This window comes from Pseudorhodoferax sp. Leaf265, from assembly GCF_001422365.1.
In the GTDB taxonomy this organism is placed as follows: Bacteria; Pseudomonadota; Gammaproteobacteria; order Burkholderiales; family Burkholderiaceae_C; genus Pseudorhodoferax.
This window is the reverse complement of record NZ_LMMT01000039.1, coordinates 1-113,479: the sequence shown is the minus strand read 5'-3', so window position 1 is coordinate 113,479 and position 113,479 is coordinate 1. Positions and strand designations below refer to the sequence as shown.

General features: G+C 67.9%; 95 protein-coding genes, 1 tRNA gene and 1 pseudogene (1 of these 97 cut by a window edge). 47 read left to right on the top strand and 50 right to left on the bottom strand.

From position 1 onward, the window contains the following. Both zwf and ASF45_RS29435 read left to right on the top strand, forming a co-directional pair. On the top strand, positions 1-778 hold the 3' portion of the coding sequence (zwf, locus tag ASF45_RS29440; protein WP_056672119.1) for a glucose-6-phosphate dehydrogenase. The gene continues 686 nt to the left of window position 1, outside the view; the window shows 778 of its 1,464 coding nt (coding positions 687-1,464); its start codon lies beyond the left edge, outside the window; the stop codon is at positions 776-778. A gap of 5 nt (positions 779-783) precedes the next feature. Next, positions 784-1,632, top strand: coding sequence for a MurR/RpiR family transcriptional regulator (locus tag ASF45_RS29435; RefSeq protein ID WP_056672116.1), 849 nt, complete (start codon positions 784-786; stop codon positions 1,630-1,632). A 9-nt stretch (positions 1,633-1,641) separates the two neighbouring features. On the opposite strand, the gene ASF45_RS29430 is transcribed toward ASF45_RS29435, so the two are convergent. The 9 genes from ASF45_RS29430 to ASF45_RS29390 all read right to left on the bottom strand — a co-directional run bounded on the left by ASF45_RS29430 (position 1,642) and on the right by ASF45_RS29390 (position 12,029). Continuing rightward, positions 1,642-2,664 carry an ABC transporter ATP-binding protein gene (locus ASF45_RS29430; protein WP_056672113.1) on the bottom strand — a complete coding sequence of 341 codons (1,023 nt, stop codon included), beginning with the start codon at positions 2,662-2,664 and terminating at the stop codon, positions 1,642-1,644. Beyond that, the gene (locus ASF45_RS29425; protein ID WP_056672104.1) at positions 2,661-3,629 is read right to left on the bottom strand and encodes an ABC transporter ATP-binding protein; all 969 of its coding nucleotides are present in this window, start codon (positions 3,627-3,629) and stop codon (positions 2,661-2,663) included. Before ASF45_RS29425 ends, ASF45_RS29430 begins: the two co-directional genes overlap by 4 nt. A 33-nt stretch (positions 3,630-3,662) precedes the next feature. Then, entirely contained in the window at positions 3,663-4,589 is a 927-nt protein-coding gene (locus ASF45_RS29420) for an ABC transporter permease (protein WP_056672101.1), read from the bottom strand. Next, positions 4,589-6,169 (bottom strand): ABC transporter substrate-binding protein, encoded by a 1,581-nt coding sequence (locus ASF45_RS29415; protein WP_056672096.1) that lies wholly within the window; start codon positions 6,167-6,169, stop codon positions 4,589-4,591. The genes ASF45_RS29420 and ASF45_RS29415 overlap by 1 nt, the downstream gene beginning before the upstream one ends. A gap of 22 nt (positions 6,170-6,191) precedes the next feature. Then, positions 6,192-7,415: a M20 aminoacylase family protein gene (locus tag ASF45_RS29410; protein WP_056672094.1), complete on the bottom strand. Its 1,224-nt coding sequence runs from the start codon at positions 7,413-7,415 to the stop codon at positions 6,192-6,194. Next, on the bottom strand, positions 7,415-8,395 hold the full coding sequence (locus ASF45_RS29405) for an ABC transporter permease (RefSeq protein WP_056672091.1): 981 nt from the start codon (positions 8,393-8,395) through the stop codon (positions 7,415-7,417). Before ASF45_RS29405 ends, ASF45_RS29410 begins: the two co-directional genes overlap by 1 nt. A 56-nt stretch (positions 8,396-8,451) precedes the next feature. After that, positions 8,452-10,029: an ABC transporter substrate-binding protein gene (locus tag ASF45_RS29400; protein WP_056672088.1), complete on the bottom strand. Its 1,578-nt coding sequence runs from the start codon at positions 10,027-10,029 to the stop codon at positions 8,452-8,454. A gap of 76 nt (positions 10,030-10,105) precedes the next feature. Next, positions 10,106-10,780 (bottom strand): DUF3047 domain-containing protein, encoded by a 675-nt coding sequence (locus ASF45_RS29395; protein ID WP_235581076.1) that lies wholly within the window; start codon positions 10,778-10,780, stop codon positions 10,106-10,108. 181 nt (positions 10,781-10,961) lie between these two features. After that, entirely contained in the window at positions 10,962-12,029 is a 1,068-nt protein-coding gene (locus ASF45_RS29390; protein ID WP_056672085.1) for a porin, read from the bottom strand. Between the two features lie 274 nt (positions 12,030-12,303). Here ASF45_RS29390 and coq7 point away from each other — a divergent pair, with 274 nt between their 5' ends. Next, the gene (gene coq7, locus ASF45_RS29385) at positions 12,304-12,921 is read left to right on the top strand and encodes a 2-polyprenyl-3-methyl-6-methoxy-1,4-benzoquinone monooxygenase (RefSeq protein ID WP_056672081.1); all 618 of its coding nucleotides are present in this window, start codon (positions 12,304-12,306) and stop codon (positions 12,919-12,921) included. 33 nt (positions 12,922-12,954) lie between these two features. Here the strand turns inward: coq7 and ASF45_RS29380 are convergent, their stop codons facing one another. Beyond that, positions 12,955-13,404 (bottom strand): OsmC family protein, encoded by a 450-nt coding sequence (locus ASF45_RS29380; RefSeq protein ID WP_056672077.1) that lies wholly within the window; start codon positions 13,402-13,404, stop codon positions 12,955-12,957. A gap of 300 nt (positions 13,405-13,704) precedes the next feature. Between ASF45_RS29380 and ilvA the strand changes: the two genes are divergently transcribed. The 3 genes from ilvA to ASF45_RS29365 are packed head-to-tail and all read left to right on the top strand — an operon-like array spanning position 13,705 to position 16,651. Then, on the top strand, positions 13,705-15,267 hold the full coding sequence (gene ilvA, locus ASF45_RS29375) for a threonine ammonia-lyase, biosynthetic (RefSeq protein WP_056672074.1): 1,563 nt from the start codon (positions 13,705-13,707) through the stop codon (positions 15,265-15,267). 14 nt (positions 15,268-15,281) lie between these two features. Continuing rightward, a complete protein-coding gene (locus ASF45_RS29370) occupies positions 15,282-16,088 on the top strand; it encodes an adenosylcobinamide-GDP ribazoletransferase (RefSeq protein ID WP_056672071.1) in 807 nt (268 codons plus the stop codon). Continuing rightward, positions 16,088-16,651 carry a histidine phosphatase family protein gene (locus ASF45_RS29365; RefSeq protein ID WP_056672068.1) on the top strand — a complete coding sequence of 188 codons (564 nt, stop codon included), beginning with the start codon at positions 16,088-16,090 and terminating at the stop codon, positions 16,649-16,651. Before ASF45_RS29370 ends, ASF45_RS29365 begins: the two co-directional genes overlap by 1 nt. Here ASF45_RS29365 and ASF45_RS29360 read toward each other — a convergent pair. Further along, the gene (locus ASF45_RS29360; protein WP_235581075.1) at positions 16,641-17,054 is read right to left on the bottom strand and encodes a type II secretion system protein N; all 414 of its coding nucleotides are present in this window, start codon (positions 17,052-17,054) and stop codon (positions 16,641-16,643) included. The genes ASF45_RS29365 and ASF45_RS29360 overlap by 11 nt on opposite strands. 104 nt (positions 17,055-17,158) lie before the next feature. On the opposite strand from ASF45_RS29360, the gene gspG reads away from it, so the two are divergent. The 16 genes from gspG (at position 17,159) to ASF45_RS29280 (ending at position 32,929) form a co-directional block, all read left to right on the top strand. Further along, positions 17,159-17,596: a type II secretion system major pseudopilin GspG gene (gene gspG / locus ASF45_RS29355; protein ID WP_056672064.1), complete on the top strand. Its 438-nt coding sequence runs from the start codon at positions 17,159-17,161 to the stop codon at positions 17,594-17,596. Then, on the top strand, positions 17,571-18,035 hold the full coding sequence (locus ASF45_RS29350; protein ID WP_056672061.1) for a Tfp pilus assembly protein FimT/FimU: 465 nt from the start codon (positions 17,571-17,573) through the stop codon (positions 18,033-18,035). The genes gspG and ASF45_RS29350 overlap by 26 nt, the downstream gene beginning before the upstream one ends. Beyond that, on the top strand, positions 18,035-18,394 hold the full coding sequence (gene gspI / locus ASF45_RS29345) for a type II secretion system minor pseudopilin GspI (protein ID WP_056672058.1): 360 nt from the start codon (positions 18,035-18,037) through the stop codon (positions 18,392-18,394). The genes ASF45_RS29350 and gspI overlap by 1 nt, the downstream gene beginning before the upstream one ends. After that, positions 18,395-19,057 carry a prepilin-type N-terminal cleavage/methylation domain-containing protein gene (locus ASF45_RS29340; RefSeq protein WP_056672055.1) on the top strand — a complete coding sequence of 221 codons (663 nt, stop codon included), beginning with the start codon at positions 18,395-18,397 and terminating at the stop codon, positions 19,055-19,057. After that, positions 19,054-20,010: a type II secretion system minor pseudopilin GspK gene (gene gspK, locus ASF45_RS29335; protein ID WP_056672049.1), complete on the top strand. Its 957-nt coding sequence runs from the start codon at positions 19,054-19,056 to the stop codon at positions 20,008-20,010. The genes ASF45_RS29340 and gspK overlap by 4 nt, the downstream gene beginning before the upstream one ends. Before the next feature lie 76 nt (positions 20,011-20,086). After that, positions 20,087-21,313 carry a type II secretion system protein GspL gene (gene gspL, locus ASF45_RS29330; RefSeq protein WP_056672046.1) on the top strand — a complete coding sequence of 409 codons (1,227 nt, stop codon included), beginning with the start codon at positions 20,087-20,089 and terminating at the stop codon, positions 21,311-21,313. Beyond that, entirely contained in the window at positions 21,310-21,816 is a 507-nt protein-coding gene (gene gspM, locus ASF45_RS29325) for a type II secretion system protein GspM (RefSeq protein ID WP_056672040.1), read from the top strand. Before gspL ends, gspM begins: the two co-directional genes overlap by 4 nt. Position 21,817: 1 nt before the next feature. Beyond that, the gene (gspN, locus tag ASF45_RS29320; protein ID WP_056672037.1) at positions 21,818-22,624 is read left to right on the top strand and encodes a type II secretion system protein N; all 807 of its coding nucleotides are present in this window, start codon (positions 21,818-21,820) and stop codon (positions 22,622-22,624) included. Positions 22,625-22,628: 4 nt separating this feature from the next. Then, positions 22,629-25,007, top strand: a complete 2,379-nt coding sequence (gene gspD, locus ASF45_RS29315) for a type II secretion system secretin GspD (RefSeq protein WP_235581074.1) — start codon at positions 22,629-22,631, stop codon at positions 25,005-25,007. Then, a complete protein-coding gene (locus ASF45_RS29310) occupies positions 25,007-26,395 on the top strand; it encodes a GspE/PulE family protein (RefSeq protein ID WP_056672035.1) in 1,389 nt (462 codons plus the stop codon). The genes gspD and ASF45_RS29310 overlap by 1 nt, the downstream gene beginning before the upstream one ends. A gap of 88 nt (positions 26,396-26,483) precedes the next feature. After that, entirely contained in the window at positions 26,484-27,713 is a 1,230-nt protein-coding gene (gspF, locus tag ASF45_RS29305; RefSeq protein WP_056672033.1) for a type II secretion system inner membrane protein GspF, read from the top strand. Positions 27,714-27,897: 184 nt separating this feature from the next. Next, on the top strand, positions 27,898-28,809 hold the full coding sequence (locus ASF45_RS29300) for a 5'-nucleotidase (protein WP_056672029.1): 912 nt from the start codon (positions 27,898-27,900) through the stop codon (positions 28,807-28,809). A gap of 81 nt (positions 28,810-28,890) precedes the next feature. Continuing rightward, positions 28,891-29,700 carry an SDR family oxidoreductase gene (locus ASF45_RS29295; protein ID WP_056672026.1) on the top strand — a complete coding sequence of 270 codons (810 nt, stop codon included), beginning with the start codon at positions 28,891-28,893 and terminating at the stop codon, positions 29,698-29,700. Further along, positions 29,697-31,019, top strand: a complete 1,323-nt coding sequence (locus tag ASF45_RS29290) for an NAD(P)/FAD-dependent oxidoreductase (RefSeq protein ID WP_056672024.1) — start codon at positions 29,697-29,699, stop codon at positions 31,017-31,019. The genes ASF45_RS29295 and ASF45_RS29290 overlap by 4 nt, the downstream gene beginning before the upstream one ends. Positions 31,020-31,031: 12 nt before the next feature. Further along, positions 31,032-31,958, top strand: coding sequence for a bile acid:sodium symporter family protein (locus tag ASF45_RS29285; RefSeq protein ID WP_082551348.1), 927 nt, complete (start codon positions 31,032-31,034; stop codon positions 31,956-31,958). Next, positions 31,955-32,929, top strand: a complete 975-nt coding sequence (locus ASF45_RS29280; RefSeq protein ID WP_056672020.1) for an SDR family oxidoreductase — start codon at positions 31,955-31,957, stop codon at positions 32,927-32,929. Before ASF45_RS29285 ends, ASF45_RS29280 begins: the two co-directional genes overlap by 4 nt. 42 nt (positions 32,930-32,971) lie before the next feature. Here the strand turns inward: ASF45_RS29280 and ASF45_RS29275 are convergent, their stop codons facing one another. Beyond that, positions 32,972-33,883, bottom strand: coding sequence for a LysR family transcriptional regulator (locus ASF45_RS29275; RefSeq protein WP_369802188.1), 912 nt, complete (start codon positions 33,881-33,883; stop codon positions 32,972-32,974). 102 nt (positions 33,884-33,985) lie between these two features. On the opposite strand from ASF45_RS29275, the gene ASF45_RS29270 reads away from it, so the two are divergent. The 3 genes from ASF45_RS29270 (at position 33,986) to ASF45_RS29260 (ending at position 39,329) form a co-directional block, all read left to right on the top strand. Then, positions 33,986-35,341, top strand: a complete 1,356-nt coding sequence (locus ASF45_RS29270) for a M20/M25/M40 family metallo-hydrolase (RefSeq protein ID WP_056672015.1) — start codon at positions 33,986-33,988, stop codon at positions 35,339-35,341. Positions 35,342-35,463: 122 nt separating this feature from the next. Then, a complete protein-coding gene (locus tag ASF45_RS29265) occupies positions 35,464-37,245 on the top strand; it encodes an ABC transporter ATP-binding protein/permease (protein ID WP_056672011.1) in 1,782 nt (593 codons plus the stop codon). Between the two features lie 251 nt (positions 37,246-37,496). Beyond that, complete coding sequence (locus ASF45_RS29260; RefSeq protein WP_056672007.1) at positions 37,497-39,329, top strand: NAD(P)/FAD-dependent oxidoreductase; 1,833 nt, start codon at positions 37,497-37,499, stop codon at positions 39,327-39,329. A gap of 16 nt (positions 39,330-39,345) precedes the next feature. On the opposite strand, the gene ASF45_RS35695 is transcribed toward ASF45_RS29260, so the two are convergent. The 3 genes from ASF45_RS35695 to ASF45_RS29245 all read right to left on the bottom strand — a co-directional run bounded on the left by ASF45_RS35695 (position 39,346) and on the right by ASF45_RS29245 (position 42,937). Further along, entirely contained in the window at positions 39,346-40,047 is a 702-nt protein-coding gene (locus ASF45_RS35695; protein WP_156473234.1) for a hypothetical protein, read from the bottom strand. 140 nt (positions 40,048-40,187) lie between these two features. Next, positions 40,188-40,646, bottom strand: a complete 459-nt coding sequence (locus ASF45_RS29250; protein ID WP_056672003.1) for a DUF1854 domain-containing protein — start codon at positions 40,644-40,646, stop codon at positions 40,188-40,190. Next, positions 40,646-42,937 (bottom strand): ABC transporter ATP-binding protein, encoded by a 2,292-nt coding sequence (locus ASF45_RS29245; RefSeq protein ID WP_056672828.1) that lies wholly within the window; start codon positions 42,935-42,937, stop codon positions 40,646-40,648. Before ASF45_RS29245 ends, ASF45_RS29250 begins: the two co-directional genes overlap by 1 nt. Positions 42,938-43,020: 83 nt before the next feature. Between ASF45_RS29245 and cphA (ASF45_RS29240) the strand changes: the two genes are divergently transcribed. From cphA (ASF45_RS29240) to ASF45_RS29210, 7 genes are all read left to right on the top strand, one after another. Then, positions 43,021-45,261: a cyanophycin synthetase gene (gene cphA, locus ASF45_RS29240; protein ID WP_056672000.1), complete on the top strand. Its 2,241-nt coding sequence runs from the start codon at positions 43,021-43,023 to the stop codon at positions 45,259-45,261. A 47-nt stretch (positions 45,262-45,308) separates the two neighbouring features. Further along, positions 45,309-47,891, top strand: coding sequence for a cyanophycin synthetase (gene cphA, locus ASF45_RS29235; RefSeq protein ID WP_056672826.1), 2,583 nt, complete (start codon positions 45,309-45,311; stop codon positions 47,889-47,891). Positions 47,892-47,968: 77 nt separating this feature from the next. After that, positions 47,969-48,712: a septum site-determining protein MinC gene (gene minC / locus ASF45_RS29230; protein WP_056671996.1), complete on the top strand. Its 744-nt coding sequence runs from the start codon at positions 47,969-47,971 to the stop codon at positions 48,710-48,712. A gap of 31 nt (positions 48,713-48,743) precedes the next feature. Next, positions 48,744-49,556 carry a septum site-determining protein MinD gene (gene minD, locus ASF45_RS29225; RefSeq protein WP_056671994.1) on the top strand — a complete coding sequence of 271 codons (813 nt, stop codon included), beginning with the start codon at positions 48,744-48,746 and terminating at the stop codon, positions 49,554-49,556. A gap of 5 nt (positions 49,557-49,561) precedes the next feature. Beyond that, positions 49,562-49,822 carry a cell division topological specificity factor MinE gene (gene minE, locus ASF45_RS29220; RefSeq protein ID WP_056671990.1) on the top strand — a complete coding sequence of 87 codons (261 nt, stop codon included), beginning with the start codon at positions 49,562-49,564 and terminating at the stop codon, positions 49,820-49,822. A gap of 4 nt (positions 49,823-49,826) precedes the next feature. After that, the gene (locus tag ASF45_RS29215) at positions 49,827-50,297 is read left to right on the top strand and encodes a CreA family protein (protein WP_056671987.1); all 471 of its coding nucleotides are present in this window, start codon (positions 49,827-49,829) and stop codon (positions 50,295-50,297) included. A gap of 4 nt (positions 50,298-50,301) precedes the next feature. Continuing rightward, positions 50,302-51,930 (top strand): MFS transporter, encoded by a 1,629-nt coding sequence (locus ASF45_RS29210; RefSeq protein WP_056671985.1) that lies wholly within the window; start codon positions 50,302-50,304, stop codon positions 51,928-51,930. On the opposite strand, the gene ASF45_RS29205 is transcribed toward ASF45_RS29210, so the two are convergent. From ASF45_RS29205 to ASF45_RS29195, 3 genes are read right to left on the bottom strand one after another with little or no spacing between them, the layout of a single operon-like run. Then, positions 51,903-52,724, bottom strand: a complete 822-nt coding sequence (locus ASF45_RS29205; RefSeq protein ID WP_056671983.1) for a phosphatase PAP2 family protein — start codon at positions 52,722-52,724, stop codon at positions 51,903-51,905. The genes ASF45_RS29210 and ASF45_RS29205 overlap by 28 nt on opposite strands. Further along, positions 52,717-53,523, bottom strand: coding sequence for a metallophosphoesterase (locus ASF45_RS29200; RefSeq protein ID WP_056671981.1), 807 nt, complete (start codon positions 53,521-53,523; stop codon positions 52,717-52,719). The genes ASF45_RS29205 and ASF45_RS29200 overlap by 8 nt, the downstream gene beginning before the upstream one ends. Before the next feature lie 58 nt (positions 53,524-53,581). Further along, the gene (locus tag ASF45_RS29195; protein ID WP_056671980.1) at positions 53,582-54,565 is read right to left on the bottom strand and encodes a diacylglycerol kinase family protein; all 984 of its coding nucleotides are present in this window, start codon (positions 54,563-54,565) and stop codon (positions 53,582-53,584) included. A 75-nt stretch (positions 54,566-54,640) separates the two neighbouring features. Here ASF45_RS29195 and ASF45_RS29190 point away from each other — a divergent pair, with 75 nt between their 5' ends. Further along, complete coding sequence (locus ASF45_RS29190; protein WP_369802187.1) at positions 54,641-55,570, top strand: DMT family transporter; 930 nt, start codon at positions 54,641-54,643, stop codon at positions 55,568-55,570. Here the strand turns inward: ASF45_RS29190 and ASF45_RS29185 are convergent, their stop codons facing one another. The 5 genes from ASF45_RS29185 to ASF45_RS29165 form a co-directional block, all read right to left on the bottom strand. Further along, on the bottom strand, positions 55,571-56,062 hold the full coding sequence (locus ASF45_RS29185; protein WP_056672819.1) for a GFA family protein: 492 nt from the start codon (positions 56,060-56,062) through the stop codon (positions 55,571-55,573). Between the two features lie 65 nt (positions 56,063-56,127). After that, a complete protein-coding gene (gene erpA / locus ASF45_RS29180; RefSeq protein WP_056671977.1) occupies positions 56,128-56,490 on the bottom strand; it encodes an iron-sulfur cluster insertion protein ErpA in 363 nt (120 codons plus the stop codon). A gap of 150 nt (positions 56,491-56,640) precedes the next feature. Then, positions 56,641-57,033, bottom strand: a complete 393-nt coding sequence (gene rpsI, locus ASF45_RS29175) for a 30S ribosomal protein S9 (RefSeq protein WP_056671974.1) — start codon at positions 57,031-57,033, stop codon at positions 56,641-56,643. A gap of 11 nt (positions 57,034-57,044) precedes the next feature. After that, positions 57,045-57,473 carry a 50S ribosomal protein L13 gene (gene rplM / locus ASF45_RS29170; RefSeq protein WP_056671971.1) on the bottom strand — a complete coding sequence of 143 codons (429 nt, stop codon included), beginning with the start codon at positions 57,471-57,473 and terminating at the stop codon, positions 57,045-57,047. A 178-nt stretch (positions 57,474-57,651) separates the two neighbouring features. Beyond that, entirely contained in the window at positions 57,652-59,193 is a 1,542-nt protein-coding gene (locus ASF45_RS29165) for a serine/threonine-protein kinase (protein WP_056671969.1), read from the bottom strand. A 79-nt stretch (positions 59,194-59,272) separates the two neighbouring features. Here ASF45_RS29165 and ASF45_RS29160 point away from each other — a divergent pair, with 79 nt between their 5' ends. Next, positions 59,273-60,163 (top strand): 23S rRNA (adenine(2030)-N(6))-methyltransferase RlmJ, encoded by an 891-nt coding sequence (locus ASF45_RS29160; RefSeq protein WP_056671967.1) that lies wholly within the window; start codon positions 59,273-59,275, stop codon positions 60,161-60,163. 28 nt (positions 60,164-60,191) lie between these two features. Here ASF45_RS29160 and ASF45_RS29155 read toward each other — a convergent pair whose 3' ends face one another. After that, entirely contained in the window at positions 60,192-61,013 is an 822-nt protein-coding gene (locus ASF45_RS29155; RefSeq protein ID WP_056671964.1) for an outer envelope protein, read from the bottom strand. A gap of 178 nt (positions 61,014-61,191) precedes the next feature. Then, positions 61,192-62,085, bottom strand: a complete 894-nt coding sequence (locus ASF45_RS29150; protein WP_056671961.1) for a LysR family transcriptional regulator — start codon at positions 62,083-62,085, stop codon at positions 61,192-61,194. A gap of 78 nt (positions 62,086-62,163) precedes the next feature. Between ASF45_RS29150 and ASF45_RS29145 the strand changes: the two genes are divergently transcribed. Continuing rightward, positions 62,164-63,954, top strand: a complete 1,791-nt coding sequence (locus tag ASF45_RS29145) for a hybrid sensor histidine kinase/response regulator (protein ID WP_056671958.1) — start codon at positions 62,164-62,166, stop codon at positions 63,952-63,954. Here the strand turns inward: ASF45_RS29145 and ASF45_RS29140 are convergent. From ASF45_RS29140 to ASF45_RS29115, 6 genes are all read right to left on the bottom strand, one after another. Then, a complete protein-coding gene (locus ASF45_RS29140; protein WP_056671955.1) occupies positions 63,914-65,077 on the bottom strand; it encodes an acyl-CoA dehydrogenase family protein in 1,164 nt (387 codons plus the stop codon). The genes ASF45_RS29145 and ASF45_RS29140 overlap by 41 nt on opposite strands. An 8-nt stretch (positions 65,078-65,085) precedes the next feature. Continuing rightward, a complete protein-coding gene (locus ASF45_RS29135) occupies positions 65,086-65,463 on the bottom strand; it encodes a cupin domain-containing protein (RefSeq protein WP_056671952.1) in 378 nt (125 codons plus the stop codon). Next, on the bottom strand, positions 65,460-66,698 hold the full coding sequence (locus ASF45_RS29130; protein WP_056671948.1) for a CaiB/BaiF CoA-transferase family protein: 1,239 nt from the start codon (positions 66,696-66,698) through the stop codon (positions 65,460-65,462). The genes ASF45_RS29135 and ASF45_RS29130 overlap by 4 nt, the downstream gene beginning before the upstream one ends. Beyond that, complete coding sequence (locus ASF45_RS29125) at positions 66,695-67,651, bottom strand: tripartite tricarboxylate transporter substrate binding protein (RefSeq protein WP_056671945.1); 957 nt, start codon at positions 67,649-67,651, stop codon at positions 66,695-66,697. The genes ASF45_RS29130 and ASF45_RS29125 overlap by 4 nt, the downstream gene beginning before the upstream one ends. 143 nt (positions 67,652-67,794) lie before the next feature. After that, positions 67,795-68,607 (bottom strand): CHAP domain-containing protein, encoded by an 813-nt coding sequence (locus ASF45_RS29120; RefSeq protein ID WP_056671942.1) that lies wholly within the window; start codon positions 68,605-68,607, stop codon positions 67,795-67,797. A gap of 88 nt (positions 68,608-68,695) precedes the next feature. Continuing rightward, complete coding sequence (locus ASF45_RS29115; protein WP_056671939.1) at positions 68,696-69,394, bottom strand: histidine phosphatase family protein; 699 nt, start codon at positions 69,392-69,394, stop codon at positions 68,696-68,698. Positions 69,395-69,468: 74 nt separating this feature from the next. Here ASF45_RS29115 and ASF45_RS29110 point away from each other — a divergent pair, with 74 nt between their 5' ends. Further along, positions 69,469-70,170 (top strand): alpha/beta fold hydrolase, encoded by a 702-nt coding sequence (locus tag ASF45_RS29110; RefSeq protein WP_056671936.1) that lies wholly within the window; start codon positions 69,469-69,471, stop codon positions 70,168-70,170. Between the two features lie 63 nt (positions 70,171-70,233). On the opposite strand, the gene coaD is transcribed toward ASF45_RS29110, so the two are convergent. From coaD to ASF45_RS29095, 3 genes are read right to left on the bottom strand one after another with little or no spacing between them, the layout of a single operon-like run. Beyond that, a complete protein-coding gene (coaD, locus tag ASF45_RS29105) occupies positions 70,234-70,728 on the bottom strand; it encodes a pantetheine-phosphate adenylyltransferase (protein ID WP_056671933.1) in 495 nt (164 codons plus the stop codon). Positions 70,729-70,768: 40 nt separating this feature from the next. Further along, a complete protein-coding gene (gene rsmD, locus ASF45_RS29100) occupies positions 70,769-71,371 on the bottom strand; it encodes a 16S rRNA (guanine(966)-N(2))-methyltransferase RsmD (protein WP_056671930.1) in 603 nt (200 codons plus the stop codon). 9 nt (positions 71,372-71,380) lie between these two features. Further along, positions 71,381-71,995 carry a LysE/ArgO family amino acid transporter gene (locus ASF45_RS29095; RefSeq protein WP_056671927.1) on the bottom strand — a complete coding sequence of 205 codons (615 nt, stop codon included), beginning with the start codon at positions 71,993-71,995 and terminating at the stop codon, positions 71,381-71,383. An 87-nt stretch (positions 71,996-72,082) separates the two neighbouring features. On the opposite strand from ASF45_RS29095, the gene ASF45_RS29090 reads away from it, so the two are divergent. Beyond that, the gene (locus ASF45_RS29090) at positions 72,083-72,970 is read left to right on the top strand and encodes a LysR family transcriptional regulator ArgP (RefSeq protein WP_056671924.1); all 888 of its coding nucleotides are present in this window, start codon (positions 72,083-72,085) and stop codon (positions 72,968-72,970) included. Here ASF45_RS29090 and ASF45_RS29085 read toward each other — a convergent pair. Together ASF45_RS29085 and ASF45_RS29080 are read right to left on the bottom strand one after the other, a co-directional pair. Then, positions 72,967-74,304: a M16 family metallopeptidase gene (locus tag ASF45_RS29085; RefSeq protein ID WP_369802186.1), complete on the bottom strand. Its 1,338-nt coding sequence runs from the start codon at positions 74,302-74,304 to the stop codon at positions 72,967-72,969. The genes ASF45_RS29090 and ASF45_RS29085 overlap by 4 nt on opposite strands. Continuing rightward, the gene (locus ASF45_RS29080) at positions 74,301-75,746 is read right to left on the bottom strand and encodes a pitrilysin family protein (protein ID WP_056671921.1); all 1,446 of its coding nucleotides are present in this window, start codon (positions 75,744-75,746) and stop codon (positions 74,301-74,303) included. The genes ASF45_RS29085 and ASF45_RS29080 overlap by 4 nt, the downstream gene beginning before the upstream one ends. 29 nt (positions 75,747-75,775) lie before the next feature. Between ASF45_RS29080 and ftsY the strand changes: the two genes are divergently transcribed. The 4 genes and pseudogenes from ftsY (at position 75,776) to ASF45_RS29060 (ending at position 80,431) form a co-directional block, all read left to right on the top strand. Continuing rightward, positions 75,776-76,867 (top strand): signal recognition particle-docking protein FtsY, encoded by a 1,092-nt coding sequence (gene ftsY / locus ASF45_RS29075; RefSeq protein ID WP_056671918.1) that lies wholly within the window; start codon positions 75,776-75,778, stop codon positions 76,865-76,867. Positions 76,868-77,052: 185 nt separating this feature from the next. Then, positions 77,053-77,908 (top strand): annotated as a pseudogene (locus tag ASF45_RS29070) (amino acid ABC transporter substrate-binding protein). Between the two features lie 361 nt (positions 77,909-78,269). Then, positions 78,270-79,970 carry a peptidase M20 gene (locus tag ASF45_RS29065; RefSeq protein ID WP_156473233.1) on the top strand — a complete coding sequence of 567 codons (1,701 nt, stop codon included), beginning with the start codon at positions 78,270-78,272 and terminating at the stop codon, positions 79,968-79,970. 17 nt (positions 79,971-79,987) lie between these two features. Continuing rightward, a complete protein-coding gene (locus tag ASF45_RS29060; RefSeq protein ID WP_156473232.1) occupies positions 79,988-80,431 on the top strand; it encodes a peptidase dimerization domain-containing protein in 444 nt (147 codons plus the stop codon). Between the two features lie 60 nt (positions 80,432-80,491). On the opposite strand, the gene ASF45_RS29055 is transcribed toward ASF45_RS29060, so the two are convergent. The 5 genes from ASF45_RS29055 to ASF45_RS29035 form a co-directional block, all read right to left on the bottom strand. Further along, entirely contained in the window at positions 80,492-81,829 is a 1,338-nt protein-coding gene (locus ASF45_RS29055) for a sigma-54 dependent transcriptional regulator (protein ID WP_056671909.1), read from the bottom strand. Then, complete coding sequence (locus ASF45_RS29050; RefSeq protein ID WP_056671906.1) at positions 81,826-83,676, bottom strand: ATP-binding protein; 1,851 nt, start codon at positions 83,674-83,676, stop codon at positions 81,826-81,828. Before ASF45_RS29050 ends, ASF45_RS29055 begins: the two co-directional genes overlap by 4 nt. Before the next feature lie 10 nt (positions 83,677-83,686). Continuing rightward, positions 83,687-84,574, bottom strand: a complete 888-nt coding sequence (locus tag ASF45_RS29045; protein WP_056672817.1) for a transporter substrate-binding domain-containing protein — start codon at positions 84,572-84,574, stop codon at positions 83,687-83,689. A 164-nt stretch (positions 84,575-84,738) separates the two neighbouring features. Then, on the bottom strand, positions 84,739-85,491 hold the full coding sequence (locus ASF45_RS29040; RefSeq protein WP_056671903.1) for a hypothetical protein: 753 nt from the start codon (positions 85,489-85,491) through the stop codon (positions 84,739-84,741). A gap of 37 nt (positions 85,492-85,528) precedes the next feature. Then, on the bottom strand, positions 85,529-86,413 hold the full coding sequence (locus ASF45_RS29035) for a transporter substrate-binding domain-containing protein (protein WP_082551347.1): 885 nt from the start codon (positions 86,411-86,413) through the stop codon (positions 85,529-85,531). 195 nt (positions 86,414-86,608) lie between these two features. Here ASF45_RS29035 and ASF45_RS29030 point away from each other — a divergent pair, with 195 nt between their 5' ends. From ASF45_RS29030 to ASF45_RS35685, 3 genes are all read left to right on the top strand, one after another. After that, positions 86,609-87,586 carry a tripartite tricarboxylate transporter substrate binding protein gene (locus ASF45_RS29030; protein WP_056671901.1) on the top strand — a complete coding sequence of 326 codons (978 nt, stop codon included), beginning with the start codon at positions 86,609-86,611 and terminating at the stop codon, positions 87,584-87,586. A gap of 861 nt (positions 87,587-88,447) precedes the next feature. Next, positions 88,448-88,777 (top strand): hypothetical protein, encoded by a 330-nt coding sequence (locus ASF45_RS35690; RefSeq protein ID WP_156473231.1) that lies wholly within the window; start codon positions 88,448-88,450, stop codon positions 88,775-88,777. A gap of 101 nt (positions 88,778-88,878) precedes the next feature. Then, on the top strand, positions 88,879-89,082 hold the full coding sequence (locus tag ASF45_RS35685) for a hypothetical protein (protein WP_156473230.1): 204 nt from the start codon (positions 88,879-88,881) through the stop codon (positions 89,080-89,082). A gap of 310 nt (positions 89,083-89,392) precedes the next feature. Here the strand turns inward: ASF45_RS35685 and ASF45_RS35910 are convergent, their stop codons facing one another. Next, the gene (locus ASF45_RS35910; RefSeq protein WP_162244067.1) at positions 89,393-89,767 is read right to left on the bottom strand and encodes a hypothetical protein; all 375 of its coding nucleotides are present in this window, start codon (positions 89,765-89,767) and stop codon (positions 89,393-89,395) included. Here ASF45_RS35910 and ASF45_RS29025 point away from each other — a divergent pair. Further along, the gene (locus ASF45_RS29025) at positions 89,766-89,975 is read left to right on the top strand and encodes an AlpA family transcriptional regulator (RefSeq protein WP_235581073.1); all 210 of its coding nucleotides are present in this window, start codon (positions 89,766-89,768) and stop codon (positions 89,973-89,975) included. The two genes, ASF45_RS35910 and ASF45_RS29025, sit on opposite strands and share 2 nt — an antisense overlap. A gap of 19 nt (positions 89,976-89,994) precedes the next feature. Then, positions 89,995-90,070, top strand: a tRNA-Thr gene (locus ASF45_RS29020). 198 nt (positions 90,071-90,268) lie between these two features. On the opposite strand, the gene ASF45_RS29015 is transcribed toward ASF45_RS29020, so the two are convergent. The 7 genes from ASF45_RS29015 to ASF45_RS35670 form a co-directional block, all read right to left on the bottom strand. After that, complete coding sequence (locus tag ASF45_RS29015) at positions 90,269-91,201, bottom strand: hypothetical protein (protein WP_156473229.1); 933 nt, start codon at positions 91,199-91,201, stop codon at positions 90,269-90,271. A 22-nt stretch (positions 91,202-91,223) separates the two neighbouring features. Further along, positions 91,224-96,437 (bottom strand): hypothetical protein, encoded by a 5,214-nt coding sequence (locus ASF45_RS29010; RefSeq protein WP_056671895.1) that lies wholly within the window; start codon positions 96,435-96,437, stop codon positions 91,224-91,226. A 1-nt stretch (position 96,438) separates the two neighbouring features. Further along, the gene (locus ASF45_RS29005) at positions 96,439-105,630 is read right to left on the bottom strand and encodes a hypothetical protein (protein WP_156473228.1); all 9,192 of its coding nucleotides are present in this window, start codon (positions 105,628-105,630) and stop codon (positions 96,439-96,441) included. Positions 105,631-105,978: 348 nt separating this feature from the next. Beyond that, positions 105,979-106,548, bottom strand: a complete 570-nt coding sequence (locus ASF45_RS35680) for a hypothetical protein (RefSeq protein WP_156473227.1) — start codon at positions 106,546-106,548, stop codon at positions 105,979-105,981. Between the two features lie 27 nt (positions 106,549-106,575). Then, positions 106,576-106,887, bottom strand: a complete 312-nt coding sequence (locus tag ASF45_RS35675) for a hypothetical protein (protein ID WP_156473226.1) — start codon at positions 106,885-106,887, stop codon at positions 106,576-106,578. Positions 106,888-107,353: 466 nt separating this feature from the next. Further along, positions 107,354-108,178 carry an HNH endonuclease signature motif containing protein gene (locus tag ASF45_RS36705; protein ID WP_156473225.1) on the bottom strand — a complete coding sequence of 275 codons (825 nt, stop codon included), beginning with the start codon at positions 108,176-108,178 and terminating at the stop codon, positions 107,354-107,356. Between the two features lie 90 nt (positions 108,179-108,268). After that, positions 108,269-108,715, bottom strand: a complete 447-nt coding sequence (locus ASF45_RS35670; protein ID WP_156473224.1) for a hypothetical protein — start codon at positions 108,713-108,715, stop codon at positions 108,269-108,271. Positions 108,716-108,839: 124 nt separating this feature from the next. Between ASF45_RS35670 and ASF45_RS35665 the strand changes: the two genes are divergently transcribed. Further along, positions 108,840-112,841: an ATP-binding protein gene (locus ASF45_RS35665; protein WP_156473223.1), complete on the top strand. Its 4,002-nt coding sequence runs from the start codon at positions 108,840-108,842 to the stop codon at positions 112,839-112,841. A 137-nt stretch (positions 112,842-112,978) separates the two neighbouring features. On the opposite strand, the gene ASF45_RS34850 is transcribed toward ASF45_RS35665, so the two are convergent. Next, positions 112,979-113,386, bottom strand: a complete 408-nt coding sequence (locus ASF45_RS34850; RefSeq protein ID WP_235581071.1) for an H-NS family nucleoid-associated regulatory protein — start codon at positions 113,384-113,386, stop codon at positions 112,979-112,981. Between the last annotated feature and the right edge of the window lie 93 nt (positions 113,387-113,479).

Sequence of the window (113,479 nt, the reverse complement as noted above, 5' to 3'; positions counted from 1 at the left end):
CATGGTGCAGAACCACGCGCTGCAGCTGGTCTGCGCGATCGCCATGGAGCCGCCCATCAATGCCCATGCCGACGCCATCCGCGACGAGAAGCTCAAGGTGCTGCGCTCGCTCAAGCGCTGGAACCCGGAAACGCTGGGCCTGCACACCGTGCGTGGCCAATACACCGCCGGCACGGCCTATGGCGCGCGCGTGCCGGGCTACCTGGAAGAGCCGGGCGTGGACCCGGACAGCCGCACCGAGACCTTCGTCGCGCTGCGCACCGAGATCGAGAACTGGCGCTGGGCCGGCGTGCCCTTCTACATCCGCACCGGCAAGCGGCTGTCCTCGCGCGATGCGCGCATCGAGGTCAACTTCAAGCCCACGCCGCATGCGATCTACGACACGCCGCAGGGCAGCTTCAACCGGCTGGTCATCAACCTGCAGCCCAAGGACGGGCTGGAGCTGCACCTGATGGCCCAGGGCCAGGGCAGCCGCAAGCGCAGCGGCAGCGCCGAGCAACTGGCACCGGTGCAGGCCGACCTGGACTTCGACAAGCGCTTCGGCAGCGAGCGCGTGGGCGCCTACGAGCGGCTGCTGCTCGACGTGCTGGACGGCCGGCTCAACCTGTTCGTGCGCAGTGACGAGCAGGAGGCGGCCTGGCGCTGGGTCGAGCCCATCCTGGAGTACTGGAAGAACGAGAGCCGTCCGCCGCGCACCTACGCAGCCGGCACCTGGGGACCCAGCGCATCGAGCGCCATGATCGCCAGAGACGGCTTCTACTGGAGCGAGGAAGCCTGATCTCCATGCTCGAGCGCATCCGCGCCTGCCTGCCCTCGCTGGCGCCCGCCGAGCAGCGGGTCGCCAAGCTCGTGCTGAACGACCCGCGCGCCTTCGCCTCGCTCCCGGTCGGCGAGCTGGCGGAGATGGCGCACGTCAGCAAGCCCACCGTGGTGCGCTTTTGCCGCAGCGTGGGCTACGACGGGCTGGTGGACTTCAAGCTCAAGCTGGCCGGCAGCGTGAGCGAAGGCGTGCCCTTCATCCACCGCTCGGTGGACATGGACGACAAGACCGGCGACGTGATGGTCAAGGTCATCGACAACACGGTGGCGGCCTTCCTCAAGTACCGCAACGACGCCGGCGTGGCCGCCATCGAAAAAGCCGCCACGGCCCTGGCCGCGATGCACCAGACCGGCCGCCGCGTGGAGTTCTACGGCGCCGGCAACTCCGGCATCGTGGCGCAGGACGCGCAGCACAAGTTCTTCCGCCTGGGCGTCAACGCGATCAGCTACAGCGACGGCCACATGCAGGTGATGGCCGCGTCCATGCTGCGGCCGGGCGACTGCGTGGTGGTGATCTCCAACTCGGGCCGCACGCGCGACCTCATGGACGCCTGCGACATCGCGCGGCGCAAGGGTGCCACCACCATCGTGCTGACGGCCAGCGGCTCGCCGCTGGCCGCCGCCGGCCAGATCCACCTGGCCGCCGACCATCCCGAGGGCTACGACCGCTACAGCCCCATGGTGTCGCGGTTGCTGCACCTCATGGTGATCGACATCCTGGCCACCTGCGTGGCGCTGCGCATCGGCGGCGCGCGCCTGCAGCCGCTGCTGCAGGACATCAAGGACAACCTGCGGAGCAAGCGCTACACCTGAAGCGTCGCCTCAGATGCGGCCTTCTTCCACCGCGTGGCAGGCCACGGTCACGCCACCGATCTTCTGCATCAGCGGGCGCTCGGCCTTGCAGCGCGCGTTGGCGTGCGGGCAGCGTGGGTGGAAGCTGCACCCGGTCGGCGGGTTGAGCGGGTTGGGTACCTCGCCCTGCACCGGCGTGCGGGCGCGGCCGGTGTCGTGCATCTTGGGGATCGCATCGAGCAGCATGCGCGTGTAGGGATGGCGCGGCTCGGCGAACAGGGTCTGCTTGTCGGCCAGCTCGACCAGGCGGCCCAGGTACATCACGCCGACCTCGTCGCTCACATGGCGCACCACGGCCAGGTTGTGCGAGATGAACAAGTACGTCAGTCCGCGCTCGCGCTGCAGCGTCTTCATGATGTTGAGCACCTGCGCCTGCACGCTGACATCGAGCGCCGAGGTCGGCTCGTCGCAGACCAGGAAGTCGGGCTGCGTGGCCAGCGCGCGCGCGATCGAGATGCGCTGGCGCTGCCCGCCCGAGAACTGGTGCGGGTACTTGACCATGTCCAGCGCCGACAGGCCGACCGACTGCAGCAGTTCGCCAACGCGCGTGCGCCGACCGTCCTTGTCGTTGATCAGGCCGTGCTCCAGCAAGGGCTCGGCAATGATGTCCTCGACCACCCAGCGCGGATTCAGGCTGGCATACGGGTCCTGGAAGATCATTTGAATGCGGCGGCGCAGGGCAGCCCCTTCGCTGCCAGCGCGGCCCTCGGACGCCTTGAACGCCGCCTGCGCGTCCTGCCCGTCGAAGGTCAGCCCGCCACGCGTAGGCGCATACAGGCCCACCAGCAAACGCGCCACGGTGCTCTTGCCGCAGCCGGATTCGCCGACCAGCGCCAGCGTCTTGCCCTTCTCGATGGAAAAGCTCACGCCATCGACGGCGTGCAGCATGGCCTTGGGCTTGCGCTCGATCACGCGGTTGAGCCAGGGCGGCGAGACGTCGAACACCTTGGCCAGGTCGTGCGCCTGGACAAGGGGCTGGCCTGCGGCACTCATCGCGGGCCTCCCGCATGCAGCCAGCAGGCGGCGCGGCTGGCACCGGCCTCCATCAAGTCGGGCCGTTCGATCTTGCAGCGGTCAAACACCTTGGGACAGCGCGGGTTGAACGCGCAGCCAGCGGGAATGGCGTTGAGGCGGGGCATGGAGCCATCGATCTGGTTCAGCATGTCGCGGTCGATCGTGATGTCGGGAATCGCCGCCATGAGGCCCTCTGAATAGGGGTGGGCGGGGTGGTTGATGACTTCGTGCACCGGGCCGATCTCGGCGATGCGCCCGGCGTACATCACGGCCACCCGGTCGCAGGTCTCGGCGATCACGCCCATGTCGTGCGTGATCAGCATGACGGCCGCGCCGTGCTGCTGACACACGCGCTTGAGCAGCTGGATGATCTGCGCCTGGATCGACACGTCCAGCGCCGTGGTGGGTTCGTCGGCCACGATGAGCTTGGGCTCGGCCGCCAGCGCCAGCGCGATCACCACGCGCTGGCGCATGCCGCCCGAGAACTGGTGCGGGTAGTGGTCGATGCGCTGCTCGGCCGCCGGAATGCCGGTGTCCTGCAGCAGGCCGATGGCGCGCTGGCGCGCCTCGGCGTTGCTCACGGGCAGGTGCGCCTGGATGGTCTCGGTGAGCTGGCGGCCGACCGAGTACAGCGGGTTCAGCGAGGTCAGCGGATCCTGGAAAATGGCGCCGATGCGCCGGCCGCGGATGCGGCGCATGGCCTCGTGGTCCAGGTTGTCGATGCGCTGGCCTTCCAGCAGGATCTGCCCGCTGGCGATGCGGCCGGGCGGCTCCAGCAGGCCGATGATGGACGCACCGGTCAGCGATTTGCCGGCGCCGGATTCGCCCACCACGCCCAGGATCTCGCCGGGTGCGATGGAGAAGGAGATGTCGTCCAGCGCGCGCAGCGTGCCGCGCCGGCTGGGAAATTCGACGACCAGGTTCTGGACTTCTAGCAGGGACATGGAGGCTGGCTTGTGGCTCGCGGTGTGCGCCGGTCAGCGCAGGCGGGGATTGAGCGCGTCGCGCAGCCAATCACCCAGGAGGTTCACGCTGAGCGCGATCAGCACCAGCATCAGGCCCGGGAACAGCGTGATCCACCATTCGCCGGAGAACAGGTAGTCGTTGCCCACGCGGATCAGCGTGCCCAGCGAGGGCGATGTCGGCGGCGCGCCCACCCCCAGGAAAGACAACGTGGCCTCGGTGATGATGGCCGTGGCCACCTGGATGGTGGCCAGCACCATCACCGGCCCGGTCACGTTGGGCAGCACATGGCGGCGCATGATGCGCAGCGGCGAAACGCCGGTGACGCGGGCCGCCTGCACATATTCCTTGTTGCGCTCGACCAGCGTGGAGCCACGCACCGTGCGCGCGTACTGCACCCAGCCGGTCAGCGAGATCGAGATGATCAGCACACCGAAGGCCAGGCCTTCGTGCGCGTTGGGAAACAGGGCGCGGCCCACGCCGGCGATCAGCAGGGCCACGAGGATGGCCGGGAACGACAGCATCACGTCGCACAGCCGCATCAGCGCGGCGTCGACCCAGCCGCCCTTGAAGCCGGCCAAGAGGCCGAGGCTCACGCCCACCAGCAGCGACAGCAGGACCGAGGCCAGGCCCACCACCAGCGAAATGCGCGCGCCGTACATCAGCGCCGAGAGGATGTCGCGCCCCTGGTCGTCCGTGCCCAGCAAATACTTGGACGTGCCCTCGGCCTGCCAGGCCGGCGGCAGCCGCGCGTCGCTCAGTTCCAGCGTGGCCAGATCGAACGGGTTGTGCGGCGCGACCCAGGGCGCGAAGAAGGCGCAGAAGATGCACACCAGGGCCACGGCGCCCGCGACGATCGCCGTGGGCGAGGTACGGAAGCTGTGGCCGACATCGCTATCCCAGGCGCGCTGGAACCAGCCGCCGTGTGTTGCCGCCTGCATCACTTGCCGACCTGAATGAACTTCCAGGGCATGAAGTTGTCCGGCAGCTGCACCACCGTGACGCCCTTGCGCACGGCCCAGTTCAGGGTCTGCTGGTGCAAAGGGATGTGGCCGATGTCGTCCTGGTGCAGCTTCATGGCCTCGTGGATCATGGCCATGCGCTTGCCGTCGTCGACCTCGGAGGCGATCTGGTCGGTCAACGCATCCAGCTTGGGATTGCTGTAGGCGCCCAGGTTGAACTGGCCGCGGCCGCCCTCGCCCGGCGTGCCCATGACGGGGAACAGCACGTTGTGCACATCCACCGTGCTGGCCACCCAGCCCAGCATGTAGAAGCTGGTGTCGCGACGCAGGATCTTGGGGAAGTAGCTGGCCTTGGTCTCGGCCTCCAGGTTGATCTTGACGCCGATGCGCGCCAGGTTGGCGGCCACCGCCTGGCAGATGTCGCTGTCGTTCACGTAGCGGTCGTTCGGACAGTTCATCTTGACCTCGAAGCCGTTCGGATAACCGGCTTCGGCCAGCAGCTTCTTCGCCGCCTCGGTGTCGTAGGGCAGACGCTTGTCCAGGTCCTTGGCGTAGCCGCGCACCTGCGGCGGGATCATCAGGGCCACCGGGATGGCCGAGTTGCGCATCACACGTGTGCGGATCGCCTCGATGTCGATGGCCTGGTAGAAGGCCTGGCGCACGCGCTTGTCCTTGAACGGGTTCTTGCCCTTGATGTTGGAGAACTGCAGCTCGTCGCGCTTCTGGTCCATGCCCAGGAAGACCACGCGCAGCTCGGGGCCCTGCAGCACGTTGGCCTTGCCGTCGCGCTTGATGCGCTCCACGTCCTGTACGGGCACGGGCTCCATCACGTCGACCTCGCCCGACAGCAGGGCCGCCACGCGCGTGGCGTCGTTGCCCACCACGTTGAAGATCACCTCGTCCACATTGCTGTCGATCTTGCCCCAGTAGTTGGGGCTGCGCGTGAACACCGAGCGCACGTTGGGCTGGCGCTCGCGCGCGCGGAACGGGCCGGTGCCGTTGGTTCGGAACGAGGCCGCATTCTCGACGCCCTTGCGCCGGTCCACCGGGCGCGTGGCCTGGTTGGCCTCGCACCACTTCTTGCTCAGGATGTACCAGTTGGTGATGAGGTCGGGCAGGATCGGGAACGGCTGGGTGGTGACGATGTCGATGGTGTGGTCGTCGATCTTGTTGATCTGCTTGATCTGGCCCACGTAGCTCTTGACGTCCGAGCCCTCGCCGCGCGCGCGGTCGTAGCTGAAGATCACGTCGTCGGCCGTGAACGGCGTGCCGTCGTGGAACTGCACGTTCTTGCGCAGGTTGAAGCGCCAGACCGTGGGCGCGGTCTGTTTCCAGTCGGTGGCCAGGGCAGCGGTGAGCTTGAAGTCGGCACCGCGCGTGACCAGCGGCTCGTAGACGTTGCCGGTCACCGTGAGCTGCAGCGACTCCTGCAGCGAATGCGGATCGAGCGAGGTGGCATCGCCCTGGTTGGCGATGCGCAGGGTCACGGCTTGGGCCGAGAGGCATGCGGCCAGCAGCAGGGACGCGGTCAATGCAGCGAGGCGGGGCTTGGTGTGCATGGCTTGGGCTCCGGTGAAAGACTCAGGTGGGGGTGGACGCGGTCAGCGGCATGCCTTGCTCGACGAGGCCGGCATGCAGCGCCGCGCCCAGGGGCAGGATGTCGTCGTTGAAGTCGTAGCGGCTGTTGTGCAGGTGGCAGCCATCGGGCGCGCCCTGGCCGATGCGCAGGTAGGCGCCTGGCCTGGCTTGCAGCATGAAGGAGAAATCCTCGGCCCCCATGCTCGGCTCCATGTCGCGCACCAGCCGCTCCGGACCGACCAGGCGCTCGGCCACGTCGCCGGCGAACAGGGCCTGCGCACGGTGGTTGATGGTGGCGGGGTAGATGCGCTCGAACCGCACCTCGGCCTGGGCGCCGAAGCCCTGGGCCACCGCGGTGCACAGCTCGGACAGGCGCCGCTCGACCAGGGCCTGCACCGCCGCATCGAAGGTGCGCACGGTGCCGACCAGCGTGGCCTCGCCCGGCACCACGCTCATGGCGCCGAGGTCGCCCGCGTGCATGGCGCACAGGCTCAGCACCGCCGCGTCGATGGGCCGGGTGTTGCGCGAGACGATGCTCTGCGCGGCCGTGATGATGTGCGCAGCCACCAGCACCGGGTCCACGGTCTGGTAGGGGTGGGCACCATGGCCGCCCTTGCCGATCACGCGGATCGTCACGCGATCGGCCGCGGCCATCATGGCGCCGCTGTTCAGGCCGATGGTGCCGGGCGCCATGGCCGGCCAGTTGTGCATGGCAAACACGGCCTGCACGGGGAAGCGGTCGAACAGGCCGTCCTCCACCATGGCCCGTGCACCGGCGAAGCCTTCCTCGCCGGGCTGGAAGATCAGCACCGCGGTGCCGTCGAAGTTGCGGGTCTCAGCCAGGTAGCGCGCGGCGCCGACCAGCATGGCGGTGTGGCCGTCGTGCCCGCAGCCGTGCATGAGGCCGCTGCGCGCAGAGCGCCAGTCGCGCTCGCCCTGCTCGACCATCGGCAGCGCATCCATGTCGGCGCGCAGGCCGATCGACCGCCCGCTGGCCGTGCTGCGCCCGCGCACCAGACCCACCACGCCGGTCTTGGCGACGCCGGTGTGGACCTCGTCCACCCCGCACAAGCGCAGCGCATCGGCCACGCGAGCCGCCGTGTAGTACTCCTCGAACCCGAGCTCCGGGTGCGTGTGCAGGTCGCGCCGCAGCGCCGTCAGTTCGGGATGGAATTGCGCGATGTGGGCGAAGGCCCGCCCCCCGGCGCGCAGCACGGGCGCCAGCATCAGTGCCCCCCCGACTTGCCGAGGCGCAGCCGCGGATCGACCGCAAAATACAGCAGGTCGACGATGAGGTTGATCGTCACGAAGATCAGCGCGATCAGGCACAGATAGGCGGCCATGACCGGGATGTCCGCGAAGGTCACGGCCTGGATGAACAGCAGACCCATGCCGGGCCACTGGAACACCGTCTCGGTGATGATGGAGAACGCGATCAGCGTGCCCAGCTGCAGGCCGGTGATGGTGATCACCGGCACCAGTGTGTTCTTGAGCGCGTGGCCGAAGTGGATGGCGCGGTCCGACAGGCCGCGCGCCCGCGCAAACTTGATGTAGTCCGTGCGCAGCACCTCCAGCATTTCGGCGCGCACCAGCCGCAGGATCAGCGTGAGCTGGAAGATCGCCAGCGTGATGGCCGGCAGCATGATGTGGTGCCAGCCCTTGGGTGTGAGCAGGCCGGTGCTCCACCAGCCCAGTTGCACCGTCTCGCCGCGCCCGAAGCTCGGGAACCAGCCGAGCCAGACCGCGAACACCAGGATCAGCAGGATGCCGATCAGGAAGGTCGGCAGCGACACCCCCAGCAGCGACAGCGTCATGAGCATCTGGCTCATGAAGCTGCCGCGGCGCAGCGCGGCGTAGACACCGGCGGGCACGCCGACCAGCAGCGCGATCAGCGCGGCGACCAGTGCCAGCTCGAGCGTGGCCGGGAAGCGCTCGGCGATCAGCCGCGACACCTTGGCCCCCTGGCGCAACGACAGGCCGAACTCGCCCTGTGCCGCGTTGTAGAGGAAGTGCCAGAACTGCACGATGAACGGGCGGTCCAGGCCCAGGGCCTCGCGCAGTTCGCGGATCTGGTCGGGCGTGGCGTCCTGCCCGAGCAGGAACACGACAGGGTCGCCCACGTACTGGAACAGCAGGAAGGCGATGAAGGCCACGGCCACCATCACCACCACGGCCTGCAGCAGCCGGCGCAAGATGAATGCAAACATCGGTTGAGGCTCCTGGAGCCCGGCGGCGCAGCTTGCGCGCCGTCAGGCCCGCGAGATCAGTTGACCTTGATCAGGCGCCAGTCGAGGCGGTTGTCGGCGCGGTGCACGACCTCGATGTTCTTCCTCATGGCCCAGGGGATGACCTGGTTGTACAGCGGCAGGTGCGAGACATCCTCGTGCGAGAGGATCAGCGCCTTCTCGATGAGTTCGTTGCGGTTCTTGAGGTCGGTCTCGACCTTGATGCGCTCCACCAGGGCATCCATCTGCGGGTTGGAATAGCGGCCCACGTTGTAGTTGCCGTCACCGCCCGCGCCGACCGAGCGCACCAGCGATTGCAGGCTGTACAGCGCGTCGAAGGTCGGCACGCCCCAGCCCAGCATGTAGATGCTGGCCTCGTAGCGCTGGATCATCGGGAAGTAGGTGACCAGCGGCAGCGTGCGCAGCTTGGCCTTCACGCCCACCCGCGCCCACATGGCGGTGATGGCCTGGCAGACCGCCTCGTCGTTGATGTAGCGGTTGTTGGGGCAGGCGAAGTCGACCTCGAAGCCCTGCGGGTAGCCGGCATCGGCCAGCAGCTTCTGCGCGGCCTTGGCGTCGTAGGGCCAGCGCACGTCGGCCTTCTTGGTCCAGCCGTTGACCTGCGGCGAGACCAGCGTGCCGGTGCTCTCGCCCAGGCCGCGCAGCGTCACGCGCTGGATCGCGCTGATGTCGATGGCTTGGTACAGCGCCTTGCGCACGCGCACGTCCTTCAGCGGGTTCTTGCCCTTGACGCTGGAGCCCACCAGTTCGTCGCGGAACTGGTCCATGCCCAGGAACAAGGTGCGGTTCTCCACGCCGTCCATGACCTTCATGTCGGCATTGCTGCGCAGCCGGCCCAGGTCCTGCGGACTGGGATCGAGCACGAAGTCGGTCTCGCCCGAGAGCAGCGCGGCCAGCCGCGTGGCCTGGGCCTTGATCGGCGTGTAGACGATCTCGGTGACGTTGCTGGCGTTCTTGCCCCAATAGTGCGGGTTGGCCACGAGCACCATGCGCTGGTCGGGCTGCCACTCCTTGAGCATGTAGGGACCGGTGCCCATGGCGTTGCGGTGCGCGAAGGTCTCGTCCTGGGTCTTGATGTCCTTGGGCTCGACGGACTTGTTCTTCTCGGCCCACGCCTTGCTCATGATGCGCAGCTCGGTCAGCTGGTTGACCAGCGTGGGCGTGGGCGCCTTGAGCATCACGTCGACGGTGGTGTCGTCGACCTTGACCACCTTGTCGATGCCCTGGGCGTAGACGGCGTAGTTGGAAGTCTTGGCCATGGCGCGCGTGAGCGAGAACACCACGTCGTCGGCTGTGAATGGCGAGCCATCGCTGAACTTCACGCCCTTGCGCAAGAAAAAGCGCACCTGCGTCGGGCTGACCTGCTTCCACTCGGTGGCCAGTTGCGCTTCGGGCTTGAAGGTCTTGCTGTTGTAGTAGACCAGCGAGTCGTACATCGACGCATGTACGCCATTGCCCAGTGCGTTGTTCTGCGAATGGATGTCCATCGTGGGGATGTCGCTGGCGCTGGACCATTTGAAGGTCTTGGCTTGCGCAGCGGTCCCGAGGGTCAACGCGACGAATGCACCGGTACAGAACAAGGCGATCTTTTGCATGGGCAGGCTCTCGAAAAAAGAGATTCCACTATGCAACAAGCGGGCCAGCCCAGGCAGCCGGACTTTCCCCATGCGGTCAGGGGGCAGTGGCCACGCTCCGGTGCAGGTTCAGCGGGCCATACCAGGCGCGTACATGGCTGCCGGTGTTGTCCGAATCCGTCATGATGCCCACCGCGACCAGCGCGCCCGGCTCTTCTCCGAAGGCCCGCACGAAATCGGCGCGCACATCGCGTTCGTAGTCGCGCCACTGGCCCAGGCCGGCGGGCCCCGACTCCACCACGATTTTGCGGATGCGGTCGGTGCGTGGATTCATGATCACGCTGCCTGGCGCGCGGCTGTTGCACCACACATACATCAGCGTGGCGTAGGGCATCTCCTCGCCGGTGAGTGCGCGCGCCAGTTCCGAGAGCATCGCATTCTTGGCGGAGAAGCGGCTGCGGTCGCCCTCGAAGGCCAGCACCAGGCGGACCGGTGCATCGTCGGCATCGCGCGCAGCCATGTCGGCACCGGCGATCAAGGCCGGTACTTTCCAGGAGAACGACAGCTGGCCCAAGGCACCCGCCGGCACATGGACATTTTTGCGGACCATGCTAGCCGAGGCCTCCGCGGTCACGGCCATGGCTGCACGGCCATTGACCTGCACCGGCTCGAACTGCGTCGTGCGCTTGCCCGGCAGCGGCAGGTGCTGCCATGGTTTGCCATCCACGTCCGACAGCGAGGTCTCGGCCCATGGAGTCAGGGCGATGGGCACCACGACCTTCTCCGCACGCCAGGATGCGCATCCCAGCAATTGAAACGCCACCAAGGCCACGATCACAAAGCGCATCGATTCAGGTCCCATCAAGAAAAGCACGCACGAAAAAGCCGCCGGTCTTGCGACGCGGCGGCTTTATACATTGCAATCGTCAAGCTGCGCTCAGGCAGCCCTTGGATTAGAACGTGTGGACGACGCCCAGGCCGATGGCGTACGGCTCGGAGGGACGAGCAGGCACCGCGCCAACAGCCGCAACACCGTTCTGGTCGTAGGTCTTCACGAAGTCGACGTAGAAGCGGGTGCGCTTGGACAGCGCGTAGTTGGCGAACAGTTCCACAGCGCTGATGTCGGCACCAGTGTTGCGAGCGTACTGGACACCCACGTTGGCGGGGCCGAACGGAGCCACGGCAGCCAGCGTCCAGCCCTTGCCACCTGCACCACGGCCGGTGTTGTTGGCGATGGTGTTGTAACCATCCACGCCCTCGGTTTCACGACGGTTGTAGGTAGCAGCCAGCTTCACGACCTTCAGATCGTAGCTTGCGCCGACGGCGTAAGCGGTGCGCATGCCTTCTTGAGCCTTGGATTCGGCCATTGCGCTGACAGACAGCGGGCCATTCGCGAAGGTCGCACCCAGGCTGTACTGGGCCTTGGCTTCGCCGTACGGCGCGCCCAGCAGACCCACGCTGGAGTTGCTGGTAGCAGTCTGGTCGCCCTTGGCGGTGTAGCCAGCGCGCAGCGTGAAGCCGCCGAAGTTCGGGGTCACGTACTGCACTTGGCTGCTGCGACGCGACGAACCGTACCAAGTCACGGCGCTGATGCCGGCGCGGTCATAGGCAGAGGAATAGGACGTGCCGTTGAAGTCGTAACCGCCCATCACCTTGGCAGCGACAGACGACGAGCGACCGAGCTGGATCGCACCCCAGCCAGCACCTTCCAGACCCACCCAGGCTTCACGGCCGAAGTTCAGGCCGGTGCCGGAGCTCGACAGGTCCAGACCGCTGGTTTGCAGGTTGAAGTTGGCCTTCAGGCCGCCGCCCAGATCTTCCGAACCACGGAAACCGATCACGGACGTGCTGTTGAAGCCGTCGCCACTGCCGGAGTAGCCTTCACCGTTGTTCATGCCCCACTTTTCGCCCTTGACCTTACCGAAGCCAACGTCCAGCACACCGTACAGGGTGACGGACGACTGAGCCATGGCGGCGCCGGAAGCAGCCAGCACGGCCAAAGCGATCAGACTCTTTTTCATTGCGAGATTCTCCAAGGTTAAACAGAGGGCTCCGGTTCGAAGAGACCGCGTCGTGCTTCAGCACTTTTGTTCAGTCTCGCCGGAGTCCCGGGCCAACCTCCTTTTGGGAAGTTGGGCGTATTGCACCAGAACAGGTGACCTTGGGCAAAAGAAAAGGCCTAACAATGCTCTTTTTCGTCGCTTGGCTACAACAGCTGGCAAACGATCACGACGCCCTGCACGCGCGCGCTGCCATGCAGGCGATCCCTATACTGGGGTTTTCCCAAACACGACCATGGACACCTTGCTCAGCACCGTCGACGCCGCCCTCCGAACGGTCTTCGTGCCAGCGCGCGCCAGCCGGCCATGCCCGACCGTGCCCGCGCAGGCCACGGCGCTTGAGGCGGGCGAGAAGCAGTTGTCGGGCGCGCTGATGCGCGTCAACCATGTCGGCGAGGTGTGCGCCCAGGCGCTTTACACCGGCCAGGCCCTGGCCACGCGGGATCCGGCGCTGCGTGCCCATTTCGAGGAAGCGAGCCGCGAGGAAACCGACCACCTGGCCTGGACGGCCGAGCGCTTGCAGGAACTGGGCGCGCGGCCCTCGCTGCTCAACCCCGTCTGGTACGCCGGGGCCTTCGCGCTCGGCTTCGTGGCCGGCAAGATCAGCGACAAGGTGAGCCTGGGCTTCGTGGTCGAGACCGAAAAGCAGGTCGCCGAGCACCTGGGCTCGCATCTCAGCCGCCTGCCGGAAAACGACCACGCATCGCGCGCCATCGTGGCCCAGATGCGCGACGATGAATTGCGCCATGCGCGCGATGCCGCCCAGGCCGGCGCACTGCCCTTGCCGCGGGCCGCCAAAGGGCTGATGCGCGCGGCGGCGAAGATCATGACGACCACCGCGCACCGCATCTGAAGCGCCTGGAACGCGCGCGGGGCGCTGGCGGCTTCAGCCGTCCTTCAGCTCGAAGCTGGTGACGATCTCGGCCGTCTTGCCGAGCATGATGGTGGCCGAGCAGTACTTGTCGTGGCTCATGGCGATGGCCCGCTCCACCGCCGCGGCTTGCAGATCCTTGCCCGTGACCGTGAAGTGCATCTGGATCCGCGTGAAGACCTTGGGGTCGGTCTCGGCCCGCTCGGCACTGAGCTTGACCGAGCAACCGCGCACGTCGTGCCGGCCACGCTTGAGGATCAGCACCACATCGTAGGCCGTGCAACCGCCCGCGCCGGCCAGCACGGTCTCCATGGGCCGCGGCGCCAGGTTGCGCCCCCCGTTCTCGGGCCGTGCCGCGTCGGGCGCGCCGTCCATCGCCAGCACATGGCCGCTGCCGGTCTCGGCCACGAACCCCATGCCGGACTGCGTGCCGGCGGCGCCGGTCCAGCTCACTGTGCATTCCATCTCTACGTACCCCTGTGTTGTGCTGGCCAAACAGCGTTGCGAAAGTGCCGAATTCTTCACGAAATTTCACCACTGACATGTCACGCAATGCTGCGTCGCACAAAAATAGTGGCTATACTTCACCCATCGCGTCGCAAGTCGGCGCACCGATTGTCTCCTCCACCCTCCGAAAAGGTGGATTAGCCCCGAACCGCAAGGTTCGGGGCTTTTTTCTTTGCGGCGTCCGTCGCATGTTGAAGGCAAGGCTCCGGGGTTCTCTATGATCCGCGCTCCCTGCACCTGCCGGCCTGCCGCCATCCCATGCCTTCGACCAAGCGCCTGTCCCCCGCCGACTATCTCAAGAAAATCCTGACCGCCCGGGTCTACGACGTGGCCACGGAAACGGCGCTGGAACCGGCCCGCGCGTTGAGCCAGCGCCTGCACAACACCGTGCTGCTCAAGCGCGAGGACCAGCAGCCGGTGTTCAGCTTCAAGCTGCGCGGCGCCTACAACAAGATGGCGCACCTGACGCCAGCGCAGTTGAAGAAGGGCGTGATCTGCGCCTCGGCAGGCAACCACGCCCAGGGCGTGGCGTTGAGCGCCCGGAAGCTGGGCACGCGGGCCGTGGTGGTGATGCCGACCACCACGCCGCAACTGAAGATCGATGCCGTGCGCGGCTTCGGTGGCGAAGTCGTGCTGCACGGCGAGAGCTACAGCGACGCCTACCAGCACGCCGCCAAGCTCGAGAAGAAGGAAGGCCTGACCTTCGTCCACCCCTTCGACGACCCGGACGTGATCGCCGGCCAGGGCACCATCGCCATGGAGATCCTGCGCCAGCTGCAGGGCCTCGGAACCCAGCACCTGGACGCCGTGTTCGTCGCCATCGGCGGCGGCGGCCTGATCTCGGGCGTGGCCAACTACATCAAGGCGGTGCGCCCGGAGACCAAGGTCATCGGCGTGCAGATGACGGATTCCGACGCCATGGCCCGCTCGGTCGCGGCCGGCAAGCGCGTGGCACTGGACGACGTGGGCCTGTTCTCCGACGGCACGGCCGTCAAGCTGGTCGGCGAGGAAACCTTCCGCGTCGCGCGCGGCCTGGTCGACGACTTCGTGCTGGTCGACACCGACGCCGTCTGCGCCGCCATCAAGGACGTTTTCGTCGACACCCGAAGCATCGTCGAACCGGCTGGCGCCCTGGCCGTGGCCGCGATCAAGCAGTACGTGGCCACCCACAAGACGCGCGGCGAAACCTACGCTGCCATCCTGTGCGGCGCCAACATGAACTTCGACCGGCTGCGCTTCGTGGCCGAGCGCGCCGAGGTCGGCGAGGAGCGCGAAGCCTTGTTCGCGGTGACCATCCCCGAGGAACGCGGCAGCTTCCGCCGCTTCTGCGAGGTGGTCGGCCAGCTGCCTGGCGGCCCGCGCAACGTGACCGAGTTCAACTACCGCATCAGCGATGCGGCCCAGGCCCATGTCTTCGTGGGCCTGACCACGCACGGCAAGGGCGAATCGGCCAAGCTGGCCACGCGCTTCGTGCGCAGCGGCTTCGAGGCCATCGACCTCACGCACGACGAGCTGGCCAAGGAGCATGTGCGCCACATGGTGGGCGGCCGCTCGGCGCTGGCGCGCGACGAACGCCTGCTGCGCTTCACCTTCCCCGAGCGCCCCGGCGCACTGCTGAAGTTCCTGAGCCTCATGAAGCCCAACTGGAACATCAGCCTGTTCCACTACCGCAACCAGGGCGCCGACTACGGCCGCATCCTGGTCGGCATGCAGGTGCCGGCCGCCGAAGCCAAGGCCTTCGGCAAGTTCCTGGACCAGCTGGACTACCCCTGGGTGGAAGAGACCGCCAACCCGGTCTACCGCCTGTTCCTGCAGGCCTGAGGACGTGTAAACGCGTGCAGCAGGCCGTCCGCCACTACCTGGTCGCGCTGCAGTTCTTCACGCGCGTGCCGGTGACAGGCCGGCTCGCGGCCTGGGTCGGTTTCGACCCCGCCATGCTGCGCGCGGCCGCCGCGCACTTCCCCGGCGTCGGCTGGCTGGTTGCCGCCTGGGCGGGCTGCGTGAGCGCCCTGCTCTGGTGGCTGCTGCCGGCCCAGGGTTTCACGCCGCTGGCAGTAGCCGCGCTGGGCACCGTGGCCAGCGTGCTGATGACCGGCGGCTTCCACGAGGACGGCCTGGCCGACGTGGCAGACGGCCTGGGCGGCAGCCTGGACCGCGCACGCGCGCTGGACATCATGAAGGACTCGCGCATCGGTGCCTTCGGCGCCATGGCCCTGGTGCTGGGCCTGGTCTCCAAGATCACGCTGCTGGCCGTGCTGGGCGGGGCCGGCCTGGCGCCGCTGCTGTGGGCGCTGCTGGGCGGGCATGTGCTGTCGCGCCTGTTGCCGCTGGCCCTGCCACTGCTGCTGCCGCATGTGGGCGACACCGCCCGCTCCAAAGCCAAGCCGCTGGCCGACCAGATCGATGTGCGCACCTTGCGCCTGGGTGCGCTGTGGTGCCTGCCGGCGCTGCTCGGCGTCGCCCTGGGCCAGGGCCTGGCTTTCGCGCTGTACGGCTGCACCGGCGCGGTGCTGGCGGCGGCCTGGATGTTCCGCTGGTTCCGCCAGCGGCTGCAGGGCTTCACTGGCGACGCGCTGGGCGCCACGCAGCAGGTCTGCGAGATCGCCTTCTACCTGGGCGCCGCCTGCGCGCTGGGCCGCTGATGCGGCTGTGGCTGGTGCGCCACCCGCAGGTGCTGCTCGCGCCCGGCATCTGCTACGGTGCCAGCGACGTGCCGGCCGACCCGGCCCACACGGCGGAGTGCGCCGCGCGGCTGGCACGCGCGCTGCCACACGGGCTCACCGGCGCCTGCTCGCCGCTGGGCCGCTGCCGCAGCCTGGCCGGCGCACTGGCCCGGCTGCGCCCGGACCTGCACTTCACGACGGATGCACGCCTGGCCGAGATGGACTTCGGCCACTGGGAAGGCCAGCACTGGGACGGCATCGGCCGGGCGGCCATGGCGGCCTGGACACAGGACTTCGCGCGGCACCGCCCCGGCGACGGCGAATCTGTCAGCGACTTCATCGCGCGCGTGGATTCGGCCTTGCAAGCCACCGCGGCGGGGCATGCGCCGCAGGCGCTGTGGCTCACGCACGCCGGGGTCATCAAGGCCGTGCGCTGGCTGCTGTCCGGTCGGGGGGCTTTGGCCCGCGCCGACCAATGGCCCGTCGAGAGCGTGGCCTGCGGCGAATGCTGCGTGCTGGACTTGCCGGCGCCTACCGCGTGATCGGCGGCAGTTCCAGCGTGGCCAGCGGGTCCGCATCGGGCGCTGCCGCCAGCACCGCCTGGCGCGCGCCGACCGAGGTCAGGCGCACGCCGGGCTCGATCTCGGCGCCGACACGAAATGGCTTGGGTGGCTGGCCGGCCACCGCGATCAGCGCGGCACCACCCTGGCGCCGGTCGGCCACGACACCCGTCAGCACATAGCGGTTGTTGGTCACCACCGGGGCCGCCGCCACCTGGACCGTCGCGCCCAGCAGGCGCCCCACGGCCGTGGCATCGGCCTGCGCCAGGGCCGGTCTGGCCACGGGCGCCGGCGCGGCCTCGTCGCTCGGCCCCCACAAGCGCAGCGCCCAGAACGCCACGCTGAGGGCGGCCAGCACCCACACCAGCACGGTCACGAGCCGCACCGGCCAGGGATTCGCAGTGCGCGCGGACGGAAAGGAAGCTGGAGCAGTTCGCAACATGCGCGGATTATCATGGAACGCTTCGCCCCGCCGCGCTCCACACCTCCATGACTCTGTTGTCCCGCTCCCGCCGCCGCATCCAGGCCGGCTTCACCCTGATCGAACTGATGGTCGTGCTGGTCATCATCGGCGTGCTGGCCGCGCTGATCGTGCCCAACGTGCTCGACCGTGCCGACGACGCGCGCGCCACCGCCGCCAAGACCGACGTGACCAACCTCATGCAGGCTCTGCGCATGTACCGGCTGGACAACCAGCGCTACCCCACGGGCGAACAAGGCCTGCAGGCCCTGCTGACCAAGCCCACCACCAACCCCATTCCCATCAACTGGAAGCCCTACCTGGAAAAGCTGCCCAACGACCCCTGGGGCCGCCCCTACCAGTACCTGAACCCCGGCGTGAAGGGCGAGATCGACGTCATGTCCTTCGGCGCCGACGGCCAGCCCGGCGGCGAGGGCAAAGATGCGGACATCGGCAGCTGGCAGTAAGCCGGCGACCAGCCCGACGCGCCAGCGCGGCTTCACGCTGCTCGAACTGCTGGTCGTCGTGGCCATCGTGGCCCTGGCCAGCGCCGGTGTCGGCTTTGCCTTCCGCGACAGCGCCGACAGCCAGCTCGAACGCGAGGCGCAGCGCTTGGCCGCGCTGTTCGACGCTGCCCGGGCCCAGTCGCGCGCCAACGGCGTGCCCGTGCGCTGGCGCGCGCTGGAGAGCGGCTTCCGCTTCGAAGGCGCCCTGCCCGGCACGCTGCCCGAACACTGGCTCAGCCGCGACACCATCGTCGCCGCGCAAGCCAGCGTGCTGCTGGGGCCCGAGCCGGTGATCGGCGCGCAATGGCTGGAGTTGCGTTCGGTCGCCAACCCGCAGCTGGCGCTGCGCGTCGCGACCGATGGCGTGCGCCCGTTCGCGGTGCAGAACGTGCAACCGTGATGCGCCCGGTCCGGGGCTTCACGCTGGTCGAGGTGCTGGTCGCGCTCGGCATCGTCGCCATCGCGCTGCTGGCCGGCACCCAGGCCACCAGCGCGCTGACGCGCAACGCCACGCGCCAGAGCGACGTGCTGCTGGCGCAGATTTGCGCAGAGAACGAACTCATCGCGCTGCGCCTGGCGCGAGGGCAGCTGCCGGGCGTGGGCGACACCGACCAGCCCTGCGAGCAGGCCGGCCGCATGTTCCGTGTGCTGCTGGGCGTGCGGCCCACGCCCAACCCGAGCTTTCGCCGCATCGATGCCCAGGTGCTCGAAGACGGCGTGCCGGTGCTGCGCATCACCACGATCCAGGGGCGCTTCTAGATGCGCAGGCCCCACCGCGGCTTCACGCTGGTCGAGCTGCTGATCGCGCTGTCCATCATGGCCATCGTCGCCGTGCTGAGCTGGCGCGGCCTGGACGGCATGACGCGCACCCAGGCGGCCACGCGCGCCCACACCGACGCCGTGCTGACGCTGCAGGCGGGCCTGGCCCAATGGACGGCCGACCTGGACGCCATGCTGGACGTGACCGAGCGGCCGCCGCTGGACTGGGATGGCCGCGTCATGCGGATCGTGCGCGCCAGCACCACGCCCGGCGAGACCGGCCCACTGGTCGTGGCCTGGACGCGCCGCGGCGTGGCCGACGGCGGCCAGTGGCTGCGCTGGCAGTCGCCCGTGCTGCACAGCCGGGCCCAGCTGCTGCAGGCCTGGGAGCGCGCCGGCAGCTGGGCCCAAACGCCCAGCAGCGACGAGCGCCAGCGCGAGGTGGCCATCGCGCCCCTGCTGGACTGGCGCCTCTTCTACTACCGCGTCAACACCTGGACCAACCCGCTGTCCAGCGCCGACACGCCGCAGACCGGCAGCAGCGGCAGCACCGATGTGCCCGACGGCGTGCGCCTCGTGCTCGAACTGCCGCCGGGCGGCGCGGTGTCGGGGACCATCACGCGCGACTGGGTGCGGCCCACGGTCGGGGGCAGCGGCTCATGAAGCGCGCCCACGCGCAGCGCGGCGCGGCCCTGCTGCTGGCCATGCTGACCGTGACGCTGGTGGCGACCTTCGCCGCCACGGCGCTGTGGCAGCAATGGCGCGCGGTCGAGGTCGAACAGTCCGAGCGCGCACGCAGCCAGTCGGCCTGGGTGCTGGTCGGCGCGCTCGACTTCTCCCGGCTGGTCCTGCGCCAGGATGGGCAGGGCAGCCGCACCGACCACCTGGCCGAACCCTGGGCCGTACCGCTGCAGGAGTCGCGCATGTCCACCTTCCTGGCGGCCGAGAACGGTGTCAACCAAGGCGGCGACGAGGGCCTGCCCGAGGTGTTCCTGTCCGGTAGCATCGTCGATCTGCAGTCGCGCATGAACGTCGCCAACCTCGTGAATGCGGAGGGCACGCTGCTCGAACCGCCCCTGGAGGCGTTCAAACGGCTGTTCGATCTCCTGGGCCTGCCCCAGGCCGAACTCATGGCCATGGCCCAGAACCTGAGCCGCGCCAGCCAGAAGCAGACCGACGACGGCGCCGACGTGCCGCTGCGCCCCGAACGCTTCGACCAGCTCGTCTGGCTGGGCGTCTCGCCAGCCACACTGCGCGTGCTGGAGCCCCATGTCACGCTGCTGCCGCGGAACGACACAAAGATCAACCTGAACACCGCCAGTGCCCAGGTCATCGCCGCCTCCGCCGAGGAACTGGATCTGGCCGCGGCCCAGCGGCTGGTGCAGGCACGCACTAACAGCCCGCTGCGCGACCCAACGGCTGCAGCCAAGATCCTGAGCCCGGATGGCACGCTCACCACAACCGGCTACAGCGTGATCTCCGAATACTTCGAGGTCAATGGCCGCCTGCGCATGGAGGGCACCGTGGTCAGCGAGCGCTCGCTGGTCCACCGCAGCAGCAACAACGTCGTCGCCACCGTTTGGCGCCAGCGCGTCGCCGGAGAGCGCCAGCCATGACCGTCATGAGCGCTCTCTACAATCGCCCGCCGCAAGCGCGGCCCGGCCGCGTCCCTCCGCCTCCGAGAGAGAAACCTTGAGCACCCTGATCGTCGTCCTGCCCCTGGACACCCCCGGTGCAGCCACACCGCTGGAGTACGTGCTGAGCGCCGACGGTCGCACCGTCGCCGCGCACGCGCACGCCGTCGCGGCGCTGCTGCCCGCCGCACGCGAGACCGTGGCGCTCGTGCCGGCGCAGGCGCTGTCCTGGCACCGCGTCGAGCTGCCCAAGGGCTCGCTGGCGCGCGGCGCTTCCGGCACGCCGCGTCTGCGTGCGCTGCTCGAAGGCCTGCTCGAAGACCGCCTGCTCGACGACCCCGGCGCCGTGCATTTCGCGCTCGAGGCCGGCGCCCGCGCCCAGACCCCGGCGTGGGTCGCCACCTGCGACCGCGCCTGGCTGCGCGCCGGCCTGGACCTGCTGGAGGCGGCACGCCGCCCGGCCGCCCGTGTCGTGCCCGAACTCGCGCCCGGCAGCGAGCAGATCGAGATCCTTGGCACGCCCGAGTCCGCCTGGCTGGCCTACAGCGGCGCGCAGGGCGTGAGCGTGCTGCCGCTGGCCGCACCCGCGCTGGACTGGGCGCTGGCCCAGGCCGGCAGCGCTGAAGAGGTGCCCGTGTTCGCCGACCCCGCCCTGGCCCAACTGGCCGAGCAGAGCGGCGCCCGCCAGCTGCAGCTGCGCCCCGCCACCGAGCGCTGGCTGCAGGCCGGCGCCGGCAGCTGGGACCTGGCGCAGTTCGACCTGGCCAGTTCCGACCGCCGCCGCGCCGTGCAGGGCACGCTGCGCCGCGTGGCCGCCATCGCCCGCGGCCCGCAGTGGCGCCCTGCGCGCTGGGGCCTGGGGCTTTTGGTGCTCGCCCACCTGGTCGGCGTGAACGCCTGGGCCTGGAAGGAATCGACCGCCCTGGCCGACAAGCGCGCCGCCGTGCGCGGCGTGCTCTCCAGCAGCTTCCCCTCCGTGCGCGTGGTCGTCGATGCGCCCGTGCAGATGGCGCGCGAGGTGGAGCTGCTGCGCCAGGCCTCCGGCGCCTACGGCCCGCGCGACCTCGAAGCCATGCTGGGCGCCCTGGGCGCCACGCTGCCGCCCGGCCAGGTGCCGCAGGCCATCGAATTCGGCAACGGCGAAGCCCGGCTGCGCGGCCTGGCCACCACCCCCGAAGCCCTGGCCGCATTGAACGGCCGCCTGCGCGCCCACGGCCTGGGCGCGCAGTCCGAAGGCGAGCGCCTGCTGCTGCGCCCCCTGCCCGACGCCGGAGCCACGCCATGAAGCTCGCCGCCCTGCAGCAACAGCTGCGCACCCGCTGGGACCTGCTCGCGCCGCGCGAGCGTGGTGCCGTCGTGCTGGCCGGCGCCATCGTGCTGGTGGCCCTGGTCTGGTGGGTCCTGCTCGGCCCGGCCCTGGCCACGCTGCGCCATGCCGAGGCCCAGCACCACGACCTCGATGTACAGCTGCAGACCATGCGCGGCCTGCAGTCCGACGCCATGGCCTTGCAGAACCAGCCGCGCCTGCCCTACGACGACGCGTTGCGCGCGCTGGAGACCTCGGTGCGCCAGCGCCTGGGCAACACGGCCCAGCTCAGCGTGGCGGGCGAGCGCGCCACGCTCACGCTCAAGGCCGCCGAGGCCGACGCGCTGGCCCGCTGGCTCACGCAGGCCCGCGTCAACGCGCGCGCATTGCCGGCCGAGGCCCGCCTGACCCGCGCGGCCGGCCCTGCCAATGCCCCGGCCCGCTGGGACGGTGCGCTGGTCCTCACGCTGCCGGCCCGCTGACGTGGCCCGCGCCCCCCGCACCGCCGCAACCGCCCGCGCCCCCTGGGGCTGGGCCTGGCTGGGTGGCGCCGCTGGACTGCTGGCGGGCGTGCTGGTGTTCGCGCCGGCGCGCTGGCTGGCCTGGGCCGTAGAACAAGGCAGCGACCAGCATGTGCTGCTGCGCGCGCCGCGCGGCAGCCTGTGGAACGGCTCGGCCCAGCTGGTGCTGGCCGGCGGTGCGGACAGCCGCGACGCCATCGCCCTTCCCGGCCATTTCGAGTGGCAGCTGCGCCCCGCGTGGTCGGGCCTACAGCTGGCGATGCGCGCAACCTGCTGCATGCAGCAGCCCTGGCAGGTGCTTGCCGAACCGCGCTGGACCGGCGCGCGCGTGCAGATCGGCAACGGTCAGTCGCACTGGCCGGCCCCCGTGCTGGCCGGCCTGGGCACGCCCTGGAACACGGTCCAGCCTGAAGGCACGCTGGCACTGTCCGCGCAGGACTTGTCGCTCGAATGGGTCTCCGGCCGCGTGCTGGTGAAGGGCCGCCTGCAGCTGGAGGCCAGCGAGCTGTCCTCACGCCTGTCCACGCTCAAGCCCATGGGCAGCTACCGGCTCACGCTGGCAGGGGGTGGCGACGACGCGCCCGCCAGCCTGCGGCTGGAGACCATCGCCGGCAGCCTCACTTTGAGCGGCAGCGGACAATGGGTGGGCTCGCGCCTGCGCTTTTCCGGTGAAGCCGTCGCCGACCCCGAGCGGGTCGACGCGCTTTCGAACCTCCTGAACATCATTGGCCGACGCAATGGCCTGCGTTCCATCATCCAAGTGGGCTAGCCCGATGCACTCCTTTCCGACACCACGCCCCGCCCGCCGCGCCTGCGCACTCGCCGCCGCACTGCTGTGCCATGCCTCGATGGCGCAGGCCCAGGTGCCGCCGTTGCCCGGCCAGCCCGGCATCCCGGCCGCGGCCGCACAAGGCGCGACCGGCCCCAGCACCGTGAGCCTGGTGCCCAGTGGCCCGCGCCGCGGCGACCCGGTCACGCTGAACTTCATGAATGCCGACATCGAGGCCGTGGCGCGCACCATGGCCACCATCACCGGCCGCAACGTGGTGGTGGACCCGCGCGTGAAGGGCACGATGAACCTGTCGACGGACCAGCCCGTGCCGCCCTCGGTCGCCTACAGCCAGTTCATCGCGGCGCTGCGCATGCAGGGCTTCACCGTGGTCGACGCCGCCGGCCTCGACAAGGTCGTGCCCGAGGCCGATGCCAAGCTGCAAAGCAGCCCGGTCAGCGTGAGCGAAGGCGGCGACGGCGGCCTGCCCGGCGGCAGCCAGATCGTCACGCAGATCTTCCGGCTCAACCACGAGAGCGCCAACAACCTGGTGCCGGTGCTGCGCCCGCTGATCAGCCCGAACAACACCATCAACGCCAACCCGGGCACCAACTCGCTGGTCATCACCGACTACGCCGACAACCTGCGCCGGCTGGCCCGCGTGATCGCGGCCATGGACGTGTCCAACGCCACCGACGTGGAGGTGATCCCGCTGCGCCACGCCATCGCCAGCGACCTGGCGCCCCTGGTCTCGCGGCTCGTCGAGCCGGGCAGCAGCGCGGCCGGTGCGGCCGCACCGGCCGCGGGCCAGGCCGCCGACAGTTCGTACCGCACCACGCTGATGGCCGAGCCGCGCAGCAATGCACTGGTGGTGCGTGCCAGCAACGCAGCGCGCATGAACCTGATCCGCTCGCTGGTGGCACGGCTGGACCAGCCGCCAGCGCCCGGCTCCAGCGCCGCCAGCGGCAACATCCATGTCGTTTACCTCAAGAACGCCGACGCGGTGAAGCTGGCCGCCACGCTGCGCGCCGCCATCGCCGCGGGCAACGTGGGCGGCACCGGCACGCAGGGCAGCGGCAGCCAGCCCGGCAGTGGATCGCCGAGCCTGGGCACGATGCAGACCTCGTTCGGCTCCAGCGCCAGCAGCAGCGGATCGAGCGGCAGCAGCAGCATCTCCGGCTTCGGCGGCAGCAGCACGGGCGGCGGCAACCTGAACCAGGGCAACAGCAACCAGCCCTCGACCGGCGGCCAGATCCAGGCCGACCCCTCGACCAACTCGCTGATCATCTCGGCACCCGAACCCCAGTACCGCCAGCTGCGCGCCGTCATCGACCGGCTCGACGGCCGGCGCGCCCAGGTGCTCGTGGAAAGCCTGATCGTGGAGGTCAACGCCGAGAAGGCGGCCGAGTTCGGCATCCAGTGGTCGGCCCTGCTGGGCGGCAAGAACCTGGCGGCACTCGGCACCAACTTCAGCGTGGGTGGCCGCAACATCTTCAGCATCGCGCCCGGTCTCATCAACGGCTCGGGCACCACAACCACGGGGCAGACCGCGCTGCCCTCCACGGGCGGCAACCTGGGCTACATCTACCAGAAGAACGGCAACAACGTGCTGGGCTTCCTGGCGCGCTTCCTGGAGACCAACACCGACGGCAACATCCTGTCCACGCCCAACCTGCTGACGCTGGACAACGAGGAAGCCCGCATCATCATCGGCGAGAACGTGCCCTTCGTGACCGGTTCCTACACCAACGCCACGAGCACCGGCTCGGGCACCGTCAACCCGTTCCAGACCTACGAGCGCCAGGACGTAGGCCTCACACTGCGGGTGCGCCCGCAGATCAACGAGAACGGCACGGTCAAGATGGTGATCTACCAGGAAAGCTCGGCCGTCAAGTCGGGCACCGAGTCGGCGGCCAGCGGCCCGACCACGACCAAGCGCGCCATCGAATCCACCGTGCTGGTGGACGACGGCTCCATCGTCGTGCTGGGCGGCCTGCTGCAGGACCAGTACGGCGGCAACCAGGAGAAGGTGCCCGGCGTCGGCGACATCCCGTTCTTCGGCAACCTGTTCAAGAGCGAGGCCCGTTCGCGCAGGAAGACCAACCTGATGGTGTTCCTGCGCCCGGTGGTGGTGCGCGACAACCAGTCCGCCGAGACCCTGTCCATGGACCGCTACGACCTCATGCGCGTGGGCCAGCAGCAGGCACAGCCGCAGGAGAGTTCGCTGGTGCGCGTGAACGAGGCGCCCGTGTTGCCGGAGCAGCCGCTGCGCCGGCTGACCCCGGCTGCGGCCACCATGCCAGCGCCGCTGCTGCCGCCGTCCACCAACCTGCAGACCCAGACGCCGGGCGCACCGTCGCAGCCTGTGACCACGCCGCAGTGATGCGCCACCCGCTGCCCTACGCCTTCGCCCGCAGCCAGCAACTGCTGCTGGAAGACAACCTCGGCGAACTCACGCTGTGGCTGCACCCGGCCACGCCACCGACCGCCGTGGCCGAGGTCATGCGCAAGCATCCGGTGCGCCATGTGCAGTCGCTGGCGCAGGCCGCGCTGGCCCAGCGCATCAGCGCGGCCTATGCCCAGGGCGAATCCAACGCCGCGGCCGTCGTCAGCGAGGTGGAGAGCGATGCCGACCTCTCGCGCATGATGCAGGAGCTGCCGGCGGTGGAAGACCTGCTGGAGACCTCGGACGACGCGCCCATCATCCGCATGCTCAACGCGCTGCTCACGCAGGCCGCGCGCGACGGCGCCAGCGACATCCACATCGAGCCCTACGAGCGCCATTCCAGCGTGCGCTTCCGTGTGGATGGCACGCTGCGCGAGGTGGTGCAGCCCAACCGCGCGCTGCACGCCGCGCTGATCTCGCGCCTCAAGATCATGGCCGAGCTCGACATCTCCGAGAAGCGGCTGCCGCAGGACGGCCGCATCAGCCTGCGCATCGGCACGCGCGCCGTGGACGTGCGCGTTTCCACGCTGCCCAGCGCGCACGGCGAACGCGCCGTGCTGCGTCTGCTGGACAAGTCCAGCGAGCGCATCAGCCTGACCTCCGTCGGCATGCAGGGCGAGGCCTTGCGCCAGCTGCAGGAGCTGATTGCCCAGCCGCACGGCATCATCCTCGTGACCGGGCCCACGGGCTCGGGCAAGACCACCACGCTGTACGCCGCGCTGAGCGAACTGGACGCCAGCCGCAGCAACATCATGACGGTGGAAGACCCGATCGAGTACGAGCTGCCCGGCATCGGCCAGACCCAGGTCAACGCCAAGATCGACCTGACCTTCGCCAAGGCCCTGCGCGCCATCCTGCGCCAGGACCCGGACGTGATCATGATCGGCGAGATCCGCGACTTCGAGACCGCGCAGATCGCGATCCAGGCCTCGCTGACGGGCCACCTGGTGCTGGCCACGCTGCACACCAACGACGCCGCCAGCGCCGTCACGCGGCTGATCGACATGGGCGTGGAGCCGTTCCTGCTGAGCTCTTCGCTGCTGGGCGTGCAGGCCCAGCGCCTGGTGCGCAAGCTGTGCACCACATGCCGCGGCCCCGGCTGCGAGGCCTGCGGCCACACCGGTTACCAGGGCCGCACCGGCGTGTTCGAGCTGCTGGTGGCCGACGACGCGATCCGCGCCCAGGTGCACAACCGGGCTTCGGAGGCCGACATCCGCGCCGCCGCGCAGCGCAACGGCATGCTGCTGATGCGCGAGGACGGCGAACGGCTGGTGGCCGCCGGCATCACCTCGCGCGAAGAGCTCTTGCGCGTGACCCGAGACTGACATGAAGCCCCCACGCTCATCGCTGCGCGTATCGCTGCCCCCCGAGGGGGCGCGTCAGAGCCTTCGGGCGGCCGGGCGGCACTGACACATGCCCGCCTACGCATTCGAAGCCGTCGATGCCGAAGGCGCGACCCGCAAGGGCGTGCTGGAGGCCGACACCGCGCGCTCGGCGCGCAGCATGCTGCGCGCCCAGGCCCTCGTGCCGCTGTCCGTGGAACCGGTCGGCGCTGGCCAGGGTGCGGGCGAGGAGGCCCCGCGCTCGCGCGGGCTGTTCGCCGGCCGTGTGTTCCGCGGCACGGCGCTGGCGGTCTGGACGCGCCAGCTCTCGGGCCTGGTCTCCGCCGGCCTGCCGCTCGAACGCGCGCTGACCGCGCTGACCGAGGAGGCCGAGGACGAGCGCCAGCGCCACCTGCTGGCCGGCCTGCGCTCGGAGGTCAATGCCGGCTCGTCCTTCGCCAAGGCGCTGGCCCGGCACCCGCGCGAGTTCACGCCGATCTACACCGCCGTCATCGGCGCCGGCGAGCAAAGCGGCCACCTGGGCCTGGTGCTGGATCGGCTGGCCGAGGACCTGGAGACGCAACAGGAACTCAAGTCGCGCCTGATCGGCGCCGCGTTGTACCCGGCCATCGTGAGCCTGGTGGCCATCGTGATCGTGATGTTCCTGGTCGGCTACGTGGTGCCGCAGGTGGCCAATGTGTTCGCGGGCACCAAGCGCGCGCTGCCCATCCTCACCGTGGTCATGCTGGCCATCAGCGACGTGGTGCGCCACCACGGCTGGTGGATCGCGCTGCTGCTGCTGGCCGGCGGCGTGGGCCTGAAGCTCTCGCTGCGCGCCGAGGCCGTGCGCCAGCGCTTCGACGCCATGGTGCTGCGGCTGCCCTTGATCGGCAAGCTCGCCGCGGGCTACAACGCGGCCCGATTCACGAGCACGCTGGCCATGCTGGCCGCGGCCGGCGTGCCCATCCTGCGCGCGCTGCAGGCCGCGGCCGAGACGCTCAACAACCGCGCCATGCGCGCCGACGCGCTGGACGCGCTGGTGGCCGTGCGCGAAGGCGCGCCGCTGGCCTCGGCGCTGGCGCAGAAGAAGCGCTTCCCAGGGCTGGTCTCGATGTTCGCGCGCCTGGGCGAGCAGACCGGCGAGCTGCCCACCATGCTGCAGCGTGCCGCGCGCCAGATCGGCAGCGAAGTCCAGCGCCGCGCCATGGCGTTGGCCACCATCCTGGAGCCGCTGTTGATCGTGGCCATGGGCATGATCGTCATGCTGATCGTGCTGGCGGTGCTGATGCCCATCATCCAGCTCAACCAATTCGCAAGATGAGGTCTCACCCCCGGTCTGCGCGCTGCGCGCTCCGCCACCCCCCTTGCAGGGGGCGCCGCCTGCAGCCTGGCAGAGCCAGTTCCGCGGCGTCTGCTGGCATGGCCTGCTCCGCGGCCACTGGAGCAGTGCCTGGCGAACCGGCTTCGTGGGCTGCGAACGGCGGATAGGACTTTGGAGAACTGAAATGCCCGCCACGCTGGAAGACAAGCTCGTCGTCGCGATCTCTTCGCGCGCGCTGTTCGACCTGGAGGAGGAGAACCGGCTGTTCGAAGCCGGCGATGCACGCGCCTACATGCAGCTGCAGCTTTCGCGGCTGGAGGTGCCGGCGCGGCCCGGCGTGGCCTTCTCGCTGGTGCGCAAGCTGCTCGCCTTCAACGACCCTGCGCAGCAGCGTGTCGAAGTGGTGGTGCTCTCGCGCAACGACCCGGTCAGCGGCATGCGCATCTTCCGCTCGGTGCGCGAAGCCGGCATCAAGCTCGAGCGCGGCGTGTTCACGCAGGGCCGCGACCCCTTCGGCTACCTGCGTCCGCTGCGCGCCCACCTGTTCCTTTCGGCCAACGAGGCCGACGTGCGCGAGGCGCTCGCCCAGGGCTTCCCGGCCGCACGTGTGCTGACCGAGTCGGCCCAGGCCGGCAGCAACCACCCGAGCGAAGTGCGCATCGCCTTCGACGGCGACGCCGTGCTGTTCTCCGACGAGGCCGAGCAGGTGTTCCAGGCCCAAGGCCTGGACGCGTTCCAGCTGCACGAAACCGACAAGGCCGCGCTGCCGCTGCCCGACGGCCCGTTCAAGCCGCTGCTGGCCGCGCTGCACCGGCTGCAGCAGGCCACGTCGTCCGGCATGCGCATCCGCACCGCGCTGGTCACGGCGCGCAGCGCGCCCGCCCACGAGCGCGCCATCCGCACGCTCATGAACTGGAACATCGAGGTCGACGAGGCCATGTTCCTGGGCGGCTTGCCCAAGGGCGAGTTCCTGCGCGAGTTCGAGCCCGACTTCTTCTTCGACGACCAGACCACGCACGTGCGCTCGGCCGCGCGCCATGTGCCAGCCGGGCATGTGAGCCACGGCGTGGCCAACCACCCTCCTCCGGCGCGCTGACCGGCTGGCGCGGCCTGCGCCCCTGCGGAACACCCGGATGCGGCGGCGTACAGCGCCCGCTAGCATGCGCCGCGGAGGAGACTGTTCGTGACGTTCGACAATGCCGTGCTGACCGGCGCCTGCGGGGGGCTGGGCCAGGCGCTGGCCCGCGCGCTGATCGCTGGCGGTGCGCGCGTCGCGCTGGTCGGCCTGCAGCGCAAGGCCCTGGTCCCGCTGGCCGCGCTGGCGCCCGGCCGCTGCGCCGTCTACACCCCCGACGTGAGCGACGGCCCCGCCATGGCGGCCATGGCGGCGGACTGGACCGCGCGCTTCGGCCCACCCGACCTCGTCATCGCCAATGCCGGCGTGGCCGGTGGTTTCGACACGGCGCACCCCGAGGACTTGGCCGTGCTGCGCCGCATGCTGGAGATCAACCTCGTCGGCGTGGTGACCACCTTCGCGCCCTTCCTGCCTGCGATGCGGGCCATGGGGCGCCCGGGTGCCCTGGTCGGCGTGGCCAGCGTGGCGGGCTGGCGCGGCCTGCCCGGCAACGGCGCCTACTGCGCCAGCAAGGCCGGCCTGATCGCCTACCTGCAAAGCCTGCGCGCCGAGCTGCGCCCCACGGCGCTGCGCGTGCACACCGTGAGCCCGGGCTACCTGCGCACGGCGCTCACCGCCGGCAACCGCTTCGCCATGCCCGGCCTGCTGGAGCCCGACGCCGCGGCCCAACGCCTGCTCGCGGGGGTGGCGGCCGGCCGCGAACACATCGTGCTGCCGCGCCGCACCGGCTGGCTGGCACGCGCGCTGGCCTTGCTGCCCGCGCCGATGCATGACCGCATCCTGCTCGCGCAACCGCGCAAACCCAGGCCCGGTGAAGCCGGCGCCACCGAAATTCCAGGCCTGAAGCGATGAGCAGCCCGACCCACGAACAGATCGCTCTCGTCGGCGCCGGCCCCTCGGGCCTGGCCGGGGCCCGCAACCTGCAGAAGCTGGGCATCGCCTTCCAAGGCTTCGAGGCCCATGGCGATGTCGGCGGGTTGTGGAACATCGAGAACCCGCGTTCCACGGTCTATGCCTCGGCGCACCTGATCTCGAGCAAGCGCATGACGGAGTTCAGCGAGTTCCCGATGGCCGCCAGCGTGGCCGACTACCCGAGCCACCGCGAACTGCTGGACTACTTCCGTGCCTTCGCGCAGCGCTTCGGCCTGCACGGCCACTACCGCTTCGACACGCGGGTGCTGAAGGCCGAGCCGGTATCCGACACACCCGGCACGCGCTGGCGCCTGACCACGCAGACCGGCGACGCCGCGCCCGAGGTGGCCGAGTACAAGGGCCTGGTGGTGGCCAACGGCACGCTGGCCGAACCCAACATGCCGACCTTCCCCGGCCAGTTCGCAGGCAAGCTGTGGCACACCTCGGCCTACAAGGAGGCCACGCAGTTCACCGGCCAGCGCGTGCTGATCGTGGGCGCGGGCAACTCGGGCTGCGACATCGCGGTCGATGCCGTGCACCACGCCAAGAGCATCGACATCTCGGTGCGGCGCGGCTACTACTTCGTGCCCAAGTACGTGTTCGGCAAGCCGGCCGATTCGATCGGCGGCAAGGTCACGTTGCCGCCGTGGCTCAAGCAGCGCATCGACAGCACCATCCTGCAGTGGTTCACGGGCGACCCGGTGCGCTTCGGCTTTCCCAAGCCCGACTACCGCATCTACGAATCGCACCCGGTCGTGAACTCGCTGATCCTCTACCACATCGGCCACGGCGACGTGGGCGTGCGCGCCGACATCGAACGCTGCGACGACCACACCGTGCACTTCAAGGACGGCCAGGCGCGCGACTACGACCTGATCCTGGCCGCCACAGGCTACAAGCTGCACTACCCCTTCCTGGACCATGGACTGCTGAACTGGCAGGGCATGGCACCGCGCCTGTACCTGAACATCTTCGCACCGCGCTTCGATCGCCTGGCCGTGCTGGGCATGGTGGAGGCCAGTGGCCTGGGCTGGCAGGGCCGCTACGAGCAGGCCGAGCTGGTGGCGCGCTACCTCAAGGCGCTGGACGCCGGCAGCCCACAGGCCGCCGTGCTGCAAACCGCCAGGGATGCCGGCCCCGCCAACTGGCCCGACATGTCGGGGGGCTACCGCTACCTGAAGCTCGAACGCATGGCGTACTACGTGCACAAGGACACCTACCGCAAGGTGGTGCGCGCGACCGCCGCGGCCTTCACCTGACCCGGAGCGCCCATGCTGCCCGTCGACGAGATCCGCCTGAACTTCAACCCGGCCTCGCTGGCCGTGCTCAACGCGGTGCTGGCCTTCCTGATGTTCGGCATCGCGCTGGACACGCGCATCGCCGATTTCAAGCGCGTGGCGCGCATGCCGCTGGCCTTCGCGGTGGGCGTGGGCGCGCAGTTCGTCGCGCTGCCGGCCATCACCTATGTGCTCACGCGCGTGCTGGGCGTGGGCCCCAGCATCGCGCTGGGCATGATCCTGGTGGCCTGCTGCCCGCCCGGCAACATCAGCAACATCCTCACGCACCGCGCCAACGGCAACGTGGCGCTCAGCGTGTCGATGACGGCCGTCTCCAACGCGATCGCCATCGTGGCCATGCCGCTGAACTTCGCGCTCTGGGGCGGGCTGCACCCCACGGCCTCCGCGCTGATGCGCAGCATCGCGATCGACCCGCTGGAGATGGGTGGCCACATCCTCATCATCATCGGCCTGCCCTTCGTGCTGGGCATCTGGTGCGCCGACCGCTTCCCGCGCTGGACCGAGCGCTTCAAGAAGCCCATGCGCATCCTGAGCTTCGTGACGCTGATCGCCTTCATCGTCGGCGCCATCGCCGGCAACTGGCGCTACTTCCTGGACTACGTGGGCCTGGTCATCGTCGCCGTGGCGCTGCACGACACGCTGGCCTTCGCCACCGGCTGGCTCTGCGCACGCGCCTTCGGCCTGGCCGACTACGATCGCCGCGCGCTGACCATCGAGGTCGGCATCCGCAACGCCGGCCTGGGCCTGGTGCTGATCTTCAGCTTCTTCGGCGGGCTGGGGGGCATGGCCGTGGTGGCGGGTGTCTGGGGCTTCTGGGACATCATCGCCGGCCTGGCGCTGGCCAGTTGGTGGGGCAGGCGGCCACGGCAGGGCGGCGTGCCCTCCGGGACCGAGGCATGAGGGCGCGGCGCATCCTGGTGACCGGGGCCGACGGCTTCCTGGGCCGCGGCCTGCTGCAGGCGCTGGCCGCGCGGACGGACGTTCCTGCGGTCGTCGCCGCCGACGTGCGCGAGGTGCCGCCCGAACGCCGCCTGCCCGGCACCACCTACCTGCGCTGGGACGTGCGCGACGAGGGCCTTGCTGCCGTGTTGGCCATGCACGGCATCGACACCGTGGTGCACCTGGCCTCCATCGTCACGCCGGGCAAGGGCTCCACGCGCGCGCTGGAGTACGCGGTGGACGTGGGCGGCACGCGCCGGGTGCTGGACGCCTGTCTGGCACAGGGCGTGCGCCACCTCGTCGTCTCCTCCAGCGGCGCGGCCTACGGCTACCACGCCGACAACCCGGACTGGCTGACCGAGGACCACCCGCTGCGCGGCAACGAGAGCTTCGCCTATGCCCACCACAAGCGCCTGGTGGAAGAGATGCTGGCCGAGGCACGGCGTGCGCACCCGCAGCTCGCGCAGACCGTGCTGCGCATCGGCACCATCCTGGGCGAGCGCGTCGACAACCAGATCACCGCGCTGTTCGAGAAGGCCCGGCCGCTGGCCATCGCGGGCAGCGACAGCCCCTTCGTGTTCATCTGGGACGAGGATGTCTGTGGCGCGATGCTGCACGCGCTGGACGGCGCTGGCCCGCCCGGCTGCTACAACCTCGCGGGCGACGGTGCACTGACCATCCACGCGATCGCCGAGCGGCTGGGCAAGCGCACGCGCGTGCTGCCGGCCGGCCTGCTGCGCGCGGCGCTGCGGGTGGGCCGCGCGCTGGGCATCGGCCGCTACGGTCCCGAGCAGCTGGACTTCCTGCGCTACCGGCCGGTGCTTGCCAACACGGCGCTCAAGCAGCGCTTCGGCTACGTGCCGCGCAAGACCAGCGCGCAGGCCTTCGATGCCTTCGTTGCCGCGCGCAGCGCACAGGGGCGGCCGCTGTGACCGCACCGGCCGGATGCCGCTGCGGGACAAGGCGCGCGTGCGTCACGCCTGGCCGGCCGCGGCCTCCGTCAGCACCCAGCGCAGGAACGCAGCCACCAGCGGATCGTCCGCCTTGCCCTGGCCCACGAAGACGCTGTACCCGCGCGCGCTGCGGGCCTTGAACGGGTGAACCTGCACCAGATCACCGCGCGCCAGCTCCCGCTCCACACAGTAGTGCGGCACCAGACCCACTCCGAGGTCGGCACGCACGGCCTCGACCAGCATCGAGAACAGGTCGAACCGATGCCCGGCCATCGCGTTGTCGGGCTGCCGTGCGATGCCGGCGTGCGCAAACCAGTCCTGCCAGGCCCCCAGCCGCGAGCTGAGCTGCAGCAGGTTCACGGCACGGAAGTCGCCGCGCGCCATCTCTCGCCGCCCCCGGGCCTGCGGTGCGCCGACGGCCACGCATTCCTCGCGCATCAATGCATGCGCGGTGGCGCCCGGCCAGATCGCATCGTCGTACTGCAGGCCGATGTCGAAGGCCGGCTCCTCCATGTAGATGTGCGTCGGGAACACCTGCAGGTGCATGCTGGACGCGCGGTGTTGCGCCAGAAACCGCGGCATGCGCGGCATCAGCCAGCGCTCTGCCAGCACCGGCACCGCGCCCACCAGCAGGCGCTCGCCATCCGGCCGCTGGGCCATCGCCTCCAGCGTGTGGTTCTCCAGGCGCAGCAGATCGCCAGCCACCTGGGCGTGGTAGCGCCGCCCTGCGTCGGTCAGCGTGGTGCCGCGCGCGTGGCGCTGCACCAGCCGCAGCCCCAGCTGGGTCTCCAGCAGGCGCAGCTGCTGGCTGACGGCACTGTGCGTCAGGCACAGCTCTTCGGCGGCCTTGCTGATGCCATGGTGGCGCGCGATGGCGTCGAAGACGAGCAATGCGCGGGTGGCGGGAATCTGGCGGCGCACGGGACGGTCCACGGGCTGTAAGGAAAACTGACGGCCAGCGAGATTAAAGCAAAGCGGACGGGCACGCGGGGCGCAAGAATCGGCGCCCGATCCCCGCCTTGCTGCCAGACCACCATGACGCTGTCATTTCGCCTTCGTCTTGCCGCCATCGCCGCGGCCAGCCTGTGCGCCGCAGGCACCGCCCAGGCCCAGAGCTTCTCCGCCGTCGCCACCACGCCCACGACGGTCAGGCCCGCGGTGGACCAGGCCTACACCCGGCTGCTCGCGGCACCGGCGATCCAGCGGCTCATGGAGTCTGTCCAGGCCGACCACGCGCGGTCGATCCAGGACCTGGTCCTGCTGACCGAGATCGAGGCGCCGCCGTTCAAGGAGCGACCGCGCGCCGAAGCCTTCCTCGCACGGATGAAGGCCCTTGGCCTGGCCGACGCGAAGATCGACGCCGAAGGCAATGTGGTCGGTCTGCGCAAGGGCAGCGGCAACGGCCCCAAGCTGCTCGTCTCCGCGCACCTGGACACAGTGTTCCCCGCGGGCACCGACGTGAAGGTCCGGCAGGACGGCAACAAGTACAGCGCGCCGGGCATTTCCGACAACACGCGCGGCCTGGCCGTCCTGCTGTCGTGGCTCAAGGTGCTCAACGACAACCACGTCCAGACCGTCGGCGATCTGCTCTTCGTGGGCAATGTCGGCGAGGAAGAACTGGGCAACCTGCGCGGCATCAAGGCCATCTTCGCCGAGCACCTGGACATCGACGGCATGGTCGGCATCGAGCCGGCGCCAGACGGCACCGTGCTGGTGCTGGGCACCGCGAGCCACCGCTACGAGGTGACGTTCAAGGGGCCGGGCGGCCACAGCTATGGCGCCTTCGGCCAGGTGCCGAGCGCCATCCACGGCATGGGCCGCGCCATCGCCAAGATCGCCGAGGTCAGGACGCCGAGCTTTCCCAAGACCACCTTCACCGTTGGCACCGTGGGCGGCGGCACCTCGGTGAACACCATCGCCCCGGACGCGCGCATGGCGATCGACATCCGCTCCGACGCGATGGGGCCGCTGCTCGAGACCGAGAAGAAGATCCTGGCCGCCATCGACGAGGCGGTGGCCGAAGAGAACCAGCGCTGGAAGGTGACGACGCTGAGCGTGTCCAACAAGCTGATCGGCGACCGCCCGGGCGGCCAGACCGCGTCCGACTCGGTGATCGTCGAGGCGGCCACGCGGGCCAATGCGTCCTTCGGCCACAAGACGCTGTTGTCTGGCGCCAGCACCGACGCCAACGTGCCGATGGCGCTCGGCATCCCGGCGATCATCGTGGGCGGCGGCGGCAAGACCGCAGGCTTTCACGCCATGAGCGAATCGATCGACCTCACGGATGCCTGGAAAGGCGCGCAGAACTCCCTCGCCACCGTGCTCGGGCTGGTCGGGGTGCAGGGCGTGAGCGAAGCGCTGCTGCCCAAGCGCGCGCCGCGGGCCAGGTGAGCGGGGCACGCGGCTCGCAGATGCGCAGGCGCAGGCCCGTGCGCGCGCGGCCTTAAGTTCAGCCTCATCTTCACACGCGCGGCAGCGCTAGCATGGGCGCGCCCCAACGACTGCCGCCCCCCATGCCCCAACAAGAACGGCTCGCGCTCGCGCGCCAGCAGGCCCGCCGCATCTGGCGCCTTTCCCTGCCCTACTTCCAGTCCGAAGAGAAATGGCGCGCCCGCGGCCTGCTGGCCGGCATCGTGGTGCTGAACCTGGTCGGCGTCTGGCTGCTGGTGCAGTTCAACAACTGGTACGGCGTGTTCTACGACGCGCTGCAGAACAAGGACCAGGCGGTGTTCTGGCAGCAGTTGGGACACTTCACGCTGATCGCGTTCGGACTGATCGTGGCAGCGGTCTACCGCTTCTACCTGACGCAGTTGCTGGAGATGCGCTGGCGCGCCTGGATGACCGGCAGCTACCTGAAACGCTGGACGGCCAACCACGCGTTCTACCGCATGGAGCTGGCCCGCTACGGCCAGGGCGACAGCAGCGCTCCGCCGGACAACCCCGACCAGCGCATCCAGGAAGACCTGAACCTGTTCACCACCTACACGGTGTCGCTGACCATGGGCGCGTTCAAGGCGCTGGTCACGCTGGTCAGCTTCGTCGGCATCCTGTGGGGGCTGTCGGGCGCCTTCGCGTTCGAGCTGGGCGGTCACCGCTTCGAGATTCCGGGCTTCATGGTCTGGATGGCGGTGCTGTACTGCCTGGCCGGCAGCCTGATCACGCACTTCATCGGCCGGCCGCAGATCGGCCTGAACTTCCGCCAGCAGCGGCTGGAGGCCGACTTCCGGCACCACATGGTGCGCGTACGCGAGTACAGCGAGGCGATCGCGCTGGACCGCGGCGAGCAGGTCGAGCGCCAGCAGCTCGACCTGCGCTTCGCGCGCGTGCTGGCCAACTACCTGCAACTGCTCAAGGCGCAGAAGCGGCTGATCTGGTTCGGCAGCTTCTTTGGCCAGGCGGCCGTGATCTTCCCGTTCCTGGTGTCGGCACCACGCTTTTTCAGCGGTGCGATCCAGCTCGGCGAGCTCATGAAGATCACGGCCGCCTTCGACGAGGTGCAGAAGTCGCTGTCCTGGTTCGTCGACAACTACCAGGAGCTGGCCGTCTGGCGCGCCACCACCGACCGGCTGACCACCTTCGAAGACAGTCTGGCCGCGCTCGCCGCAGACGTCGCAAGCCAGGGCGCCCGGCACCAGTTGTCCGACGGCGTGCTGGCCACGCACGACCTCGCGCTGGCCCTGCCCGACGGAACCCCGCTGTTGGCCGCGCTGAACCTGCAAGTTGAGCCGGGCGAGCGCGTGCTGCTCAAGGGCCCGTCGGGCAGCGGCAAGTCCACGCTGCTGCGCGCCATCGCCGGCATCTGGCCGCATGCCAGCGGCAGCGTGGCGCAGCCGGCGGACGCCATGTTCATCCCGCAGCGCCCCTACTTCCCCGATGGACCGCTGCGCGATGCGCTGGCCTACCCGAAGCCGGCATCGGACTACCGCGACGAGGACCTGCGCACCGCACTGCGCGACGCCCAGCTGCCGCAGCTGCAGGACAGCCTGGACCGCGAGGACGCCTGGAGCCAGAAGCTCTCGGGCGGCGAACAGCAGCGGCTGGCGGTGGCGCGCGTGCTGCTCAAGAAACCGCGCTGGATCTTCGCCGACGAGGCCACCAGCGCGCTCGACGCGCCGGCCGAGCAGGCGGTCTACGCCAAGCTCGTGGGCCAGGTGCAGGCGGCCGGCGGCGCCCTGCTGTCGATCGCGCACCGGCCGGCCGTGTCCGCCTTCCACGACCGCAGCTGGCAGTTGGTGCCGAACGACGGCGGGGCGGCGCGCTTCCGATTGCAACAGGCACCACTGCCAGCGCATTGAACGGTCAGACCCGGTTGACCGTCGGGCTGCAGCCTCTCGCCTCAACACGGCGCGCTGGACCGAGCGCGACACCTGTCGCAGGCGGGTGCGACAGCTGTCCAGCCGGCTGTCACACCCGGATCCACCTTTCTGCAGAAAAATCTTTTAAAAACAAATACTTATTTTCATGATCCGGCAGGCATGCGGCTTGCGGAGCAGAGATCGCCGCGGCCACGCCGGCCCGGCGAGACCCACCGCAAGGAGACGACAGCATGACCCAGACCCTGGCCGAAGCGCCGGTCACCACCCCATCCGCCGAAGCCGCGCAATGGCTGCAGGACTTCGGTGCCGCGCTGGCCCGCGGCGACATCGCCGCCACGCTCGACGCCTTCGCCGACGACTGCTACTGGCGCGACCTCGTGGCCTTCACCTGGAACCTGCACACGGCCGAGGGCAAGGATGCCATCGCCGCGATGCTGCAGGCCAACCTGGCCCGCGTCGCGCCCAGCAGCTGGCAGGTGCAGGACCAGCCCAGCCATGCCGACGGCGTGACCGAAGGCTGGTTCACCTTCGAAACCGCCGTGGCGCGCGGGCGCGGCCACCTGCGGCTCAAGGACGGCAAATGCTGGACGCTGCTGACCGTGATGAGCGAGCTCAAGGGCTTCGAGGAGAAGAAGGGGCCGCGCCGCGTGCTGGGCGCCGAGCACGGCGCGCGCCGCGACCGGACCACCTGGCTTGACCGCCGCCAGCAGGAGGAGGCGGCACTGGGCTACACCGAGCAGCCCTACTGCGTGGTCATCGGCGGCGGCCAGGGCGGCATCGGCCTGGCGGCGCGGCTCAAGCGCCTGGGCGTGCCCACGCTCGTGATCGAGAAGAACGCGCGCGCCGGCGACTCCTGGCGCAAGCGCTACAAGTCGCTGTGCCTGCACGACCCGGTCTGGTACGACCACATGCCCTACCTGCCGTTCCCGGACGACTGGCCCGTGTTCTGCCCCAAGGACAAGGTCGGCGACTGGCTGGAGATGTACACCAAGGTCATGGAGCTCAACTACTGGAGTTCCACCGAGGCCCGGAGCGCCAGCTTCGACGAAGCCAGCCAGACCTGGCGTGTGACGGTGGAGCGCCAGCATGCCGACGGCCGCAGCGAGACCGTGGTGCTGCGGCCCACGCAGCTGGTGTTCGCGCTCGGCGTCTCGGGTTTTCCGTCGGTGCCGAAGATCGCCGGTGCCGAAACGTTCGAGGGCGAGCAGCACCACTCCAGCGCCCACCCGGGTGGCGAGGCCTATGCCGGCAAACACTGCGTGGTGCTGGGCTCGAACAACTCGGCCCACGACATCTGCGCCGACCTCTGGGAGCACGGCGCCAATGTGACGATGGTGCAACGCTCGTCCACGCACATCGTGAAGTCCGATTCGCTGATGGAACTGGCGCTCGGCGGGCTGTATTCCGAGGAGGCCGTGGCCAGCGGCATCACCACGGAGAAGGCCGACCTGCTGTTCGCCTCGGTGCCGTTCAGGATCATGCACAGCTTCCACGTGCCGGTGTACGAGGCGATCCAGCAGCGCGACCGGGACTTCTACGCGCGGCTGGAAAAGGCCGGCTTCCTGCTCGACTTCGGCGATGACGGCTCCGGCCTGTTCATGAAGTACCTGCGGCGCGGCTCGGGCTACTACATCGACGTGGGCGCGTCCGAGCTCGTGGCCGACGGCAGCATCCATTTGAAGAGTGGCGTCAACATCGAACGGATCAAGCCGCGCTCGGTCGTGCTGACCGATGGCACGGAGTTGCCGGCCGACCTGTTGGTCTACGCGACGGGCTATGGCTCGATGAATGGCTGGGTCGCCAGCATCGTGTCGCCCGAAGTGGCCGACCGTGTCGGCAAGTGCTGGGGGCTGGGCTCGAACACCACCAAGGACCCCGGCCCCTGGGAAGGCGAGCTGCGCAACATGTGGAAGCCCACGCAGCAGCCGCAGCTGTGGTTCCACGGCGGCAACCTGCACCAGTCGCGCCACTACTCGCAGTACCTGGCGCTGCAGCTGAAGGCGAGGATGGAGGGGATCGCAACCCCGGTCTACGGCCAGGGCGCCGTGCACCACCTGCGCTGAGCGCAGGCCGCCGGCCTCACAGGCCGGTGGTCTTCTTGGCCGAGGGGTCGGCGTAGGTGAGCGGGCTGTCCGCTTCCTTGGGCGGGTTGAGCGTGAGGTTGCCGGTCTGCGCCACATCGATGGCGTTGCCGCCAGCGCGCCACAGGCTTTGCAGGAAGTCCAGCAGCTTCTTGGAGATGGGCTCCTTGGGCGGCTCGGGCGGCTTCTCTTCCTCGACCTTGGGCTTTTCGGTCCAGTTCTTGGGCGCGGCATCGTCCGGGCCGGAAGGCTGGTCCGGGCCCGGCTTCTGGCCGGTGGCCTGGTAGCGGCCCAGGGCTTCGGCCGTCTCGGCGGTGGGGGCGGCATCCGCCTGCAGGCGCTGCTCGAAAGCCTCGGTCACCGCTTCGATGCTGGACTTGGGCGGCACCGCGCCGGTCTGCCCGGCCTGGACGCCCTGCCCGCCCACGCCAGACGCCGCCACCATGACGGCTCCGGCCGCGGTGGCGGCCTCGTCCTCGCCGACACGGCCGGAGCGGATCAAGGCATCGGCCTGGGCCGACAGCTCCACCCGGATCGAGGGCTCGGGCTGCTGTGCGACCGCGCGCTCCTGCAGCACCCGGGTTTCTTCGCGCGTGGCCCGCGCCACGGTTCCGGCGGGCGCTGCTGCGCTGCCGGCGGCCGGCTGCGAATCGGCGCCGGCTGGCCCGTTCACAGTGCGATCAACAGAAGGCAGTTGCATGGCGCTCACCAAAAGGACTGGACGAACGGCAAGGGACATGGGTTTTCCCTGGCCTCGATCCTCTTAACGGCAGAACTGAACCGGAATTTAGGCCTATTTCTTCAAAGGGCCCAAAATTCTTCACACAACCGTACAGCCGCTCACAAAAAGCGCTCCAGCAGCCGGCGCGACGGCCGGTCCAGCGCCTGGCGGTCGCGCACACGGTAGTGCACGCCCTGGCCGCTGGCGATCAGCAGGCCGCCATCGGGCAGGCGGCGAATGTCCTCTTCGCTCTTGAGCACGAAATCGCTGGTGCCGCGGTCGGTCTCCACGCGCCAGATGCTGGGCGTGGAGAAGGTGGACACGCTGAGCAGGCGCCGCACCTCGGGCTGGAATTCGCGCGCAGCGAGTTCCTCGTCGAGCAGCGCACGTTGCGCGCCTGGCAATGCATCCAGGTTGTCGATCCAGACCAGCTCGCGGCCATCGGTGCCGACCAGCGACAGGCCGTCGCCCGGTGCCGACAGCGGAAAGGCCCGCACCGGCACCACGCCGGCATGTTCGATGGCCCCCAGGCGCAGCACCAGCTGGCCCATGGGATGGCGATGCAATTCGAAGTCCATCACACGCCTCCCGCCGGATGGGCCGGGTGGCTGGCCGGCACCTCGGCCAGCGCATCGCCGTCGGCGTCCACACGCCGCACCTGGGCCTCGTACAGCCGCCAGTAGGCGCCCTGGCGCGCCATGAGTTCGTCGTGCGGACCGACTTCGACGACCTGGCCGCGGTCCATGACCACCAGCCGGTCGGCCTTGCGCAAGGTAGACAGCCGGTGCGCGATGGCGATCGTGGTGCGCCCCTGCACGAGGTTGTCCAGCGCCTTCTGGATTTCCTTCTCGGTCTCGGTGTCCACGGCCGAGGTGGCTTCGTCCAGGATCAGGATCTTCGGGTCGATCAGCAGCGCGCGCGCGATCGAGATGCGCTGGCGCTCGCCGCCCGACAGACCCTGGCCACGCTCGCCGACCAGCGAGTCGTAGCCCTGCGGCAGGCGCAGGATGAATTCGTGCGCGTGGGCGGCGCGCGCGGCGGCGACGATCTCGGCGCGCGTGGCGTCGGGCCGGCCGTAGGCGATGTTTTCGGCGATGGTGCCGAAGAACAGGAAGGGCTCCTGCAGCACCAGGCCGATGTGGCGCCGGTAGTCGGCCACGCGCAGGCGGCGCAGGTCCAGGCCGTCAACCCGGATCGCACCCTCGCTCACGTCGTAGAAGCGGCAGATCAGGTTCACGAGCGTGCTCTTGCCCGAGCCGCTATGGCCAACCAGGCCGATCATCTCGCCGGGCCGGATGTCCAGCGACAGGTTGCGGATCACCGAGCGGTTGCCGTAGCGGAAGGCGATGCCGTCCATCTGCAGCCCGCCACGAAGGCCACCGGCCGGCAGCACCAGCGGTTCGGCCGGCTCGGGCACGTTGGAGCGGTGGTCCAGGATGTCGAAGATGCGCTTGGCACCCGAAGCGGCCTTCTGCGTGACCGAGACGATGCGGCTCATGGAGTCCAGCCGCGTGTAGAAGCGGCCGATGTAGGCCAGGAAGGCGGTCAGCACGCCGACCGTGACCTGCTGGTGCGCCACCAGCCAGATGCCGAAGGCCCAGACCACGAGCAGGCCGATCTCGGTCAGCAGCGAGACCGTGGGCGTGAACAGCGACCAGGTCTTGTTGAGCCGGTCGTTGACCTCCAGGTTGCGCTGGTTGGCGTCGCGAAAGCGCTGGGCCTCGCGCCCTTCCTGAGCGAAGGCCTTGACCACGCGGATGCCGGGAATGGTGTCGGCCAGCACGCTGGTGACATCGGACCAGACCCGGTCGATCTTCTCGAAGCCGGTGCGCAGGCGGTCGCGCACCACGTGGATCATCCAGCCGATGAAGGGCAGCGGCAGCAGGGTCACCAGCGCCAGCCCGGGGTGGATGGAGAACAGCACAGCCGCCGTCATGCCGATCATGAGCACATCGGTCGCGAAATCGAGCGCATGCAACGAAAGGAAAACGCAGATGCGGTCGGTTTCCGAACCGATCCGCGACATCAGATCGCCAGTACGCTTGCCGCCGAAGTAATCGAGGGACAGCTGCAGCAGATGGTCGAAGGTGGCAGTGCGCAGGTCGGCGCCGATGCGCTCGGACACCAGGGCCAGCAGGTAGGTGCGCCACCAGTTCAGGCCCCAGCCCAGCAGCGCCGCCGCCAGCAGGCCGGCCAGGTACATCAGCACCGTGCCGGGCGCGATCTGCTGGCCGTTCTGGAACGGGATCAGCACCTTGTCCATGAGCGGGATCGTCAGGTAGGGCGGCACCAGCGTCGCGGCCGTGGAGGCCAGCGTCAGCACGAAGCCCAACAGCAGTTGCATGCGGTAGGGATGCGCGAAGCGCCACAGTCGCAACAACACCCAGGTGGAAGGCGGCGTATGCAACTCGCGAAAACAAACGCTACAGGTTTCGCTGTCCGCAGGCAGCGGAGCGTGGCAGGTCGGGCAGGTGCTGCCCTCGTCCTCGTCGGCCGGATCCTGGCTGCCGCGGCGTTCGAACTGGCGCAGCAGGCGCAGCGCCTGCGGGTCCGCCCCCAGCGTGAACCGCCAGTGCGCCAGCCGCTGGCGGCCATCGTGCAACTCGAGTTGGCCGACGCCGGCGTGGTCGGAGTGGCGCAGTTCCAGGCCCGCCGCCAAAGGCCAGCTGTGGACCTGCGGCGAACCTGTCTCGCAGGTGACAGCAAGGAGGCGCTGCTCCGTCAACGCCAGCAGACCTGGCGCAAAACGCAGTTGCGCATCCAGGTCAACCGCCACGCTGGCTGTTACGTTTTCACCGCCTGCCAGTTCGGCCTTGAGGGCGGATTGGAGCGTAGAACTGGAAAGGCCGACCTGATGTGGAAGATGCATGTTGAACAGATGAGGCGCGAAATTCTCGCCGAAGCCCATCGGGCCCAGCCCGGGGGCCAACCACAACGCGCCAGGCGCTCCGCATGACGACAAGCCGCCCACCGGTCGCCCCCTCGCGCGCCGCCGACATCCAGCTGCTGCGCATCCGCTACCTGCGCGGCCCCAACATCTGGACCTACCGCTCGGCCCTGGAGGTCTGGCTGGACCTGGGCGAGCTGGAGGACTTTCCCTCGAACCTGATCCCCGGCCTGACCGAGCGCCTGGTGGCCATGCTGCCCGCGCTGGTCGAGCACCACTGCGGCGTGGGCGAGCGGGGCGGCTTCCTGCAGCGCCTGGTCGAAGGCACCTGGGCGGGCCATGTGCTGGAGCATGTGGTCATCGAACTGCTGAACCTGGCCGGCATGCCGACCGGCTTCGGGCAAACCCGCAGCACCTCGCAGCGCGGCGTCTACCGCATGGTGTTCCGCGCGCGTGACGAGCAGGTGGCGCGCACGGCCCTGGCCTGCGGCCACCGGCTGCTGGCGGCGGCGATCCATGGCGAGGCCTTCGCGGTGCCCGTGGCCGTGGCCCAGATCCGCGCCAAGGTCGACGACTGCTACCTGGGCCCCAGCACGGCGTGCATCGTGGCCGCTGCGGGCGACCGCGGCATCCCCCACATCCGGCTCAACGACGGCAACCTCGTGCAGCTGGGCCACGGCGCGCGCCAGCGCCGCATTTGGACCGCCGAAACCGACCGCACCAGCGCGATCGCCGAAGGCATCGCCCACGACAAGGACCTGACCAAGACGCTGCTGGCCTCCTGCGGCGTGCCAGTGCCTGCAGGCCAGGTGGTCGACAGCCCGGCTGCGGCCTGGGAGGCGGCGCAGGACATCGGCCTGCCCGTGGTCGTCAAGCCGTCGGACGCCAACCATGGCCGCGGCGTGAGCCTGGACCTGTCTGAGCAGGCCGACATCGAGAAGGCCTATGGCGTGGCCGACGCCGAAGGCAGCGAAGTCATCGTCGAGCGCTTCATCCGCGGCGACGAACACCGCCTGCTCGTGGTCGGCGGCAAGGTCGTGGCGGCTGCGCGCGGCGAAAGCCTGTCCGTCACGGGCGACGGCCGCCAGAGCGTGGCCCAGTTGATCGACAGCCAGCTCAACAGCGATCCGCGCCGCGGCGATGCCGAGGAGTTCCCGCTGGAGACCATCGACCTCGAAAAAGACGGCGTGATGCGCCTGCTGCTCGAGCGCCAAGGCCTGGACGGCGCGGCGGTGCCGGCCAAGGGCCGGCGCGTGCTGGTGCAGCGCACCGGCAACGTGGCCATCGACTGCACGGACGAGGTGCACCCCGAGGTGGCCCATGCGGCGGCACTGGCTGCGCGCGTGGTCGGCCTGGACATCGCCGGCATCGACCTGGTGGCCGAGGACATCGGCAAGCCGCTGCAGGCCCAGGGCGGCGCCATCGTCGAGGTCAACGCCGGCCCCGGCCTGCTGATGCACCTGAAACCCGCAGAAGGCGCACCGCGCCCGGTCGGCCAGGCCATCGTGGACCACCTGTTCGCCGAGGACGAAGACGGCCGCATCCCCATCGTCGGCGTGGCCGGCACGTTGGGCACCGCCACCATCGCGCGCCTGGTCGCCTGGCTGCTGCACCTGTCGGGCCGCCGCGTCGGCCTGGCCTGCAGCGACGGCCTGTTCCTGGACAGCCGCCGCGTGGACGCCAGCGACTGCGCCGGCTGGGAGAGCGGCCACCGCCTGCTCATGAACCGCGCGATCAACGCCGCCGTGCTGGAGAACGGCCCGGCCTCCATCCTGCGCGACGGCCTGGCCTACGACCGCTGCCAGGTCGGTATCGTGACCGACATGGGCGGCGCCAGCACCCTGGCCGAATTCGACATCCAGGAGAGCGACCAGCTCGCCCGCGTGCTGCGCACCCAGGTCGATGTCGTGCTGTCCGATGGCGCGGCCGTGCTCAATGCCAGCGACGCGCGCGTGGCCGCACTGGCCTCGCTGTGCGACGGCCAGGTCATCCTGTACGGCAAGGAGGCAGAACTGCCGGCCATCATGGCGCACCGCGCCAACGGCGGCCGGGCCGTGCTGATGCAGCAGGGCCAGCTGGTGCTGGCCCAGGGCAGCAGCGTGACGGCGCTGGCCGGCATCCAGCAACTGACCGCGCGCCGCGGCAAGGCCATGCGCGACGACAAGCTGGTCTGCAGCGTGCTGGCCGCCGTGGCAGCGGCCTGGGCGCTGCAGATCTCGCCGGACCTGATCTCCGCCGGCCTCAAGACCTTCGAACTCGATCCCGGATCGACCACCCGTACCGCCAAGACCCTGGCCGCGCGCTGATGCCCTCCACCGACGACAACAGCTTCGTGCAAGCACGAGACAACACCATGCACATCTCTCGCGTGCGGGCCCTGCGCGGCCCGAATCTGTGGAGCCGGCACACGGCGCTCGAGGCCATCGTCTCCTGCGCGCCGCCCGAGCGCTCCATCGTCGAACTGCCGGGCTTCGAGATCGCCGTGCGCGCGCGCTTCCCGACCATCGGCACGCTGCGCTCCGGCCCCAACACCGGCCCCGTGGCACTGGCGCACGTGCTCGAGAGCGCGGCGCTGGCGCTGCAGGCGCAGGCCGGCTGCCCTGTCACCTTCAGCCGCACGGCGGCCACACTGGAGCCCGGCATCTACCAGGTCGTGGTCGGCTACAGCGAGGAGGCCGTGGGCCGCCGCGCACTGGAACTGGCCGAGGCCTTGATCCAGGCCACGCTGCAGGGCCAAGCCTTCGACGTGGACGCGGCGATCGCCGAGTTGCGCGCGCTGGACGAGGACGAGCGCCTAGGCCCGAGCACGGGCTGCATCGTCGACGCCGCCGTGGCGCGCGGCATCCCCTACCGCCGGCTCACGCGCGGCTCCATGGTGCAGTTCGGCTGGGGCTCGCAGCAGCGCCGCATCCAGGCCGCCGAACTCGACGCGACCAGCGCTGTCTCCGAGTCCATCGCCCAGGACAAGGACCTGACCAAGAAGCTGCTGCACGCCGCCGGCGTGCCGGTGCCGCATGGCCGCCCCGTCGCCAGCGCCGAAGAGGCCTGGGCCGTGGCCCAGCAGATCGGCCTGCCCGTGGTCGTCAAACCGCAGGACGGCAACCAGGGCAAGGGAGTGACGGTCAACATCACCGACCGCGCACACCTGGACGGCGCCTTCGCCACCGCGGCCGAATATGGCGAAGTCATGGTCGAGCAGTACCTGCCCGGCAGCGACTTCCGCCTGCTGGTGGTCGGCGACAAGCTCGTGGCCGCCTCGCGGCGCGACCCGCCCCAGGTGACTGGCGACGGCGAGCACACCGTGCGCGAACTCGTGGACATCGTCAACGCCGACCCGCGCCGCGGCGACGGCCACGCCACCGCACTGACCAAGATCCGCTTCGACGACATCGCCGTCGCGCGGCTCGGCGCGCAGGGCCTGGAGCCCGATTCGGTGCCCAGGAAGGGCCAGCGCGTGATCCTGCGCAACAACGCCAACCTGTCCACCGGCGGTACCGCCACCGACGTGACCGACGATGTGCACCCGGACATCGCCGCGCAGGCCGTGGCCGCCGCCCAGATGGTCGGCCTGGACATCTGCGGCGTGGACCTGGTCAGCGAAACCGTGCTCAAGCCGCTGGAGCAGCAGCGCGGCGGCATCGTCGAGGTCAATGCCGCACCGGGCCTGCGCATGCACCTGTCGCCCTCGTACGGCAAGGCGCGCAACGTGGGCCAGGCCATCGTCGACACGCTGTACGGCGCTGGCGAGGACGGCCGCATCCCGGTGGTGGCTGTGACCGGCACCAATGGCAAGACCACGACCACGCGGCTGATCGCCCACCTGTTCACCGCCGCCGGCCTGCGTGTGGGCATGACCAACACCGACGGCGTCTACGTGGAAGGCCGCCAGATCGACAGCGGCGACTGCAGCGGCCCGCGCAGCGCGCGCAACGTGCTGATGCACCCCGATGTGGATGCCGCCGTGTTCGAGACCGCGCGCGGCGGCATGCTGCGCGAAGGCCTGGGCTATGACCAATGCCAGGTGGCCGTCGTCACCAACATCGGCGCTGGCGACCACCTGGGCCTGAACTACATCACCACGGTGGAAGACCTGGCCGTGCTCAAGCGTGTGATCGTGCAGAACGTGGCCACCAGCGGCTACGCCGTGCTCAACGCCGCCGACCCCAATGTGGCGGCCATGGCCGCCACCTGCCCGGGCCAGGTGATCTTCTTCGCGGCCGACCGCCACCATCCGGTCATGGCCACGCACCGCGCCCAGGGCCGGCGCACCGTGCACGTGGACGGCGACCACCTCGTCGCCGCAGTGGGCTCCTGGCGCGAGACGATCGCGCTGCGCGACATCCCGATCACGCGGGGCGGCGCTATCGGCTTTCAGGTCGAGAACGCGATGGCATCGGTGGCAGCGGCCTGGGCCGCCGGCCTGTCCTGGGACGCGGTGCGCCGCGGGCTGGCCAGCTTCGCCAACGATGCCGACAACGCCCCCGGCCGCTTCAACGTGATGGACTACCGCGGCGCCACCGTGATCGCCGACTACGGCCACAACCCGGACGCCATGCGCGCCCTGGTCGCGGCCGTCGACGCGATGCCGGCGCAGCGGCGCAGCGTGGTCATCAGCGGCGCCGGCGACCGGCGCGACGAGGACATCCGCGAACAGACCGCCATCCTGGGCAACGCTTTCGACCACGTCATCCTGTACCAGGACGCCTGCCAACGCGGCCGCGCCGACGGCGAAGTGCTGGCGCTGCTGCGCCAGGGCCTGGTGCGAGCCAGCCGTGCCCGCCAGGTGGAAGAAATCCACGGCGAGTTCAAGGCCATCGACCATGCGCTGGCGCAACTGCAGCCCGGCGACCTGTGCCTGGTGCTGGTGGACCAGGTGGAGGAAGCCCTGGCCCATCTGGCGCGCTGCGTCGACGAAGCGTCCAGCGTGCCGGCCTGACGTTTCGATACGGTTTCGGTGCGGCCTGCGGGGCGGACCCGCAGGCTAAAATCCGCCATTTGTCGAAACCGTCCCCCATGTCCGCTGCACCTGCAGGGCACGCACGTGCCAGCTTCGACTTGAAGAGCGCCAGCCTGCCGTTGATCACGGTGGTGCTCAAGACCCCGAACCTCGCCACGCTGTCGCAGGAACTGCAGGCCCGCTTCGGCGAAACCCCCGATTTCTTCGACGAAGACCCGGCCGTGATCGTGCTGACGCAGATCGCGCAGGACCCCACGCCGCTCAGTTTCTCGGTGCTGCTGACGTTGCTCAAGCACTACCGGCTGCGCCCCTTCGGCATCCATGGCGGCAGCTTGGCGCACAAGGAAACCGCAGCGGCCGTCGGCCTGATGGACCTGCCGGAGATCTCCTCGTCCGCCGTGGCGGTGCCCGGCGATGCCCCGGCGCCCGCACCGGCACCGGCGGCGGCGCCGGCCGTGGCCGCCCCGGCGAGCGGAACCATGGTGATCGACCGGCCGCTGCGCTCGGGCCAGCAGGTCTACGCCCGCGGCTGCGACTTGATCGTGCTGCAGGCTGTCAACTTCGGCGCCGAGATCATTGCCGATGGCAACATCCACGTGTATGCGCCGCTGCGCGGCCGGGCGATTGCCGGCGCGCGCGGCAACACCGACGCCCGCATCTTCAGCACCTGCATGGAGGCCCAGCTGATCTCCATCGCAGGCATCTACCGCACCAGCGAAGTCGCCCTGCCTGCCGACGTGCTGGGCAAGCCCGCCCAGGTGCGCCTGGCCGGCGAAAGTCTGGTGCTGGACCCCATCTGAATCCATCCCTTAGAAAAAGGACCTCCATTCCATGAGCAAGATCATCGTGGTCACCTCCGGCAAGGGGGGTGTGGGCAAAACCACCACCAGCGCCAGTTTTTCGTCCGGCCTGGCACTCAAGGGCCACAAAACCGTCGTCATCGACTTCGACGTCGGCCTGCGCAACCTGGACCTGATCATGGGTTGCGAGCGCCGCGTGGTCTACGACCTGATCAACGTGATCCACAACGAGGCCAACCTGAACCAGGCGCTGATCAAGGACAAGCAGTGCGAGAACCTGTTCGTGCTGGCTGCCTCGCAGACGCGCGACAAGGACGCGCTGACACAGGACGGCGTCGAGAAGGTGCTCAAGGACCTGGCCGAGATGGGCTTCGAGTACATCGTCTGCGACTCGCCGGCAGGCATCGAGACCGGTGCGCTGATGGCCATGCACTTCGCCGACTACGCGCTGGTCGTGACCAACCCCGAGGTCTCTTCGGTGCGCGACTCCGACCGCATCCTGGGCATGCTGGGCTCCAAGACCAAGCGCGCCATGGAAGGCGGCGAGCCGATCAAGGAACACCTGCTGATCACGCGCTACAACCCCAATCGCGTGGCCGACGGCCAGATGCTGTCGCTGGAGGACATCCAGGACATCCTGCGCATCCCGCTGATCGGCGTGATCCCCGAGTCCGAGGCCGTGCTGCAGGCCTCCAACCAGGGCGTGCCCGCCATCCACGGCAAGGACACCGACGTGGCAGAAGCCTACAAGGACGTGGTGGCCCGCTTCCTCGGCGAGGACAAGCCGATGCGCTTCGTCGACGCCGAGAAGCCCGGTTTCTTCAAGCGACTGTTCGGGAGGTAAGGCCGATGTCGTTTCTGTCCTTTCTGCTCGGGGAGAAGAAGAAGACCGCCAACGTCGCCAAGGAGCGGCTGCAGATCATCTTGGCGCACGAGCGCGGCAGCCGCGGCGGGCTCAAGCCCGACATGCTGCAGGAGCTGCAACGCGAGCTCGTGGCCGTGATCTCCAAGTACGTCGCGGTCAACCAGGAGCACATCAAGGTGAACCTGGAGCGCCAGGACACGCTGGAAGTGCTCGAGGTCAAGATCGAACTGCCCGAAGGGCGCTGAGACCATGCGGGCCTGGCTGCTCCTGAGCACCTTGCTGGTGCTGGCCTGTACGCGCGCCGATGCGCAGAAGGTGGGCGAGGTCGACACCGCGTTCCAGTGGCTGGGGCCCAACCACAAGATCGTGGTCGACGCCTACGACGACCCGCGCGTGCAGGGCGTGACCTGCTATGTCTCGCGTGCGCGCACGGGTGGCATCAAAGGCGCCGTCGGCCTGGCCGAAGACAAGGCCGAAGCCTCCATCGCCTGCCGTCAGGTCGGCCCGATCAGCGTGCCGCAACCGCTGCCGGCCCAGGAAGAGGTGTTCAGCGAGCGCATGTCGGTGCTGTTCAAACGCCTGCGCATCGTGCGCATGGTCGACAGCCAGCGCCACACGCTGGTCTACCTGACCTACTCCGACCGGCTGGTCGAGGGCTCGCCGCAGAACGCCATCACAGCCGTGCCGGTCGACCGCGCCACGCCGCTGCCGGTCAAGTAAGCGGATGCCCGAAGAGCGCCCATCGGTCCTGACACCCGACGAGGCCTCGTCCCCCGACGCGGACCTCTCCACACTGGCCCCGCTGCGCTGGCCGGTGTTCCGCATGCTGTGGCTGGTCTGGCTGGCCTCCAACATCTGCATGTGGATGAACGACGTGGCAGCGGCCTGGCTCATGACCTCGCTGACCACCTCGCCTGTCTGGGTAGCCCTGGTGCAGACGGCGGCCACCATGCCGGTGTTCCTGTTCGGCCTGCCCAGCGGCGCGCTGGCCGACATCGTGGACCGGCGTCGCTTCTACATCACGACCCAGTTCTGGGTGGCCAGCGTGGCGCTGCTGCTGTGCGCCACGGTGCTGACAGGCACGGTCACGCCGCCGCTGTTGCTGCTGCTGACCTTCGCCAACGGCATCGGCCTGGCGATGCGCTGGCCGGTCTACTCGGCCGTGGTGCCCGAGCTGATCCCGCGCGCGCAGTTGCCCGCCGCGCTGGCGCTCAACGGCATCACCATGAATGCCTCGCGCATCGTCGGCCCGCTGCTGGCCGGCGCGCTGATCGCCAGCATCGGCAGCGCCGCGGTGTTCGTGCTCAACGCCGTGCTCTCGCTGGCCTCGGCCTTCATGCTGATGCGCTGGAAGCGCGAGCACAAACCCGACCCGCTGGGCCGCCAGCGCCTGTGGAGCGCCATGCGCGTGGGCGTGCAGTTCGTGCGCCAGTCGCCGCGGCTCAAAGCCGTGCTGCTGCGCATCGCGCTGTTCTTCTTCCATTCCACGGCCTTGATTGCGCTCTTGCCGCTGGTCGCGCGCGGCCTGCAGGGCGGCGACGCCGCCACCTTCACGGTGCTGCTGGCCTCCATGGGCATGGGCGCCATTGCCACGGCCTTCCTGATGCCGCGGCTGCGCCAGTTGCTGGCGCGCGACCAGGTCGTGCTGTACGGCACGCTGCTGCAGTCGGGCGCCACGCTGGTGATGGCCTTCGCGTCCAACGTGGCGGTGGCGGTGCCCGCCATGTTTGTGGCCGGCATGGCCTGGATCGCCACGGCCAACTCGCTGTCGGTCTCGGCCCAGCTGGCCCTGCCGGACTGGGTGCGGGCCCGCGGCATGTCGATCTACCAGATGGCCATCATGGGCGCCAGCGCGTTCGGTGCCGGGCTGTGGGGCCAGGTGGCCGCGCTCGGCACCGTGCAGCTGAGCCTGCTGGTGGCGGCGCTCACGGGCGGCACCGCGATGTGGCTGGCAACACGCTTCGTGGTCGACCTGCAGATCGAGGAAGACCTGTCGCCCTCGCACGCGCTGCCGGTCCCGGTGGCGGCGCAGCCACCGGCCACGGGCCATGTGCTGGTCAGCATCGACTACCGCATCGACCCCACGCGCGCGGCCGACTTCGAGCGCGTGATGCAGGACAGCCGGCGCAGCCGCCTGGCCCAGGGCGCGCTCGAGTGGCATCTGCTGCGCGACATCAGCGACCCGGGGCACTACACCGAGCAGATCGTCGACGAGTCCTGGACCGAGCACCTGCGCCGTTTCGACCGCGTGACCGGTGCCGACATCGCGCTGCGCGAACGCAAGCTCGCCTTCCACCTGGAAGAAGCGCCGCCGCGCGTGACGCGCTACGCCATCGACACGCCGCGCACGTAGCGCCGACGCAGTTCGACGGCGGCGATGCAGATGGCCAGCCAGGTCAGGCCGGACGCGAATCCGGCCAGCACGTCGCTGGCCCAGTGCACCTGCAGCAGCACACGGCTCACGCCCATGCAATAGGCCAGCAGCACCGCCAGCAGCACAGCCGGCAGATGCCAGCGCGCGGGCAGCAGGCGCACGCACAGGTAGGCCAGCATGCCGTAGACCACGACCGAGCCCGAGGTGTGGCCGCTCGGGAAGCTGTAGCCATCGGCCACGGCGAAGCCGTGCTCGTGCAGCGGCCGCACGCGCGCGAAGACGCGCTTGAGGCCCTGGTTCAGCAAGCCGTTGCCGGCGCAGGCCACGACCCAGCCCAGCGCGAGCCAGCGCTGGCCGCTCCACAACAGGGCCACAGCCACCAGCACCACGAGCGCGACCAGGGTCAGCGGATCGCCCAGGTGCGTGGCCGTGCCGACCACGCGCAAGGCGGACGCGGGCAAGCGCTGCGACAGGGCTCCGGCCAGCCGCTGGTCGAACAGGCCCAGCTCCTCGCCGGCGTCCATGGCCTCCATGGCCTCGGCGAACAGCGCGGCCGTGGCCAGCATGAAACCGCCGCCCAACGTGAACCACAGGCCCAGCCAGGCCCAGGGCGGCAACCATGCGCGGGGGGCGCGCAGGTGCAGATGGCGCAGTGCCGTGAACAGCAGGCCGGCGACGACGAGCATGGCCAGCAGCCCCCCGCCAGCCGCCACCAGCGCATGCTGGCCCAGCCATTCGGCCAGGGCCTGGGCGCGTAGCGCGTCTTCAGACATGGGCGCTCCGGTCCAGGTCCAGCGCATGGCGGGCCACGCAGGCGAAGCGCTGCGTGGCTTCGTCGAAGTCCCAGCGCTCCACGCGCGCCGCACCCTCGCCCCGGTGCAAGACGTTGACCGAGTTGTTGGCCTCGCGGCGCAGCCGCGAGGACAGGGCCGTGCCGGCCTGCACACACCACACGCGCCGGGCCAGGCCGGCGTGCAGCGCATGCAAGGGCAGCACATAGGGCAGGTGGATGTGGCCGCCGGCCACCACGTCGGCGCCGGCCGCAGCCCAGGCCCGCACGGCGGCCTCGTGGCCCCGAAGAAGATCGCCCGCATCGCGCGGCGTCGGCACGGCCACGGGCTGGTGCACGACCACCACGCGCAACTGGCCGTGCGTGCCCTGACGCAGCCGTGCCGCCACGCGCGCGATCTGCTCGGGCGAGACCTGGCCATGCTGGTGGCGCCAGCGGCGCGTGGTCTTCACGCAGACCACCAGCCAGTCGGGACTTGCATGCACGGGTTCGAGATCGGCGCCGAAGGCCCGCCGGTGGCGCGCATAGGGCCACAGCAAGCGCGCAGCCAGGTTGACGAGCGGGATGTCGTGGTTGCCCGGAATCGCGAGCACGGGCCGGCCCAGCCGCCCGCAGAATGCCTGGGCGGCAGCGAACTGCGCCACGGTGGCACGCTGCGTGATGTCGCCGGACAGCAGCACGCGTTCAGGCGCAAGGTCCTCGGCCAGCGCCACCAGCGCCTCGCGCACGGGCACACGCTCGGTGCCGAAATGCGTGTCCGAGATCTGCAGCAGGACGCTCATCGAGAACCTTCGCGCTGCGCGCTGCGGTGCCGAGCACCTTGGGGCGGCCCGGCGGTGCTCACGCGGGCTCCACCCGGTCTTGCGGCATGGGCGTCAGCAGCCACAGCGGCTGCGGCGAGACGCGGAAGTTCAGCGGCGCGCGCAGCCAGCAGATCTCGCCATCGGTTGCCACTTTGACGCGCGCCGTGCGGCGCGGCGCGGCCGGCCGCATCGCCAGGCGTTCGAACCCGAAGCGCAACACGTCCTCGGCCTCGCCGAGCCGGCCGAAGGCGCCGCGCAGCATCAAGCCCAGCATGCCCAGCGTGCCGACCGGGCGCAGCATCAAGGCCACCAACTGCCCCTGAGCGAGCAGGCCGGCCTCGGGCACGCCGATCTGCTGCAGCTGCAGGCCGTTGTTGCCCACGAACAGCGTGGAGGTGCGCACGGACTGCTGCCGACCCTGGCATTCGAGCTGCAGCCGCAGCGGCCGGTGCGCGTGCAGCAGCGTGACCAGTGCCGACCACAGCGCCACCAGACGGCTGCGTCCGTAGCGCTGCTTGTAGGCCTCGCGGTCTTGCAACAGCTGCGGGTACAGGCCCACGCTGGCGTTGACGAGGAACAGTCGATCGTTGACCTGTCCCACCTGCACCGGCGCGGGCCTGGCCCGCAGCAGCGCGCGCGTGGACTGTTCGGTGTCCGAGGCAATGCCGTGCGTGCGGCTGAAGTAGTTGAAGGTGCCCTGCGGCAGCACGCCGAACGGCAGGCCGGCCGGCAGCACGGCCTGGGCCACGGCGTTGAGCGTGCCGTCACCGCCGGCCGCGACGACCGCGCCCTGGCGGCCCTGCGCGCGGCGCACCGCCTCGGCAGCGACCTGGGCCACGTCCATGCCGCGCTCGATGCGCAGCACCTCGTGCGGCCGACCGGCGGCATCCAGGATGCCGGAGATGGTGCGCTGGGTGTCCTCGGCATCGGAACGGCCGGAGCCGGCATTGAGCACGATGACCAGCGGGCCGTCGGCTGCGAACTCGGGCGGTGTGGCGGCAGCAGGAGGGGTCTGGTTCACGGGCGGGCAGCTTAGCAGCGCGCTGCATGGCCGCATGTCGGACAGGGCCGCGGCCAAACCGCGCGCACAGTTCTGGTGCAGCGTGGACAATCGCTGGCTTTCGCGCCGCCGTGGCGCGCCGGAGACCTGGCCATTCGCTCCCACGACAACACCCGCGGCATCCTGGCCATGCTTGCGGCGATCAGCTTCTTCGCCTGGATGGACGCGGTCATGAAGCTGCTGGCCGCCCACTACCCCGCCGTGCAGGTGGCGGCCCTGCGCGGCATCGCCGGTTTGCCGCTGGTCTGCCTGTACCTGTGGTGGCGCGGCGACGCCGGCCGGGTGCTGCAGGTGCGCTGGCCGCTGCACCTGCTGCGTGGCGTGTTGGGCGTGGCCATGCTCTCGCTGTTCGCGTACGGATTGCAGACCCTGCCCATGGCCGTGGCCTACACGCTGTTCTTCATCGGTCCGATCCTGATCGCGCTGCTCTCGGTGCCCGTGCTCAAGGAGCGCGTGCGGCGTTCGCACTGGCTGGCGCTCGCGGCGGGCATGCTGGGCGTGCTGGTGGCGCTGCGCCCGGACCAGGACGCCCTGCTGAGCTGGGGCGCACTGGCAGTGCTGGCCGCCGCGTGTTGCTACGCCGTCTCCGCGATCACGGGCCGCGTGCTGACGCGCACCGATTCCAACGGCAGCCTGGTGTTCTGGATGACGCTCTTGATCGCCGTGGGTGCCGGCGGGCTGGCCGCGCGCGGCTGGGTGCCGTTGCGGGCCGAACATGCCTGGACCATCGTGGCGCTGGCCGTCACCGGCTTCATCGGCCAAATGTGCATCACCGAAGCCTTCCGCCATGGCCAGGCGGCCGTGGTCGCACCCTTCGAGTACGCGGCGCTGGCCTGGGCCGTGGGGCTGGACTGGCTGTTGTGGCGCACGCTGCCCGACGCCGCGACGCTGGTGGGCGCGGCCATCATCGTGGCCAGCGGGCTGTACCTGGTGCAGCAGGAGCGCCGCGCGCGCCAACTCGGCTAGCTAGTTCTTCTTGCGGGCGGCATGGCGCTCATGCCATTCGGCCAGCGAGAAGTCGGGGTAGCGGTCGAAACGCGGGTCGCCGCGCTTGCCCTCCACCGCCACCCAGTTGGCCTTGGAATCGAGCAGGATGTGCGCGTTCTCAGGTGGCACGGGCAGCGGTGTGTCGATGGCGCTCGCGTGCGGGTGCACGAGCTCGGGCCACTGCGGATCCCACAGCCACAGCGCGCTGCCGCAGCGCCCGCAGAAGTGCCGCTGGCCGCTGCTCTGGCGGTCTGGCTGGCCCTCTTCGCGCAGGACGGCCTGGTACTTGCGCAGGTGACGCTTGCCGCGCACCTGGAGCGTGCCGGCATCCGCACCCAGGTTGATCGCGTAACCGCCACCGCCGGCCGTCTTGCGGCAGATCGAGCAGTAGCAGCGCATGAACGGCACCGGCGAGGACGATTCCACCGAGAAGCGGACGCTGCCGCAGTGGCAGGAACCTTCGAGTTGCATGCAGGCCTCCAAAAGCAAAAACCGCCGGACAAGGCCGGCGGTTCAGGACAGGGAGCAGGTGGCGATCAGACCGAGAAGCTCGAGCCGCAGCCGCAGGTGGTGGTCGCGTTCGGGTTCTTGATCACGAACTGGGCGCCTTGCAGGTCTTCCTTATAGTCGATCTCGGCGCCGACCAGGTACTGGTAGCTCATCGCGTCGATCAGCAGCGACACGCCATTCTTGGTCATGGTCGTGTCGTCCTCGTTGCTGATCTCGTCGAACGTGAAGCCGTACGAGAAACCCGAGCAGCCGCCACCCTGCACGAACACGCGCAGCTTGAGCTCGGGGTTGCCTTCCTCGGCGATCAGATCGGCCACCTTGGCCGCTGCGGCGTCGGTGAACACAATGGGATCGGGCATGACTTCGATGTTTTCGGCAACTGCGCTCATGGGGGTGTGCTCCAGAAATGGTCGACCGATGCTAATGCAAACGCCCGACGGGCGCCCCGCGCGGCCGATTTGCCGGCTTCGCAGGTGCGGTCTTTCACAAAAAGAAAAACCGCCCAGCGGGCGGTTCTTCTCGGGTTCGCCAGGGCGCGATCAGCGCTTGGAGAACTGCTTGCGGCGGCGTGCAGAGTGCAGACCGACCTTCTTGCGTTCCACTTCGCGGGCGTCGCGGGTCACGTAGCCGGCAGCGCTCAGTTGCGGCTTCAGCGTCGCGTCCCAGTCGAGCAGCGCGCGCGTGATGCCGTGGCGCGTGGCGCCGGCCTGGCCCGATTCGCCGCCGCCATGGACGTTGACCTGGATGTCGAAGGTCTCGACATGGTTGGTCAGCACCAGGGGTTGCTTCGCGATCATGATGGAGGTTTCGCGGCCGAAGTAGGCCTTGATGTCCTTGCCATTGACCGTGATGTTGCCACTGCCCTTTTTCAGGAACACACGGGCAACGCTGGATTTGCGTCGGCCGGTGCCATTGTTCCAATCACCAATCATTGCGTGGCTCCTCAGATTTCCAGGGCTTTGGGCTGCTGGGCGGTGTGCGGATGCTCCGCGCCACCGTAGACCTTCAGCTTCTTGATCATGGCGTAGCCCAGGGGGCCTTTGGGCAGCATGCCCTTGACAGCCTTCTCGAGCGCGCGGCCGGGGTGCTTGGCCTGCATATCGCGGAAGTTGGTCGCCGTGATGCCGCCGGGGAAACCGGAGTGGCGGTAGTAGATCTTGTCCAGGGTCTTGGCACCGGTCACGCGCAGCTTGGCTGCGTTGACGATCACGATGAAATCGCCGGTGTCGACGTGAGGCGTGTAGATGGCCTTGTGTTTGCCGCGCAAACGGAGAGCAACTTCGCTGGCTACTCGTCCGAGGACCTTGTCGGTCGCGTCAATCACAAACCATTCATGCACGACCTCAGCGGGCTTTGCGCTGAAAGTAGTCATGTTTCTCTTCTTAAAAAGATAGGTTTGGGTGGCTCTTTTCCACGGTCGGTGCTTCTCTGAAGGAGCCTCTTAGGTGGGTTTGGGCACCCGGTACTTGCGCACTTCATGCCCTTTCGCCGCGGAGCCAGCCAGTCGCTGCGAAACCGCGCATTATAGGCAGAACCGGCGGCAGCGCCAACTAGGGGCCATAAGGGCGCTGGTTGTCGCGCAGGCGCCGCGCGTTTTCAATGCATACCGGCATGGCCGCATAGGGCGCCTGCTGGCAGGCCCGGAACAGGCACATCGGCCGCGTGAGGAAGTTGCTGTCGGGGCAGATCTGCTCGGCCGACAGCGCGCGCGGCACAGCCGGAGAGGGCGGACGGCGCGCCGCCGGCGGCGCAGCGGGTTGGGTCGGCGGCTCTATGGGCGCTGGCGGCGCAGGTGGCATCGGCGCGGGCGCCGGTGGCGGCGTCGTCACCCCCGCCGGAGCCCCGACCTCCGCTGGCGCCCTGGCCGGCGCCGGCACCGCCTTTGCCGGGGGCGGATCGCCAGGCGAGGCCACGATGCCCACGGCCACCAGCAGGCCCAGGATCAGTGCAGCCACCCCAGCCCTGGGCCACCAGTGGCCCGGGGCTGGCCGCAACGCCACGGACGGCGGCACCGCGGCTGGCCAGGCGGCAGGCGCAGGCACGGTGGTGTCGATGGTGCGGCTCTCCAGCGGCGCCTGCCATTGCGTGGGCGCGTCCTGGTGCACCTGGCCCGTCGGCCGGCGCGCCGCCTGCCAGCCGGGGCCGAGTTCGGCTCGCCAGTCGAAGCGCTCCATGCCCGGCACTGGCTGCAATTGCAGCAGCGCGCCGAACGCAGCCAGGTCGCACGGCCGCCGCTGCGGGTCGAGCGCGAGCCCGGCCGTCAGCGCCTGCACCAGCGCCGGTGAGTACTCCAGGCCATGCACGCTGCGCAACTCCTGCACCAGTTCGGCCGGCGGGCGCAGGCTGTCGCGCAGCACGCGCACGCTGGCCGGCACAGGCGGCGCCTGGTTGAGGCAGCCGTAGACCACGGCCGCCAGCGCATAGACATCGCTCCAGGGCCCCTGGCGCATGCCCTCGGCGTCGGCGTACTGCTCGATCGGCGCGTAGTTCACCTTCAGGATGGCGGTGTGCTGCGGCGCCTCCTGGCCCAGCGCCTGGCGCGCCGCCCCCAGGTCCAGCAGCACGGGCGGGCCGATGTCCTGCAGGAAGATGTTGTCGGGCGAGATGTCGCGGTGCACCGTGTCGCGGCGGTGCAGCAGTTCGAGCGCCTGCAGCACCGACCACAGCAGCTTGCGCAGCCAGGGTTCGGGCGGCGGGGTGCGCATCTGCGCGCAGGCTTCCTTGAGCGTCACGCCCTGGTACAGCGGCATCGCCATGTAGGCCGTGCGGTTCTGCTCCCAGACGCGCAGCACCTTCACCAACGCGGGGTGGTCGAACTGCGCCAGCAGCCGGGCCTCGTTCATGAACGAGCGCAGGCCCTCCTCGAAGCGCTGCGCATCCGCGCCGGTGCGCAGCGTCACCGCCTGGCCGATGCGGTCGGCCAGGCCGCCCGGCAGGTACTCCTTGATCGCCACCGTGCGGTGCAGCGAGTGGTCGTAGGCGCGGTAGACCATGCCGAAGCCGCCCGCCCCGAGCAGGCCGTGCAGCTCGAACTCGGCCAGCCGCGTGCCGGGCGGCAAGCCCTGGGAGGGATGGTAGGCAGCGGCATTCACGGTGCAGGGCTGGCAGGCGGCAACGCCGGCCAGTGTAGAGGGCGCTCGCCGCGGCACCCGGCACCGGTACCATTGGCCGATGTTCAGTTACCGCCACGCCTTCCATGCGGGCAACCACGCCGACGTGCTCAAGCACCTGGTCCTGGTCGCCACCCTGCGCCACCTTGCCGAGAAGGAGACCGCGCTGGCCCTGCTGGACTCGCACGCTGGCGCCGGCCTGTACCGGCTCGATGGCGACTACGCCGCCACCAGCGGCGAGGCGGCCGACGGCGTGCTGCGGCTGCAGCAGGTGCCAGCCGCCCAGCGCAAGGACTGGCCCGCCGCGCTGACCGACTACATGGAGCTGCTGGCCGGCTTCAACCCGAACGGCGGCCACCGCATCTACCCGGGCTCGCCCTTCGTGATGCACCGGCTCGCGCGCCCGCAGGACCGGCTCAAGCTGTTCGAGATGCATCCCACGGACGGCAAGACGCTGCAGGCCAACATCGAGCAGCTGGAAGCCGGCCGCCAGGTTGCGGTGTTCCGCGAGGACGGCTTCGAAGGCGTGCGCCGCTTCCTGCCGCCGCCCTCGCGCCGTGCACTGTTGTTGTGCGACCCGAGCTACGAGCTCAAGAGCGACTACGGCCGCGTGGTGGAACTGCAGACCATGGCGCTGCAGCGCTTTCCAACGGGCAGCAGCATGGTCTGGTATCCCATCATCGCGCGCAATGAGGCGCACATCCTGCCGCGCAAGCTCAAGAGCGTGGCCACGCGCGCGGGCAAGCCCTGGCTGCACGCCACGCTGACCGTGAAGGCGGCCAAGCAGGTGGCCGCAGGCGAGCGCCGCCCGGGCCTGCCGGGCAGCGGCGTGTTCATCGTGAACCCGCCCTACACGCTCAAGCCGGCGCTCGAGCAGGCACTGCCGCTGCTCGTGAAGCTGCTGGCGCAGGACGAAAACGCCACCCACACGCTGGAAACGCAGGGCGGCTGAGCGGCGGAGCAGCGCCGCCGCTGCTGCTTCAGAAGTGGTAGTCGGCGCGGATCATCGGCGTCTTGGCCAGCGAGCCCGGCACGCTGTGCGGGTTGCCGAACTTGTTGCGCCAGTACTGGTAGCCCACGCCCACGCGGAACGAATTCTTGCTGGCGCCGATGTGCGGCGACACGTCGTAGAACAGCGTCATGTCCAGGTTGGTCTCGGGCGAGGTCGGGCCGCCGAACTCGTTCCTGCCCTTGTCGCCGATGTAGTTCAGGAAGCCCTCGAACGACAGGCCGGTGTTGCCCACGGGGATGCCCCAGACCAGGTTCAGCATGGGATGCACGTCGTACGAATAGCGTTCGGCGACGCCGACCGGCTTGTTGCTCTCCCACAGCGCGTACACGCCCACATTCAGGAAGCCTGCAGGCACGTCGACCATGAAGGTCGGGCCGGCCACCACCATGCGCTTCTTGGAGCTGTAGCCGGGGTCGTTCTTGGTGTTCACGTCGAAGCCGGCCGTCAGGCCCAGGCCCTTGACCGGACCGAACGCCAGCGACTTGCCGGTGACCTTGCCCAGGTCCAGCGTGTGGCGGTAGACCACGTAGATCTCCTGCGCATTGCTGTCCTTGCCGTCGGACATCAGGAAGTCGACGTTGAGGAAGTTGCTGCCGTACTTGTAGCCGCTGGCATGCGTGAAGTTGACGATGGTCTTCTCGATGTCCTGGCTGTTGTAGGGCTCGGCGAACTTGGTGCCCCAGCGCACGCCCATGGAGGTGTCGCTCCAGTCGGCGGCCTGGGCACCGACGGCGGCACAGGTCAGCGCGGCGGCAGCCGCGAAACGGAAGAAGTAGTGGTTTTGGTGCATGGGAAGGTTGCTGTTGTTGTCGCACAGTGGTCACAGCAACCAACGTGCCATGCACTGCGTGAACCATCGTAGCCACGCCCGGCGCCGAGACCATTCGACTTCCATTGCGTACGCGATACGCAATGGCGTATGGCGCGTCGCCGCGGTTCACCTATACGCGTGCAGCGTGCCGGGAACGTCAAGGCGGCGCGGTCAGCACCTCGCGCGCAACGGCGACGAACGAGGCCAGCACGGCCAGGCCGGCGTCCTCCTTGCGCCAGGCCAGCGCGCCCACCGTCAGCGGCACCAGGCCGCGCACAGGCACCAGCCGCGCACCGCGCATGCCCGCCTGCGCCAGCGAGGCTGGCACCAGCGCCACGCCCAGCCCGGCCGCCACCATGGCCACCACCGTCAGCCACTGCCGTGCCGCGTGGCGCGTGCGCGGATGGATGCCGGCCCGGTTGAACACCGCGATCACGTTGTCGTAGTTGGCCGGTGCCACGTCGCGCGCAAACATCACGAAGTTCTCGTCGGCCAGGCGCCTGAGGTCGATGCTCTTCTCGCCCGCGAGCGGATGCGCCTCGGGCAGGCAGCAGACCAGCCGGTCGTCGGCCAGGGGCAGGCTGGCCAGGGCCGCCGGAAAGGCCTTGGCGTTGAGGAAGCCGGCGTGCATCTGGCCGTGGCGCAGCGCCTCCAGTTGCTCGGCCGAGGACATCTCGCGCAGGTTGACCTCGATGTCGGGCCGGCGCGCGCTGAAGGTCTCGACGATGCGCGGCACCTCGCGGTAGACCATGGAGCCGGTCATGCCCAGCTCCAGGCGGCCGCGCATGCCCGCGGCCACGGCCTGGGCCGCCTCGCGCGCCGCGGCCACGCGCTCGAGCACCAGCCGCGCCTGCGCCAGGTAGGCCGCGCCGGCCGGCGTCAGCGTCACCTGCTTGCTGTTGCGCTCAAGCAGGCGCACGCCGAGCTCCTCCTCCAGCGCCTTGATGGCCGAGCTCAGCGGCGGCTGGGTGATGGCCAGGCGCTGGGCGGCGCGGCCGAAGTGCAGCTCCTCGGCAAGGACGACGAAGTAGCGCAGAAGGTGCAGTTTCACGGCAGGGGCGGCACGGGTGGACGGGCCGGCAGTATCGTGCGCCCCGGCACCGGCCAGGGCGCCCTAACATGGCGCTCCATGCCCGAGCCCTCCCCGCCCCCCGCCAGCACCGACGCGCGCGTGCTGCGCGAGCAGGTGGCGGCGCTGTACGCCACCATGCCGGCCTCCACCGCCATCGACGTGCTGCTGGCCTGGGGGCTCTGCGCGCTGCTGTACTGGCAGACGCGCGATGGCGGCATCCTCATCTGGCTGGGCCTGCACTTCATCCAGGTTCTGCGCTACCCGCTGATCCACGCCTACTTCCGCGACCCGCACGCGGCCGAGCGCAGCGCCTTCTGGGCCCGGCGCCACTGGCGCGAGCTGCTGTACTACAGCATCACCTGGGGCCTGGCGCCCTGGCTGTTCCTGCCGGCCGACAGCGTGCCGCTGACGGCGCTGGTGATGCTGACCATGCTGGGCCTGTGCAGCGGCGGCGTGCCCTCGGTGGCGCCGCGCTGGCCCTCGGTGCTGGCCTTCATCGTGCCGATGACGGTCGGGCTCATCACGGCCCTGGCCTGGCGCGCCGACACCATCCACCTGTTCCTGGCAGCCTGCGCCGTGCTGCACGTGGGCGCCACGCTGCACTTCGCGCACGCCCAGCACAAGCTGCTGACCACCGCGCTGGCCACGCGCTTCGAGAAGGAGGCGCTGGCCGATGCACTGGCGCACCAGGTGCAGATCACCCAGCAGGCCAGCGAGGAGAAGACGCGCTTCTTCGCCGCCGCCAGCCACGACCTGCGCCAGCCTCTGCACGCGGTCGCGCTGTTCGGCGTGGTGCTCGAACGCGAATTGCAAGGCCATGCGAGCCAGCCGCACGCGCAGCGGCTGATGCGCGCCGTCAACGCGCTGAGCGGCTCGCTGGACACCATGCTGGACGTCTCGCAACTCGACGCCGGCGTGGTCCCCTCGCAGCCGCAGGCCGTGCCGCTGCGCGGCGTGCTGCTGGCTGTGCAGGCCCTGGCCGCCACGCGCGCCGATGCGCGCGCGCTGCAGCTGCGCGTGCGCACCACGCCCCTGTGGGTGCGCACCGACCCGCAGCTGCTGCAGCGCCTGCTGGTCAACCTGGTGGAAAACGCCACCAAGTACACGCCGGCCGGTGGCGTGCTGGTGGTCGCGCGCGCCCGCGGTGCCGAGGTCTGGCTGGACGTGGTGGACACCGGCGTGGGCATCGCACCCGAGCACCACGAGCGCGTGTTCCAGGAGTTCTACCAGGTCCACAACCCGGGCCGCGACCGGGCCCAGGGCCTGGGCATCGGCCTGTCCATCGTGCGCCGGCTCTCGCGCCTGCTGGACCACCCGGTGGAGCTGCGCTCGCAGCCGGGCCGCGGCAGCCGCTTTCGCGTGCGCCTGCCGCGAGCCGATGCCCCCGCCCACGTACCGACGCCCGCCGTGGCACCAACCCGCGGGCTGCCCGCTGCCGCCCTGCCCCGTCATGTGCTGCTGCTGGACGACGAGGCCGACATCACCGATGCACTGAGCGCTTTCCTGCGCGGCGAGGGCATCGCCACCGCCAGCGCGCGCGACGAGTTGGAGGCGCAGCAGCACCTGGACCGGGCCGCGGCCGCCGGCCAGCCCTTCGATGCGCTGCTGTGCGACTACCGGCTCGCAGACGGCGCCGACGGCCTGGACGCCGCGCTGCGCCTGCACAAGCGCGCGGGCGGCACACCGGGCCTGCTGCTGGTCACGGGCGAGACCGCGCCCGAACGCCTGCAGCGCGTGCACGACTCGGGCGTGCCCGTGCTGTTCAAGCCCGTGCAACCGGAGCGGTTGCTGCAGGCCCTGGCGGAACTCAGTACGACTTCGGCAGGCCCAGCACCTTCTCCGCGATGAAGCACAGAATCAACTGCGGGCTGACCGGCGCCAGGCGCGGGATCCAGGCCTCGCGCATGTAGCGCTCCACGTGGTACTCCTTGGCGTAGCCCATGCCGCCGTGGGTGAGGATGGCGTTCTCGCAGGCGTGGAAGCAGGCCTCGGCGCCCAGGTACTTGGCAGCATTGGCCTCGGCGCCGCAGGGCTGGTGGGCGTCGTAGAGGCTGGCGGCCTTGTGCACCATGAGGTGGGCCGCCTCCAGCTCCATCCATGACTTGGCCAACGGGTGCTGGATGCCCTGGTTCTGGCCGATGGGCCGGTCGAACACCACGCGCTCCTTGGCGTACTGCGCGCCGCGTGCAAGCGCCGCGCGGCCCAGGCCGATGGCCTCGGCTGCGATCAGGATGCGCTCGGGGTTCAGGCCGTGCAGGATGTAGCTGAAGCCCTTGCCCTCCTCGCCGATGCGGTCCTCCACCGGGATGCGCAGGCCGTCGATGAAGACCTGGTTGGAATCCACCGCCTTGCGACCCATCTTCTCGATCTCGCGCACCTCCACCGTGCTGCGGTCCAGGTCGGTGTAGAACAGGCTGAGGCCCTCGCTGCCGCGCGCCTCCTCCACGGGCGTGGTGCGCGCCAGCAGCAGGATCTTGTTGGCCACCTGGGCCGTGGAGATCCAGACCTTCTGGCCGGTCACGAGGTAGTGGTCGCCCTGGCGCACGGCGCGCGTCTTCAACCGCAGCGTGTTCAGGCCCGTGTTGGGCTCGGTCACGCCGAAGCAGGCCTTGTCGCGCCCGGCAATCAAGGGCGGCAGCCAGCGCTGCTTCTGCGCGTCGCTGCCGAACACCACGGCCGGGTGCAGGCCGAAGATGTTCATGTGCACGGCCGAGGCGCCCGACAGGCCGGCCCCCGTGGCGCTGATGGTGTGCATCATGAGCGCGGCCTCGGTGATGCCCAGCCCGGCCCCGCCATAGGCCTCGGGCATGGCGATGCCGAGCCAGCCCGCCTGCGCCATGGCCTGGTGGAAGTCGTCCGGGAAGCCGCCCTCGCGGTCGCGGCGCAGCCAGTAGTCGGCGTCGAAGGGCGCGCAGACGCGCTGCACGGCGTCGACGATCTGCTGCTGTTGTTCGCTCAGGTTGAAGTTCATGAGACCTCTCAAGGGCGGCGTACCAGCGCCGGGTTCTCGCCGTAGGGCGGGCTGTAGATGACGAGCAGGCGCGCGGGCTCAGCGCTCGTGACGGTGAAGACATGCATGGCGTCGGCCGGGAACAGGCAACAGTCGCCGGGCTGCATCTCGAACACCTCGCCACCGACCTCGGCGCGCGCCGTGCCTTCGAGCAGATAGCACACCTGCTCCATGCCCGGGTGCGCATGCGGCAGCGCGCCGCCACCCGCACCGATGGTGCCCAGCACCACCTCCAGATGCTGGGCGCCGTTGGCCGGGCCGATCAGGCGCCGGTTGTGGGTGTGGTCGTGGTTGGCCGGGCTGTAGCTCGGCACTTCGCTGCTGCGCACGAACAAAGGGGATCTCATGGGGTGCTCTCCTGCAATGGTTCGGCCTGGCGGCAGGCGCCATCGGCCAGCAGTGCCGCGATCTCGGTTTCGGCGAAACCGGCCTCGCGCAACACCGCAGAGGAATGCTCGCCCAGCCGCGGTGCCGGCCCGGGCTGGTCGGTCGGCGGCGTGCCGCTCCAGCGCGTCGGCACGCCGGTGCCGACCAGGCGGCCTTCGCTGGGGTGGTCAAAGCGGCGCACGAAGCCGGTGGCCGCATGGTGCGGGTCGGCCAGCAGTTCGGCCGGGCCCATCATCGGCATGTTGGGCACGTCGGCGGCGTCCAGCAGCGTCTGCCACTCGGCCGTGCTGCGCCCTGCCATGAGGCGCGCCACCTCGGCGTAGACGGCGTCGATGTGCGCCGCGCGCGCGCTGTGGGTGGCGAAGCGCGGGTCCTCGGCCAGTTGCCGGCCGGCGTCGCCAATGGCGGCGAAGAAGCTGCGCCAGTGCTTGTCGTTGTAGATCAGCACGCACAAATGGCCGTCGCGAGTGCGGTAGGGCCGGCGGTGCGCCGTCAGCAGCCGTGCATAGCCGGCATCGCCCTGCGGCGGATCGAAAGCCAGGCCGGCCAGGTGGTCGCCCAGCACGAACTGCGTCATGGCCTCGAACATGGGCACCACGATGGCCTGGCCTTGGCCCGTCTTCTCGCGCGCGTACAGGGCGGCTGTGATGGCGTAGACGGCGTGCAGGCCGGTCACGCGGTCGGCCAGCGTGATGGGCGCGTAGGCCGGCTCGCCGCCCGCATAAGCCTGCGTGAGCCAGGGGATGCCGGTGGCGCCCTGGATCAGGTCGTCGTAGGCCGGCCGCGCGGCGTAGGGGCCATCCTGGTCGAAGCCGCAGCAGCTCACATGGACCAGGCGCGGGTGCAAGGCGCGCACGCTGGCGGCGTCCAGGCCCAGCCGCGCCAGCGCCTGCGGGCGCACGTTGCTGACCAGCACATCGCTCTGCCCGGCCAGCCGCAGCGCGGCGGCACGCCCGGCAGGCTGCTTGAGGTCGAGCACGATGCTGCGCTTGCCCTGGTTGGCCTGCAGGAAGATGTGGCCCATGCCGGGGTTGCGCATGGGCCCCACGTGGCGCATGTTGTCGCCTTCCGGGCTTTCGAGCTTGGTCACCTCCGCGCCCAGCGAGGCCAGGATCTGGGTCGCGAACGGGCCCATGATGACCGAGCTGAGGTCCAGCACCTTGACGCCCGCGAGCGGACCTTGTGCTGCGCTCATTCCGGCTTCACGCCGGCCTGGCGGATCAGCTGGCCCCAGTGCGCCAGCTGGTCGGCCACGTACTGGGTGAACTCCTCGGGCGTCTTCGACGGCCAGACCTCGAAGCCCAGCTGGCGCAGCTTGTCCTGCGTGTCAGGCTCTGCCAGCACCTGCTGCAGCGCGGCGTTGACGCGGTCCACGGCCGGCTTGGGCAGGCCGGCCGGGCCGAAGATGCCGTTCCAGGAGGTCAGGTCGAAGCCCTTGACCGTGGCGCCCACGGGCGGCACGCCGGGCAGGATCTGCGACTCGCGCGCCGTGGTGATGGCCAGCGCGCGGATCTTGTCGGTCTTGAGCATGGCCATGCCCGAGCCCAGGTCGGCCACGTAGACCTGGACCTGGCCGCCGATCAGGTCGGTCATGGCCTGCGGGCTGCTTTTGTAGGGGATCTGCGCGATGTCGACACCGGCGATGCGCTTGATGGTTTCCATGGCCACCAGCGAGGTGCTGTTGGGCGTGGCGTACGAGAGCTTGCCCGGGTTGGCCTTCGCATACGCGATGAACTCGGCCAGTGTCTTCGCCGGCACGGCCGGGTGCACGGCCAACGCGAACGGCAGCTCGCCCACGCGCGCGATCGGCGTGAAGTCCTTGATCGGGTCGTAGCGCAGCTCCTTGTACAGGGCCGGGTTGGCCGAGTGCGAGGTGTTGGTGGTCATGAACAGCGTGAGCCCATCGGGCTTGGCCTTGGCCACGTACTGGGCCGCCACCTGGGCGTTGGCGCCCGGCTTGTTGTCGACGAGCACGGGCTGGCCCAGTTTCTCGGCCAGGCGCTGGCCCACGGTGCGGGCCACGGCGTCGGTGCCGCTGCCGGCGGCGAAGGGCACGACCAGGGTCAGGGGCTGGGTGTTCTGGGCCTGCAGGCTGCCGAACGCCACGGCGGCAAGCAGCGCCAGCAGCAGGCGGCGGTGTCTCCACATGGGTTGTCTCCTCGGGGGTGGGAATGGGAACGCGCCCGCATCTTCCCCGGGGCCAAGCATTGGCGTCCAATTGCAAATTCGGCTGGAAGCATTCGTTGTGCGAATGCTTGGCCCAGCCGCCGCAGCAACCGGCGCCGCGCCGCTCAGCAGGCGCTGTAGTCCACCAGGCCCTTGAGCAGCTTGTCGCTGAGCTTGCGGCGCTCCAGCCTGAACACGCCCACCCCCGAGCGGCTGCCGTCGTTGTTGGTGTTGCCTTCGACCGTCACGAGACGGCCATCGGGCAGCACCCGCTCCACGATGCCGGCATGCCCGAGCCCATGGCCGAAATCGCAGATGAACACCTGCCCCGGCTTGACGAGCGAGAGATCGGCCAAGGCCTCGGCGCTCGTGATCCGGACCGCGCCGGGTACGAAGCGGGCGCGCCCCCAATGGTCCAGGCAGCCGGCGGTCCTGGGCGCCACGTTGGGTGTCCCCAGGTGGGCCGCCCCCTGGTCGAAGGCCCAGTAGACGAAGGCCATGCACCAGGCGCGCGCGTCCGGGTTGCCGGTCAGCGGAACGCCGGTGGCCTTGAGGTACAGATCGACCATCGGCCCGCGGTTGCTGCCGAGTGGCACCTCCATCTGCCCGATCTGCGAAGCGGCCACGCCCAGGGCCTGCAACATCAGCGGCGAGGACGGCGCCGGCGCCGCCGTGGCAGCGGCCACGCCGAACAGCGCCCCCCAGGTGAAGCGGCCGATTTCGCCATCGACCACCAGGGCGTTGCCCTGGCTGTCCACGTTCTGCGCCTGGAACAGCTTGACCACGGCCGCCATCTGCGCATCGAACACGCCGACGGCCGTGAACGGGCCGTAGCCATGCCCCTTGAGTGCCGCCTGCACGGCCTTGACGAGCGTCGCGTCGGCCTCGCCCTTCTTGATCAAGCGCTTGGGAAATGGGAGGGGGGTCGTCGTGGCCATGGCATTTCTCCTGTGCGGCCGATCCTGCTCCGCGCCACCAGGCCGCACATCCCCTGCCTTGAGGATGCGCCGAGGGCACCGCCCAGCGTCAGGCCAGCGGCACGCGCTGGCGGATCTCGGAGGGCCGCGCCTGGTCGTAGACCGGTTGCGGTGGCATGCCCTCCAGGTGGGCGATGTCGGCCCAGTCGAGGATGTCCAGGCGGTGCGCGTCGTCCTTGACCAGCACCTGCACCTGGCTCACGCCGGCATTCGGGATGTGGGCCTGGCGCGGCCCGTCCAGCGAGAGAGAGCGCGCGCTGCGCCAGACCATGTCGAGCACGCCCCCATGCGTGACCACCACCAGGGTCTCGCCGGCATGGGCATTGGCCAGGTCGCGCAGGCCCTGCAGCACCCGGGCATGGAAGTGGCGCGTGCTTTCCCCGCCCTCGAAGGCGTAGTCGGCACGGAAATCGACCCAGCCGTTCCAGGCCGCCGGGTGCAGGCGCTTGATCTCGTCCACGCTCATGCCGTCCACGAGGCCGAAGCTCTGCTCGCGCAGCGCCGCGCTTTCGATTGGGTCGGGGCCACCGCGGCGGGCCAGCAGCTCGGCCAGCGGGGCGGCGGTCTGGCGCGCCCGCGCGAGGTCGCTGCTGACCACACGGTGCACCTCGCCGCCGGCCAGGCGCCGCGCGACGCGCAGCGCCTGCTCGTGACCGATGGCGTTCAGCGGCACATCCACCTGCCCTTGAAAGCGCAGCTGGCGGTTCCACTCGGTTTCACCATGGCGCACGAGAATCAGACGGGTCATGCCGGGATTATCCGAAAGCCGCCCACGGATAAGCTCAGGCACTGCACGAGTTCTATCGTTGATTCTGAGCATAAATGGACAAGTTGATCCTGATCCCCGGCCTGGCCTGCGATGCCGAACTCTGGCACGCGCCATTGCAGGCCCTGCCCGCGCACTGGAACGCGCGCGTCACGGACGTGGCCGAACGCAGCAACAGCATCGAGGACATGGCCGGGCGCCTGCTGGCCGAGCACGCCGGCCCCCTGGTGCTGTGCGGCGCCTCCATGGGCGGCATGGTCGCCATGGAAGCCGCGCGCCAGGCCCCTGCGCGCGTGCGTGGCCTGGCCCTGCTGGGCACCTCGGCCCGGCCGGAGACGCCGGACATGCGCCGGCTGCGCGAGCAGGCCATCGGCCTGTTCGAGAGCGGCCGTGCCGACGAGGTGCTGCGCGCCAACGTGCCCTTCGCCTTCGACCGGCGCCACCCGGAGCTCAAGGCCCTGGCGAAGCGCTACCTGGACATGGTGCTGCGCGTGGGCGCCGCGCAGCTGGTGCGGCAGAACCGCGCCGTGATGGCCCGGCCCGATGCACGCGTCCACCTCCCGGCGCTGCGCTGCCCGGTGCTGGTGGCCAGCGGCGAATCCGACAGCCTGACGCCGCCCGATTGCGCGCGCGAGATCGCCGCGCTCGTGCCGCAGGCCGAGCTGCACCTGCTGCCGCTGTGCGGCCACATGCTGACGATGGAGCAGCCGGCCGCAGTCAACGCGCTGCTGCTGGACTGGCTGGCGCGGTTGCCGTGAGCGCCGCGCGGCCGTCCGAAGGCGCTCGCACCGTAGGCGAAGCCGAAGGTTCCCAGTGAGCGTTCAGCCCGCGCGGCCCACCTTCGCCAGCAGGCAGCGCAGCACATAGGGCGAGACGAACTTCTCGACCTCGCCGCCCAGCGTGGCGATCTCGCGCACGAAGGTGCTGGAGATGAACTGGTACTTGTCGCCCGGCGTCAGGAACACGGTCTCCACGTCCGGCATCAGCGTGCGGTTCATGCCGGCCAGCTGGAACTCGTAGTCGAAATCGGTCACGGCGCGCAGGCCGCGCACCATGGCCTTGCCGCCCTTGGCGACGACGAAGTCGCGCACCAGGCCGGCAAAGCTCTCGACCTGCACCTGCGGGTAGGGCTTGACGGATTCGCGCACCATCTCGATCCGCTCTTCCAGCGAGAACAGCGTCTTCTTGTGGTGGCCGGCCGCGACCGCCACGATCACGGTGTCGAACAACTGGGCCGCACGCCGCACCACGTCCTCGTGGCCCAGCGTCATCGGGTCGAAGGTGCCGGGATAAACGGCGATCACGTGCTGGCTCATGGGCGGCTTTCTCCTGGGAGGCTTGTCTCGTGCGGCGCGATTATGCGCGGGCGAGCAGGTGCGCGTGGACGGCGCCGGCCTTCAGGTGGCGCTCGACCGCAAGACCATGGCCGGCCAGGCGCTCGGCGCTCCAGAGTTCGGGAGCTTCCAGGTACAGCCGGCCCGCAGGCGTCAGCACACGCAGTGCCGCGGCGACGGCAGCCGGGTACTGCGTGGTCTCGAACGGCGGGTCCAGCAGCACCAGGTCGATGCTGGCCGCGCCCAGGCGGCCCGTCAACGCCACACCGTCGCCGCGCGTGACCTGCAGCTGCGCGGCACCAAGCCGCGTCTTGAGCTGCACGAGTTGCGCCACCAGGGCGGCGTCGGCCTCGAACAGATGCACCTCGGCGGCGCCGCGCGAGGCGGCCTCCAGGCCCAGCGCGCCGGTGCCCGCGAACATGTCCAGGCAGCGCCAGCCCGTGAGGTCCTGGCCGAGCCAGTTGAACAGCGTTTCGCGCACGCGGTCGGGCGTGGGGCGCAGGCCGGGCTTGTCGGCCACGGGGAGCCGGGTACGCTTCCATTGGCCGCCGATGATGCGGACTTCGTGCGGTCGGGCAGGCGCGGTGGTCTTCTTGGCAGTCTTTTGAGCAGTGGGACGGGGCATGCGGCGAGCTTACGCGACGCCAGCGGCCCGCAGCGCCAGCCCCGCGGCCAGCACCAGCATGGTGGCGCCGATGCAGCGGTCCAGCCACTGCCAGGCGCGCGGACGCGCGAACCACGGCGCCAGCCAGCGCGCACCGAAGCCCAGCGCCGCGAACCAGCCGGCACTGGCCAGCGCCGCGCCGCCCACGAAGGCCGCCCGCGCCAGCGCAGCATGCTGGGCGCCAACCGAGCCCACCAGCAGCACGGTGTCCAGGTAGACATGCGGGTTCAGCAGCGTGAAGGCGGCGGCCTGGCCCAGCACGGCCGCGCGGCCCGCCGATCCGTGCGCGGCGGCCTGCAGCGCGGCGGGCCGCCGGCTGCGCCACAGGGCGCGCAGCCCATAGCCGGCCAGGAACAGGGCGCCCACCGCCGCCAGTGCGCGTGCCAGCAGCGGCTGTGCGCCCAGCAGGCTGGCCATGCCGAAGACGCCGGCGGCGACCAGCAGCGCATCGGCCAGCGCGCAGAACAGCACGACCTGCGGCACATGGGCGCGGCGCAGCCCCTGGCGCAACACGAAGGCGTTCTGCGCGCCGATGGCGACGATCAAGGCGAGGCTCAGCGAGAAGCCCTGGAGGAATGCGGACATGGGTGCGGAGCATGCCGGCACGGCGCCTGGCAGGCCAGCGCAAACTTCTAAACTCGGTTCAGTTTTTCTTCACCGACGGGAGACGCCGTGCTCGACTATGCCGCCCTTGCCGCACTGGCCGCCGTGGTCCGCGAAGGCAGCTTCGAACGTGCCGCCCAGGCGCTGCATGTGACGCCCTCGGCCGTTTCGCAGCGCGTGCGCCTGCTCGAGGAACGCGTGGGCTGCGCGCTGGTCGTGCGCGGCCAGCCCTGCCGCGCCACCGAGGTCGGCCAGCACCTGTGCCGCCACTTGGCCCAGGTGCGCCTGCTGGAGCACGATTTGCAGGACGTGTTGCCAGTGGCCGCGCCGACCGCCGAGCGCGCGCGCCTGCCCGTGGCCGTGAACGCGGACAGCCTGGCCAGCTGGTTCGCGCCGGCCGCCGCGCAGTACGCGGCCACGGCACCGGTGCTGCTGGAACTGACCGTGGACGACCAGGACCACACGGCCGAGCGCCTGCGCAGCGGCGCCGTGCTGGCCGCCGTGACGGCCCTGGCCCAACCGGCGGCCGGCTGCAACAGCCAGGCCCTGGGCACGCTGCGCTACCTGGCCGTGGCCAGCCCGGACTTCATGGCCCGGCATTTCGCCGACGGCGTGCAGGCCCGCAGCCTGGCGCTGGCGCCCAGCCTGCTGTTCGACCGCAAGGACCAGCTGCAGGCCCGCTGGGTGCGCCGGCAGTGCCGCAAGGCGGTGCCGCTGCCTTGCCATCTGCTGCCTTCGCCGCAGGCCTTCGTCGAGGCCGGGCTGGCCGGCATGGGCTGGGGCATGCAGCCGCTGCCGCTGGTGCAGCCGCTGCTGGCGGCCGGCCGGCTGGTGGAACTGGTGCCGGGCACGCCGCTGGATGTGCCGCTGTACTGGCAGCACGCGCGCGCCGCCTCGGCGCTGCTGGATGGGCTGGGCCGCGCCGTCGTGGCGGCGGCGCGCTCCGCGCTGGCTTAGGAAGCGCCGCCGACCACCACCGTCACCATGCGCTCGGGCTGCAGCATGCGTGCGAACGCGGCGCGGATCTGCGCCACCGTGATGGCCTCCACGCGCTGCGTCCAGGTGTCCAGGTAGTCCAGCGGCAGGCCGTTCCAGGCGATGTTGGCCACGTTGCCGAGCAGCTTGCGGTTGCTGTCCAGCCGCAGCGCAAAGCCGCCCACCAGGTTGTCCTTGGCGGCCTTCAGCTCCTGCTCGGTCGGGCCCTCGGCGACGAAACGCGCCAGCGTCTCGCGCGCCACCGCGATGGCCGCATTGGCTTGGTCGGCACGCGTCTGCAGGCCGACCGTGAACGCGCCGGCATGGCGGCCCGGCGAGAAGTCGCTGGAGACGCCGTAGGTCAGCCCGCGCTTCTCACGCACCTCGTGCGTCAGGCGCGACGTGAAGCCACCAGCGCCCAGGATGTGGTTGCCCACGAGCACGGCGAAGAAGTCCGGGTCGTCGCGCCGGATGCCGGGCTGGCCGATGATCACCTGGGCCTGGTTGGACGCGAACGGGATGCGGCGCTCCTCGGCCTTGGCCAGCGCCGGCACCTCGCCGACCGCGGGCAGCGGCGCGCAGGCGGTCTGCGGCAGCCGGGCGAGCAAGGCCTGCACCAGCTGGTCGGCCTGCTGGCGCGTCACCGCGCCCACCACGCTGACCTTGGCGCGGCAGGGCAGGATGCTCTGGGCGTAGAAGGCGCGCAGTTGGTCGACCGAAATGGCGGCCAGGGTCTGCTCCGTGGTCTCGCGGCCATAGGGATGGCCGCCGTAGACCAGTTCCTGGAAGGCGCGGCTCGCCACCGGGCCGGGCCGGGTGTATGACTCGCGCAATGCGGCGCCGATGCGCTCGCGGTCGCGCTGCCAGACCGCGGCATCGAAGGCCGGCGTGCCCAACTGACGCGCCGCCAGCGCGACGGCCTTGGGCAGCAGGTCCGGATAGGTCAGCGTGCGCAGCGAGAAGCTCATGCGGTCGCGGCTGGCACTGGCACCGAAGGAAGCGCCCAGGTCGGCCCAGGCTTCGCCCAGCGCGTTTTCGTCCAGCGCCGGCTCCTTGCCCTGCGCGGCGATGCCCTTGTTGGCCTGCCCCGCCGTGGCATCGGCCAGACCAGCCTGCGCGGCCGGGTCGCGGCGCGAGCCGGCATCGAAGTCGAGCTGCACGTCGACCATGGGAATGCCCGGGCTTTCCACCAGATAGACCTCGGCACCGCTGGCCTGGGTCCAGCGCTGCAGCGGAAGGGCGGCGCTGGCCCAGCCGGCAGCCACGAGCAGGGATGCGGCCAGGGACAACCGCACGGAAGACATCAGCTTGTTCATCGGCTCGGCTCGCTGGTGGGGGCTTGGCGCGCACCGGCGGGCGCGTTCTTGCGGGTGGTCGGATCGACGGGCTGCGGCCGCAGCACGGCCACATTGAGCTGGTCGTCGCCGAAGTAGCGCGCCGCCACGGCCTGTACCTGCTCGGCCGTGACCTGGCGCAGCCGCTCGATCAGGCGGTCGGAAAAATCGGGCGCGAAGCCGGTGACCCACTGGCTGCCGAGTTCGCGCGCCTGGTTGAACAGCGAATCGCGCTTGTAGACCTGGCCGGCCACCCACTGCGTCTTGACGCGCGCGAGCTCGGCCGCGCTGACGCCCTCGCGCGCCACGCGGGCCACCTGCTCGCGCAGAGCCGCTTCCAGTTGTTCGGTGGTCTTGCCGGGCGCCGGCACACCGTCCAGCACGAACAGCTGCGGGCCGCGGCCCATGAGTCCGTTGCTGGCGCCGGCGCTGTCGGCCAGGCGGTCGGGGCCCTGGGTCAGCGCGCGCTCCAGCCGCGCGCCGGGGTAGCCGTCGAGCACGGCCGACAGCACGGTCAGCGCCAGCGCGTCCTCGCTGGCTTCCAGCGTCGTCAGCTTGGGCACCTTGAAGGCCATGGCCAGATAGGACTGTTCGGCCGGCGCCTTGAGTTCGAGCCGGCGGATGCCGCGCTGCGCAGGTTCCTCGCGCGGCTTGCGGCCCGGCACGGCGGCGGCCGGGATGGCGCCGTAGGTGCGCTCGGCCAGCGCCCGCACCTGCGCCACGTCCACATCGCCCACGATGACCACGGCGGCGTTGGCCGGCACGTACCACTGGCGGTAGAACTGGCGCACATCGTCGGGCGTGAGGCTGTCCAGGTCGCCCATCCAGCCGATGATGGGCCGACGGTAGGGCGCGGCCTGGAAGGTCATGGCGTAGAGCGCTTCGTACAGCCGGGCGCGCGGTGCATCGTCGGTGCGCATGCGCCGCTCTTCCTTGATGACGGCCAGCTCGCGCGTGAACTCGTCGTCGGCCCAGCGGTTGTGGGCGAAGCGGTCGGCCTCCAGCCGCATCACGTCTTCGAGCCGTCCGGCCGGGATCTGCTGGTAGTAGCCGGTGTAGTCGAAGGAGGTGAAGGCGTTCTCGGAGCCGCCGATGGCCGCCACGCGGCGCGAGAACTCGCCCGGCTGGAGCTGCTCCGTGCCCTTGAACATCATGTGCTCCACGGCGTGGGCGACGCCGCTGGTGCCATCGACCTCGTCCATGCTGCCCACGCGCAGCCAGACCATGTGCACTGCCGTGGGCGCGCGCCGGTCGGTCTTGACGATCAGGCGCATGCCGTTGGCAAGCTGGAATTGCTGGGCGGCGGCTGTGGCGCTGGCGCCTGCGGTCGCGGGAGGCGCTGGGGGTGCTGCCTGGGCTTGCAGGCCCGGTGTCGCCCAGGCCAGCGCGAAGGCCATGGTGCACGCTGAAAGATTGCGTTTCATAGAATCATCCGATTCTAAGAACGCGCCAAATGTTCAGTTTCTTCAAGAAAAAACCGCCTGCACCGGAGCCGGCACCCGCCGAAGCGGCGCCTGCCCCTGCGGCGGCCGAGCCGCCGGAGCCCGCTGGCCGTGGCTGGCTGCGCAACCCTTTCGGCGCCAAAGCCGAGGCCGCGCCGGAACCTCCGCCCGCCGAGGTGGCGGCCGAACCCGCGGCCCGCACGGGCTGGGTGGACCGGCTCAAGCAGGGCCTGCGCAAGACCGGCAGCAGCATCACCACCGTCTTCACCGGCACCCGCATTGACGAGGCGCTGTACGAGGAGCTCGAAGAAGCTCTGCTGATGGCCGACACCGGCGTGAAGGCCACGACCGTGCTGCTGGACGATCTGCGCCGCCGCGTGAAGGAGGCCCGCGCCACCGAGCCGGCCGCCGTGCGCGAACTGCTGGTCGATGCCATCGCCGACCTGCTGCGGCCGCTGCAAAAGCCCCTGGTCATCGGCGAGCACAAGCCCACCGTGGTGATGGTGGCGGGCGTCAACGGCGCGGGCAAGACCACCTCGATCGGCAAGCTCACGCGGCACCTGGCCGCGCACAAAGCCTCGGTGTTGCTGGCCGCGGCCGACACCTTCCGCGCCGCCGCGCGCGAGCAGTTGGCCGTCTGGGCCGACCGCAACTACGTGGAGATCATCAGCCAGCAGGGCGGCGACCCCGCGGCCGTGGCCTTCGATGCCGTGAACGCCGGCCGTGCACGCGGCAAAGACGTGGTGCTGGTCGACACGGCCGGCCGCCTGCCAACGCAGCTGCACCTGATGGAGGAGCTCAAGAAGATCCGCCGCACGCTGGTCAAGGCCGACACCGCCGGCACCGGTGTGCCGCACGAGGTGCTGCTGGTCATCGACGGCAACACCGGCCAGAACGCGCTGATGCAGGTCAAGGCCTTCGACGACGCGATCGGCCTGACCGGCCTGATCGTGACCAAGCTGGACGGCACGGCCAAGGGCGGCGTGCTGGCCGCCATCGCGCAGGAGCGGCCGGTGCCCGTCTACTTCATCGGCGTGGGCGAGAAGCTGGAAGACCTGGAGACCTTCGACGCGCGCGAGTTCGCGCAGGCCCTGCTGGGCTGAACGGTACACCGTACGGCGCGGCACGCCGATCGACGGATTTCCGTTCGACCGGAGGCCGATCCTGGGCCCCGGCGCCCTGGTCTTCGCCTGTTTCTCCATGGCACGCAAGCTGCTGTAACAGGACGTCCGCCGCCATTTCGCGGTAGCGGCGTTACCCCACAGCTTTTCCATAGGAGCAGACCTCAATGAAGAAACACATCCTCGCCATTTGCTGCGCGGCACTGGCGGCCGGCAGCGCGGTGGCGCAAGGCAGCGACACCCTGGCGAAGATCAAGTCCAGCGGCGCCATCAGCCTGGGCGTGCGCGACTCGTCCGGCCTGTCGTACACGCTGGGCAACGGCAAATACGTCGGCTTCCATACCGAGATGGGCGAGCGCATCGTGGCCGACCTGTCCAAGGCCGCCGGCAAGGAGCTGACGATCACCTACTCGCCCGTGACCTCGCAGAACCGCATCCCGCTGGTGCAGAACGGCACGGTCGACCTGGAGTGCGGCTCCACCACCAACAACGCCACGCGCGCCAAGGACGTGGCCTTCGCCGTGACGACCTACGTGGAAGAGGTGCGCATCCTGACCAAGGCCAACTCGGGCATCAACGGCATCGCCGACCTGAAGGGCAAGACGGTCGCCGTGACCACCGGCACCACCTCGGTCCAGACGCTGCGCAAGAACAAGCGTGCCGAAGGCATGGAGTTCAAGGAACTGATGGGCAAGGACCACGCCGACAGCTTCCTGCTGCTGGAGTCGGGCCGCGCCGATGCCTTCGTGATGGATGGCTCCATCCTGGCGGCCAACGCCTCCAAGTCGCGCAATGCGGCCGACTACAAGATGGTTGGCGGACGACCCGGCCTTCAAGAAGGCCGTGGACGACAGCATCAAGCGCCAGATCGCAGACGGTTCGCTGGCCAAGCTGTACGACAAGTGGTTCATGCAGCCCGTTCCGCCGACCAACACCAAGGTGGGCCTGCCGATGTCGCAAGCCACCAAGGAAGCCTGGGCCAACCCGAACGACAAGCCCATGGAAGAGTACAAGCTGCCTTGATCCGACGGTGAGCGGCACGCTTCGGCGCGCGGGCGGGAAGGCCTCTTCCCGCCCTTTTTTTTGGCCGCGGCCCGCGGCGCGGCAAGCGTCGGAAAGCCGCACGGGCAATCGCCTGTGGCGCCGGATTTCCGTCGCTTTCGCCCGGACCAGCGCAGCGCCGCACGCCCCGATCGCCTGCTGCGCCAAGGGCATCGGCGCACCCGCCGTGCCGCGTCACACCTTGGCATGTACTTTGCGGTTGAGCCGTGTCGTACCACACAGGCATGGCAACGCTGCGGCGGCACGCCCGCCTCTTCATTCACGGATCACGATGACCTAGGGAGAACCAATGGACAAACTGAAAAACCTGAGGCTGCTTGTCATGGCAACCGCTGCGGCCGCCATGGCGGCCTGCGGCGGCGGCGACGACGCCCCGGCCCCCGCACCTACACCGGCACCAGCTCCCAATACCGCGACGATTCCCTCGGAAGTCGTGGCCGCTGCCACCAAGATCGCCGCCGATCCGCAGATCACCGCCTTGCTGAACGAGCAGCGCACGCCTGAAGCGGCCAAGGCGCGCTGGCACCAGTTCCTGGAGCTCACACGGATCCCCGCACCCTCTCGCGAAGAGCATGTCCGGGCCGTCGAGGTACACCGCCGGATGGCCGCAGAGTGGGGTTTCGCGCCAGACGAAATCATGACGCGGGCCGACGGCCACATGGACAACACCGACGTGAACATCGTGGACGGCCTGCCGGTCTACAACACCTGCGTGGTGATCAAGGGCTCGTATGCGGGCCGCGCGGGTGCCCAGCACTACAAGGGCCAGTACCCCAAGGTGCTGGTCGAAGGGCACTCCGATGTCGTCAACCCGGAGACGCTGCCACCGGCCACCGACCCGTACAACCACTTCAAGCTGCAGCCGTTCTCGCAGGCGGTCGTCGAGACCACGGCGCAGCTCGCTGCGATTCCGGACGAACTCGCCTTCAGCGCCAGCGGCCGCATTGTCGAGGACGCGAACTACGCGCTGGCGAGCAAGTGGTTCACGAATGCCGAGGCCGCCGCCGCCAACGGCGGGCTGCGCATCTATGTGCCAGGCTACGGCGACATGATGAGCTCGACGTCCAATGCCTTCGTCCTGGCCGCCGCCATGAAGAAGCACAAGATCAAACCGGTCTACGACGTCTGGATCTGCGGCACGGCCGGTGAAGAGGGCAAGGGCAACCTGGCCGGCATGAAGCAGCTGTTCGGCTTCGAGCAGGATCTGGGCACGGGCTCCAACCCGCTGAACTTCGTGACCTACTTCGGCCTGGAAGGCGGCGGCGCCGTCAACTTCCTGGGCAGCTACCGCTACGAGATGAAGTACAAGGCCCCCGTCGCGCCAGGCAGCAACCCGGCCAGCGCGGTGGAGGCCATGGCAGCGGCCATCGCCAGCATCGCCGACGTCAAGTCGCCGTCGGAGCTGCGCCAGGGTGCCCCGCGCACAACCTACACCGTGGGGCGCGCCAGTTGCGAAGCCCCGGCGGCAGGCAGCGACGTGGTGCCGAGCTGCTCGATCGAAGTCGACATGCGCTCGCCGACGACCGAAGTGCTCAACGAGATCCGCGACGTCATCCGTCCGAAGTTCCAGGCCGCGGTCGACGCGGAGAACGCGCGCCGCGGTGTCGCTGGCAACAGCGCGCAAGCGGTGACGATGGAGCAGGTGTGGTACGGCTTGCGCCCGGCCTTCACGCTGTCGAGCCCAAACAACGCTGCCATCCATGCCGGCCTGCAGGCCGGCATCGCCACCGGCACGTCGACCTCGCTCGCGGTGAGCACGGGGTCCAGCAGCCTGAACGACAACGTGCCGGCCAACACCGGCATTCCGACCTACAACTTCAGCCTGTCCTCGAACGCTGCCGGTGCCGGTGGCCACGCCTTCTGGGAATGGGGTACGCGCGGTGATCCGGCCGTGGAAGTCTCGCGCATGCACCGCGTGCTGACCGCGGCGCTGCTGGTCTCGGGCTTCCATGCCGCCGACGGCAGCGTCATCGAGCCCTCGGCCAAACCGATCGGCGCACGCACACGCGAAGTCAACCGCTAAGACAAGGGAGCCATGACATGATGAAGAAAGCCTTCGCTTCGCTCGCCAGCTTCGCGGGCCTCGGCCTGCTCTGCCTGAGCGCCGCAGCCCAGCAGAGCGGCACCGTGGACATCAACTTCCAGGGGCCGGGCGGCCACAGCAGTGGCAACTACGGCCGGACCAGCGCCGTGCACGCCGCAGGCCGCACCGTCATCCTGATCCAGAAGGCAGGCCTGCCTGCAGGCAGCTACGTGATCACGAACCTGACGGGTGGCAACTCGGTGAACAGCATCGCCTCCGACGGGCTGATCACGCTGCGCCTGAACGCCGCCGACGCCAGTGCCTACGACCAGTTGGTCAGCAAGCTGACCGAGCTGGCCACGGCCGGTGCCGATGCGGAGAACGCCTTCCGCAACGTGAAGGCCGGCGACCTCACCGCCGGCGCGCCGGCGACGATCCGGACCAGCGTCACGCGCAAGTAGGCCGCGCGACGCTCCGCAGACAAGGCGCGGCCCAGGCCGCGCCTTGTCATGTGCAGGAGCTCAGGCCAGGCCGTGCTTGCGGATCTTGTCGCTGAGCGTGGTCTTGGGCACACGCAGCGCACGCGCACTGTGCGCCACGTTGCCCTGGCTGCGGCCCAGTTCGGCGGCGATCAGGTCGCGTTCGTAGGCATCGACCATCTCCGTCAGCGACGGCTCGGCCGCCGCGTCGGCGCCACCGCCCTGCGCGCCGAGCACACCACTCGGGATGCCCAGCACCAGGCAATCGACCACGTTGCGCAGCTCGCGCACGTTGCCAGGCCAGTCGTGCGCCATGAGCCGGCGCATCTGCTCCTGCGACACGCCCCGGTGCGGCCGGTTGTAGCGGCTGGCGGCCAGCAGCATGAAGTGCTCGGTCAGCAGCGGCACATCCTCGCGGCGCTCGCGCAGCGCTGGCAGCTCGAGGGTGACGACATTGAGCCGGTAGTACAGGTCGAGCCGGAAGCCGCCGTCCTTGGCACGCTGCAGCAGGTTCTCCTTGGTGGCGGCCACCACGCGAACGTCGACCTGCATGCCTTCGTTGGAACCCAGCCGCTCCACGCGCCGCTCCTGCAGCACGCGCAGCAGCTTGATCTGCATGCCCGTGGGCATGGACTCCAGCTCATCCAGGAACAGCGTGCCCTGGTGCGCGTGCTCGATCTTGCCGATGCGCCGCTTCTGCGCGCCTGTGAACGCGCCGGGCTCGTGGCCGAACAGCTCGCTGTCGAGCAGGTTGTCCGGCATGCCGCCGCAGTTGAGCGCGACGAAGGGATTGCTGCGGCGCGTGGAGTGCGTGTGCAGCGCCTGGGCCACCACCTCCTTGCCGGTGCCGGTCTCGCCATGCACGAGCACGTCCACGGGCGAATCGGCCACCTCGCCGATCAGGCGGCGCACGCGCTGCATCTGCGGCGAGTTGCCGATCAGCTGGCTCTCCAGGCCTGCGCGGCTGGCCAACGACTTGCGCAGCGCCAGCACCTCCAGCGTCAACGCCCGCTTGTCCAGCGCGCGGCGCACGACCTCGACCAGCGCTTCGGGCGAGAACGGCTTGGGAATGAAATCGTAGGCGCCGCTGCGCATGGCCTCGACGGCCAGGCCCATGTCGCCGTGGCCGGTGATCATGATGGCCGGCAGGTCGGCATCGCGCTGGAGGCACCAGCGGATCAGCTCCAGCCCATCCTGACCGGGCAGGCGCATGTCGGTGACCAGGATGCCCGCGAAACCGGGTGGCAGCAGACCGTGCGCCTCTTCGGCCGAGGCGACCGCCCGCACCGCGATGCCGGCCAGTTGCATGGCCTGCACACAGCCCAGCTGCACATGGGGATCGTCCTCCACGATCAAAACGGAAAGCTCGGAATGGTTCATGGTGGAGCTGGGGCTTCGGCCGGAATCTGCAGCCGGAAACAGGTGCCACCGCCGTGGCGGTCGGACACCAGGATGTCGCCGCCGAAGCCGCGCACGATGTCGCGCGAGATCACGAGGCCCAGGCCCAGGCCGGCGCCGGGCGCCTTGGTGGTGAAAAAGGGTTCGAACAGCTGCTCGCGCGCCTGAGGCGACAGGCCGGCACCGTTGTCCTCGACGTCGATCCAGGTCCAGCGGCCGCCGCCCTGCGTGGGCGTGGAACTGCCCGCGCGCAGTTCCAGGCAGGGTTCGGGCGCCGCCGCCATGGCATCCAGCGCGTTGCCGATCAGGTTGATCAGTACCTGCTCCAGGCGGTTGGCGTCGCACCAGGCGAACACCGTGCCGGGCGCGCAGGCACTGACCACCTGGACGCGCATCTTGCGCAGCCGCAGGCCGTAGAGGAACAGGGCGTTGCTGAAGGTCTGGCCGATGTCGGTGGGGCCGTGCACGGCATCGGACTTGCGCGCGAAGGCCTTGAGCGGCTGGATGATGTTGCCCATCTGGTCGGTCAGCCGCCCGATGATCTGCAGGTTGCCGGCCAGCGGGTCCATCTGGCCGCGGCGCAGGAACTCCTCGGCGTTGCCCGACAGCGTGCGGATCGCACCCAGCGGCTGCGTCAGCTCGTGCGTGATGCCGGCGGCCAGCTGGCCCATCACGGCCATCTTGGCGGTCTGCACCAGCTCGTTCTGCGCGGCGCGCAGCGACTGCTCGGCCTGCTCGCGCTCACGCACCTCGCGCTTGAGCGAGGCGTTGGCCCCCAGCAGGTCCTGCGTGCGGGCCGCGACCTTGGATTCCAGTTCGGCGTTGGCGCGTTCCAGCAGGCGCCGGCCCTCGCGGCGCTGGCGCTGGATGCGGCGCGCCTGCACCAGCACCAGCACCAGCAGCACGAGGAACGCGGCGGCCACGGCCGACATGGCACCCTGCACCAGCGCAGCGTGGCGCACGTCCTTGAGGTCCAGGAACAGCATCACGCGCCAGTCCATGCCATCCAGCGGCCGCGTCAGCACCAGCTGCTCGTCGATGCGCTGGCGCTCGGCCTGCTGGTCCAGCCGCGGCACCAGCGGGAACTCCTGGATCTGCAGGTCGCTGTAGGTGCGCGTGAGCTGCATGTCCACGCGCTGCTCCAGCGTCAGCGGCGCCAGCGCGGTGTAACGCCAGGGCAGGTGCGAGCTGTGGATGACGATGCGGTTGGCATCGGCCAATAGTGCCGGCGCACCGACCATGGCCCAGGTCTGGTCGATCGGTTCCAGGCTGATCTTGATGGCGGCCACGCCCACCACCTGCGCGCCGTCACGGATCGGGTGCGAGACGAAGTAGCCGGGCATGTCCCCGTCCACGCCGATGGCGAAGTGGCGGCCGACGCGGCCTGACAAGGCGTCCAGGAAATAGGGGCGGAACGACACATCCATGCCGAGCATGCTGTCGTCGGGGTGGCTGTCGTTGCTGGAGGCCACCACCACCCCGCGGATGTCCAGCGTGAAGGCCGCCATGCTGCCCACATGCGCATTGAGCCGGCGCAGATACGCGCTGGCCGCAGCCACCCGGGCCGGCTCGGTCGGGGCGCGCAGCAGTGCCAGGATCTCGGGGTTCAGCTGGATGGTCGCGGGCACGTGCTCGGAACGTTTGACCATGCCCTCCACGGCAGACGCGAACAGGTCCAGCCGGTGGTTGGCCTCGCCCTGCAGCTGCCGCACGCCCGCCTGCTCGCCGTGCCGGTACGACAGCAGCGCGCAAGCGCCCATCAGCGCCAGCGCAGCGACGGCGGCCAGGAGGCGCCGTGCCGCACGCAAACGGTGGTTCTGGTCCGGCACGCGCTCCGTTTCAGTCGACCGGCTGGTCGTTCGGCGCTCGGTACAACTCGACGAGGTCTGGCGAGGCCGGCCAGTTGAGGTTCAGGCCGCGCGGTGGAATCGGCCGCTCGAACCATTTGGCGTAGATGCGCATGGCTTCGCCGGACTGCATCAGCTGCGTGAGCGCGGCATCGACGATGCGCTTGAGTTCGCGGTCGCCGCTGCGCATCATGCAGCCGTAGACCTCGGAGGACATGGGCGAGCCCACGACCACCCAGCGTTCGGGCTCGTGGGCCTTGGCGCGCTCGCCGTACAGCAGCGCATCGTCCATCATGAACGCGTCGACCCGGCCGCCCTCCAGCATCGCGAACGACTCGCCATGGTCCTTGGCGACGACGATGCTGAACTTGCGGCCGATGCCCTCGTTGAACAGGCGCAGCAGGCGCTCGGACGTGGTCGCGGCCGTGACCACCACGCGCTTGCCGGCAAGGTCGGGGAAGTCGTGGATGCCGGAATCGCGGGCCACCATGAGCCGCGTGCCGATCTTGAAGATGGACACCGAGAAGGCGACCTGGCGTGCACGCTCGCGATTGTGCGTGGTCGAGCCGCATTCGATGTCGACCGCGCCGTTTTGCACCAGCGCCAGCCGGTTCTGCGGCGTGACCGGCACCAGCTTGAGCGTCAACGCGGGCAGATTGAGCTCGGTCTTGAGGGCCTCCAGCACCTTGAGCATCAGGTCGTGCGAGTAGCCGACCACCTGGCGCCGGTTGTCGTAGTAGGAGAACGGCACCGAGGATTCGCGGTGGCCCAGGTTGATGGTGCCGGTGTCGGCGATGCGCTTGAGCGTGTCGATGGACTGGGCGGTCGCCGCGTGGGCGCAGCAGAGCAAGGTGGCGGACAGAAACAGGAAACGCAGCATGGGCAGGCGCGCGGCAGGCAATGGCAGAGGGCACGTGCCAGCACGCACTGTGCCAAGCGTGGCCGCATGCCGCGGCGCCCTTGCACGCAGGCCGGCTGCAGCCGCGCGCGAACGGTTTTCCGTCCAGCCGACGGCGGGGCGCACGGAAATCCGTCCGGGCACGGTCAACGGCCGCTCGGCATGGATTCGGGCCGCGTGTCGCAATCGCCCTTGAACAACTGGCGACCGTTGTCGCGCAGCAGGCGGGCGTGGCGCTTGCGCGTGTCCACGCGCCATTGCGCGCCGACGCCGAACACCACCTCGTCGCCCGCGACGAAACCCGAACTGAGCCATTGCCCGTTCACGGCCACGGCGTTCTCGGCCGCGCTGTAGCGCACCTCCACACGGCGCGCCGCCTGCCCGGCATCGGGCTGCATCTGGCAGTACAGGCTGCGGCTGTCGGGCGGGCTGCCGCGCGCGGCGAGTTCAGCCGCGATCTGCGCTGCACGGCCCGGCGCGCCGCTGGCCTCGCAACTGAACCGGGCCACCAGGGCGGTGCCGTCCATGGTGTGCACGGGCTCGAACACCAGGCGCGCGAGGTCGGTCCGGCCGCTGCGGCGCGGCGGCTGGACGAAAGGTTGCTCGGGCTCGAGCCGGCCCGAAGGCATGACCGAATTGAGAATGGCGATGCGCTGGGGTGTGCGGCAGTCGACCACGTAATTGGCGTAGCCGACCAGCGGCGAGGGACGCTGCGCATGCACGAGGAAATAGGTGCCGGCCACATGGTCACGGTCGACCACATCGAGCGCGATGGCGTCCACGCCGACCAGCATCTCGTCGATGCGCTGCACCATGTGGAAGGTGGCCGGCGCAGGTTGCGCCGCCGCTGTCAGCGCCAGGAACGCGGCAATGCAGAAGAAAAGGCGGTGGGAAGGCATCAAGGGGTTGCAGACCCCGCCGGTGCCGCACACGGACCTACATGGCGGGCTTGTCGCTCAGGGACTTCAGATTGTCGCGCAGCTGCTGGCTCATCGGCAGGCCGAGGTTGATGCCGCGCGGCGGGATCGGCGACATGAACCACTTGTTGTACAGCCGCTCGAACTCGCCCGACTTCATGGCATCGGAGAACACGCCGTCGACCAGCGCCTTGAAGGCAGGGTCGTCCTTGCGCACCATGCAGGCATAGGGCTCGACCTGCAGCGAATCGCCGACGACCTCGAGCTGTTCCGACATCTTGGAGTTGGCGCGCAGGCCGAACAGCAGGATGTCGTCCATCGCAAAGGCGACGGCGCGGTCGCTCTCCACCAGCAGCAGCGAGTCGTCGTGGTCCTTGCCCAGCACCACCGTCATACCGATGCTGTTGTCCTGGTTGTACTTGCGGATGACCTGGGCGTTGGTGGTTCCTGTCGTCGTGGCCACGGTCTTGCCGGCGAGGTCGGCGTAGTTCTTGATGCCCGACGACTTCTTCACCAGCAGGCGGGTGCCGGTATAAAAGTGGTTGATGGCGAAGGCCACGTCCTTGCCGCGCGCGGTGTTGTTGGTGGTCGAGCCGCATTCCAGATCGATGGTGCCGTTGGTGAGCAACGGAATGCGGTTCTGCGAGGTCACCGCCATGGTGCCGACCTCCAGGTTGGGCTTGTTCAGCTTCTTCTTGACGGCCTCGACAACAGCGTCGGTCAGATCGACCGCGAAGCCCACGGCCTTGGTCGAGCCGGCCAGGTAGCTGAACGGCACCGACGATTCGCGGTACGCCACGGTGATCTTGTTGTTCTCGGCCACCTTCTTCAAGGTGTCGGCATGGACAGCTGACAAGCTGGCGCAGCACAGGGCAATGGCGCTCAGGCGGGACAAGGCAGGCATGGGCTTCCTCGGCAAGCGGATGGGGGTTTGCAGTGTAGGCAGGCGGCCCATGCTGGAAGCAAGGGATATGCCTGAGGCCAGGCGCGACATCGTGCGGTACGTCACCGCCAAGTGGGCCGGTAAAACCCGCTCACGCGCACGGCGCGCCTTGCTTACGCTGGCGGCCCAGCACACAACACAAGGAGACCCGCCACCATGCAGACCGCCCCACGCCGATTGCTGCTGTCCATTGCCCTGCTCGCCCTTGTGGCCGGCAGCCTGCCCGCCACGGCGCAGCCGGCGGTCTGGCCGAGCAAGCCGGTCCGCATCGTCGTCACCTTCCCGCCCGGTGGCGCGCCAGACACGCTGGCACGCCTGCTCGCTGACAAGTGGAGCGCGCTGGGCCAGCCCGTCACGGTGGACAACAAGCCCGGCGCGGGCGGCAACATCGGCGCCGACATGGTGGCCAAGAGCCCGCCCGATGGCGCCACGCTGGTGCTGGGCACGGTGGGCACACACGCCATCAACGCAGCCCTGTACGACAAGATGCCGTACAACAACCTCAAGGACTTCACGCCGATCAGTTTCCTGGCCAGCACACCCAACCTGCTGGTCGTCAACAAGACGGTGCCGGCCCACAACGTGCAGGAGTTGGTGGCACTGGCCAAGCGGGAGCCGCTGGCCTTCGGCTCATCGGGCAGCGGCACCTCGATCCACCTGTCGGGCGAACTGTTCAACACGCTGGCCGGTGTGAAGATGCAGCATGTGCCCTACAAGGGCCGCGCCCAGGCGATCCCGGACCTACTGGGCGGACGCATCGCGATGATCTTCGACAACATGCCGTCGGCCCTGCCGCTCGTGAAATCCGGCGAACTCAAGGCGCTGGGCGTGACCAGCGCACAGCGCTCACCCGCCGCACCGGACATTCCGACGATCGCGGAGGCCGGCTTGCCCGGATTCGAGGCCACCTCCTGGTTCGCACTGCTGGGGCCGGCCGGCATGCCGCGCGACATCCAGCTGCGCATCAACCAGGAAGTTGCGCGTGTGCTGGCCCTGCCCGACGTGAAGGAGAAACTGGCCACCCTGGGCCTGGATCCGAACCCCGGCACGCCTGACGCCTTGATGGCGCTGATGCAGAGCGAGACCGCGAAATGGGCCAAGGTGGTCAAGGCATCTGGGGCCAAGCCAGACTGAGCTATAATCCGCAGTTACCTGATTTCCAATCAGGAAACGCCTGGCCAGGCAACGCCGAATCTCACGGCGGCACGTCGACAAGATCGCTCACGACGAAAAACGCAGAGTGGTCCTGCATGCGAAAGTGCCGTAAACGTGGACCGCGTAAGAGTCCACGACCAAATTCCCCAAGGCAGTCAGATCGAAGCCAGTCCGTCATTCGACCGACTGGCGTTTTGCGTGTTTGGCCGCCTCTTGCCAGGCCGCCAGCGTGGTTGTTCCAGACCTCAATGGGCACACATCAGTCCAACAGACAAGGAACGCCCAAAGAAAAGCCCCGCTGACGCGGGGCTTGCACTGCCTGCGAATGCGAACCTGCCTAAGTCGGCAAACCCTTGGTGGTATGCCGTTTGTGGTCATCGGCGCCAGCCCGAACCGGCACCGTTTTGCTCGGCACATAGGGGACGGTCATCGCGCTGTTCACGTGGGTCCTGGGCTCGACGGCCGCCGATGCAGGCGGTACGGGCTTCGAACTGTCGCTCCTGGTTTGATCGCTCATGCTTGAAGAATCCGGTTCGGTAATCAGGTCGCCAGCGGGCGTGCCAAGCGCGCATCAGGTGCACCTGGGCATTCTTTTTGCCCAAGCCCCAATGCATTCGATGCAACATCCGCGCCATGCGCGTGACTGCAATGAAATCAACAGACAAACTTCCGCACGGCAGCCGCGTCGAGCCCTTGTGTAAAAAAAGCCGACAGAGCAACCCGATACACGCTTGGTTTTGAGGTCGTGCGGTACACGGCACCGCCCGCCAATCACAAACGACGATCGAACCAACGCCACGCACTGACCGCCCACCGGCTCAGCGATGTAGGAAAAGACTGATGACGGCCGACGTTACATCCAAGCCGGGAATAGACAAAAAATGCCAGCAAGTAGTTGATCATCAAGACTGGCACACTGCTTGCTTCAGGCTGATGATGACTTCCATTCAGCCGATGAAACGCCTCTTGATCGCCGCCGCATCGCTGCTTGCTGTCTCTGCAGCATGCGCATTGGGCGCATATCCTGACCTTCCGCCGGTTCGAGCACTTCCTGACGTTGCCGCTTCGTGGGCCGCATCAACGTTCAGCGGCAGCCACGGCGGCATGTGGGAAGTGGTTGCAGCAATTGCCGTCATGGCAGTGATCGCCAAGCGCAACGGCAAGGCCTGACCGCCGGCGGCGTCAGGTTGGCGCCTCGCGCGCATGTGCCATGCAAAAGATGTGCGGCATGTCACATTAGAAATACGGTGTCATGGTTACGCTCGCGCACCATGAAACAAATTCGCATTTCAAGCACGCGCGAAGTGGCGCAGCACCAGGGCCAACGCTTCGTCTGCGAGTGGATGGAAGGCTCGTTGATGAACCGGTGGCTGCTGAAGAACCGACTGGCCGAAGCACTGGAGGTGCACGGCACAGGAAGCCACTGGGTTGAATCGCGCGACATCCAACCCGTCCGCCAAGCTGCAACCGCCTAGCATCGAAGGGGCATCGCCGCTGCCTTGCAGACGAAGACGCGGCGATAGCATCGAGGCAGTCGCACACCGCCAACGAAAAAGCCTCTGAAGTCACAGACTCCAGAGGCTTTGAATGTTGGTGGCGCTTCACGGACGCGCATCCGGAACCCGTATTGGCTCTAAAAAGATCAACGAAATCAACGACCTGTCGCTCCGCGCAGGGATTTCGAAGCGACACGTGGTGTCACCCCGAAGTGTACCTGTGACTAACGTTTGCGTCGAGTTTCGACACCCGGCAAAGGCATCCAAGTCCCCCCTGAAAATTCAGCTCTCAGCAGCACGCCAGCAGGTGATTTCTGCAGACCGTGGTCGGCACCGCTGCGGCGTCCCACAGGCCGAGCGCAGACACCGTGATAAAGCTTGGCGAAGGCGCAGAGGTCGGCGCTGTGGCCACCGCCGACGGTCCGCTGACCAGCGCAATGCCGTATGCGCAAAGGTTGCCCGTGCGGTCCGGCACAGCCCACCGATCGGCGGCGAGGCCTGGCCAATCAGCATGCGCCACATGAGCCCCCTTCGTGGGGCCTTCTCGTATCGAGATGCGCGTGGACAGGTTCCGCGCGATGATCGGCTCCCGCACGAGGGTGGCAGCGATGATCAGTATTTTGAGAATGCCTGCTGTCGTGAGCATCACGGGCCGCAGTCGCATGAGCATCTACCGCGCAGTTCGCGAAGGGATCTTCACTAGGCCTGTGCGAATCGGCATGAACGCGGTCGGCTGGCCAGACTACGAAGTTGCCTCGCTGGTCGCCGCGTGTGTAGCGGGCAAGACGTCTAACGAGGTGCGAGAGTTAGTTGTCCTCCTCCATGAAAAGCGCATGACCGCCCTCGACGAGGTGAAGTGGCCCAGCGATTGAGTACACTCGCAGGCTCCCTGCCGGTTTAGCTCAGTTGGTAGAGCACCCGCCTTGTAAGCGGACGGTCGTCAGTTCGATTCCGACAACCGGCACCACGACGTTCTGTCGCAGCTCTACGCCGCCTTCGGGCGGCCTCGTCGTTTATGAGCCCCCACAGCACCCGAGTCACGCAGTCCGTTGCGGCGCTGGCCGATCCGTGATCGTCTTCGTGAAATGGGGGCATGGCGCAGTCCGACAAAATGCCTCGCGGCGCGGGAGCGTGCGTTTGAACTTGAAACGAAGCCGCAGGCCACTCATGGCTTGACGGCATCCTTCCGCCAGTTGCACGAAAGCTTGACGACCCCGTCCTTGACGAGGTCCTTCCATTGCGGTTCCTGACGTTCGGCGGGAAGTGCTGCCGCCGCGCCGCCATTCGCATTCACGAATCTCGCGAAGCGCGTCTGGAACGATTTCCAGAGATCGTCGGCTCCTTTGAAGATCTCATCGCGATTCCAGTGGTCGATGACACCGCCGGTGGCGCGGTCCGCGCCGCGCGTGTAGGCGACCCACGCCGTGCCGCTCTTGTACAAGCCGAACTCGCGTGTGCCGCTCACCGGATGGTCGCCGTAAGCCGAAAAGTCGGGCTTCCAAGTGTCGTCCGCCCCGATCGTGGAGAAGCGCCAGTAGTAACGGTCAGCCGATCGCTTGATGTCCGAGACCACGACCAGCGCACGCTCGATCCGCGACGACTTGTCCTTGCTCCTCACCGAGCCGAACTTGTTGAGGATGTCGAACAGCATGAGGGCGCCCGTCGGGTCGGCCTGGTTCCAGATCGGCTTGTCGACCGCGCCGTCATACGGACCGAACTGCGAGTTCGTTTGGTCGATGAGTTCGGCGAGATGGCTCCGCAGGTAGTTGAACAAGGCCTCGGGGGTGGCCGGCTGGGCCGTGTTCGGAAGCTTGGGCAGGCTGGTCACCTTAACCTGGTACGAGTCGACATTCGTCGGCTCGCCGCCGTCGGCCCGCTCGATCGCGTTGAACGCGAACTTCATGCCGCCCGAGCCGGTCCTCTTCGCGATGATCCTCTGCAAGTCGTCGGAGGGACAAAAGTTGAGAATGTCGGCGTTGTCATTCGGTGTGAAGGCACCGGCATTCCCAGGGCAGGCTGCGGCCGCCACTAGGCAGCTCGCGGTGATGGCGTGGATTGTTCGATGCAATGCAGCGGAAGGGGACGTTGAGACATTCATCGCGGATCTCCTTCTGGTTTGTTCAGCCTCGGGTTTTTCTCTTTTGGAGCGCGAGGCGCGCCACGAAGCGCGGCCCCGATTCCTGGTGCATGCAGGTGGCGAGTTCGCCGGCTGCGATCGAGGGTGACACGGGTTCGTGGACATAGGTCGCGGGCAGGTAGGCTTCGCGTTCCTCCACGTAGACGAAGTGAGAGACCTTCTCGCGCACACCAAAGCCGCTGTGGTCGAGCAGCGCATCGAGGTTGATGTCGATGCTCCAGCTGCGGCGCGGGCCGCGATAGCCGTCTGCCGGCCGGCCGACGCCCTGCAGGGCGCCCAGCGACATGGGCATCGGAGGGCGTGCGCTGCGGCAGGTGATGCCCGCTTCGTTGACGTATTCACTCGTCACGTGGGCCCAGACGCGGGTGCCGATGATGTCGTCCGCGGCATCGAAGCGGTCGTTCAGCGGCCCCAGGCCTTCGACGGTCACCCGGGCGAACTCCACGCTGTCGCGCAGCAGGGTGGTCACGCTGACGTCGCGGCGAGGAAGCAGCTGCACCCATTGCGTGATCGGGAACGAGACCTGGAGATCCTTCGGCGCGTGGGGTTGGAACCGAACGAGCCCCAAGCGCACGAAAGGTTGCGCCTCGAACGCATGCTCGATGGCGGCGTCCACATACCACTGCTCGGTCTCCATGTCGAAGCGTGGCTCGTAGGTCACCAGCGACACGTCGAGCGTGATGGCAGGCGTGTCCGCCTGCGGCTGGTCCGGGGTCGCATCGACGCGAACCGGCATGCTGACATTCGGCGCCAGTTCCGCGGGGAAGCCCGCAGCACTAGGCGGGCGGACGGGACCGAGGTCCTTGAACGACGATGGATCCAGGAAGCCGGGAAATGCCGGGTTGGCGGGTGCGCGCGGATCGACAGGCCTAGTCGGGTCGCTGCCCCAGCGGGTCACGAAGCGGCCGCCTGGCCCCAGGTCCTCGTCCATGAATTCGGACAGCTTGAGCACGTCCGGATGCGTCGAATATCCGCCAGGCCCGACGGGCTGCGGCGGCAGTCCTGCGGCCTCGTTCAGCCAGCCGGGGGGCCAGACGACGATGCCCAGTCTTTCTCCCTGGCCAGACGAGAACCAGCCGCGACCGAGCGGGATGCGAATCACCGAGCCGCGGCTGGCGCTACGGGCATTCGGCGCAGACCAGACGAAGGCCGGCACCGGCGTCTGCGTAATAGGTTCGGAGGGGCGGATGCCGGCGGGAATCCATATCGGAACCTCCGGTAACTTGTCGTCGAAGGGCTCCACCGCCGCCTGGCCGGGCTGCAAGCGCTGCCCGAGCCTTGCCACGCCGCTGGCGGTCCGCATCAGCTCCTCGTGGCGAGGCCGCGCGATCATGCGGACCATGAGCCGGCGTGCCTTGCGATCGGGAAAGATGTGGCGCGTGGCGATGTGGCCCCATCCGCCCTTGCCCGCCCCGGGTTTCACCGCGCCCAGGTCCATGCGCCACATGCCGTCGTCTTCCGGGGCCAACTGGCACGACACCGGCGTTGGCAAGTCTGCGAGTTCCAGCAGGGAAATCTCGGTCTCCGGAAGCGTCACACGGCCATCATCGCCGACCTTGAAACCGAAGACATGCTCGGTCTCGACCGACTTGCCGCAATGCTCGGGCCACGCGCCGTTGCGCCGATCGCGGGCGCTGCGTCCTCGCCGCGGGTCATCGAATGCGGAGGCGTTCGGGAACACGGTCCTTGCCCGGAACTCGATGGACGCAGTGGTGTGGAGGTCGACGCGGATATCGCCTGCCAACAGGTATTCCGTCAACGCGGCTGCGACGTCTGCCGGGGCCGCGTCGGCCGGAGCGGGTCGGCGGAGTTCCAGCCGGCGGAGGGAATCTGTCGGTTCGAAAGCCGGCAGGCGGAACGGCCGCAGCGTGGCGTGGGTCACGCGCAGCGTCTGCACTGCGGCGAGCTCGTCCAGCGGGCGTGCCGTCAGGGTGTCGTGTAGGGCGTTGGCGATCGCGAGGCGCGTCACCGGGCCGGGTGCTGGAAGGCCGCCGACGCCATCGTTGCCTTGCAGGGCTTGCATCGAGTCGGCCTCCGGCCAGCAGCAGTAGGTCCTTAGCGTGCCCTCGACGGCGCGGGCCATCTGCGGCGGGAGCATCTTCTTCAGGGCGGACACCAACAATCCGGGCAACAGCTTGGGCAATTGATCAAGATCACCCTTCACGTCCTTGCCGGCACTCAACAGGGCCAGCGTCCCGATGTTCTCGACCGGTGCGAACCAGCTGGCAAGTGCCTGCTCGTCGGGGATGCACCAGACGTCGACATCGAAGTCGTCGCCGGGGGCCAGCGTGACGACGACTTCTACGGCGTGGGCGACCGCCGGGGATGTCTGGCGCCGCGATGGTTGCGACAGGACCTGATGAAGGCGGGGGCGCGCGCCGCGATGCCGGACCGAGGGATCGCGCTCGATCCGCAAAACCAGCGGCCGGCAATGTGGATACGTTCCAGCCTTGCGAATCGGCGTGGTGAAGGGCCGGCCGTCGAGGTAGTTGTTGGTTCCGGCGTGGCGCACCGCGACGACCCAGGTCATTGCTGCGGGGTCCGGGTAATAGCGGCGGTGGGTCGGGCCACTTGAGCCCACCCGCTCTTCGTAGACTGCATCGCCGCGTTGGTCGCGACCAGTGGCGATCGTCCGCTCGCCAAAGAAGACTTCGCCATTGATGCCTTCGAAGGACGGTGCCGCCACGAACGGAAAACCGCCGGCCGCGGCATCGAACCGGACATCCGGCAGGCCTGCGGTGGGATGCTTGTGCGCGGGGTTGCGGTCGAACACGCCATGCATTGCAGCGAACGGCCGCTCCACCGAGGGCGGCACGAAGATGCGTTGCGTGCTGGCCGGCGCCGCCCGATCGGCGTACTTGGGGTCGCCGGCGCTGCGGACGATCGCATGTGCGGATCGTTCGAACCCCATCAAGGAATTGGAGCGCAGTGCGACGTCCCTGTGCATGAGAAGCGTGGGTGCCGAGATCCGTTCGTGCCGAAGAAATCGGCGCACGCCGGAGCGATCCTTGTCACGGGCCGGAAGCGTGAGCACGCTGTCCTTCAGGCAGGCATCCGGCCCTGCGCCTTCATACAGCCGTCGTGCATGCTGCAGCGGCAGGGAGATCGAGCCGGTGTAGACAGCTCGAACGCCGAGGCGATAAGGCCAGCCGAAACGCAGCGGCGGCGGCAGGCGATCACGCTGAGCATGGTCCTTGGTGGGCAGCCGGATGGTCTCGCCGATGCCGACCGGTGCAGGAGCCCTCTTTTGTGCATCCGTGCCGGCGCATTGGGCCGCCATGGGCTCCCCCGTCCACACCGCCACCACCTCTTCGACGTAGGCGTCCTTGCTTTTTTCGTCCTTGCCCGATTCCGCGGTCGGCGCCAAGCGTGCCGGTAGGCTGAGTTGCGCGTCGTCGAGTGTCTGTTGCCAGCCCGAGGGCGTGTCGATGGCCCCGCCCATCAACAACTGCATCGTGTTCCTGACAGACACCGTGTCGTGGTTGCCGTAGGTCACCTGTCGGGCCATCAGGCTGCGCCAGGCCACGCCGCACTCGCCAGACGCCAAGTCCTCAGATGGCACGCCGATGTCGAGCCGGTAGCCGACCAGCAGATCCGTCGAGTCGAGTACGACGAGCTGTGGCTGCTTCAAGTGACTGGTGCGCGCGGCGAACTGGTTGACGGTCTGCTCGAGGCGTCCGCGATCCAGCAGCACCAGTCCGGCCGTGGAGTGCGTCTTGCGTGCCCATTGGCTGGGTTTGCACGCCAGCAGCGGCTCGGGCGCGCCTGCGGCGGGTGGGATCTCCTTGGGATCCGGAAGGACCATGCGGTCGAGTGCGCCGTTCGTGGCGCGTTGCACGTCGAGGCTGCTCAGCGCAAAGCGGCTGAGGATTGGCGGCTGGGCGTTCGGTTCCCTCGGGGCTCCGGTGAATTGCTGCCCGAGCGCGAGCACGCCTTCGTGCTGGGACGCCTGCGGATGAAGCACACCTCGCTTCGCCGACGTCAGCAACTCCAGTCGGCTGGCCGGGAAGAAATGCATCTCGCGACCAGGTCGATAGCGCACCAGGGTCCAGATCACTTTGTCGGTCTCCGCGCCTTCCGGAACGATGCCGAGCAGCAGGTGAACCACCGTGTCCTCGCTGCCGCTCTGATCCGAAGAAAGGCTCAATGCGCGATTGAGGTCGTCCCGGTTGATGTCGAGGTCGACGGTGAGCCCGAACAGGCGGGACAGAGCGGCCGAGCCCTGGATCGCGAAGTAGCGCTGCATCACAACGTCCGAGCCGGAATTCACGGCGGCGCGCGGTTCATGGGGATTCGCGGCCTGGTGCGAGCGTGCGGCATGCGGGAGCGCTTCGGAGACCTTGCCGCGGTCTCCAGCGTGATCGGCCGGGCTCAACAGCCAGGGAGCGCTGGCGAGGCCGGGCTTGGCGTTCCCGCACTTTTCGTACTGCTTGTCGACCGCTTCTTGCGCCTGGATGAAACGACTGCGCGCTGCATCGCGCAGCTTCTGCTGCTCCGGACTTCGGTTGACTTCCTCGGGCGACAGGAACTTGTTTTCCGGGTTCTGCGGCGGGGTGTCGGCCTCGGTGCGGCTCGCGCAGAAGATCTTGCCGAGGCAGGCGTTCTCCTCTTCCGAGTAGGTGATGAAATCGCCGTGCGCCCAGCGGGCGGTGGAACAGATCTCGTGGGCGCGCTCGCTTTCGAGCAAGAGCGCCAGGTCGCTCTGGCGTGATGGCACCACGGCTTCGACGTTGGTGCTGCCTTCCTTGGGATCCGGCGATTTCGGATCCAGGGTCTTGCCGGCCTGCAGGACATGACCGGCATTCGAGGCTAGCAGCGATCGTTCGAGGATCCCCCAGACGTCCGCGGGCAACTGGCCCTCGTTGTCCTTGAAGCCGTCTTCCCACAACGTCTGGAGCCACTTTGGAGGACTGGCGCTCCAGGCCACGGCACCGGATGACCAATGGGCCTTGCAGTCAGCGCTCATCTGAGGCGAGCGGATTGCATCCTCGAATGTGGCCGGGCAATCATCGCCCGTCACGCGCAGGCGCACGACCCTCAATGTCCAGTTCTTCTTCCGCCATTCGTCGACCAGGGTGGACGGCAAGGTCGACAGCACCTGCTTTCCGGGCGAAGGGGACAGCATCACTGTCGCGCGCAGGCGCCGATGGTCGATGACACCCGAGGGAATGACTTTGAAGATGCCATTGACGGACATGTCAGTAATCCTCCATTCGAACTTTCAGGCCTAGGTCGAAATACTTCGAATACTCTCCCCAGTCACTGCTAGGGCACACGGTGTCCACCTTTCGAAAGGGTGGCTGGTGGGCCGGCGCTCTCGGGCGGGTCGTGCGTTTGCGGGGCGGTTCCATCGAGACGAAGTGCAAAGGCGCGTCGCTCATCGTGGTGCGCGGATTCCACGCATCGGGGTCGATCGAGGCCAGGCGAACCGGTGGGTCCACTAGGTCGACCATCGCGGCCTGCTGGTCCTCGCCGCCGCTGGATCCGTCGAGGTTGAGATTGACGTTGACCGCCACCTTGTAGTCGTAGTCGACGATGCCCATCGAGAACGAGAAGGTGTAGGTCGCCGAGCCCTCCATGCTTGAGCCCTTCTGCTCGGCGTTCACGTACAGCGATGCACCGAAAGTGAAGACCCAGATCGAGGCCGACCCGCCCACGTAGAAGGTGGCGAAGATGCGCGTGCTGTTGCGGGAGCTGCGAATATAGGCGCCGACCATCAGGCGGCCCTGCCCAGTCAACGGGCCATAGGCGAAGGCGGCCGCCCCGCCATATTCGAACGAAGCTTCGAAGCCGACGATGCCCTTGGTGTCCGCTTCCAGCGCAAAGAAGCCGCTGCCGCCATAGGGAGCGATGGCGATCGTGAAAGGCGAGTCGCGCCGCGACAGCGAGGCGACGAAGGTGGCGCCTCGGTTGTCGAAAGGTAGCCTCGCCGCGGCGTTGAGCGAGACATTGAAGATGGCCAAGTTCCCGACGCTGAACGTCCCGAGGTTCAGCCCGTACCCGGCTTCGAGGCCGATGCCGGTGTCCAGCGGCTTCAGGTAGAAGCCGCTGCCGGGCTTGGAACCGAAGAAGGGCGTCAGCTGTTCCAGGAACTTCAGTTGCGGGCCGATCGTGAACCCGTCGTACTGCAGGTCGCAGTCGGGCTTGCCGCCCTGCGAGACGAAGCGCACGCCCTTGAAGTGCAGAGTGAGGGCGTCGAAGCTCCCGAGCAGTTGGATGTCGAAAGCACCCATCTCGCCGATCGACTGAAAGCTGGGCTTGCCGCCCTCCAATAGGTTGATCTTCGCTCGCGTCTTGATGCTTAGGGCGCAGCCCTCCTTGGGGCGGAATACCTCGGCTTTGTCCTCAGAACCGCCGGCTGCCGATCTGATCGAGGTCGAGAAGTCGTAGGAGAGCGTCACGGCCGCGGGAATGAGCAGCTTGATCCGCTCCTCGATCTCTTCGCGGATGGCCGAGAAGTTGATCAGGGCCATCAGCTTGGCGCGCACCTCCTCCAGCGAGATTTGCCGGACCTGCCGCGCGATGCGAAGCGGAGAGGACTGTCCGGTGCGCCAGCCCTGGACCAAGTAGTCGAGGAAGCGCACGGCTCGGGACCGGTTCTCGCCGGACGAGGAATCCTTGAGCGCGACCAGATGGCGAAGAGACTGGGTGTCCCAATGCAACTGGTCGCTGTCGGTCTTTGCCCCCGCGTTGATGTTGTCGGGCGGTGTATCCGGCACGAACACGAGGGCTGGGTCGGCACGCACAAGCAGGGCATCGTTGAACCACTCGGCCGGCGTTCCGATGGTTGCGGTATAGGCCTGGTTGCGTGCCTCGAGCAGCTTGGCGTAGGCATCCGAAACCGGCGAGACCGCGGGCCGGAACGCGGCCATCAGCGCATTGGTCGCGGCCTGGGTCGGCACAGCCAGGCTGGAGGCCCATGCCATTACCTGCTGCACGGCCAGGCGCTCCAGCGTGGTGACGGCGGCGGCGCTGCTGGCCTTTGCCGCATTTGCGGGTGCCGGCAGGTCGGACAGGTCCGGCAGGATGCCATTTCCCAGCTTCAGCCATTGCGCGTTGCTGTTGTTCTTGGCGGCGTCGGCGGCATTCTTGATCCGTTCGCCGTACTGGCCGGACAGGTCCAACCAAGGTTGCAGCACAGGATTCCAGGGCGTGTGCAACTTGGATATCTCTTCCAAGTGCTTCTTCAGGTCCGTGCTGCGGTCTGCCAGCCATCGCAGGGACCGCTCGACAAGATCCCGTGCAGGCGTCACGACCGGGCCGATGATCTTGAGGTCGATCTCGAGGGCCAACAGGTCATTGATCAGGCGCTGCAGGGTCGACGCGATGTCTTCGCCCAGGCGCGAGAGGGCCTCGCAGGCGGCATCGGCCTGGCTCGTCACCGAATGCAGTTTGGACTCGTCGAGGTCGGCCATCGCCTGGGCCGCGATGCGCACCGAGATCGCGGCGCGATGCAGCACCCATTCGGCGTCGAGGGCATGGTCGCCGAGCCGAGCGAGGGCGGCGCGGGATGGCGGGTCCACCCTCTCTTCCTCCTTGGTGGCCTTCTTCGCTTTCTCCAGCACGGTCTGCACCGCCTTGGCGGTGCCATGGAAGCGATCGACCAGGCTCGAAACCTTGCCAGGGACCAGCCAGCCCTTGGGAATCGTGAAGTCGCCGTTCGTCGAGGGCGTCGGCTTGGAATTGGCCGGCATAAGCGGATCGGCGATCGACTGCAGGCGTAAGTCGGCGGCGTCCTTGATGGGATCGAGAAACTTCTGGGCGAAAGATTTCACGTCGTTGAGGGACGGCAGCTTCTCCAGTCGCGGGCCCACCAGCAGAGCCAGGTAGTCAGACACCGCCTGCGAGAACAGCGCGAGAACGGCGTTACGGTCGCCGGCGATCTGCTTGATCGTCGCCGCGATCTGCAGGATGTTGGACAGTGCGTGGACCGCCTGACGGTACTCGGAGTTGTCGATCTTTGCGACGTCCGTGAGCGCGTCCCTCGCCCGAGACACCCGCGAACGGGCCGCCTCGAAGAACTCGAGAGCCGTTGAGACGGCGCCCGTCGCCTCGTCCGGCTTCTCCGGTGTTGGCAAATTGTCCAGGGGGGTGCGGGCCGCGTCCAACCAATCCTGCACGGCGTCGAGCCGCTCGCCGACGATCCGGGCAGCCTCCTGCAGAGGCGGCAGAATGTCCTTGGATGCAAACGCAGACACGATCGCATTGCGCAACTGATCCATCACGGGCGGAGGCGACTTCAGCCACGACAGGCTCAGGTCGAACGCGGCGAGGACGGGCTCCTGGTCCTTCACCTTCTTGCGCAGCTCTTCCACCGACCCGGCAAGCGCCGCAAACCAGTCGAAGGCGCCACCGAGCAGTTGCTGCACGGTTGCCGAGGACACCAGGTTCGCGACCAGCGGTGCAATGAGTGCGTCGACCTGCAGGCGCCCAAGTTCTTCCGAGAAGCGCTCGATGCCGTTTCCCAGGCCTTGCAGTCGTTGCCTCACCGCGAGTTGCAGGTGGTCGAGCGGATTGGCGGCGACGCGGCCACAGGCGTCCATCAGCCTGCGGCCGCATTCGTAGATCTCCGCCAGCGAGGCGAACACCGCCGCGTCGTCGGTGCTGGCAGCGGTCTGGCCCAGCACGTTCAGCAGGTCCTTCAGGGCCCGGTCCACATCGGGGAACACGTCTTCCATCTCACCGGCGAAGCCCGGCAGGCTGCCCAGCGCATCCGCACCGGCCCTGCGCCACTGCTTTTCCAGTTCCTTGACCACGTCGTGCAAGGGCACGATCACCTGGATGCGCATAACCTGCGCGCCGGCGTCGAGGCCACCAAGCCCGTACTCAACAGCCTCGCGCAGCACGGGCAGGTCCGAGGCTGCGTTCGAGATGTTGAGGTAGTTCACCAGCTCCTTCAACGACACCAAGCCCAAGATTCGGGTGTCGAGCGCGCTGGTCGCAGAACTGAAGAACTGCTCAAAGGCCCGCTTGGCTTCGTCGGGCCGCGAGGGTGCGCTCCTCTCAACGCCGACGAGGCGTTGTATCCGGTGCGGTTCGGGTTGCGTGACAGGATAGCCGCTGGCGCCCGTGACCGAGCTGGTGGTTCCCGCGGAAGTCACGGCAGCAGTGGTGCCGGTCAGCGGGCCACGTTGGCGCGACAGCGCGATCACCTGGCCGGCCGGGCGCATGACGCCTCCGCTGCGGTCGCCGCTGCCGCCCATGTCCATCGTTACGGCGTTGACGATGTCTAAGTAGATCTCAAGGGCGTCCTTCTCCCGCGATATGCGATCGGCATCGAATCCGTTCTTGACATACCAGCCGTCGAACTGCGCGATGGCTGCCTGCGGCATGCCGTTGGTAAGGCGCTCGACCTGATCGATGCGGATACGGGCGGTCTCGATTGCCGGAAAGAACGGCGGTTGGTCCGCGCCTTCCAACATCGGATCGTCGTAGCGCTCGACCAGGCCTTCCCACGGATTGATCTGCGTGCTGCGCTTTTCCAGGTGCGACGTGACGCCGGCGCAGCCGGTGGCCTTCAGCGTCCATGCGAGTGTCTTGTGCGAGGCGCTGCCGGGCTTGACCTCATCGCAATACCGCAGCGACTGGCCTCGCATGTCGAGCGATCGGAAGTGCTGCAGGGGCTGCACCGGCTTGATGTCGACCTTATTGCCCTGGTCGAGATCAGGCGAAGGCAGGCGGTTGTAGTACGCCACGAGTTCGTCCATCAACTCGGCCCGATTGGCGGCGACGTTGTCGACGAAGAGCAGCTTGGCACGGGTGGCCGCGCCCTGGACCTGGAGGTCGAACGCGACCTCGGCGCCGTCGAGTCTCGCGGTCCTTGGCCAGAAGACAAGGCCGGCCTGGTTGGCGAACAGCCGTCCCGATGGGCTCGGCACATCGAGCTTTTGGATATCCTCCATCGGGTCGACGATGTCGGGAGTGGTGACCGTCAGCATGCTGACCACCCCGCCCGGGAACTTGCGTCCCCCGTGCGGCTGGCCGTAGGCCGGAAAGGTCTTGTCAGGCCGCGCCACGCGGATGAACATGCGCTGGCGCAGATAGGCGCGGACCAGGCCGCCCCCGACAGGCCGGATGAACACGCGCTCGGTCTGCTTGACCAGCGAGGCGCGATGGCCGATCGGGAAGAGGTAGCCCTTGTAGACGACCTCGGCGAACACGTCACGACCGAGCACGGTCCAGTGCTGCCAGCGCTCGACCGACATTGAGTCGAACAACGGCCCGTGGACGATGTGGCGGGCCGCCGACGGTGGAACGAAATCGCTGTCGTGGCGCAGCGAGCCGCCCAGGGCCGTCAGCGTCAGTTCGCGCACCTTGAGCGCGCGGGGCCTGTATATCGCGGTGCCGGCCTGCGCGTCGAGCAGACGCCATTCGGGCGGCAACTCGACCTGGCTCGAAACGCGCAGCGCCTGCAACTCTCCGCTTTTCTCGCGCCGCCCGCGCACGGGCAGGCCCCATGCCGAACTGAGCAGCACGATCTCGTGCCGGTCGTAGGCATCGAGCGTCGAGCGGAACACCGCGTGCTTCTGGTATTCGGCGCGTTCGTGCTGGCGACGGCAAAGGTACTCGACGACTTGGTGCAGTTCCGGCTTCTCGACTGCCGAGGCCACCGAACTCGCCGGCAGCGCGGCCGAGGCCGACGCTGATGCCGACGGTGCCTGGCCGCAGACCGAGCCGTTCGTCGGTGGTGACGTGCCCTCCGGAGAGGTCGCCACGAACAGGTCCTCGATGGGACTGATGTTGGCGTCGCTCTCCTCGAAGCCCAGGGTCCAGGGGGCGCGCGGGCCGCGAGGTGGCGCAGATCCGACCGGCGAATGCAGCGGCTGGCCCTTTTCGCCCGTCTTGCCCTTCGCAGAAAGCAGCCTGCGCTCCAGGCCGTAGCGGACGAATTCGGGGCGCATGTCCGGCGAGGCCACGGCGCGGACCAGCGGATTGGCCGCATCGGTATCAAGGGTCGCCGACCAGAGCGGCACGGGCCCCCCGCCGTCCGGGCATTGGCGGCGTGGCGTGCGCCACTGCGCTTTCTGCGACGGGGAAAGAATCAGCCGTGCAGGCAGCTCGATGGCCGTCTGGAGATCGTCGGGCACCACGCGCAGCGACGCCTCGACATCGACCAGGCGCTCCTGGATCGTCCTCAGAGACTTGCCCCAGTCCCTCGAGCGGCCCGGGCCCTGGCGCCGTTCCGCGACTTGGCCGCTGCGGATGCCGAGCGACTTGAGCATCGTGACGTCGGCGCCTGCCGAATCGTCCTCGAGTCCCGACTCGCTGATCTCGCGCCGGATGAGTACGCCGCTGTCGTCGAAGGCTGCAGCCTGTCGCGCACGCGGCGTCACCGCCAAGTCGTAGTGTCCCCAGTCGGTCAACGCCTCGAAACTGAAGGGCAGCCGGGTGCCGTTGCTTGCGCCGGTCCTGCCCGATTGCCCTGACGGCAGGTGAGCGTCGCCATCTTCGACGTCAATGCCCGGGCGGCTTCCGCAGTCGACATGGAAAGCCAGCCGGGAAGTGCCCGACATGCGGGCGCGCATCACCTGGGCCGGGTCTTGCGTGCCTTCGAGCACGGCCAGGTAGGCCTTGTGGATGTCATCGAGCGGATAGTCCGGGCCGAATTTGAGGTCCTTGCGGTTGGCGGAGCTGAAGAACTCCATGTCCTGCGGCAGGTACTCCTTCTGACCCTGCCGCAGCACCATCTGTTCGACATAGAAGTCGCGGTAGTCGGCATAGCTCTGCATGACCCCGCACACCGCCTGCTCGATGAGACGCGCCTTGTCCAAGGGGGGCAGCGGATGCGTGTTCTTGTTCGCCGGGTCGAGTGCCGGGATGTACTCGTACACCTTCTGCCAGAAATACCGGGTGGCGCTATTGAGCGAGGGCTCCTGCTTGTTGAGCAGTTCCACCAATCGATCGGCATCATCCAGCGTCCGCTTCAGCAGGGATTCGGTGACGTCCTTCCTCAACCCGTCGTTGAGCTTGCGGGCCTCGGCGGCGAGGTCGGGCGGCAGGTTCAGCGCGCCGATGTAGATACGCTGCTCTGCGGGCCATTGGCCCGGCTTGACAAGCGTGCCGAAGAGTTCAGTGAACTTCTTCGAGAATTTTTGGAACGGGGCTTCGGGGTTATAGGCGGGACTGGTGCTCTTCGCCTGCTCTTCGACCTTCATGGAGGCGTAGGCCTGGCGCACGTTGAAGCGGTCCTCGGGGCGCGTCAGTTCGTCGAGCTGGCGCAGCAGCCTAGACAGCGTCGTGCTGAAATCCCGCTCCTGCTCCTTGGTTTCCTGACTGCCTTCCTGCGTCACTTGGACCTTGACGGTGAACGTCGGCGCCTTGAGCGCCACATCGGGGAGCGGTGCGGCGCTCGGCCGAAAGATCGCCTCCTCGAAGACGTGCTGGGGCGGGAACTCGGCCACCAGCACCGGCCGCGTGTCCAGCACCAGCGGGTCACTGTCGCGTCCCGGCTCGACGCGCCGGCGCACCCGGCAACTTCTGCGGGTGTCGGTGATCCATGCCGCGCCCTTGGCGATGTCTAGGTGCAGCCCCGCGAACATGAATGCCAGCCGGGCCAAGTCGAGGGAGCGAGCGACCTCGAGCCGGGCTTGCGTCAGGTCGATGTGCGCGAGCGGCAGGTCGCCGAGGTCCGATTCATTGCCCAGCCACAGGTAGCTGTCGCTGGCGCGCAGGTCGGCCCGTGCCTTGCGGACGTCCGAGCCGAACACCGCGCGCAAGCCGGTTGGCGCGAAGCTCAGCTTGCTGAAATCGCATTGGAGGGGCGCGAGTTCGCTCTCCAGCAGCAACAGCGGAACATCGAGCGAGGACAGCGACGTCCCGAAGCCGCCGCAGCCTGCGGTCATCAGCGGATGGTGCGTGCGCGCGCTGGCATTGGCTGGATCGATTTCTGCGGCGTCGATGCTCCAGCCTTGCGCACGAAACCATCCGATGCGCGACCTCACCCACCAAGGACTCGCATTGAGGCGACCGGCGAATCGAAGCGGCGGGTCCATGGACTGCGACTGTTGCAGCGCGCCTTCGCGGATGCACAGCGGGCCGAACTCGGAAATGCTGCCCGACACGCTCAGGCTGGCCCGCGCCAGCCAGGCCGCACGCGTGGTAGAGACGCCCGCGAGATGGCGGCCCCTCGAAGACCAGTCGCGGCGCACATAACGCCACTGCGGCGGGAACGAGAGGGCGGTGCGGTGACTCGCCTTGAACGCATCTAAGGCTTCGGTTCGGTCGAAAGGCGCGGGGTTGGTGTCGGACGCACAGGTGGTGGCCTGCTTCCCGGTGGCGGGTGCCGCTAGTGGTCCGGGGGGCGGTGGATTGGACGGCTCCGCGAGGATTGGCATCGCCTCCAGCGTGATGTGCGAATGACGCGGGTCCCCCAGAATCACCGGCTTCGCGACGGTCTGCAATTCGCCCCATGCCATGAATACTGGGTCGTTCTCCCTGCGCTTGCCGGTTCTGGCTGCCGAGTCGGTGGACTCGTCGGAAGCCGGATCGCACCAGCCCATGCTGACGCCTTGGTGCGCCAGCAAAGCACCCTGGGCCAGCAGGATCCGGCCGAGGGTTCCGGTGCTGCCCTTCCGGCGTGGGACTAGCGACCACACTCCATTTTTCGCCAGCACTAATCGCAGCGGACCTTCGACGCGCACGTGGTCCTCGAGGACGCCGCGCAGTGCCGTGCGAAGCACATCGGCGTCGGTGTCGATCCAGAAGCTTCCTTCGGGCTCCAGATCGGCCGGCACCGGATCTGCCGTAAAGTCGATCCCGGTCGTGCGCGCCTCACTGCTAACCGGTTTCGAAAGTTGCTCGAACGGAATCTGCTTCTCGCTGACCAGTGGGTGTCCTGCGTGCCACTGGCGCGTGCTCAGGCCGACCTGCCAGTGCGACCTCTTAGAGTCGTGGGTGAATGTGAGGGTGTGTGATGAGGTGGCGAGTTCACCGAAGCGGACACCCACGATCTCGAGGGCGTGGATGAAGTTCGGTTGATTGGCATCGCGTCGTAGGTGGAACTTGGTGCCGGGTCCGAACGCGTTGCGCACGATGCGCCAGGAGCGGGCCTGTGCTGCCTCGATCTCCGCAATCGACTTGTCCCGCTTTCGCTGTCGTTCATCCTCGAACGTGGGCACGCACTGGATCGGCTTGCCTTCATTGGCTTGGCTGGTGGTCTCGAGCGCGGGATACCAGGTGACGGTCATCCCGTCCTTGTCTTCGTCGAAGCGCAGCGTGCTCTCACAGATGCGGGAGGCCGTAGTGGCGGCGTGGCTTGTCGAGGTGCCCAACAACAACGGCGCTGCGGGGACGCCGATGCTGACCCCAATGAATGATCGTCGAGTGACCGTTCTCCCGCGCGGTCGATCACCCACGGGGGTGAAGGTCTCCAGCCAGAGCCTGTCGTTCATGTCGACCCTTTCCTGCGCCCGGCGAACGTGCCAAGCCCTTGTCGTTGTCGTGGTGCTGTTCACGCCGGCGCCGTTTTGAGCCACAAAGCCCCATTGGGCCGCTCGACGCTCGCCAAACCATGGGCCGCACTCAGCGTTCCGGTACTGGCTCACCCTCCGCCCGGCACGTGGCTCAAATCGGCGTCGGCCGCAACATTCGGTGCCCTAGCCATGCCTTTGCTGATGCATTCGACCGAATGGACAGACCAAGTCTCTTTGGGGAGAACTTCGGAGAGCGTCCATCCGTCTGTGCCCGAGAATGAACTTTCTACGGCAGGCTAATGAGCAGCGCTTATTTGGACGGTGCGCCTACAACTTATCTAGCAACTTCTTAATGGCGTCCTTCACGTCGCCAGTCACCTTGTTGTAACAAATCCTGGCGACTTCTTTAATCTGCTTTCGGCTTTTTTGATCTACCAAGCTCGCAATTGGGTCGGTCGCAGCAGTGATCTTGCTCCAATCGGCCACACTCAAGTCACATATCGATGAAGATGGCTGTGTATAACAAGCTACGTGAGAGTCAAACACATCTATTTGCATCTGCTTGCAGTTGCAACTATTTGCGGCTCCATCAACTGGAAGCATCGGAACGATCTTCTCCTGCAGACACCGCAACGTGGAATCACGCCATTTGTTACCTTTATCGGAGAGCCCTGGCAACTCCAAGAATGCTTTACAGTATTTTTCGCCGTAGCTCTTAAAGTATTCGTACTGCGAACCCGAGCAATTGCATCTATCAGCAAAACAACTTTGATAGACGCCACAAGTCGGCGTCGCCGTGTTTACGCATGCCGCCCAAGAGGACGCAGCAACCCCAGGCAGAAAAATTAGAGCGAGGAAAAGCCGACGTAGGTTGAGCAGATAAAGGGGTATTTGCATTTAAGCTTCCTCCAAGTCTTGGCAAGGCTACTTCTTAAAGTTGCCGCGCGCGGTAAAGATGAAGAAATAGCCGACCCCCCGTGCACCAGGAGTCGCCAACGAGCAATCGCTGTCAACGCTCAATCGATCCCATGACTCCAAGCCTTTAGCTCCTGCCTTCACGGCTTTTTCCTCAGCGTCTCGTTTTGCCTTGTTGCAGCCTTCAACTGGATCTGGCGGGTTGATCGAACCTGCTGCAATGGCAGCAGTGCCTTCAAACTTCGCTGTTTGCGCAACCGCCTCTGAAGACATCGCGACTGCGACTGCTAGCAATATGATGGACCTCCTTGCGATCGGCATGATTCCTCCTCAGTTTTGAACTGATGGTTCGTAGCAGGCACTGCCAACACACACCACCAAATTCCGTGGGGCGGCTTGCTACGCTGACCTAATTTCTCCCGATGAATACGATCTACCCTGAGGGCCGGCGGTGATCCTCATGCCAGCCCTATTTCCATTTCCAATTCGGAACTTTTCCGAATCTACTCAATCGGGCGAACCCCATCATCATCTGTTTTGGGGATGCCTTCCATACACCCATGCAGTTGGAAATGCAGTAGCGAGGCGTGTACCCGGGTGGCAAAGCCGCACACGGGGATTTAGGTTCATGGCATCCACACCACACCTTGGCCCTCTGGCCAGACATGCTTGTCGTTTGGGAATGTGACCGGTCGCAGCGCGAGACTGCCGCGATTCTCCGCACAAGTCGAAGGCTGGCTCTGAAAGGCTTCTAGCGACGCATCGCCTCGCGGAGCAATGCCCGCAATCAACCGAGCTTTTGGAAGATTGCATCCTCGAGCTGCGCGACGCGCAATTGGAGCGACGCCGCGAGAGCGGCTCGACCCTTTGAGTGGTGCAAGGCGCGATGGCAGTTCGGACAAATAGCAGCTACGTTGCTTGGCGCATCTGGGCCATCGTCGGCCAGCCTTAACAAGTGATGCACCTCTAGGTACGGAATGCCCTGATCGCTTTCAAAAGGCGCGCGCAAGCCGCAGCATTCGCATCTACCCTCCGCTCTGGCCAATGCGTATCGATGCACTGCAGAACTACGCGATCGGTACTCGATCGTCGTCAGCTTCTTCCGATTGGCTGGATTGGCCATCTCTCGCAGCTTCAGTTGCATTGCGCGGAGCGACAACTCCGGCTCCGCAAAGCCGCTAGGCACGAGCCCCTGAGTTTCAATGTAGCTATCGTCCGCCGGTAGCAAGAAGAATCTCAACAGGCGGTCGCCCTTCCTGGCGCCCGAGTCTGGGGAAAAAAACTCGAAGCCTGCCACATTGAACGCACCTCGGAAGACGTAGCGCTTGCCGTAACCCCGCTGCGCGATCTCCCTGGAGTTGGGCTCGCGCGTTGTGAACAGCAGCACTGATCGATCGAGCGCCGCGAGCTTCGCGTTTGCCGAATTCTCAAGCTGCTGATTGCCAGTTGTGCCCTGACCGACGTATATCCATGAACCATCCGGCTGCTGCCCGTCCGTGTACCCGGCCTTCTTGCCGTGCCGGCCACCTGAGGTACAGATAATGCAGCCCGGTTCCCTACTTCCCCAGATCACGCCTGGCTGGGCCTGCTGGCTGCCGACGAATGTCAGCAAGGCCGCTCGCTCGTACTCTTACCCTAGGCTAAACGGATGCATTCCTTGCTTTCCCCTACGTTATCCAGAGAGCGCGCAGCCCCCTGGTGACTAAAACGAATTTTCACGCCTCTGTACGACAGCGCCCTTCAAGTCCAACAATGTAGGCTCATATTGCCCCTTCGATTCGCCAAGGCGATCGGCATTGATCAGCCAGGAACGGAAGACGGCGGGCGCCGGCTTCTGGCCGCCCAGTTGCAGGGTCTGAGCCGTCAGCGACGTCCAATGTCGGTGGGTCGTCAACTGAAGAATGGAAGCCGCTAGCTGAGACAGCATGGAATGTCTTCCGTGGCGGCGGGCGTGCAGTTGCGGATGGCCAAACGAGAGATGGGTCTGCAGCAGAACGGTCCGCAGCTTGAAGCAGAGGCGATCGTTGCCGGCCGTTTGCTTCGCTTGTTCAAGCCGCCCATCGACCCAAAAGTTGCTCGAAAGCGAAGAGCAGCTTCCCTGCGTCGGCTCTTCGCGGCTACGAGGCGACAGCGGAACCAGCGTCGGCATCACGACCGGCGGTCGCTTGACCTAGACTGGCGCCAAAAAGTGCGTGTTGAATCGGCATCCGGATCGAGCCGGATGCCCACGCTGTCCAAAAAACCGAAAGATTGCGCAATTTGAGGGAGATTCGATGTTTACCAAGGATGAAGCGCTTGGGCTGGTCAAGGCCGCCTTCCTTCAAGCACAGCGCAAGGGCGGGCCAGGTGCCAACTCAATGACGTTGGCGGTGTTGAAGAATCGCCTTCTGACGATGACGGATCGTCGTTTCGACACAAACGACTTTGGGGCGGGCGACATGCGCGCGTTTGTCGCGCTGCTCGCACCGAATTTTGAATTGGGGAAACAACACGGCATAGAGTGCGTCTGCCCAGCAATATCTAGCGTGGACGACGGCAGTTCTAAGGCCGTGCTCGCGAAGCGAAGTCTAACGAAGGCGCCGGGCGAGAGCGTGCAGGAAGCGACTGCAAAGTCCAGGGATGACTTGCCACGACGCGGTCGGATTCGTGAGGACCTGTGGACCGCACTCATGGACTACACCAGTGGGCATGTCTATGTATGGGACTCCCGCGACGGCATGGCTCGACCCAAACGGGCTGGCGACTACGATCTTCCCGTTGTGCCAACTCTTACCCCAGTCGAACTAGCCGAGTGGCGCCGCACCTTCCTCGAAGAACAGCGCGATCACCTGCAAGGCAGCGAATTGGCCAGCGCTCAGCGCTGGCAGGAGCAGGGTTTAGCGACAGCCTATTTGCCTTGGCCAATGCAGCAAATATGGAATCGCGAATTGGCTGCGCGGGTCAGACAAAGGTCTGCGGCGTTTTTTGCCGGATTGGCCGAGACGTCGCTGGGCGGCGCAGTTGATGCGGCCGTCCCGACCGAAACAGAAATAGCCAAAGACGCGCTCGCCGACTCCTTGACTGCTGCCAGGAACCGTGGCGACGGGTTTACAGTGGGCGAATTGCTTGCCCAACAGCTCCCCAGCGCGGCAGGCGAGCAAGACTCGTCCCTCCTGGCGCGCGTCGTCAGCGCTTGGGCTTCCCCGCGGGGACTGCATCTTGAGCCCAACTCTCTCGCCTCGCTTCAGGAAAGCGCCGATTCGTTTTCTAAAGCCAGTTTAGCAGTCGCGTTCGTAAACGCCATCCATCGAATCGATGCAACGGACCCTGATTTCTCGGAAGAGACGCGTGACTTTGCGTTCAAACTGAAGGATGAAATAGCGACCGCATACGCCGTTCAACGCAATTCACCCGCCGAGATGTGCCGGTCTGCGCTCGTTCGTTTGGAAGAACATTGGGCTGCGGTTGCCGCCTCTGTTACACGATTCCTTCGAACAACGCCGGCAACGGCAAAAATTGCCTCTATTGATCTGCTCAAGGTTACTCACCGGCTGCAGCCAATGTTGATTCCTGCGGAAAAGGAGTTCCTAACCGACCTTGATGTTCTTCTCGGCCCCGCATTTCGAAAGATCTGCGAGGCCCATGAGCGAAACGAAGATTCGGACGTGATAAGAAGAGCCCCAGAACTTCTCGAAAATATTAAAATTCAAAGTCCAACTTCAGGCGACCCTCGTCTCGGCAGCAGAGCTTGGCGCACTTTTGTGAAGCCAGTCCTTGATCATCTGACCTCTATCATCGAGGACGCGTCTTCGCGCGGCGAAACTGCGCTGGCACCGGTGCTTGCTCTTAGAAACCCTAGCACCAAGGCGGATCTCCGAGCCACTGGCACTGAGGTTTTCCTCTCATTTACGCTGATAAATCTCGGCAAGGGCCATGCGCGGGACGTATCGCTGCAGCGCGAGACGACTCAAGAGCAGATGTTCGATCTCGCCATTGTTGAACCAGCCGGGCCATTTGACGTACCCGCTAATGGTGAGAAGTTGGTTCGAATTCGTTTGATACTTGCTAAGCCATACACTAAGATCGAAATTCCGATCCAGTGGGCGTGTTTCACTGGCGCGGAGAAACCTTCTGTACAACCGGACCGCTTGCTAATCCTCCAGCAAGTCATCGAGCCCAATTGGGAGTCGATGCTCGCCGAGCCACCTTATTCTCTCAACCCGATCAAAAAACCCGAGCGGCTCCATGGAAGAGATTCGCTGCTTCGCAAGCTGAATTTAGCTGCTATGGCAGGCACATCTACATTCGTGTGGGGACAGAAGCGTATTGGCAAAACATCACTCCTTCAGGTATTGGCGGCCAAGCTTGCAGAGCGCGAAGACACTACCTGTATTCTCCTCAGAATGGGTGAACTTGCGTCATTGCATGAGGGTCAACTTGCGCATCGAATCGCGCGACGCCTTGTGCAGAAGGTTTTAAGTCCAATTCAGGTCCCCACAGAATCCGAGTTCGGCGCCGGCATTAGCCTGTTGGTTCCATTCGTCGAGCAACTTTCGGCAACGCAGCCGACACAAAAGTTCGTTGTCATCATTGACGAATTCGACGATCTCGACGCTGCATTTTACACGGGCGAACGAGGTCGCCAATTTATAAAGGGCCTGCGGTCAGCGTCGGAGGCCGGATTAACATTCTTTTTCATCGGCAGTGAGCGAATGGATGCAATCTTCAGCCGACATCAAGCTGATCTCAACAAATGGACAAACGTTCGCCTTGACCGTATCGACAGCGCGGCGGATTGCCGAAACCTGATTGAAGCGCCAGTCGGAGGCGCGATTGAGTTCGATCCTGAAGCAATCGAGTTCATTACAGGCTACACCTCTGGGAACCCGTTTTTTATCAACAATTTCTGCTACCAGATCTTCGATCGCTGTCTTCAGGAACACAGGACGTTCGTAGACGCGAATGACACCTCGGCGATCCGGCAACAACTGCTACGCTCGCTGGGCGCGACCAACTTTTCTCACTTCTGGGAGGACAACCCCGTGCTTGACGCGACACAGAAGCGTCAGGACGCCGCGGAGAACTGTATCGCGCTCTCTTGCATCTCAGCTCTCGGCGGTCGATACGAAGGGATCGACGAACTGCTTGAGGCTCAAGAGAGCCTTCCAATTGACGCACAAGATCGCGCGCAGGGTTCAGTGCTGCGACGCGCTTGCGCACGCCTACTGCAGCGCGGCGTACTCGAGCAGCGAAAAGACGGAGATGGGCTCGTTGTGGGATTGCAGATCTTCCGAGAGTGGCTTGGGGAGAATGCTCGAGCTCAGCTTCTTCCCATCTGGTGCAACCTCCTCGAGGCTGAACGTGCGGCCCGCCCCGGTGAAGACGAGCTGCCTGCATCTGAAGATACCGCTGACACCGGGTTTCCGATCAGTGAGGACGACATGCTCATCGTGGCGCAGCGCCTAATTTATTGCGGTAGGCAGAAGGACGTGGCCGAGATCAAGAGTTGGCTCCGGCAGTTCGATGACGACAGCCGGATTGAGATCGCCTTCCTCCTGCTTCAAAGGATGGCCGACAAAGGATTCATCAACGAAGGCATGCGTGGCGTTCAGTTGGAGAAAGTCGAGCAAATGATTCTGGCCAGACGCAACGGTGTTGGCCACGGCATCTGGAAGATCGTGAAAGGTCGCCGCGACAATTTAGCAATCGGATACCTAGATGCGGAGCACAAGAGTGGCGCGACGATGGCGCGAGAACTGAAAAGCCGAGTCCTTCCGGGTAAGTGCGTCCCAGCAGCCGAACTTGGTCAGTGGATGCGAACGCATCTCGAGGCTGACGCGATGGTGGCCATCGTCGACGACTTCTCGGGTACCGGTGAGACGATGCTCAAAGGTCTGAGAAAATTCAAGGCGGCGGTTGGTGCCGAGACCTGGGGAAGGTATGCAGGCGAGGGTCGAATCGCCGTATTCATCATGTTTTCCTTTCCTGAGGCACTTGGCGCAATGCGCTGCGAGTTTCCTGATATCGATATTCACTCAGCCACGGTGTTTGGAGACGAACTTCGTTCCTGCAACGATCAGGCTGGTATTTTCCCTACCGAAGACGAGCGCGCGTTCGCTCAGGACGTTGTGCAACAAATCGGCCGCGAGTTGGTGCCTAGTAGTCCGCTAGGGCATGGCGCGATGGGCGCTCTCGTCATCTTCCACAACACTGTGCCAAATAACACGCTTCCAATTTTTTGGAGCGGCGGATCAGTACAGGAACGCCCTTGGAAGCCACTGTTTCCCCGACCTTGATCGAATGCACTATTTGCACAAGCTGCGGTCGGAGCCGCACACGTGAGATCGAGGCGCCTGACTACAGCTCGAAATTCGCGCCGACCATCAGGTCTCATAGTGGCCGTTTCGACACTCGACCGATCCTATGTGAAGTCTCAGATCGCCAGAGATTGGGGATCTGCTCCTGCCTCTGTCGCCGAGACAATCCAGCCAGGGCGCTTGCCAACACCATTCCAAGTTTTTCCCGTCGCCGGATCCTTGTATTTTGCAGCTCTGCTGGCTTTGGCACTCGGCGCGATACCTACCAAAGTCTGTTTGGCTCTTCGTCGCGGCGAGCCAAAAAGATCTTCTGCCGTTATGCCATAGACTTGAATGGCCTCCCGGATGCGACCGATTACATCGCTCACCTCTTGCGCCTTCAACGCTTCTGCTTTCAACTGCAGTTCTGCAATGTGCTTTTGTAACTCCGCGTAGGTGGAGGGAGTAGAGACCAGCGATCTTGCTTTAGCCATAGTAGGTTGCACTGAAGTTGGACACCTGAATGTGGTGGTGTTGATTTCCACGCAGAACTGACCCACCGCCACGGGTAATTTCCGTCCAAATCTGACCCACGTAAGAACCCTAACCTGCTGCTTTTAGTGGCAGGAGCACAGGAG

What these genes read in the sequence shown, in the direction of transcription:
- ASF45_RS29435 (WP_056672116.1), top strand. Translation starts at nt 784, where the DNA reads ATGCTCGAGCGCATCCGCGCCTGCCTGCCCTCGCTGGCGCCCGCCGAG.
- ASF45_RS29430 (WP_056672113.1), bottom strand. Translation starts at nt 2,664, where the DNA reads ATGAGTGCCGCAGGCCAGCCCCTTGTCCAGGCGCACGACCTGGCCAAG.
- ASF45_RS29425 (WP_056672104.1), bottom strand. Translation starts at nt 3,629, where the DNA reads ATGTCCCTGCTAGAAGTCCAGAACCTGGTCGTCGAATTTCCCAGCCGG.
- ASF45_RS29420 (WP_056672101.1), bottom strand. Translation starts at nt 4,589, where the DNA reads ATGCAGGCGGCAACACACGGCGGCTGGTTCCAGCGCGCCTGGGATAGC.
- ASF45_RS29415 (WP_056672096.1), bottom strand. Translation starts at nt 6,169, where the DNA reads ATGCACACCAAGCCCCGCCTCGCTGCATTGACCGCGTCCCTGCTGCTG.
- ASF45_RS29410 (WP_056672094.1), bottom strand. Translation starts at nt 7,415, where the DNA reads ATGCTGGCGCCCGTGCTGCGCGCCGGGGGGCGGGCCTTCGCCCACATC.
- ASF45_RS29405 (WP_056672091.1), bottom strand. Translation starts at nt 8,395, where the DNA reads ATGTTTGCATTCATCTTGCGCCGGCTGCTGCAGGCCGTGGTGGTGATG.
- ASF45_RS29400 (WP_056672088.1), bottom strand. Translation starts at nt 10,029, where the DNA reads ATGCAAAAGATCGCCTTGTTCTGTACCGGTGCATTCGTCGCGTTGACC.
- ASF45_RS29390 (WP_056672085.1), bottom strand. Translation starts at nt 12,029, where the DNA reads ATGAAAAAGAGTCTGATCGCTTTGGCCGTGCTGGCTGCTTCCGGCGCC.
- coq7 (WP_056672081.1), top strand. Translation starts at nt 12,304, where the DNA reads ATGGACACCTTGCTCAGCACCGTCGACGCCGCCCTCCGAACGGTCTTC.
- ASF45_RS29380 (WP_056672077.1), bottom strand. Translation starts at nt 13,404, where the DNA reads ATGGAATGCACAGTGAGCTGGACCGGCGCCGCCGGCACGCAGTCCGGC.
- ilvA (WP_056672074.1), top strand. Translation starts at nt 13,705, where the DNA reads ATGCCTTCGACCAAGCGCCTGTCCCCCGCCGACTATCTCAAGAAAATC.
- ASF45_RS29365 (WP_056672068.1), top strand. Translation starts at nt 16,088, where the DNA reads ATGCGGCTGTGGCTGGTGCGCCACCCGCAGGTGCTGCTCGCGCCCGGC.
- gspG (WP_056672064.1), top strand. Translation starts at nt 17,159, where the DNA reads ATGACTCTGTTGTCCCGCTCCCGCCGCCGCATCCAGGCCGGCTTCACC.
- ASF45_RS29350 (WP_056672061.1), top strand. Translation starts at nt 17,571, where the DNA reads ATGCGGACATCGGCAGCTGGCAGTAAGCCGGCGACCAGCCCGACGCGC.
- gspI (WP_056672058.1), top strand. Translation starts at nt 18,035, where the DNA reads ATGCGCCCGGTCCGGGGCTTCACGCTGGTCGAGGTGCTGGTCGCGCTC.
- ASF45_RS29340 (WP_056672055.1), top strand. Translation starts at nt 18,395, where the DNA reads ATGCGCAGGCCCCACCGCGGCTTCACGCTGGTCGAGCTGCTGATCGCG.
- gspK (WP_056672049.1), top strand. Translation starts at nt 19,054, where the DNA reads ATGAAGCGCGCCCACGCGCAGCGCGGCGCGGCCCTGCTGCTGGCCATG.
- gspM (WP_056672040.1), top strand. Translation starts at nt 21,310, where the DNA reads ATGAAGCTCGCCGCCCTGCAGCAACAGCTGCGCACCCGCTGGGACCTG.
- gspD (WP_235581074.1), top strand. Translation starts at nt 22,629, where the DNA reads ATGCACTCCTTTCCGACACCACGCCCCGCCCGCCGCGCCTGCGCACTC.
- ASF45_RS29310 (WP_056672035.1), top strand. Translation starts at nt 25,007, where the DNA reads ATGCGCCACCCGCTGCCCTACGCCTTCGCCCGCAGCCAGCAACTGCTG.
- gspF (WP_056672033.1), top strand. Translation starts at nt 26,484, where the DNA reads ATGCCCGCCTACGCATTCGAAGCCGTCGATGCCGAAGGCGCGACCCGC.
- ASF45_RS29300 (WP_056672029.1), top strand. Translation starts at nt 27,898, where the DNA reads ATGCCCGCCACGCTGGAAGACAAGCTCGTCGTCGCGATCTCTTCGCGC.
- ASF45_RS29290 (WP_056672024.1), top strand. Translation starts at nt 29,697, where the DNA reads ATGAGCAGCCCGACCCACGAACAGATCGCTCTCGTCGGCGCCGGCCCC.
- ASF45_RS29285 (WP_082551348.1), top strand. Translation starts at nt 31,032, where the DNA reads ATGCTGCCCGTCGACGAGATCCGCCTGAACTTCAACCCGGCCTCGCTG.
- ASF45_RS29280 (WP_056672020.1), top strand. Translation starts at nt 31,955, where the DNA reads ATGAGGGCGCGGCGCATCCTGGTGACCGGGGCCGACGGCTTCCTGGGC.
- ASF45_RS29270 (WP_056672015.1), top strand. Translation starts at nt 33,986, where the DNA reads ATGACGCTGTCATTTCGCCTTCGTCTTGCCGCCATCGCCGCGGCCAGC.
- ASF45_RS29265 (WP_056672011.1), top strand. Translation starts at nt 35,464, where the DNA reads ATGCCCCAACAAGAACGGCTCGCGCTCGCGCGCCAGCAGGCCCGCCGC.
- ASF45_RS29260 (WP_056672007.1), top strand. Translation starts at nt 37,497, where the DNA reads ATGACCCAGACCCTGGCCGAAGCGCCGGTCACCACCCCATCCGCCGAA.
- ASF45_RS35695 (WP_156473234.1), bottom strand. Translation starts at nt 40,047, where the DNA reads ATGCAACTGCCTTCTGTTGATCGCACTGTGAACGGGCCAGCCGGCGCC.
- ASF45_RS29250 (WP_056672003.1), bottom strand. Translation starts at nt 40,646, where the DNA reads ATGGACTTCGAATTGCATCGCCATCCCATGGGCCAGCTGGTGCTGCGC.
- ASF45_RS29245 (WP_056672828.1), bottom strand. Translation starts at nt 42,937, where the DNA reads ATGCATCTTCCACATCAGGTCGGCCTTTCCAGTTCTACGCTCCAATCC.
- cphA (WP_056672000.1), top strand. Translation starts at nt 43,021, where the DNA reads ATGACGACAAGCCGCCCACCGGTCGCCCCCTCGCGCGCCGCCGACATC.
- cphA (WP_056672826.1), top strand. Translation starts at nt 45,309, where the DNA reads ATGCACATCTCTCGCGTGCGGGCCCTGCGCGGCCCGAATCTGTGGAGC.
- minC (WP_056671996.1), top strand. Translation starts at nt 47,969, where the DNA reads ATGTCCGCTGCACCTGCAGGGCACGCACGTGCCAGCTTCGACTTGAAG.
- minD (WP_056671994.1), top strand. Translation starts at nt 48,744, where the DNA reads ATGAGCAAGATCATCGTGGTCACCTCCGGCAAGGGGGGTGTGGGCAAA.
- minE (WP_056671990.1), top strand. Translation starts at nt 49,562, where the DNA reads ATGTCGTTTCTGTCCTTTCTGCTCGGGGAGAAGAAGAAGACCGCCAAC.
- ASF45_RS29215 (WP_056671987.1), top strand. Translation starts at nt 49,827, where the DNA reads ATGCGGGCCTGGCTGCTCCTGAGCACCTTGCTGGTGCTGGCCTGTACG.
- ASF45_RS29210 (WP_056671985.1), top strand. Translation starts at nt 50,302, where the DNA reads ATGCCCGAAGAGCGCCCATCGGTCCTGACACCCGACGAGGCCTCGTCC.
- ASF45_RS29205 (WP_056671983.1), bottom strand. Translation starts at nt 52,724, where the DNA reads ATGTCTGAAGACGCGCTACGCGCCCAGGCCCTGGCCGAATGGCTGGGC.
- ASF45_RS29200 (WP_056671981.1), bottom strand. Translation starts at nt 53,523, where the DNA reads ATGAGCGTCCTGCTGCAGATCTCGGACACGCATTTCGGCACCGAGCGT.
- ASF45_RS29185 (WP_056672819.1), bottom strand. Translation starts at nt 56,062, where the DNA reads ATGCAACTCGAAGGTTCCTGCCACTGCGGCAGCGTCCGCTTCTCGGTG.
- erpA (WP_056671977.1), bottom strand. Translation starts at nt 56,490, where the DNA reads ATGAGCGCAGTTGCCGAAAACATCGAAGTCATGCCCGATCCCATTGTG.
- rpsI (WP_056671974.1), bottom strand. Translation starts at nt 57,033, where the DNA reads ATGATTGGTGATTGGAACAATGGCACCGGCCGACGCAAATCCAGCGTT.
- rplM (WP_056671971.1), bottom strand. Translation starts at nt 57,473, where the DNA reads ATGACTACTTTCAGCGCAAAGCCCGCTGAGGTCGTGCATGAATGGTTT.
- ASF45_RS29160 (WP_056671967.1), top strand. Translation starts at nt 59,273, where the DNA reads ATGTTCAGTTACCGCCACGCCTTCCATGCGGGCAACCACGCCGACGTG.
- ASF45_RS29155 (WP_056671964.1), bottom strand. Translation starts at nt 61,013, where the DNA reads ATGCACCAAAACCACTACTTCTTCCGTTTCGCGGCTGCCGCCGCGCTG.
- ASF45_RS29145 (WP_056671958.1), top strand. Translation starts at nt 62,164, where the DNA reads ATGCCCGAGCCCTCCCCGCCCCCCGCCAGCACCGACGCGCGCGTGCTG.
- ASF45_RS29140 (WP_056671955.1), bottom strand. Translation starts at nt 65,077, where the DNA reads ATGAACTTCAACCTGAGCGAACAACAGCAGCAGATCGTCGACGCCGTG.
- ASF45_RS29135 (WP_056671952.1), bottom strand. Translation starts at nt 65,463, where the DNA reads ATGAGATCCCCTTTGTTCGTGCGCAGCAGCGAAGTGCCGAGCTACAGC.
- ASF45_RS29130 (WP_056671948.1), bottom strand. Translation starts at nt 66,698, where the DNA reads ATGAGCGCAGCACAAGGTCCGCTCGCGGGCGTCAAGGTGCTGGACCTC.
- ASF45_RS29125 (WP_056671945.1), bottom strand. Translation starts at nt 67,651, where the DNA reads ATGTGGAGACACCGCCGCCTGCTGCTGGCGCTGCTTGCCGCCGTGGCG.
- ASF45_RS29120 (WP_056671942.1), bottom strand. Translation starts at nt 68,607, where the DNA reads ATGGCCACGACGACCCCCCTCCCATTTCCCAAGCGCTTGATCAAGAAG.
- ASF45_RS29115 (WP_056671939.1), bottom strand. Translation starts at nt 69,394, where the DNA reads ATGACCCGTCTGATTCTCGTGCGCCATGGTGAAACCGAGTGGAACCGC.
- ASF45_RS29110 (WP_056671936.1), top strand. Translation starts at nt 69,469, where the DNA reads ATGGACAAGTTGATCCTGATCCCCGGCCTGGCCTGCGATGCCGAACTC.
- coaD (WP_056671933.1), bottom strand. Translation starts at nt 70,728, where the DNA reads ATGAGCCAGCACGTGATCGCCGTTTATCCCGGCACCTTCGACCCGATG.
- rsmD (WP_056671930.1), bottom strand. Translation starts at nt 71,371, where the DNA reads ATGCCCCGTCCCACTGCTCAAAAGACTGCCAAGAAGACCACCGCGCCT.
- ASF45_RS29095 (WP_056671927.1), bottom strand. Translation starts at nt 71,995, where the DNA reads ATGTCCGCATTCCTCCAGGGCTTCTCGCTGAGCCTCGCCTTGATCGTC.
- ASF45_RS29085 (WP_369802186.1), bottom strand. Translation starts at nt 74,304, where the DNA reads ATGAACAAGCTGATGTCTTCCGTGCGGTTGTCCCTGGCCGCATCCCTG.
- ASF45_RS29080 (WP_056671921.1), bottom strand. Translation starts at nt 75,746, where the DNA reads ATGAAACGCAATCTTTCAGCGTGCACCATGGCCTTCGCGCTGGCCTGG.
- ftsY (WP_056671918.1), top strand. Translation starts at nt 75,776, where the DNA reads ATGTTCAGTTTCTTCAAGAAAAAACCGCCTGCACCGGAGCCGGCACCC.
- ASF45_RS29065 (WP_156473233.1), top strand. Translation starts at nt 78,270, where the DNA reads ATGGCAACCGCTGCGGCCGCCATGGCGGCCTGCGGCGGCGGCGACGAC.
- ASF45_RS29060 (WP_156473232.1), top strand. Translation starts at nt 79,988, where the DNA reads ATGATGAAGAAAGCCTTCGCTTCGCTCGCCAGCTTCGCGGGCCTCGGC.
- ASF45_RS29055 (WP_056671909.1), bottom strand. Translation starts at nt 81,829, where the DNA reads ATGAACCATTCCGAGCTTTCCGTTTTGATCGTGGAGGACGATCCCCAT.
- ASF45_RS29045 (WP_056672817.1), bottom strand. Translation starts at nt 84,574, where the DNA reads ATGCTGCGTTTCCTGTTTCTGTCCGCCACCTTGCTCTGCTGCGCCCAC.
- ASF45_RS29040 (WP_056671903.1), bottom strand. Translation starts at nt 85,491, where the DNA reads ATGCCTTCCCACCGCCTTTTCTTCTGCATTGCCGCGTTCCTGGCGCTG.
- ASF45_RS29035 (WP_082551347.1), bottom strand. Translation starts at nt 86,413, where the DNA reads ATGCCTGCCTTGTCCCGCCTGAGCGCCATTGCCCTGTGCTGCGCCAGC.
- ASF45_RS29030 (WP_056671901.1), top strand. Translation starts at nt 86,609, where the DNA reads ATGCAGACCGCCCCACGCCGATTGCTGCTGTCCATTGCCCTGCTCGCC.
- ASF45_RS35690 (WP_156473231.1), top strand. Translation starts at nt 88,448, where the DNA reads ATGACGGCCGACGTTACATCCAAGCCGGGAATAGACAAAAAATGCCAG.
- ASF45_RS35685 (WP_156473230.1), top strand. Translation starts at nt 88,879, where the DNA reads ATGAAACAAATTCGCATTTCAAGCACGCGCGAAGTGGCGCAGCACCAG.
- ASF45_RS29025 (WP_235581073.1), top strand. Translation starts at nt 89,766, where the DNA reads ATGAGCATCTACCGCGCAGTTCGCGAAGGGATCTTCACTAGGCCTGTG.
- ASF45_RS35910 (WP_162244067.1), bottom strand. Translation starts at nt 89,767, where the DNA reads ATGCGACTGCGGCCCGTGATGCTCACGACAGCAGGCATTCTCAAAATA.
- ASF45_RS29015 (WP_156473229.1), bottom strand. Translation starts at nt 91,201, where the DNA reads ATGAATGTCTCAACGTCCCCTTCCGCTGCATTGCATCGAACAATCCAC.
- ASF45_RS29010 (WP_056671895.1), bottom strand. Translation starts at nt 96,437, where the DNA reads ATGTCCGTCAATGGCATCTTCAAAGTCATTCCCTCGGGTGTCATCGAC.
- ASF45_RS29005 (WP_156473228.1), bottom strand. Translation starts at nt 105,630, where the DNA reads ATGAACGACAGGCTCTGGCTGGAGACCTTCACCCCCGTGGGTGATCGA.
- ASF45_RS35680 (WP_156473227.1), bottom strand. Translation starts at nt 106,548, where the DNA reads ATGCAAATACCCCTTTATCTGCTCAACCTACGTCGGCTTTTCCTCGCT.
- ASF45_RS35675 (WP_156473226.1), bottom strand. Translation starts at nt 106,887, where the DNA reads ATGCCGATCGCAAGGAGGTCCATCATATTGCTAGCAGTCGCAGTCGCG.
- ASF45_RS35670 (WP_156473224.1), bottom strand. Translation starts at nt 108,715, where the DNA reads ATGCCGACGCTGGTTCCGCTGTCGCCTCGTAGCCGCGAAGAGCCGACG.
- ASF45_RS35665 (WP_156473223.1), top strand. Translation starts at nt 108,840, where the DNA reads ATGTTTACCAAGGATGAAGCGCTTGGGCTGGTCAAGGCCGCCTTCCTT.